We start from the raw sequence: 82,188 nt of genomic DNA, 5'->3' as shown, positions 1-82,188 counted from the left end.
CACCCCCGATCCCAATCACAAATCCACTGTTCACGCGGTTTTTCCCCGACCGCCCGCCCTCGATGCCGGGCGCTAGACAACGGCAAGGATGCGTCGAGAACTCTGCCCCTAGCTCAATCCCGCCCCTGCGCCTCAAGCGCTCGCCACACCCGCGCAGCGGTCATCGGTTGCTCATGCAGGCGCACCCCCGTGGCGTCACGGATGGCGTTGGCTAGGGCGGGCGCGACGGGGTTGTACGGCGATTCGCTCATGGACTTCGCACCGAGGGGGCCGAGCTGGTCGTAGGTATCAGCAAAGTAGATCTCGGTCGCGGGGAGGTCCCCGAGCTGGGGGATGTGATAGTTCCGCAGCGTGTTGACGGTGTTCGCGCCGTCCTGGGTGGGCACTTCCTCCCAGAGCGCGGAGCCGATCCCCTGGGCGATCCCGCCCTCGATCTGGCCACGGCACTGCTCGGCGTTGAGGACCGTCCCCGCATCAGCGGCATGCACGGACTGGAGGATGCGAACGACTCCCGTCGCGGTATCCACGGCCACGCGGAACGCATGGACGTTGAAGGCGACCGATCGGGGCGAGCCATCCTGGCGGGCGTGCTCGGTGAGCGGGCCGTGCTCGGCAGCGACTTCGGCCAGATCACCAGTGAACTGCTCGATGCGGCGGGCGAGCGCCGTGGCCGCCTGGTGCACGGCTTTGCCGGCGACCACTGTCCCGGCGGATCCGAACGCCCCGGTGTCGTGCTCGACGGCGTCGGTGTCGGACTGGATCATGCGGATCGCACCGGGGTCGATGCCGAGCGCCTGGGCCGCGAGCTGCGCGTGGACAGTGGTGGTGCCATTGCCAAACTCGGCGGTGCCGACCCGAACGGTGACGGTGGCGTCGCGCTCCAGGGTGACGCTGGCATCAGATATGTGCCCGCGGGGCGGGATGGTCGCGATCATGGCAACAGCCATGCCCTCCCCCACTCGTTCCCGCGGCGTGGCCCGCGCGCTGGAGCCGCGTTTCCGGGCGAGGGCTGACTCGGCGAGGTCGAGGCATTGGTCGAGCCCGTAGCTACCGAAGGTGAGGTCGTCATCATGGGGCGCGGCGTCGACGAACGTGTCCCCGGGGACGACGACGTTGCGGCGGCGCAGGTCGAATGGGGAGGTACCAATCCTGCGGGCGAGGTCGTCGAGCGCTTGCTCGATGGCGAACATGTGCTGCCCGAGCCCGTATCCGCGGAAGGCACCGGAGGGCGGGTTGTTGGTGTAGACGGCGCGGGCGTCGACGCGCTTGCTGGCGCAGCGGTACTGGGCGACGGATTCGCTGCACCCATGGAACATCACGCCTGGCGAATGGTTGCCGTAGGCGCCGGCATCGGAGAGGACATCCACGGCAAGGGCGGTGAGCTGCCCGTCCGGGGTGGCGGCGGCGGTGACGTCAATGCGCATGGGGTGGCGGTGGGCGGCGCGGTCGAACTCGTCGGAGCGGCTGAATTCGTACTGGACGGGGCGGCCAGTCTGGAGCACGGCGAGGGCAACGATGTCCTCGGTGAACATCTCCTGCTTGCCACCGAAGCCGCCGCCGACGCGCGCGGTGTGGACGCGGACCTGCTCGCGGGGCAGGTCGAGGATGCGCGCGAGCTCATCGCGCACGAGGAATGGCACCTGGCTGCTGGTGCGCAGTACGAGACGCTGATCGTCGTCGATCCAGCCGATGGTGGCGTGGGTCTCCATGTGGACGTTCTGCACGCGGGCGGTGCGCCAGGTCCCGTGGACCACAGCGCCGCCAGCCTCCTCCGCGGCGCGGATGCCGTCGTTGATGCTGCCTGTCTCCCCATGCAGCTCGGCCACGATGTTGTCCGGGGATAGCGAGGGATGGAGGACGGGCGCTCCTGGCTCGGCGGCCAGCTCGGGATCGTGCACGGCATCGAGCAGCGTGTACTCGACGGTGATCGCGGCGGCCGCGCGGTGGGCGTCCCGGGGTGTCTCGGCGACGACGGCCGCGACGCGCTGGCCCACGAACCGGACGGTGTCGTCGAGGATGCGGGTGTCCTCGGGATCGTCGGCGTAGTGGTGGTGGCGTGCGGTGGAGAAGCGCACCGGCGGGCCGTCCTCGTGGGTGAGGATGGCGACCACACCGGGCATGCGTCGCGCTATGGAGGTGTCGATGCAGTCGATGCGCGCGTGGGGATGGGGACTGGCCACGATCGCCAGGTGCAGCAGTCCTGGAATGGTGGTGTCCAGGGTGAAGGGCTCGGTGCCAGTGACGACGCGGTCCGCCGCGGGGGGCAGCACGGTTCCCGCGGGGACGGACTGCCCCGCGAGGGCATCACGGATGGAGCGGTAGCCGGTGCAGCGGCAGAGGTTGCCCTTCATGGCGCGGGGCAGGTCCGCGCGCTGCTCGTCGGTGAGAGCGGCGGCGGTCATGATCATGCCGGGGGTGCAGTACCCGCACTGGAAGCCCATGGCGTCGCGGAAGGCCTGCTGCGCGGGGTGGAGGCTGCCAGGCTCGCCCAGTCCGGCGGGGGTGGTGATGGTCGCGTCGGTGACGCGGTGGGCCGGGGTGATGCACGAGTGCTGGGGCTTGCCGTCGATGTGGACGGTGCAGGCGCCGCAGTCGCCGGCGTCGCAGCCCTTCTTCACGTCGTGGTGGTCATGCTCGCGCAAGTAGGTGCGCAGGCATTGGCCGGGGCGGGGCGGGTCGGTGATCTCGTGCCCGTTGACGTGCAAGGTCACTCCTTCCGCACCGCGAGCTCGGATACGATCTCCTCGGCGAGAAGCGTGGTGACGTGCTTGCGCCAGTCGGCCGCGCCATGGGGGTCGGTGTACCAGCGGTCCTCGGTGATTCGGTCGATGGCTGGCCTGGTTTCCGCGGGGCTGTCCAGTCCGAGGAGAAGGGGCCGGTCAGTAGCGGCGGTGATGGCGAGGATGTAGCCGTCGGCGGTGGCACGACCAATGAGCAGCGCCCCGGAGCGACCGAGGGGTGCTTGGGCGATGCGGCGCAGCGCGACGTCTTGGCGCAGCGCGGTGGCGGGCAGATGGATGGAGCGCAGGATCTCGCCAGGCCCGAGGGTGGTGCGGCGGGGCCCGGTGATGAGCTCGGTGACGGTGGTCGCGCGGTTGGTTCCATCGGGCCGCCAGATGGTAAGGGTGGCATCGAGGGCGGCAGCCAGCGCGATCATCGATCCAGCGGGCAGGGCGAGGCAGATGTTGCCGCCCACGGTCGCGGCGGTCCAGATCTTGAAGGACGCCACGAGCGCGTCGGCGCACTGCCGGAACAGCGTGGTGGCGCCCCAGTCCGGGGGGTATGCCGCGTCGATCAGGTGCTCGATGGTGCAGGTGGCCGCGATATCGAGGCCGTTGCCGGTGATCGTGAGGGGTGGCCAGCCGAGAGTGGTGAGGTCGATGAGCCGGTCGGTGCCCGGCTGGGGCTCGGAGTAGAGCCAGGTCCCGCCCGCGAGGATGCCGTCATGACCGGTGGGCGCAGGCAGGTCTCGCCGGGCCCGGGGCTCGACGATGGTGTCGATGGTGTGCAGGTCCACGCGATGGCCTAGCCGTTATGCCCGCGCGCCATGACGAGCTGGGCGGTGAGCACGACCTTCGCGGCCTTCTCTGCATCCACGGTGGTGACCTCCCCGTTCTCGACGATGATGCGCCCGTCGACGATCAAGCGCTCGAGCGGGGGCGCGGCTCCCATGACGAGCGCGACCACCGGATCATCGATTCCGCTATGCGGCAGGGTGTCCATACGCCAGAGGGCGAGATCAGCGAGCTTCCCTTCCTCGATGGACCCGATGTCGTTGGCCCGGCCGAGCACACGTGCTCCCCCTAGTGTCGCAAGCTCGAGCGCCTGGCGCGCGGTGAGCGCGGCGGCGCCATCGCGGGCCCGGGCGAACAGCAGCGCGTGGCGCACCTCCTCGATCAGGGAGGTGCCCTCGTTGCTCGCCGCGCCATCGACGCCGAGGCCCACGGGAACGCCAGCGCGGACGAGGTCGCGGAGCCGCGCGATGCCCGCTCCGAGGCGGGCATTGGAGGTGGGGCAGTGCGCGACGCCGGTACGGGTGTCCGCGAGCAGCACGATCTCGCGGTCCTCGAGGTGCACGGCATGGGCGAACCAGACGTCGGGGCCGGTCCACCCGAGCTCGGCCACGTAGTCGAGAGGGCTGCCGCCGAGGTTGCTCCGGCAGAACTCGACCTCCTCGCGGGTCTCGGAGAGGTGGGTATGGAGGCGGGCGCCGTAGTCGCGGGCGGGGGCCGCGGTCTCGCGCATGAGGTCGGCGCTCGCCGAGAACGGAGAGCAGGGGGCAAGCCCGATGCGCAGCATGGAGCCGGGCGAGGCGTCATGCCATTCGGTGAGGGCTTTCTCGCTGGCGGCGAGGATGTCGCGGAGCGGCTCGACGAGCGAATCGGGGGGCAGGCCCCCCTGGGAGCGGCCGAGATCCATGGAGCCACGGGGGGGATGGAAGCGCATGCCGATCGCGGCGGCGGCGGGGATCTCGCTGCCGAGCATGTCGGCGCGGGCGCCCTTGTCGCCGTGGCGCGGGAAGACGTAGTGGTGGTCGGTGGTGGTGGTGCAGCCGGTCGCGGCGAGCCGGACGAGGGAGGCGATCGCCGCCGTGTAGGCGGTGTCGCGGGTGAGCTCGGACCAGCGCGGGTAGAGGGTGACGAGCCAGTGGAAGAGGTCGAGGTGCGCGGCGTGACCGCGGGTCATCCACTGGTAGAGGTGGTGGTGGGTGTTGACGAGCCCTGGGGTGAGGAGGCATCCGCGCCCGTCGATGATGGTGGCGCGCTCGGGCAGATCGGCGGGCTCGTCGCCCACGGCGGTGATGCGGTTGCCCTCGAGGACGACGCTGCCGGTGAGCTCGCGGCGCTGCTCGTCCATGGTGACGATGTGCGCGTTGCGAATTACTGTGGTCACCGACATACCTGTGAATGTAGTGATGTCGCATTACACACTGGTGACGTTCCGGGCGCAATGGTGGTCATCTTCGTGTGCGAGAGTGTGCGACGTGCTCCTGTACCGAGGCCATGTGCTGCACATAGCGGGCAGTCCCGATGTCGACCACGCGCGGGATGCGCTGGTCAGCGAGCCGGATGGCGCGCTCGTGGTGGACGATTCCGGCCGGATCGCCTATTCGGGCCCGTTCGGCGGGATTCCTCGCGAGCTCGCTGGCACGCCGGTGGTGGATCGGCGTGGCTGCCTGCTGCTGCCCGGCTTCGTGGACGCCCACCTCCACTTCCCGCAGGTCTACACCACCGATGCGCACGGCGGCGGAACGTTGCTGAGCTGGCTGGATCGGTGCGTCTTCCCGGCCGAGGCGTGTTTCGCCGATGCTGGTTTCGCGCGGGAGGCGGCACGGGAGTTCTGCGCGGCACGCATCGCGGCGGGCACGACGGCGGCGATGGTGTTCGGCTCGGCGTTCCCGGTCGCGCAGGATGCGTTGTTCGAGGAGACGGCCCGGGCGGGTCTTCGGATCGTCAGCGGCCGCGGGGTGCAGACGCGGGGGCCGGCCTCGGCCGGGCCGTTGATCACCGGGGAGGCGGAGGCGGAGCGCTTGTGCCGGGCCGAGATCGCTCGCTGGCATTGCGCGGACGATCCAGGGCGGCCTGATCGGGCGATGCTCCAGGTGGCTCTGGTGCCCCGGTTCGCGCTGTCGGTGACGCGGGAGACGTTCGGCTGGATGGGCGAGCTGCACCGGGAGCATCGCTCCTCGGGGGTGTACTTCCACACGCACCTGAGCGAGAACGATGCACCGGGGGTGGGCGAGATCGATTCGGTGCTGCGCGACTTCGGGACGGATTCCTACCTCGATGCCTACGACGGCCGCTTCGGGCCGGGTGGCGAGCTAGCTGGCGAGTCGCTGCTGGGTCGGCGCAGCATCCTGGCCCACGCGGTTCACTGCACCGACAACGAGCTCGATCGCATCGCGACGGCGCGCGCGTCGGTCGCCCACTGTCCGACCTCGCAGCTGTTCCTGGGATCGGGAACGATGCCCTGGAAGCGGATGGCAGCACGCGGGATCACGGTGGCGCTCGGTTCGGACGTGGGCGCGGGCGACGAGTGGCTAGTGAGCCGGGTCGCCAACGATTGCTTCAAGGTCCACATGAGCACCAGCGCTGATCGTGCGGTCTCCCTGGAGCCCGCGGCATTGCTGTTCAGCTCGACCCTGGCCGGTGCGAGAGCATTGGACTTGGAGGAGTCGTTCGGCAACCTCGACGCGGGCAAGGACGCGGACTTCCTGGTGGTCGACCCCTCCTCGTGGCCGCCGCTGGCCCGATCCGTGGCGTCTGCCTCGGGCCCGGATTCGCTGGCGTTCGCGGTGATGATGGCGTTGCGGGAACCGGCGATCGCGGAAGTCTTCGTCAGGGGGCGACGGGTCTCGGCGTGATGATTGTCGGTTTCTGATCGCGGCGCCGTGAGGTGGGCGCGGGTCCGCGCCCTGGTGGTCCTGCCGATATGGAGGGCGAGGGCGGAGCCGGCGAGCAGGATGAACAGGCCGAAGCCTCCGGTGACGATGACGAACAGCAGTTCCTCGTTGCCGAGGAACTCGCCGATGCCTGGTATGGCGATGGTGTCGCGTGTCATGACCTGCCCCCGTTCAACTGTCGTTGAGACCTCAACGTTATGTCTGTTGTACGGGAAAGTGACCGTGCAGCGTTATGCGCCACGCCACCAAGGTGACAGAAGTAACTGCGGTGTCACTGGTTGTTTACACAACATCTCTGCCAGCAAAAACAGGGTGCAACCACGCGAATCTGCCCCAAAAAGCGCAACCATCGCGCCCGGCAGCGCGCCTACCCCAGCCATCCCAGCTGCTGCACCCAGGCGTCGTCCGCGGGAGGAGCATCGTCTCGCGCCACGGTCGCCTGGATCAGCCCATAGGGCCTGTCATCCGCGTGGAAGACCTCGTTGTTGTTCTCGATCCCGAACCGCGCCAGGTCATAGACGAAGTGATGCTTGTTCGGCGCGGACATGCGCACCTCCACCACCTCTGGGCGCGCTTCGAGGATGCCCTGGCCAATCGCGTAAAGCGTCTGCTGCAGCGCCTTCGAGTGCTGCGTCGCGAAGGTCGCCACCACGATCTGCCGGATCTCCGCGAACGCCTCGTCCCACGCCACCTCAACGCCCGCGAACCGCCACTGCGCCACCAACGACGTCGCCATCACGCGATCATCCGTCGGCTCCAGGACCGTGAACCCGTCCTCGAGGAAGCCCTGGAACTCCGAGCCCGTCGACTTGAGCAGCACCAGGTCCTTGATGCCGCCGACCACATGCTCCCGGCGCTCCCCGCCCGAGCCCGACACCGTCACCGCAGCGGTGCGGACCTCGGGCCCCGTGCGCGTCCACGCGTGATCATGGCCGCCCTCCCCCACCGGCACCCGCTCCCATCCGAGCTCCTCGATCTCGATGCGCGCCCCATGCACGGGGTCGACGTCATCGACGAAATGCCGCGCGAGGGCCAGCCCGTACTCCTCGATGCTGCCCTCGCAATGCGTCCGCGCATAGGCATACACCGTCTGCTTCTGCGTATCGGTGGGCAGCACCGGCGACTGGTCACCCTCAGTGTGCGCGATGCCGAAATCGCCGCGCAACGCCGTGGAGACCGTCATGTCGCGGATCCCATGGCGCGGCGAGTCCCGATAGATGCGCACCACGCGGTTCTCCGCCTTGCCGTACTGGTTCGGCCCCAACACGATTCCCATGCCGCATCCTTCCTGCGAGACTGCTAGCTCTCCGCTTCGACCATTGCCGCGAGCCGGAACTCCGTGATCCGGCACAGCTCCGTGCGCGCGACGCGCCATTCCACGTCGGGATCATTGCCCAGCCGCTGCTCGAGGATCGCGAGCAGCTCCTCGGCGCCGCGGCCATGGGCGAACACCAGGTACACGTGCCCGAACCGCTCCTCGTAAGCGCGGTTCGCCTCGACCAGACGCGCCCGCGCCGCATCATCGGCGGCCGCGACCCGGGATTGCTCCGTCGCCGATCGCCCCTCCCCCACAGGCTCCCCGATGCGCGGATGCCCGGCGAGCCCCGCGCGGATATCCGCATCATCGGTGGCGGCCAGCTCCGCCGCAGCCTGCTCGCACAGCTCATCGACTGTGGCAAACGGCCGCAGCGCTGCCACGCGCCGCGCCCAGTGCGGCGCCTCGCACGCCTGGGCGAGGAAGCGCACGGCATCGTCCTGGTCCGCGTCATTGAACGCGGCCAGCGACATCGCGCTGACCGTCACCGCAGTGACTCCAGCCGCGCCTGATAGGAATCTGTCACCCGATCAGCCTCCGCCACAAGATCATCAAACCCTCAGTTCAGGATCTTCGCCACCTCGACCAGAGCGAACGCGCGCTCGCTCGCGGGCTGGTTGTCCAAGCGTGACGCCCCCGCGCGCAGCACCGCATCAAAATGCTCGATCTCGCGGGCACGAATGATCAGCGGAAAGCCGGAACGCATCCGGTACACCGTCGCCAGCTTCTGCGCGTCCGGGGCCTTCACCAGCAGAACCCGAACGCTCCCGGCGCAACGACGCGACAATGGACAGGTCACCTGCCTGAACAGGCAGTATTGCCCCAAGGTTTCACGGGAAACCAGGCCACGCTGCCGTGGAGCACCAGGAAAGGACACCGCCATGCCGTCCCGCTACCTCGGCATCATCCTCGCCGCCGGGGCCGGGAACCGCTACGGCCAGCCCAAGATCCTCGCCCACGGCGGCGCCTGGCTCCGCACCGCCACCGCAACGCTGCAGCAAGGCGGCTGCGCGCGCGTCTACATCGCCACCGGCGCCGCGCGGCCACCCCTGCCACCCGGGACCACCGAGATCCACGTCCCCGGATGGAACACCGGCCTCGGTACCACAGTGCACGCCGCGATCACCGCATTGGACGCCCTCACCTGCAATAACGACGACCGCGACGGCCTCGTTCTCCACACAATCGACACACCCGACGTCGGCGCCGACGTGCTCGCCCGGCTCATCGACCACCACCCTGGCTCCTGGGGCATCACCCGCGCCCTCTACCAGGGGCGGCCCGGGCACCCCGTCATCATTGGCCGGGATCATTGGCAGCCACTGCTCGCGAGCCTGGCGGCGGATGCCTCAGGCGATGCGGGCGCGCGCCACTACCTGCGCGGCCAGCAGGTGATCGGTATCGAATGCGGCGACCTCGCCACCGGTGCCGATATCGACCATCCCGACAGCTAGCGGGACTGGGAGGAACCCGCCCCGGATCTGCGAGCGAAAGTCACCAGATGTCCGGTTTCGGGGCGTGATTTGTTGACTGTCGCTCGCAGATCTCCACTGTCGGCTGCAAGGGCGCCGACCCCCTACATCACGCGCTTGACGATGCCGTCGACGACCCGATCGAACGGCTTCGGGGCGCGGGCGAGACCCACACCGAGGCGCATCGCGTAGTCGCTGACGGGAGTGGGCAGGGCACCATCAAAAACGACAGCGCCGACGGCATCCGCACCGACGAGGTAGCGCGCCCGGGGATGCTTGCTGGTCAGGGCCTTGCGGACGGCCCGGGCCACGGGAGTGGGCGCCGGATAGCCCGTGGACTGCTCCTCGACGCGATCAGCGAGCGCGTAGGCATCGCGATAGGCGGATGATTCGCGGTCGGGCAACTGGGCCATCGCCGTGCTCCAGACGCCGGTGCCATAGCTGCCGGGCTCGATCAGCACGACCTTGATGCCGAATGTCGCGACCTCGCGGCGGGCGGCGTCAGAGATGGCCTCGAGGGCGTACTTGCTGGCGGAGTACCAGCCGAGGAAGGGCGGCGCGACGCGTCCGGACATCGAGGAGATGTTGATGATGCGTCCGTCGCCGCGCTCGCGCATGGCGGGCAGGACCAGGCGCATGAGGCGGGCCGGGGCGAGGACATTGATGGCAAGCTGCCGCTCGGCGAGCTCGCCAGAGACGTCCTCGATAGCACCAGGCTGGGCGATTCCCGCGTTGTTGACGAGCGCCCAGGGCCCGCCATCGGTGAGCACCCCGATGCGCTCGAACGCCTCGCGGGCCTGCTCGTCGTCGGTGACGTCGCACTCGATGGTGCGGATTCGCACGTTGGCGCGGTCCGCGGCATCGAGGACGGTATCCGCTGCGGCTTCGGTGCGCACAGTGCCGATGACGTCGAAGCCATGCTCGGCGAGCTCGATCGCGGCGGCGAGGCCGATCCCGCCGTTGGCCCCGGTGATGACGACGCTCTTGGAGGTGTTAGTGGTCATGAGTGTGCCTTTGCTCGGTCGGTTGGGGTGTGGTGCGAAGCGCGGGCGCGACGGAGGTCGGCGATGACGCCAATGATGTCGCCGATGATGAACGCGCCGATGAGGGTGACGATGATCCATGGGCTGGCCTGGGGCACTCCCGCCTGCTCCGCATAGGCCGGGTTGATGAGGCTGCTGCGGGTCGCGGCATGGGCGACGGTGGCAAGCAGCGCCACGTCTGCGAGCACGTGGAGGATGCCCAGCGGGGTGGTCCAGGCGCCGCGCGCGAGGCGCAGCGATTGCAGGACCAGCATGAGCACCGCGAGCCCCAGGATGATCGGCAGCCATGCCCGCCACAGCTCCGGATCCACGAAGGGAGTCTCGCGAGCAAGCTGCTGCCACACCAGGAACACGATCAGCGCGGCCACGGCGAGGACCGAGAACGCCGCATCGGCACGCTGGCTGCTAGCTCCGGCGCGGGGCAATTGCTCGGGCCGCCAGCGCGTATCGCGTGATCGGGATGCGTGCCGATCGAGCAGCACGAAGACGAGGGTGGTCCAGAACAGGAGCTGGATGGCTACCATCGCGGTTCCCCAGGCTGTGCCAGCGAGGACCGCGAGATGATCATCGGGGGTCGCGATGATCAGGGGAAGGCTGATGGCGAGCGCGGCGATGGGCAGCACGATCGCGGCGAGCAGCTTGATGAGCCGGATGTAGTCGAAGTAGAACGCCGGCCCGATGAGGTGCTGGGGAGACCCGGTGTACGCGGCAGCCAGGTGGTGCGGGTCGCCGAGCTCGATGAGGGCCTCACGCTCGGCCTGCAGCGGGTCGCCCGCGTCCTGCCGCGCGACGGCGGCCTCGATCAGGGCCCGGACGTCGGCATTGATGTCCGCGCGCAGCGCCGGGGGCACGTGGCGCGCGACCGCCCAGGCGTAGCGATCGCTGAGGTCGGTGGTGAGCGCGGCCATGCCGTGATCATGGCACAGGCCAAGCATCAGCGCGTGGCAAGAAAGTCGCGGAAATCCGTGGCCGGGTGCCCAGCGATGCGCTCCACCACATCGGTGACGATGTCGAGCTCACCGGTGGCGGCCGCCGCGTAGGACGTGACCCAGCCGTCGATCTCCCACTTCTCGGCGTTGAACCGCTCGCGGGAGTCGTACGCCTCGTCGAGGCTCTCGGGATAGTAGGCGGTGGGCTGGCCCGTGATGGTGGTGATCATCTCGGCTGCCTCGTGGAGGGTGAACGCGCGCGGCCCGGTGACGTCATAGGACTCGCCCTCGTGCCCGTCCTGCATGAGCACCGCCGCTGCCACGTCGGCGACATCGTCACGGGTGACAGCACCGATGCGACCGTCCCCCGCGGGGCCGCGGATCATGCCGTCCTCCCCGGCGAACTGGGGAATGACGTCCTGGTAGAGGTTGTCGCGCAGGATCGTGAAATCCAGCCCGGAGGCGCGGATCGCCTCCTCGGTGTGCCAATGATCCCGCCCGAACGTGAAGGTGCATTCCGGCGCGGCCGAGACGAAGGAGACATAGACGATGCGGCGCACACCCGCCTCCGCGGCGGCCTCGACGACGCGTCGCTGCACCTCGGCACGATCGCGGGTCTCCGGCGCGGAGACGAAGAAGAAGGTATCCACTCCGTCGAGGGCCTGGCGGATGGTGTCGGGGTGGGTGAAGTCACCGAGGGCGATATCCGCGCCCGGCAGCTTCACCCTCTCCGGAACGCGAACGATCAATCGTTGCCGCGCGCCGGCGGCCTCGAGCAGCTGGGCGACCCGGCCACCGATCTGTCCCGTTGCCCCGCTGACGGCGATCACTCCGCTCATGGCCCCGACGTTACCCCGGGATCGGCGCGCGGGCTGGCCAGAAAGCCGAGCCGGGGCGACATTGCCGGGACCTTGCGACGCCAATGATGATCCGGACGTATCGTGAGGGAATGGTACGCATGCCGAAGGTCGATCCAGCAGTGATGCGGCTCGCTATACGCACCGGGGTCCGGCCGGTCCTCTCGGCCAGGATGCCGCTCCGCTTCCAGCGCCCGCTCATCGCCGCGGCCTCCTTGATATCGGCCCGGCCCGGCGGCATCACGCGCCGGGACATCACCCTGGCCGACCGCAGCGCCGAGCAAGCCAGCCACACCACATCCGACTCGCGAACCATGGTGCTCTACCTGCATGGCGGCGGCTATACCCTCGGCTCGCCGAGCACCCACCGGCCGATCGCGGCCTACCTCGCGCGATCTGCCCGCGCAACCGTCACGACGCTGGACTATCGACTCGCCCCCGAGCATCCCTACCCGGCGGCCTTGGAGGACGCGGTAGCGGCATACGGGGCATTGCTCGCTGATGGCGTCCCGCCTGGCCGCATCGTCCTTGCCGGTGACTCCGCGGGCGGAGGCCTCGTCCTGGCGACCGCGCTGCGCCTGCGATCCTCCAGCGCGCCCATGCCCGCCGCGCTCGTCCTCATCTCCCCCTGGGTCGACCTCAGCCTCTCGGACCTCAACGATACCCGCGATCCGATGCTCACCGCCCCGTGGCTGCGAGAATGCGCGCGCCGCTACATCGCCGACGGAACCCTTGCCGACGAGCTCGATCCCCTGCACGCGGACCTCGCGGGACTGCCACCCACCTTGATCCACGTGGGGAGCGACGAGATCCTCCTCAACGACGCCCAGCGCCTAGCCGCGCGAGCGAAGGGCGCGGGCGTCGATGTGACGCTCACCGTCCTCGACGGGCTCTGGCACGTGGTGCACCTGCACAGTGGCTTGCTGCGCGCCGCGACCCAAGCTATCGATGACATCGGGGAGTTCGTGCGCCACCACACCGGCAGCGAGACCGGCCACCCAGCCGGCGCGGAGTAGCAGCGGCTTCAGGCAGCGGCCCTCCACGGCTTCAGGCAGCGGCCCTCCACGGCAGAAGCACCGGAAACCGCCAAACGCGATAGAAATCGACCTGGGATCTCCGGCGCTTCTATCGCGTTTGCTGCACGGGGCCTGCGCGGTGCAGTTTCGAGAGCTCTACGCTCCGCCGAGCTGCCGCTCGTAGAACTCGAGCAGTGCGTTGGGGTCCGAGGCCGGGGCCGCGATCCCGAGCGCTTCGGCAAGGTCGTCGAGGCATAGATGCCAGGCGGTGGCGGTGCGCGCGGCCTCGGCAGGGCTGGCGTCGCTCAAGCGGTGGGCGAGGGTGAGGGTGGCTCCTTCGAGGGTAGGGGCGATGCTCCATTCGAGGGTGTCGTCGCCCCAGGCATGAGCGAGCTCACGGGGCGGCGGCACGGTGTGGACGGTGGTGTCGATCGGCTCGTCCTCGGGGGTCTCCTGGGTCTGGGCGGGACCGGGGCTGGTGAGGTCGCGGTCGGGGTTGACGGGCGACCACTGCATCAAGAGGGGCGCTTCGGTGAGGAAGGTCCAGAGAGTGTCCTCCTGGGCGGCGTAGTCGCGGGCGAGGGTGAGTGTGCTGTCGCGCAAGGTGGCTGTGGCGGTGTGCTCGGGCATGGGAGCAGCTTACGGCGCCCCCCCCGACAGACTTATTGACAATGCTTTCCATTAAGCCGGAGGGTGGGCTCCCCACCGTGAATGCGCTGCTAGGGTCGAGGCGGCGTGGCGGACGGGAAACCGGTGCAAGACCGGTGCGGCCCTCGCCACTGTGATCGGGTAGCACGCGATCGTTCTCCAGCAATCCAGCCGGGGAGCCACTGGGGCATCACGCCCTGGGAAGGCAGATCGTGCTGCGTGACAAGCCCATCAGCCAGGAGACCGGCCACGACCAGCGATATCCGATTCCACGAGGACCTGGAAGGCGGTCACCTTGACCACTCGTAATGACGCCTGCGCGAAAACTCTCGCGCTCCTGGCGCTCCCCCTGCTCATCGCCAGCTGCGCCCCCTCCCTCGGAGCCGCCGGGAACACCGAGGCCACCGGATCAACCACGTACACCCGCTCCAACTGCGGCATCGACGTCACCGTCACCGAGCCACCGCACCGCATCTATGCCGCCTACCAGCCCGCCATCGAGGTGGCGCACGCGCTCGGCGTGAGCGACCGGCTCGTCGGCACCGCCTATCTCGATTCCGAGGTGCTGCCCGAGCATTCCTCGGCGCAGGGAGCCGTGCCCTATGCCGAAGCGCTCCCGAGCCGTGATGAGCTGCTCGCCGCCCAGCCGGACTTCATCCTCTCCGGGTTCAACGGGGTGTTCTCCGAATCCTCCTCCAGCAGCGTCGGGACGCGCGCGAGCCTCGCCCCGCTCGGCATCAGCACTTGGATCCTCAGCCCGCTGTGCCCCAGTGCTGACGGACTGGCCGACGAGGCGATCGACCCGGCCACTGTCACGTTCGACAGCATCTACGCCGACCTGCGTGACCTCGGCGCGCTCTGGGGAACCCCCGAGCAGGCCGATGCCGTCGTCTCCGACATGCAGGACCGCCTCGCCAGCATCGCCGCATCGGTGGAGGACGCTGCCCGGCCCACGGTCGCTGTGGTCTCGCCCCGCGCCGACGGCACCCTCGGCATCGCGAGCGGAACGGACTTCGTCACCCGCATCATCGAGGCTGCCGGTGGCACCAACGTCTTCGCGGACCTGTCCAGCAAGCGCAACATCACGATCGGCGAGGAGGAACTGCTTGCCCGCGATCCCGACGTCATCCTCACCAGCACCTGCTGCGACGCTTCCTACACCGAGCAGGACGCGCTGCCAGACGTGGCACGCCTCCGCGACAACCCAGCCCTCGCAACCCTGACCGCCGTGCGCGAGGACCAGGTGCACCCGTTCCTATTCGCGGACCGGGCAGCGAGCGTACGGGCCGCGAGCGCCACCGAGAAGGTCGCGGCGATCCTGCATCCCGGCCTGCTGGAGGAGTGATGGCGATCCAGGGTGCCGCCATCACGGGGCAGCGCCCGGCAGCACCACGCACCGTCGCGCCACAGCGGCACGCGATGGTCCTCTCTCTCGCCGCAGGCCTGCTCGTGCTGGTGTCGGTCGTCTCGCTGCTCGTCGGCCCGCATCCGCTCTCTCCGCAGCAAGTGGCGGGGGCACTGCTCGACTACCAGGGCACCACGGTCGATCGGATCGTGGCGCACATCCGGCTGCCCCGCCTCGTCACCGGGCTTCTCGCGGGGCTCGCCCTTGGTGGGGCCGGGGCGATCATGCAGGGGCTCACCCGCAATCCGCTGGCTGGTCCGGGCGTGCTGGGCATCAATGCCGGGGCCGCGCTCGGCGCGGTCATCGCGATCGGGGTGCTCGGTATCAGCAGCGTCACTGGCTACATCTGGTTCGCGCTTGCCGGGGCCGCGCTCGTCGCGACGCTCGTATACCTGCTCGGAGCGATGGGACGTGGCGGGGCGACGCCCTTCGCGCTGGTGCTGACCGGTGCCGCGGTGTCCGCGCTCGCCGCGTCCATTACCTCCGCGATCAGCCTGCTCGACCGAAGCGCCTTCCAGGACTTCCGGTTCTGGGTGGTGGGCTCGCTGACCCGGGCAGACCTTGATTCAGCAGTGGCGATACTGCCTTTCATCCTGGCCGGCGCGGTGCTGGCGCTCACGGCAGGACGCACTCTCGATGCGGTGGCGCTCGGGGATGACATGGCGCGCAGCCTCGGCACCCGGCTCGCTCGCGCGCGAATACTGTGCGCGGTCGCGGTGGTGCTGCTTGCAGGGTCCGCCACTGCCATCGCTGGGCCCATCGCGTTCGTCGGGCTGGTCGTCCCGCATCTCGCGCGCGCCCTGGTGGGCACCGGCTACCGGGCGGTGACGGCCTTGTCGATGCTGCTCGCGCCGATCGTCCTGATCGCCGCCGATGCCGGCGGCCGCTTGCTCGTGGCGCCGCAGGAGCTCCAGGTGGGCATCGTGACGGGGCTGCTCGGGGCACCGTTCTTCCTGGTCCTGGTCGGCCGTCGGCGAATGGCGGCGCTGTGAGCACCCCTCCCGCGAGCACCCCTCCCGCGAGCATCCTTCCTGCCCGCGCGACCGTGCTGCGCCGTGGCAGTACGTCGCTGCTCGTGGACCGGCGCGGCACCACCATCGGGGTTCTCGCGCTGCTTCTCGCGCTAGGGCTGGCCGCCTGGTCTCTGGGCCTGGGCGAGCTGCGCTTCACCAGCGAGGACATCGGGCGGATCCTGCTCGGCGGCGGAACGCTCATCGAGCATGACGTGGTGGTCGGCACTCGCCTGCCCCGGGCAATCGTCGCGGTGCTCGTCGGCGCCGCCCTTGGCGCCTCGGGGCAGGTGCTGCAACGCATCGCCGCGAACCCGCTGGCCAGCCCCGACGTGCTGGGCATCAGCACCGGCGCGTCGCTGGGGGCGCTGGTCTCGCTGCTGCTGATCGGCGGCTCCGCCGTGGTCACCATGGTGGGCGCGCTCGCGGGGGCCGCCATCGCGAGCGTGCTGGTGATCGGCATCGCCCACAGGCAAGGCGCGTCGGGCTATCGGATCATTCTTGTCGGCATCGGCGTGGGCGCGCTCGGTTCGTCGCTGATCGCGCTGATCCTCACGCGGGCCGAATCCTATGCGGCGCACTCGGCGGCGATCTGGCTGACCGGCAGCCTCTCCAATCGCGGCTGGACGCATGTGCAGGTGATCGCCGTGGCGTTGCTGGTGGGCGTGCCCGCGCTGGCGGTGCTGTCCCGGCATCTGCCCGTTCTCGAGCTGGGTGATGATCTCGCGCAGATCCTCGCGGGCCGAGCGGCGGCGCTGCGAATCGGGCTGGTGGCGGTCGCGTGCGGGCTCGCCGCGCTCGCCACGGCCGCTGCGGGACCGATCGCGTTCGTGGCCCTGGTGGCCCCGCAGATCTCTCGGCTACTGCTCGGCGGCCGCACGGGTGGCCCCTTCCTCTCTGCAGGAATCGGGGCAGTGCTGGTGATCAGCGCTGATCTCGCGGCGAAGCACCTGTTTCCCGTGGAGCTTCCCGTGGGCATCCTCACCGCATGCCTCGGGGCTCCGGTCCTGCTTGTCCTGCTTGCTCGTGCTGCCCGGAAAGGAAGTGCCTGATGGCTCTGGCAACGACACGGCTCGCGCTCGGCTATGGCGATCGGCGCATCGTCGAGGACGTGACCCTCGCTGTCGAGCCAGGCACGTTCACGGTGATCGTGGGTCCCAATGGGTGTGGCAAGTCCACCCTGCTGCGCGGCATGGCACGGTTGCTGCGGCCCCGCGCCGGATCAGTCCTGCTCGATGGCCGCATGCTCGCCGAGCTGCCTGCCCGCGAGCTTGCTCGCGCGATCGGCATGCTGCCGCAGCAGCCGCTCGCGCCGGAGGGAGTGACGGTGGCGGAGCTCGTGGCCCGTGGTCGGCACCCGCACCAGAGCTGGTTGCGGCAGTGGTCCGTCGCGGACGAGGGTGCGGTGCGCGGGGCGCTCGACGCGGCCGGCCTCTCCGATCTGGCCGAGCATCGGGTGGATGAGCTCTCCGGCGGGCAGCGGCAGCGCGCGTGGATCGCGCTCGCACTCGCGCAGGACGCGCCCGTGATGCTTCTGGACGAGCCCACCACGTTCCTGGATCTCGCGCACCAGCTGGAGGTCCTGGACCTGTTGGCCGGGCTACGGGGCTCACGGGGACGCACGATCGTCGCCGTGCTGCATGATCTGGATCTCGCGTCGCGCTACGCGGATCGACTGGTGGCGATGAGCGCGGGCGCGGTGGTGGCAAGCGGGCCGCCGAGCGAGGTTGTCACCCCGGAGCTGGTACGGGGGGTGTTCGGGGTGGAATGCATCATTGTGGATGATCCCCTCTCCGGGACGCCGATGGTGATCCCCCGGCCCAGGAGGTATTCATGAGCGTCGAGCCGGAGAGCCAGGTGGTGCTGGTCGCGCGGCCCACTCCCTCGGGCGTTGATGAGCGGTCAGTCCGGTCGCTCGCCGAGACGGTGGGGGCGCGCTGGGCGATGCTGGACCAGGGCGAGCCGTCCGTGCATGACGAGCTCGATCTCGCTGCCCGATCGTGCGTGCCGGTCGTGCTGGTGCCGCTGGCGGTTCCGCGGGATCGATACCTGGAGACGTGGCTGGCGCGGGCGGTCGCGAACTGGCGGGAGACCCGGGGCGACCACGAGCTCGAGGTGCGGATCACCGACGGCCTTGATGCCGCGGCAGGACTAGCTGGGGCTGTCCAGGAACTGATCGCCAGTGGTGGCCGAGAGGCGCGGGCGAGCCCGCGGGCGTTCCGGAGCCCGGAGTGGTCGGAGATCCCTGAGCACCGGGTTCACGTGATGGTGTGCCGGGGCCCGCGCTGCACGGCGCACGGGGCGGGCGAGGTGCAGCGGGCGCTGGTGCGCGAGCTGCTCGATGCGCCGGTGCTGATGTCGGCGAGCGGATGCCTGACTCCGTGCAACCTCGGACCGCTGGTGGTGACGTATCCGGATGGCACCTGGCATGCGAGTATCACTCCTGAGAGCGCGCGGGATGTGGCTGGGAGTATTCGAGAAACAATTCGCGACTATATGTTGTGATTTCTTGCCCGCAGTTCACCCGCGCATCGTTCAATGCCATCCCTTGGTTCCCATGTCTCGGCACAGCGTGTCACATAACCGCAGGTTAGGAAGCATATTTGCCAAGGCAGTGTTATTAATAAATTGTTCAACCAGCCCGGGAAAAGAGCACCCAAACTTGCTATCCTGGACGTAACCCACAAGTCCGATAGCGGGGGGGGTGTCACTATAGGAAAACACGGCGAAACGACTCGAGAACCATTTGGGATCCATCCACGAGGCGGTACCACCCATGGCACGACTCTCCACGCGCGCACGCACTAGTCTCGTCGCGGCAGCATCGGCCACCGCGCTGCTCCTCGCGCCAGCCAGCGCCCTCGCCGGGGGCTTCAGCTTCGGCGGCGACGCGGGAGGGGGCGGCGGTCTTTCCTTCTCCTGCTGCAGCTTCTCCCTCGGCGGCGGAGCTAGCGCTGGAGGCAGCGGAACCACCACCGGTGGCGGCGGCAGCGCCGAGGGCTCAGCCACCGCGACGTTCGGCAACTTCTCCTTCGGCGGCGGCGGTAGCGCAGGCGGCTCCGGTGGCTCCACCGGCGGCAGCGGCAACCTTGGCGCCTTCTTCGGCTTCGGGACCACCCCATAGCCCATCCCTGCCCCTACTCCCCGGCCCGGCACTGACCAATGCCGGGCCGGACCCATGCCTGCCCCTGCCACTCACCGCCCCAGCCGCTGCTCCAGCTCCGCCAGGCGCGCGTTCACCGAGCGCAGCAGCTCCAGCATCTCCGTGCGCTCATCGTGGGCCTGCCGGTCTTCCTCCGCCCGCTCGGCGCGCACTTCCTCCTCGTGCACCTCCTGGGTGGCGCTGACGATGATCGCGATGAACAGGTTGAGGACCATGAAGCTCGAGATGAGGATGAACGGCACGAAGAACGCCCACGCGTAGGGGTACTCCTCCATGACGGGCCTAGCGATGCCCATCGACCAGCTCTCCAGCGTCATTACCTGGAAGAGGCTGTAGATGCTGCGGCCAAGGTTGCCGAACCAGTCGGGGAAGCGGTCTCCGAACAGTTCGGTGCCCATCACGCCGAAGATGTAGAACATCATGCCGAGCAGCGCTGCGGTCCAGCCGATGCCAGGCATGGCCTGGATGAGTGATTCGATGATCATCCGCAGCCGCTTGACCGTGGACAGCAACCGCAGCACGCGCAGGATACGCAGCGTGCGCAGGATCGCCAGCGGCCCGGACGTCGGCACCAGCGCGATCGCCACGATCACGAAGTCGAACACGTTCCAGCCGGAGCGGAAGAAACGCGGACCGAACGCCACCAGCTTTGCCGCGATCTCGACCACGAACACCGCGAGGATCGCCTGGTTCAGCGCCGTGAGCACCGGCCCCACCGCCGCCCGCACCGAATCCGAGGTCTCGAGCCCCAGGATTACGGCGTTGACCAGGATCAGCACCGTGATCACGCCCCGAGCCCGGCGCGATTCCACGAAGTCCCCGAGCTGTTGCCGCCATGCGCTGAGCGCCATTCCTGCCTCTTCTCCCCCAGGTGTTGCGTGCATCGCGGATTCTAGCGAGAACCACCCAATCCTGGCGGTCGGCCGCTCCCCCGCCTCGGTGATCGCCGGTCGGCGCTAGCATCGGGGGCATGGTTGCTGGCGGCATGGATTCTGGTGTGCTTCGGGACGAGACGTCGTGGCGGTGGCGCGATGCGCTTCCGAGCTTGATGGACTTCGTGCGGATCCCCGCGCTCTCCCCGGCATTCGATTCCCGGTGGGACGAGACGGGCCACCTGGACGCGGCGATCGAGCATGCTCGCGCCTGGATCGCCTCTCGTGACATCCCCGGCGCGAGCATCGTGGTGGAGCGCCTGCCGGGCCTGTCCCCCGTGCTGGTGGTGGATGTTCCCGCCACATCCGGCTCGACCGCTCTGGGAACGACGTTGCTGTATGGGCACCTGGACAAGCAGCCGGGTCTCGACGGCTGGTCGGAGGGACTGGGGCCGTGGGAGCCGGTGATGCGCGAGGGACGGCTGTTCGGCCGCGGATCGGTCGATGATGGCTATGCCGGCTTCGCCGCGATCACCGCGATCGAGGCGGTGCAGGCCGCTGGCGGCGAGCATCCGCGGTGCGTGCTGCTGCTCGAGACGAGCGAGGAATCCGGCAGCCCTGATCTTCCCGCGTACCTCGACCATCTCGCCGGCATCCTGGGCACGGTCTCCCTGGTGGTGTGCCTGGATTCCGGTGCCGGCGACTACGAGCGCATGTGGCTGACGACGTCGCTGCGGGGACTCGCCTCGGTGACGCTGTCAGTCTCCACCTTGCGCTCGGGCGTGCATTCGGGCATGGCCGGAGGTCCGGTGGCATCGTCGTTCCGCATCGCGCGGGCGCTGCTCGACCGGATCGAGGACCCCGCGACGGGCAAGATCCTGCTGCCCGAGCTGCACGCGAACATCCCCGCCGACCGTATCGCCGAGACCGAGGCGGCTGCCGCTACCCTGCCGGGCGCGTGGCAGGCGATGCTGCCGCTGCAGGAGGGCATGGCCCTCGACAGCGAGGACGAGGTGGAGCTGCACCTGCTCAACACATGGCGGCCGTCGCTGGAAGTAATCGGCGCGGATGGGCTGCCGCTGCCTGCCGATGCGGGGAACGTGTTGCGACCGTCCACGACGCTGCGGCTGAGCTTCCGCCTCCCCCCGACCGTCGATGCGGATACCGCCGTGGACACGATCACCCGGACCTTGACGGCCGACCCGCCGCGCGGGGCACACGTGACCGTCAGCGACACCGAGGCGGCCAACGGCTGGAACGCGCCCACCGCGGCGCCCTGGCTCGCCGACGCCCTCGATGAGGTGAGCGATACCGTCTTCGGCAGCCCGTGGCGCGCCCTCGGCGTAGGCGGCTCCATCCCGTTCATGGGACTGCTGCACGAGGCCCACCCCGGCGCCCAGTTCGTGATCACCGGAGCCCTCGGTCCCGACAGCAACGCGCACGTGCCCGACGAGTCGCTGAACGTCGCGTTCGCCGGGCGCATCACCGAGGGCATCGCCCACATCCTCCACAGGGCCGCTACCAGCATGTAGTGGTGTGACGTCCGGCACGCGTTCGCGAATGTTGCGGGCCTGCAATGCCGACGTCACCAATGAGCCCCACACTCATCGGAGATCCCTGTTGCGATGGATAGCGCAGCAAATCGGGATGGGACCTAGGAGGAGCCAGTGGGCAGATCACGGACCGCGCGGGCCCACCGGGCCACCGACGAGTACTTCGGACTGTCCGCCGAGGGCACCACCGTGCGCGCCGAGTTCGTGGGCGGCACCACGACGTTCCTCGCGATGGCGTACATCCTGTTCGTCAACCCGCAGATCCTCGGCACCACCGGCATGGACGTCAACGCCGTCTTCGTCGCCACCGCGCTCGCCGCGGCGCTCGACTCGCTCGTCATGGGATTGTGGGCACGCTATCCGATCGCGCTCGCCCCCGGCATGGGACTCAACGCCTTCTTCGCGTTCACCGTGGTGCTCGTCATGGGCATCCCGTGGCAGACCGCGCTCGCGGGAACCCTCGTCTCGGGCGTGCTGTTCTTCATCCTCGCGGTCACCGGCATCCGCGGCGTCCTGGTCAATGCGATCCCGCTGCATCTGAAGTTCGCCACGGGCGCGGGCATCGGCCTGTTCATCGCGTTCATCGGCCTCAAGAACGCCGGCATCGTCGTGGCCAGCGAGGCCACCCTGGTGGGGCTCGGCGACATCTCCCGCCCGGGGACGCTGCTCGCGATCTTCGGCGTCCTCGTCACCGCCGCCTTCCTCATCCGCGGCTACAAGGGCGGAGTGTTCTACGGGCTGCTGCTCACCGCTACGGCGGGAGTGGTCACGGGCCTCACCGCAGCGCCCGACGGGGTCGTCAGCTCCGTTCCCAGCATCGGTCCGACCTTTGGGCAGGCCATCGGCTCGCTCGATCAGATCTGGACCACCGAGATGATCATCGTCATCCTGACCATGCTGTTCGTGGACTTCTTCGACACCTCCGGCACCCTCATCGCCGTGGCGAACCAGGCCGGGTTCCTGGAGAACGGCAAGCTGCCCCGTGCCAACAAGGCCCTCATGGCAGACTCGGTGGCCACCATGGGCGGCGCCGTGCTCGGGACCTCCACCACCACGTCCTACATCGAATCCTCATCCGGCGTGAGCGCCGGCGCCCGCACTGGCCTTGCCTCGGTGGTGACGGCGGGCTATTTCCTGCTCGCGATCTTCTTCTCGCCCCTGCTCGCGGTGATCACCCCGGAGGTGACCGCGCCCGCCCTGATCATCGTGGGCGTGCTCATGGCGCAGGCTCTTGGCGACATCGAGTGGGGCAAGCTCGAGTACGCGATCCCCGCGTTCATGACGGTCGTCGCGATGCCGCTCACCTACTCCATCGCCAACGGCATCGCGTTCGGCCTGTTCCTCTACCCGATCGTCATGGTGCTCAAGGGCCGGTGGCGGGACGTGCACCCCATCACCTACCTGCTGTTCCTCGCGGTGACGGGGTACTTCATCTGGCTGATCTAGCAGCTTGGCCGCGCGCACGGCCCGATGGCCGGAACCGGCATGCCGAGGCTCATGACGGGACAGGCACGCAGCAGTCCGGCAGGATGGCGGGGGTGACCACTGTCGTTTTCGTCCATGCTCACCCTGATGATGAGAGCTCGCAGACCTCCGGCTCCATGGCGCGGGCATCGCGGGACGGTCACCGCGTAGTGGTCGTCTACTGCACCAATGGCGAGCACGGGGAGGTCCCCGAGGATCTCGCGCCGGGCGAGTCACTAGTGGACCGCCGCCGCACCGAGGCCGAGGCATCCGCGCTCGCGACCGGTACGAGCCGCATCGCATGGCTCGGCTACTCCGACTCCGGCATGAACGGCTGGGAGCAGAACAAAGACCCCAGCTGCTTCCACCAGGCCGACCTCGAGGAAGCAGCCACCCGGCTCGCCAGGATCCTCGACGAGGAGCACGCCAGCATCGTCACCGGCTACGACTGGCATGGCGGATACGGCCACCCCGACCACATCAAGGTCCATCAGGTGGTCCATCGCGCCGCGAAGCTAGCAGCGCAGGCTCCGCGCTTGCTCGAATCCACCTTCAACCGCGACCGCTTGCGCATGTGGCGCGATGCGCTCGTCGCGGCCGGGGAGACTCCCGATTTCGACCCCGATGCCCCCGCCGACGACGGCAACCCCCTGGGCTCCCCCGAGGCCGACATCCACTGGCAAGTAGATGTCTCGGAGTTCCTCGGCCAGCGCCGGGCCGCGATGCAGGCACACGCCAGCCAGGCCACCGATATCGGAGGCTTCATGGCGATGCCGCCCGAGATCTTTGCCGCGGTCTTCGGCACGGAGTTCTACATCGAGCCCGGCCGCGCGCCCGGCATGCGCGAGGGCTGGTTCCTGGACGACTAGATCGCGCCCGGGGACTCCCCTAGTCGCGGTGCTCGACGAGGCAATCCGTGCCCGGGAACAGCAACGACTCGTGCCCGTCGTCGAACCGCACCCGGTACGGTGGCTCGCCGCTCGGCCCGCGCACCTCAAGGACCTCGCAGTCCTGCTCAGGCCGGCCTACCGTGGCGCTCTTGATGTGGAGGTGGTCGCCAATGACAGCGTGCATGCGTCTCTCCCCGCATTCGACCTGTGATCCGTGACACTTCCCATTCTGGTCGTGATCGGCAGCATGGGCAATGCCAGATCGTGTCCTGTTCGAGCAGTATTCTCAGTAACTTCCTATGGCGCCAGCACGCCGCTGCGGACACACTCGAGGACGATGAGACAAAGCTGGCCCGTGGCACTGTTCGTGGGGGCGCTCGGCGTGGCCGGATGCGTCGCCTACCTCGACAGCGACCGCGAGTTCCCCAACTACACCCCGCGCACCGTCACCAACGGCTTCAACGACGAGTACCGCGAGTGGATCCTGCGCGCCGCCGAGAGCTGCGAGGCCATCACCCCGCAACTGCTCGCCGCGCAGATCGAGGCCGAGTCCAGCTTCCGCAGCGACGCCCTCTCCCCCGCCGGCGCCATGGGCCCCGCCCAGTTCATCCCGTCCACGTGGGAGATCTGGGGAATCGACGCCGACGAGGATGGCCTCGCCGACCCCTACAGCATCCCCGACGCCATCACCGCGCAGGCCGCGTTCATGTGCGACAACCATCGCCGCGCCACCGAGGGAGTCACCGCCGGGCAGCTCGACGGCGACCCCCTCGATCTCGCGCTCGCCGCGTACAACGCTGGGTTCGGTGCCGTGCAGCGCTTCCAGGGCCTCCCCGAGGGCGGCGAGTACACCACCCAGACCCGGCCCTACGTCGAGCGCATCCGCGCCCGCGAGTCCCACTACGTCGGCGAGCTCTAGCCGTTGCCCTCCGCCCCGTGGATAAGCGCATCGCGGACGTGGGTAGCGCCACCATCATCGGGTGCCGCCTCGTAGTTGGCGGCGAACCGTGGGTCGTCGACATACATGCGGGCGAGTCCGATGAGGTGCTCCTTGCCGGGGGCCTTTCCCTGGTAGGCGGCGGTGAGCCAGCGGACGTGGCGGGCCGCGAGCTGCTGCGCCGCATCACTGGCAGGATCGTCTCCGGCAGCGAATGAGTCCTTCCACGCCTGGGCGAGGGCACGGGTCTCTGCCATGAAACCGGCCTTGTCCGTGGCGCTGAGTCCGCGCCACCAGCGGTCGCTGTCGGCGTAGGCCTTCGCGCCCCAGCGTTGCTCCACTTCTTCCTTGTACTGGGTGTGGTCGAATCCGTCGAGCATGTCGTGTGCCATGGGGGTTGTTCCTTCCGTGTGGGTGGTGATGGTGTGCTTGACGGCCTGGATCTGCCGCGCGATGCGTTCCTGCTCGGCCTCGAGCCACCCGAGATGGTCGCGAAGCGCGCTGATGTCGTCGTCCTGCCCGTTGAGCACATCGGCTATGGCGGGCAGGCCGAGCCCGAGCTGGCGGAGCATGAGGATCCGCTGGAGCCGCATCAGCGCGGTGGTGTCGTAGTGGCGCAATCCGCTTGATGCGGTGCGGCTCGGCGGAAGCAGGCCGATCTGGTCGTAGTGGCGCAGCGTGCGGGTGGTGATCCCGCTAAGCCGCGCGACCTGCTGGATGGGCCAGTCCATGTGCGACTCCTTGGCTGTCATCCCAGGCTGGTTTCCCTAGCCTCTTGCTGGGTAGTGCCTGGAAACATCTCGACAGTAGGCGTTGACGCTGCGTCAACCGCAAGGGTTTTCTTGGGCGATCCGGCCGGGGCCTCCACCGCCAGTGGAAACTTTTCCCGGCTGGAGCGGGAAAAGTTTCCACCACGAGGCCGGCCACCACGAGGCCGCCCACGAGGCCGGCCACCACGAGGCCGGCGCCCGCGAGACCGAACCTGCCAGCACGGAGCACCGAGCGTACGGTCGAGATCACGGCATCAGCGGACGAAAGGAGTTCTGACATGGGCAAGTTCGACATTTCCGGCACCCGGGTGGCGTTCCTGTGCACCAACGGCGTCGAGCAGGTGGAACTGACTCGGCCATGGGAGGCGGTCAAGGACGCGGGCGGCACGCCCGTGCTTGTCTCGCCGCAGGAAGGGTCGATCACAGCCATGGAGAATGACTGGGACCATGCCGATTCGTTCGACGTCGACGTGGCGCTCGGGCAAGCGAGCGTGGAGCAGTTCGATGCCCTCGTGCTGCCGGGAGGCACGGTGAACGCGGACACGATGCGCCTGGCCCAGGGAGCAGCCGAGTTCGTGCGCGCGTTCTTCGAGGCGGAGAAGCCGGTCGCGGCGATCTGCCATGCCCCGTGGATCCTCATCGACGCGGGCGTGGCCAAGGGCCGGACCATGACCTCGTACAAGTCGGTGGCGCTCGACCTGCGGAACGCGGGGGCGGTGTGGATCGACGAGGAGGTCGTGGCGGACGGCAACCTGACCACCTCCCGTAGCCCTGGTGACCTGGAGGCGTTCTGCGCCAAGCTCATCGAGCGGATCGCGGTGGCGTAGCTCGCGCGCACATCACGATCTGATGATCGTTGCCTGGTTTGCTGGACGCCAGCAGCGCGGATTGGTCACTGTGAGATACCCATCACTGGCGGGAGGGCCGGGCATCGCGTCCCGTAGCATTCCTGCCGGATACGACCACTCGTGCTTGGAGGCACTGCATGAACCCTTCCATCTTCGATCTTTCCACCGTCGGCGAGGAGCAGCTCGGCGTTGCTCCCTCCGAGATCTACGCAGCGATCTTCGACGGCCTGCTCAGCGCGGCTGCCTTCTTCCAGGACCTGCTGCCCGGGATCATCAACATCCCCGGCATCTGATAGCTGGCGACAACATGCGACGTGGGCCCGGAAGCTTTTGCTTCCGGGCCCACGTCCCGTAGCCAGCCCCGGTATGGATTCGGCTGGGAGGCGTCGATCAACCGGGGCGGGCGGGTTTAGTTGTGGTCTATCAGCTTGGCTCCGGGATATCGCATTGGTCGACCTGCGGATTGACGCCCGCGTAGTTCAGCGGACCTGCGACCACAGTGATGGCAAGCGTGCTGATGCCGGCGCAATCCGGATTGGTGCTACTGAAGTAGCCCCGCTGCCCCGCAGCGATGGCACCGACCACCAGCCAGATCACGACTAGCAGAGTGATGATGCCGCCGAGTCCTCGCATGGTTCTCACTCCCCTCTGCTAATACCAGGTCTTGCGGCCGCCTACGGGCCGCCCGATCATGCCGAGGATGGCGAGAATGACACCGATTACCAGCGCCACGATGCCCAGCGTCCACACGATCTGGATGCCGGTCAGCCATCCCACGACGAGCAGGATGATACCGAGTACGATCATGTTCCTGTCCTCCTGACTGCTTGCCGCTTTGTGGCCAGCTAGAGGGGTAGTACCCCGGGACGCCAGATGGCAAACATCACACTCCTGGCCTGGCTCGCTCCCGGAGGCATTCCAGCGCGCGGGCGAGCAAGCGGGAGACGTGGACCTGGGAAATGCCCAGGCAGTGGGCGATCTCGGACTGGGTGCGCTCCTCGAGGAACCGCATGCGGACGATAGTTTTCTCACGGTCGGGCAGGATCGCCACGAGCTCGGCCAGGTCCATCCGCTGATCAATGGCGAGGTGGTCGGCATCGTGGTCGTGCACGAGGTCGCCAAGTTCGGCATCGTGGTAGATGCTTCCCGCATGCATCGCCTCGGTGATGTCCTCTACGGTCGTGCCGACCGCGGTGGCGAGGTCCTGCGGGCTCGGTGTCCGGCCTAGCGACTGGGCCAGGGCGGGCACCTCCTGAGCGATTCGCGCGCGCAGCTCGTGGATGTGCCGGGGGACCCGCACGAGGTCCCGCTTGTCCCTCAGGTGATGCCGGATTTCTCCCACGATGGTGGGCACGGCGAACGCGATGAAGCCGCTGCCGCGGGAGCTATCGAAACGATCCACGGCCACGATGAGCGCGAGGCTTGCCACCTGCAGCACGTCGTCGGGGTCCTCGCCGCGATACCGGAACCGGCTGGCGATGTTGCGGGCGAGACCCAGGCACCGGGTGACGATCTCCGCGCGCAGTTCCTCAGCGGCCGGATCGCCGTGAGGCAGGGCCGCGCGCTTCTCGAGCAGCTTGTTCACCTGCTCGACCTCGAGAGGGTTCATCGTCAAGCGCTGTCGCGGCAGGCCCGGAAGCCCAGCATGGCGCGCGCCCCCTCGAGCCGGTAGGCGAGGCCAGTACTGACGCTGGCCAGGACGTGCCAGCCGATGGAGTCCTGGTCGGGATGACGGGTGCCATCGTGGTCGACGCTGGCGGTGACATGGACCTCGCCGGGCTCGATCCGGAACTCGCAGAGGATCTCGCTGCCCGGCAGCGCCACCGCGATGAGCTGGGTGCAAGCCTCGTCGACGGCGAGGCGTACTTCCTCCACGCTGGTCAGGTCGAGATCAGCCCGCGCGGCGACGCTCGCGGCCACGAGCCTGCCCAGCGCCAGATAGTCCGGGCGCGCGGGAACGCTCAGCGCGATGGTGTCGGTCAGGCTTGTTCTTCTCGTGATGCTCACACCTGCTCCCCGGTCACGGCAGCTTCGATGCTGCCTCGCTACGGAAGGATACCCAGGGGGTGTGCAGGATATTCCCACGGCTCGGAATCCCGGCAATAAAGACAATTCATACACCCCTCCCGCGAGGCCCTGTGATCCAGGTAATATTGGTATCCGGTTGAGCACACAGCCTTGTTGGGACGCGCGCATTGGCACGTCTCGTGTTCTCGCCTTGGCGAGTGCTCGCTCCCAGTCGTCAGCAATCGATGGGAGGCCAGGATGAGAAGCTCGATGCAGGGAAATCGGATCACCACCACGGGACGCGCGCCAGGACGAGCACCCACCATGATCACTTTTGTGGGTGATGTCGACGCCGTGCGGATCGGCGAGCCCCGCGCGTGGGCATCCCGGCACGCTCCATGGATCTGCCCCCCGCATTGCGTCATCGACCTCACCCAGGCCACCTTCGTCGCTTCGGCGGGCATCGCTGCGGTGATCGCGCTCGCCGCTGATCTCCGGGAGCGCGGTGGCTATTGCGTCGTGGTGGCCGACCGGCCACTGCGCCACATCCTGCGCGTGACCGGGGCGGACAAGCGGGTGACCGTCACCAGCACGCTTCATGATGCCCAGCAGTGCATCGCGCGGTTCGTCGAGGCGGGGCGCATCGGCGCGCTGCTCGATGCCACCGAGCGGGCCCGCTGCCGACGTCCGGAGCCCCGGCCATGACCAGCTTGCCACCGATGGCCGAACTGCTTGCCGACGCCGCCCGCGCGATGGAGAGCGAGCCCGGCCATGATGCCACGCTCGACGCGATCGTCCGCGAGGCGCAGAAGTCCATCCCCGGCACGGATCACGCTGGCCTGTCGCTGCTCGAGCAGGATCGCGTGATCACGGCCGCGCCCACCTCCGAGCTCGTCGAGGTCATCGACTCGTTCCAGTACACCTTCCAGGAGGGCCCGTGCGTGGACGCGGTGCTCGAGGGGGGTGTGTACCGCACTGGGCAGCTCGCGCGGGAGACCCGCTGGCCCCGCTTCGCGGAGGCAGCGAGCAACGCCGGGGTGCATTCGATGCTCGCGTTCCGCCTGCACCTCGACGGGCGGGTGCTGGGCGCGCTCAACCTGTACTCCACGCAGGGCAATGCCTTCGACGAGGAGGCGGTCTACATCGGGCAGCCCTTCGCGGCGCATGCCTCGATCGCGGTGGCGCACTCGCGGGAGCGGGTGCAGTTGCTCGATGCGCTCGATTCCCGCGATGTGATCGGCATGGCCAAGGGCATCATCATGCACTCGCTCGCGGTGACCGACGAGCGTGCTTTCGCGGTGCTCGTCTCGCTGTCCCAGCGCACGCAGGAGAAGCTGCGCACCGTGGCGGAGAAGATCGTCGACGACGCCCGCTCGCGAGCGCTGCGCAAGGAGGGCGACCGAGGAGGGCAGCGCAGGTAAGGGGGACCAGGTGCTCGCTCCCCCACCGGACATGCACGACGTATCAGTCAATCCTCAGGCAAATCCCCGGTTACGGCTGTCCAAATTGCCGTAGCCTGGAGGTGCTTTCCACGTAGAGCCGAGCTCGCGCGTCCGGCAGTACCACGAGGGAGGATTGCCCGTGTCGCCACGCCTGCTTGGTCGCGTTCGGACCACTATCTCGGCCGCCCGCGACCAGTTCCCCAGCCGGGCACGCCGTGCGCGTCGCGTGCTGCTCGCGGGCCTCGGAGTACGGAGCGCTCGCTGGAGCTCGGCGGATCCACGGGATCAGCAATGGTATGGCGTGGTTCGGACCTTCACTGCCGAGGAGCTCATCGACGGGCAGCCCCGCACGACGGCGTGCGCCATCGCGGTGGTGTGCGATGGCGATTACTCGGCCTTCCATTTCTTCTCCCGCCCGCACGAGGGCACGGGCCCGCGGCGGCGCGAGGCAACGCTGGGCCTGGTCGGCGTGGACGCGTTCGAGTACCTCTACAAGATCGTGGAGGGGCACGAGCGCGACATCATCGTGTACCTGCACCAGCCGCACCTGCGGGATCTGCTGCGGTCCGCCGCGCCTGCTTTCCCGCAGTGCACGATGCGCGAGAGCCTCGAGGATGAGCGGCTCTCGCGACTCAACGGGATCGCCGGCATGCAGATCGACCTGCGGGTCCATCGCCAGCAATCCCGCCTCGCGGGCATACCCCGCAAGGAGCACGGGCGCCTCGTGGTCGCCACGGATGCGTCCCTGCGCAGCCGGCATCGTGGCGCGGGCATCGCCTGCGTGAGCGAGGAGGGCATCGCCGAGTCGGTGTTCCGCGCCCATCTCGGGCGCATTGATGTCGCGGAGCTCGCTGCCATCGATCTCGCGCTCTCCACGTTCTGCGACGGCCGTGCCCTGCATGTCCTCGTCGACAGCCGTCATGCCCTGAACTACATCGAGGGCGTGGGCCGGGCACGAGACCATGCGATCGCTTCGCTCGTGGACAGCATCCGCGGCAAGTCCCGCAGCCGGCCCGTGACGTTCGAATGGGTCCGCGCCCACAACGGCCATCCGCTCAACGAGGCCGCGCACCGCCTGGCCGTGGCCGCGCGACGGTGCCATACCAGCAACGTCCCTCCCGATACCCAGCAGCGCATCGTGTCGGGGATCCTTGAGGACCTCACCGCGGACAGTGTCGATCAGACCGTGTAGGAATCACCGATCTTGAGCACCTCGTCGAGGATGCGCAGCCCCTCCCTCGCCTCATCGGCCGTGATGGTGCAGGGCGGCGCGCAGTGGATCCGGTTGGACACCATCAGGGGCAGCAGGCCCTGGCGCTTGCACTCGGCCATCATCTCGGCCATCGCCGCGCTCGTGCCCGCGTAGGGGGCGAGGGGCTCGCGGGTGGTCGCGTCCGTCACGAGCTCGAGCGCCCAGAACACGCCCCTCCCCCGGGCCTCGCCGACGCAGGGATGACGGGCCGCGATCTCGGCGAGCCCCGGCCCGAGCACGGTCTCGCCGATGCGTCGCGCGTTCTCGACGATGCCCTCGTCCGCCATCGCCGTGATCGTGGCGACCGCGGCAGCGCACGCGAGCGGGTGGCCCGAGTAGGTCAGCCCGCCCGGGTAGGGGCGCTCCTCGAAGGTCTCGGCCACCCGTGCCGAGATCGCCACCCCGCCGAGCGGCACGTAGCCCGAGTTGACGCCCTTGGCGAAGGCGAGCAGGTCCGGCGCGACCCCGGACTCGTCGATGGCGAACCAGTGCCCGGAGCGCCCGAAGCCGCACATCACCTCGTCCGCGATCATGACGATGCCGTGCAGGTCGCACAGCTCGCGCACCCCGCGCAGGTAGCCGGGCGGAGGCGGGATGATGCCTGGTCCGCCGGGAATGGTCTCCAGGATGATCGCCGCGATCGTGCCGGGCCCCTCGAGCTCGATCACCTGCTGGAGATGCTGCAGCGCCCGCTGCTCCTCCTCCGCCTCCGTGGTGGCGTGGAACGCCGAGCGGTACAGGAACGGGCCGAAGAAGTGGGTGGTGCCCTCGGTGCCGCGATCGTTCGCCCACCGGCGCGGGTCCCCGGTCACGTTGATCGCGAGCGCCGTGGCGCCGTGGTACGACCGGTAGCGGGAGAGGATCTTGTTGCGACCGGTATGCACGCGCGCCATGCGGATCGCATGCTCGACCGCCTCGGCCCCGCTGTTGGTGAAGAACACCTTGTCGAGGTCGCCCGGAGTGCGCTCGGCGATCAGGCGGGCAGCCTCGCTGCGCTGGTCGTTGACATGATGCGGCGCGATGGTCGCGAGGCGCTGGGCCTGCTCGACGATTCCCGCGACGACCCTCGGGTGCTGGTGACCGATGTTGGTGTTGACGAGCTGGCTGGAGAAATCGAGCAGCCGATCGCCGTTGCCATCCCACACGTGGGAGCCTTGGGCGGCGGTGACGACCATCGGCTTGAACGCGCCCTGCGCCACCCAGGAGTGGAAGACGTGCTTGCGATCGAGCTCGTACGCCCGGGAGGCCGAGGAGCGGGCTTCCTCCACGCTGCCGAAGCCTGGCACCTGCTCCTCCGCCGTGCGCCGCGACACATCCTGCTGGTCATCCATGCCTGCTCGTTCCTTCCCGCCACCGATGGAGCAACCCGGCAACTGTATTACGGCTGGTCCCGCGGGAAGGGGGAATCGACACGCGTGGCGCGCGGGACGGGCGCGCTCGCGCGGCACTGATGCCTGGGCGCGCCGACAACGTTGGCGGCGCGCCCAGGACATCGTCCGCAACGGGGATGGATGCCGACGTCATGGGTTAATCTATGCCCTCATGAGGCGTGGATCACGGTCAAACCAGGACAATCAATGGTGATTAGCGGACAGGCGCCCGTGCGCGCGATCCGGTACTCGCCGTCCAGCGACACCGCTCGCCACGGAGTCGAGGTGATGACGCTGCGCTCCTTGCGCGAGCGGATGGGCCCCGGCGAGTTCACCGCGCCGCAATGCCCGCGGTTCCACCTGATCGCACTCGTCACCGAAGGCCATGGCACCCATGCCGTCGATTTCCGCTCCGGCGAGCTGCACCCAGGGACCGTGTGGTGGGTGCGCCCTGGCCAGGTGCAGCAATGGGGCAACGTCTATGACTACGAGGCCACCATTGTCCTGCTCGAGGATGGCGTGCTCGGTCCGATCGCGAGATCCTCGCTGACCGGCAGCCCGATGCGCTGGCGCTGCTGCTGGCACCTCGACGAGAACCAGAGCGGCAGCAATCTCGTAGCGCCCCTCATCGCGCACCTCAGCACCGTCTTCGACCAATCCGGCCCCGGGGCGGCGCCGCTGCTGCGCCACCTGGCGAACACGTTGCTGATCACCCTGCTCGACATCGCGCCCCCTGATCCCGGGCCCGCGCCGACCATTGGCTCGTCGACAGTGGACACCTTCGCCCAGGCCGTCGAGGATGGCTTCACCCGCACCCGATCGGTCAGTGACTATGCCCGCGAGCTCGGCTACTCGGAGAAGACGGTCACGCGGGCGGTGCGGGCCGCCACCGGGCTGACCGCGAAGCAATTCATCGACGAGCGGGTCATCCTCGAGTGCAAGAGGTTGCTCTCCCACACCGAGCGCACCACCGGCAGCATCGCCGACGACCTCGGGTTCAGCGATGTCTCGAACTTCACCAAGTTCTTCGCGGCGCGCACGGGCATGTCGCCCACGGAGTTCCGGCGCTCGGCGCGACCGCCGCGATGGTAGTGCTGCCCTAGAGGCCGAGCTCGCGGGCGATCAGCATGAGCTGCACCTCCGTGGTGCCCTCGCCGATCTCGAGGATCTTGCTGTCGCGGTAGTGGCGGGCGACGCGGTACTCGTTCATGTAGCCGTAGCCACCGAACACCTGGGTGGCGTCGCGCGCGTTGTCCATCGCCGCCTCGCTGGAGACGAGCTTGGCAATCGATGCTGCCTTCTTGAACGGCTTGCCCGACAGCATGAGCGCGGCGGCATCGTAGTAGGCAGCGCGGGATGCCGCGGCCCGGGCCTCCATGCGCGCGATCTTGAACGCGATGGCCTGGTTCTCCCCGATCGGCTTGCCGAAGGCTGTGCGCTCCTTCGCGTAGCGGACGCATTCGTCGACGCAGCCCTGGGCCACCCCGGTGCCCACCGCGGCGATGGCGATGCGGCCCTCGTCGAGGATGCTCAGGAAGTTCGCGTAGCCACGACCGGCCGCCCCGAGGAGGTTGGCCTCGGGAACGCGGACGTCGTCGAAGGACAGCGGGTGCGTATCGGAGGCGTGCCAGCCGACCTTGGAATAAGCGGGCTGGACCGTGAAGCCCGGGGTGCCCGCGGGAACGATGATCGTGGAGATCTCCTTCTTCCCGCTGCCCGTCGTCCCGGTCACCGCGGTCACGGTGACGAGCTCGGTGATGTCGGTTCCCGAGTTGGTGATGAACTGCTTGCTGCCGTTGATCACCCATTCACCGTTGTCGAGCCGCGCTGTGGTGCGGGTGCCGCCCGCGTCGCTGCCCGCTCCCGGCTCGGTGAGTCCGAACGCGCCAAGCCGGGCACCGCTGGCGAGCTGGGGCAACCAGGCCTGCTTCTGCTCGTCGGTGCCGAAGCGGTAGATCGGCATGGCACCGAGCGACACTGCGGCCTCGAGGGTCATCGCGACGGACTGATCGACCTTGCCGAGCTCCTCGAGCGCGACGCACAGCGCGAAGTAGTCGCCGCCCATGCCGCCGTGCTCCTCGGGGAACGGGAGGCCGAACAGCCCCATCCCCGCCATCCCGCGGACCACCTCGTAAGGGAAGGTCTTGTTCTCATCGTGCTCGGCCGCGACCGGGGCGACGACTTCCCGGGCGAACTCCTCGACGGTGCGGCGGAGCTGCTCGTACTCATCCGGCAGGGCCGAGGCGGAGAGGAAGCTCGTCATGGCTGTTCAAGGCTCCTTAGGTCTGGTCTGAATCGGTAGCGGTGATGCGGGCCAGCAACTGGTCGACGGTCACCTGATCACCCGGTGCGGCATGGAGCTCCACCGTTCCATCGACCGGGGACGCGAGGGTGTGCTCCATCTTCATCGCCTCGACCACGACGATCGGGGTGCCCGCGGCGACCTCGTCCCCCGTGGCGACATGGATGGCGATCACCGAGCCCGGCATGGGGCTGAGGATCTCGGCCTCGCCGCGATGCGCGTCGTGGTGGCGCACGCTGGCCTCGCGCACCACCTGCACCGACCATGTGCCGTGCGGCAGGGTCACCCAGATGTGGTGGTGGTCTTCGGTGATGGTGACCGGCTGCCGCCGCCCGTCAAGGACGATCGCCCCCTGGCCACTGATGCCGACGGTGTGCTCGCCCTCCCCGACGCGGGCGCGGGCATCACCGGGGGTTCCGGTGAGCTCGACGAGCACCGTGCGATCGCTTCCGGCGAGGCGCACGCGGTAGGGGGCCTGGTCGCCGAGCCGCCAGCCGCTGGGCACGTCCCAGATGCTGCGGGGCTGCTCGAGCCAGTGCTCGCGCCAGCGGTGCGCGGCGGCGGCGGCGAACACCTCGTCGGGAACGGGCGCGGGCTCGTACGCGGGCAGCACTCGATCGATGAGCGCCGTATCGAGGTCCCCCGCTCGCACGTCCGGGGTGGCGAGGAGGTACCGCAGGAACTCGATGTTCGTGACCAGCCCGTGCACGGTGGTCGCGGCGAGCGCATCATCGAGGCGCTGCAGGGCGGTCGCCCGGTCCGGGCCGTGCGCGATGATCTTCGACAGCATCGGGTCATAGTCGCTGCCGATGATGCTGCCGGGGCGGATGCCGGAGTCGACGCGGGCGCTCGCGGGCTCATCGAGCGCGAGGACCGTGCCGCCCGTCGGGAGGAAGCCGCGCGCGGGGTCCTCCGCGTAGACCCGCGCCTCGATGGCATGCCCGGTAAGGGTTATGTCGTCCTGGGCGCGGTCGAGCGGCTGGCCCGCGGCGACCCGCACCTGCCATTCGACGAGGTCGATCCCGGTGACCATCTCAGTGACGGGATGCTCGACCTGCAGGCGGGTGTTCATCTCCATGAAGAAGAACTCATCGGGCCGGTCGGCGGAGACGATGAACTCGACCGTGCCCGCCCCGAGGTAGTCGACGCTGCGGGCGGTGTCGCAGGCGGCCTTTCCGATCCGGTCGCGGGTGACGGCGTCGAGCAGCGGCGAGGGAGCTTCCTCGATGACCTTCTGGTGGCGGCGCTGCAAGGAGCACTCGCGCTCGCCGAGGTGCAGCACGGTGCCGTGCGCATCCGCGATGACCTGCACCTCGATGTGCCGGGGGCTGGTGATGAAGCGCTCGATGAAGAGCGTGTCATCGCCGAACGCGGAGGCGGCCTCGCGCCGGGCGGACCGCAAGGCCTCGGGGAGGTCGGCGGGATCATCGACGCGGCGCATGCCCTTGCCGCCGCCGCCGGCCGAGGGCTTGACGAGGACGGGGAAGCCGATGCCGGGGGCGGCGTCGATCAGATCGTCGTCAGTGAGACCGGGCCGCGCGATGCCGGGAACGGTGGGAACGCCGCTGGCCGCGACGGTGGTCTTGGCGGTGATCTTGTCGCCCATCACGGTGATCGCCGCGGCAGAGGGCCCGAGGAAGACGATGCCGGCGTCGGCGCAGGCCTGGGCGAAGGCGGTGTTCTCGGAGAGGAACCCGTAGCCGGGATGGATCGCCTCGGCCCCGGTGCGGCGTGCAGCATCGATGATGGCGGCGATGTCGAGGTAGCTCTGCCGCGCGGCGGCGGGCCCGATGCGCACGGCCTCGTCCGCGGACTGCACGTGCAGGGCGTCGCGGTCGGCGTCGCTGTAGACGGCGATGGAGCGGATGCCTAGCTCGCGCAGCGTCCGGATGACACGCACGGCGATCTCGCCCCGGTTGGCCACGAGCACGGTACCGAACAGGCGCGTGCCGGGGGGCGAGAGGTGTTGTGGTGCGGCAACGCCCATGAGCGACTCCGGGATCGGGGGTGTCTGGTAGCAAATTTAGGTTAATCGCCATTCACTGAGTTGTCCAGATCACACAGGGCAGGCCCGCCTCTCCGCGCTGCGCGCACCAAGGCACGCGGGCTCCGCGCCGATCGCCGCGGCGAAGCCGCGGTAAAGCCGCGGTAAAGCCGCGGGACAGGGTGGATACTGAACGCACGAGCCACCATCCATGCGCACCGGAGGTCCTTGATGTCGCAGCGCAGCACCCACCCCCGATCCCCCTCCTCCCGGTGGTACCTGCTCGTGGCCGTGTTGGTCGTCGTGGGCCTAGCGGTCGGCGCGCTTCTCGCATGGGCCGCGGCGGGCGCGTTCCCCTCGGTCACCGCCGAGGCACGCGCCAACCAGCCGCTCGAGGTGTCGATCGAGGACGAGGGCCTGACGATCTTCGCCGATACCGATCGAGCCTCGCTGGACTGCGAGGTGTCCGACACCCGCGGCGCGACCGTGCCGATGCGAGGCCTCAGCACGACCGAGACCATCAGCGTGGGAGCCCGCACCTGGCATGTCGTCCTGCGCTCCTCGGAACCCGTCCGGCCCGGCGAGTACTCGGTACTGTGCACGAGCGAGGACTCCAGCGTCATCTATGGCGTGGGCCCGCGCGCCACGGTGTTCGGGTTCGTCGGCCTCGTCCTCGGCGCGGTGGCGGCGCTCGGGATCGGTGTCGTCGGTGGCTTCCTGCTGTGGCTCGTGATCTTCCTGCTTCGGCGGCGCGTTCCACCTGGTCATCGGGCACCAGGGCAAGGGGCACCAGGGCAGGGGGCGCCAGGGCAGGGGGCGCCAGGGCAGGGGGCACCGGGGCAGGGGGAACCGCCCGGCTACCCGCCCAGCGCGTGATACCGCGCCCAGTCAGCTCCGGCGCGCGGTCAGGACCGGCGCGCCCGCCCCAGTGGAAGCTTTTCCCGATGGGCGCGGGAAAAGTTTCCACTAAGCACCTGGGCACCCGCGACCGAGCACCTGAGCACCTGGGCACCCGGGCGGGCCTAGCCGAGCCCCGCGGCGCGCTTGATGGCGGCCCGGATTCGCGGGTATGTGCCGCACCGGCAGACGTTGATGACCTCGTCGATATCGGCATCGGTGGGGCGCGGGTTGCGGCGCAGCAGGTCGACGGCGGACATGATCTGCCCTGGCTGGCAGTATCCGCACTGCGCGACGTCGAGGTCGATCCAGGCCTGCTGGACGGCGTGCAGTTGCCCCCCGCTGGCTAGCCCCTCGATGGTCGTGACGTCCCGCCCGGCGACATCCTCGACAGGTGTGACGCAGGGACGGACCGCGGCGCCGTCGAGGTGGCTGGTGCAGGCCTTGCACACGTCGATGCCGCAGCCGAACTTGGGCCCGGTGATGCCGAGCTTGTCGCGGAGCACCCACAGCAACGGCAGGCCAGGAGCAGCCTCGACGGTGACGTCGCGGCCATTGACGCGGAACGAGTAGCTGGGCATGCGGGAGGGACCTCCGGGAGGGGGCTAGCGGGGGAAGGGCTCGAAGTCGATGTCGAAGTTGATCGGGAACGAGCGTGGCCGGGTGCCGGTGGCGCGGGCGTAGGCGTTGGCGACGGCACCGACCGAGGCAGGAACGCCGAGCTCCCCCGCGCCCCCGGGATCGTCTCCGCTCTCGAGGATGTGGACGGTGACGTCGGGCGGCGAGTCACCTTGCCGCGGATAGTGGTACTGCGAGTACGAGCCTTCGAGGGGCAGCCCGTCGACGATGTGCAGCCCGGCGCTGAGGGTGGTGGCGATGGCGTCGCTGAGGCCGCCCTGCATCTGCGCCTCGAGCCCCAGGGGGTTGATGGTCTTGCCGACGTCGACAGCGATGACGGCCTTGGTGACGCGGGGCTTGCGGCGGTCGCGCGCATCGATCTCGACGAGCACGGCGATGGCGGAGCGGTATTCCTCGTGGACGCCGACGCCCTGGCCGAAGCCCGGTGGCATGTCACGCCCCCAGTTCCCCTCGCGAGCGACGGTATCGAGCACGTCGCGGACGCGGTGGTCCTTGATGATGGCGCGCCGGTACTCGACGGGGTCGCGACCGAGATGCTGGGCGATCTCGTCGATGAACATCTCCTCGCAGCCGCGGGTGTTGCCGGAGTAGACGCCGCGCCAGCTTCCGGTGGGCATGCGCAGGGGGATCTCGAACAGCTCGTGGGTCTTGGCGCCCACCTCATAGGGGGTGAACTGGGTGAGGTGGAAGAGGGTTTGCCCGAAGACGGGATTGCCGACGACGGGGAGCTGCGTGTAGGCGGCGGTGAGGATCTCGCCGAGGCCATGGCGGAAGTCGGTCTCGACGAAGCCGGCGCGGTGATGGAACGCGTTCACGGCGCTGGTGCCGAGGCGGGCGCGGAGGCGGTGATGGGAGGCGGGCCGGGCGCGGCCGTGGCGCATGTCGTCGATGCGGCTCCACATCAGCTTGACGGGCTTGCCCATGGCGCGGGAGATGCGCGCCGCCTCGAGGGCACCGTCGTAGAAGAGCCGGCGCCCGAAGCTGCCGCCGGCCTGGGTGACGTGCACGATGACCTTGTCGAGCGGCAGGCCGAGCTCGAGGGCGATGTGCTCGCGGGTGATGATCGGGGATTGCAGCGCGGACCAGATCTCGGCGCGGTCGGGGCGCACGTCGGCGATCGCAGTGTTGGGCTCGAGGGGAGCGTGGCTGGCGAACGCGAAGTCGTACTCGGCGTCGAGGACTCCGGATGCGAGGCTGCCGGAGCTGAGTGCCGGGTCGTCGTACGGGGGGACGGCGCCGCGGAGCCGGGCGCGGATATCGGGGTCGGAAAGCCCGTCGATCGTGCCCGGCCTCCAGGTGACGTCGAACGCGCGAGTCGCGTCGAGGGCCTCGCCGAAGGTCTCGGCCATGATGGCGACGCCAGTGGGGATCATCGCGACGTCGATGACACCGGGCTGCTGGCGCGCGGTGGCCTCGTCGAACCACTCGGGGCTGCCGTTGATCGTGGGCGGCCGGCGCACCATCACGGGCTTGGCCCCGGGCACGTCGATGTCGAGGGTGTAGGCAAGCTCCCCGGTGACCATGGCGCGCGCATCCTGGCGCCGGGTGGGGGTGCCGACGGTGTGGTGGCTGGTCTTGGGCCGGGCGGTGACATCGGCGAGGGAGGGGCTGGCTGCTCCGGCGGAGAGCTCGCCATACCCGAGGGAGCGGCCGTCGCGAGCGAGGACGCGACCATTCTCGGTGCGCAGGTCCGTGGGCAGGACCAGCAGGCGGGCGGCCGCGGCAGCGACGAGGCGGGCCCGCACCACCGAGGCGACGGCGCGCAGGGGATGCCACAGCGACCGAATGGTGTTGGAGCTTCCGGTGAACTGGTTGAACAGCAGCTCGGGCTTCGCGGCGGCGAGGCGCACATCGACTTGGTCGACGGGGACGTCGAGCTCGTCGGCGACGATCATGGCGGTGGCGGTGCTGATGCCCTGGCCGAGCTCGGCGCGGGGCAGCTCGAAGCGGATGCGGCCATCGGGGACGACTTCGATGACGAGGATCAGCGCGGTGGGCAGGCCAACGGTGATGAAGAGGTCACCGATGTCGACGATCTGGCCGACCTCGGGGTTGCTGGGGATCCCGGGCGCCCCTGGTTGCGCGCTAGCTCTGGGGCTTGTTCCCGGGGCGGCCCATTGGGCCCCGACAGTGAGGATGGGGGCGGTGACGAGGAAGGTGAGGAACTGGCGACGTGCCATGCTCTCGACCACGGACCACCTGCTTTCGTGCCTATTGCTTTCGGGGCACTAGAAAAGGTGGCACGGATCACATTGTCAGAGGGGCGCTTTGCCGGAAATAGCGTTGCCGGAGATCGCGGATAGCGCGGCGTCGATGCGGGCCGCCTCGGCCGCCTTGTCAGCCTCCCGCTCGGCATGGTTGGTGTATTCGGTGCGGAGCCGCGCGAGGTGGTCGACGACGAGATCGGCGAGATGGGCCTGGTTGGTGGTGGTGCCGATGCGCTCGGCGAGGCGGATCGTGGACTCGATGGCCAGGGGATTGTCGAGCGCGTAGTGGCGCATCGCATCGAGCACGCCGCCAATCAGTTCGGCGGGGGGCACCCTGGCCACGACTAGCCGCAATTTTCCCTCGTCGCCCGTCCTGCCGAGCACGGGGTCGGGCCGCTGGGCGAGGGGAACGAGGCCGACGGCTAGCTCGTCAAGAGCATTGCTGGCGGTGAAGGGATCATTCATGCTCGGCGAGAGCGCCCGGATCGCCATCTCGGTGAGCTGCTGCACGGCGAAGGTGATGTCCTGGCGGGGGCTGCGTGATTCCGCGAGGGCGTACGCGGCCCGGATCGAGCTGGCGAGCTCTTCGCTGGGCGCCCGTGGCCCATGAACCGTCGCGAGCGCTTCCCCCGCCACGACGTGGGTGCCCGTTCCCGCGCGGACCTCGATGCGGCAGTCATGCTCCTCGGCGAGATCGAGCAGCCGGTCCTCATCGACGACCATGACGAAACCGAAGCTAGCGACCGGCACAGCAGTGCCGCTGCCTGGTGCAGACGTGGTGGCATCGACGGCGTTGCCCGCTGGCTCCCCGGGGTAGAGCTCGTCGAGCGCGCTCACCATCTCGCCGCGCACGCGGGCCAGCAAGGTGGGCACCTGGATGGAGTTGGCGATGTGGTGGATGAAGAAAACGAGCACCGCTACGTCGAGCACCGCGAGCAGCACCGCGACATTCACCGCGAGATCAGGGATGAACTCCCCGCCCTGGTCGGTCTCGGAGCGGATGGAGCGCAGCACCAACAGGCAGTACAAGAACGTGGCGCCGTAGATGCCGAGGACAAACTGGTTGGCCCGATCAGCCATGAAGTTGCGCACGAGGCGCGGTCCGTAGGTGGAGCTCGCGATGGCGAGGACGGAGATCGTGATCGAGAATGACGTCGCGGCGACGGCGAGCATGGAGCCACCGATCGCGGTGAGGATGTCGCGGCTGCCGCTGACGCCCACTGTGTAGAACAGCGAGCCGGCCACGTCCGGGCCGAGCCGCTGGATCGTCACATCGATGCGGATCAGCACCTGCGACAACGCCAGGGCGATGATGCCCAGGATGGTGGGCAGGAACCAGAACGAGTCGCGGAACGTGATGATCCATTTGCGCATGACGTTGTGCCTGGCCTTCCTGCCGCTATCTCGCGTGGCAGGAGGGCGGCAGGATCACTGTATGTGCCCAATGCGGTCGGTCACATGCGGAACACGCCGTGGGCGATGGGCTCGAGGGGGGCGTGCGCGCACGCGTCGAGCGCGAGGCCCAGGACCGAACGGGTGTGGGCGGGGTCGATGATCCCGTCGTCCCAGAGCCGTGCCGTGGAGTAGTAGGGATTTCCCTGCGCCTCGTACTGGTCGCGGATGGGTTGCTTGAACGCTTCCTCGTCCTCGGTCGCCCATTCCTTGCCCTGGGCCTCGAGCTGGTCGCGCCGCACGGTGGACAGCACGGAAGCCGCTTGCTCGCCGCCCATGACGGAGATCCGCGCGTTGGGCCACATCCACAGGAACCGGGGCGAGTAGGCCCGCCCGCACATCGAGTAGTTGCCGGCGCCGTAGGAGCCGCCGATGACCACGGTCAGCTTGGGCACGCGCGCGCATGCGACGGCGGTGACCATCTTGGCGCCGTGCTTGGCGATGCCGCCGGCCTCATAGTCGCGGCCCACCATGAAGCCGCTGATGTTCTGCAGGAAGAGCAGGGGGATGCGGCGCTGGTCGCAGAGCTCGATGAAGTGGGCGCCCTTGACGGCGGACTCGCCGAAAAGGATGCCGTTGTTGGCGATGATGCCGACGGGATGGCCGTGGATGCGGGCGAACGCGGTGACCAGCGTCTTGCCGTACTCGGCCTTGAACTCCTGGTAGTGGCCGCCATCGACGAGGATGTCGAGGACGTCGTGGACGTCGTAGGGGATCCGCGAATCGGTGGGAACGACGTCATAGAGAGCGGTCTGGTCACGCTCGGGGGCGGTGGCAGGCTGGTGGTTCCAGGGCACGGGCGGCGCGGGCGGAAGGGTGTCGACGATGCCACGGACGATGCGCAGGGCGTCCTGGTCATCCTCGGCGAGGTGGTCGGTGACGCCGGATACCTTGGCGTGCAGCTCCCCGCCACCTAGCTCCTCCGCGGTGACTACTTCGCCGGTGGCGGCCTTCACCAGGGGCGGTCCGCCGAGGAAGATGGTGCCCTGGCCGCGGACGATGACGGTCTCGTCACTCATGGCGGGCACATAGGCGCCACCAGCGGTGCACGATCCCATGACGGCGGCGATCTGGGCGATCCCGCGCGCGCTCATGTTCGCCTGGTTGTAGAAGATTCGCCCGAAGTGCTCGCGATCGGGGAAGACCTCGTCCTGCTTGGGCAGGTAGCCGCCGCCGGAATCGACGAGGTAGACGCACGGGAGGTTGTTCTGCATCGCGATCTCTTGCGCCCGCAGGTGCTTCTTCACGCTCATTGGGTAGTAGGTGCCGCCCTTGACGGTGGCGTCGTTGGCGAGCACGAGGCAGAGCCGGCCCGCGATGCGCCCGATGCCACCAATGACGCCTGCTCCCGGGGCCTCGTCGTTGTACATGCCGTTGGCAGCGAGCGGGGCGATCTCGAGGAAGGCGCTGCCGTGATCGAGGAGGTGGTTCACGCGGTCGCGCGGCAGCAGCTTGCCCCGCGCGAGGTGCTTCTCGCGGGCGCGCTCGCTGCCACCGAGCGCGGTGGCGCGCGTCGCCTCGTTGAGCTCCGCGACGAGCTGCTGATGCGCGGATCGGTTGGCTTGCCGATCTAGTGCCATGCCCACACCCCAAGATTTGAGTTAATGATGAGTAACCGAACTGAGGCTAGCGCGCGCGGCCTCGTGTTGTCCATATCACTCCCTGCCCGGGCCGGACCGGGCACCAATCCGGGCCAGGTGCAGATCCGAATTTACCCCTGAGCAGGAGAGAGACAATGCAATCCGCAACCGATCAGGTATTGATGACACCGTGAATCCAATAACTGCCGCGCTGATCACAGTTCGTTCACGCGTACCACCCGGCCCCATCGGGCTTGCGCCAGGGAAGAGTGAAACACCCGCTGAGCAGGGATTTCTCCGAACAATGCAATGCTGACGCGTACGGTGGAAAGTTTCTTTCCCGACCTGTAACAATCACAGCAGGATCAACGATCTACAGTTCGACAGTGCGCAACCGTGGTATCGCTCACGAAACCCGACTTTCCCGTGAGACACTGCAAACGCCTGCTCTCAACCAACATCTCCAGGAGGAATCATAATGAAGGCATTCACCCGCGTCGCCGCGATCGCCGCGACCTCGGCAGCCCTCACCATCCCGTTCGCCGGCGCAGCCTCGGCGCAGCCGACCTTCGACCTCGGTGGCGACCTCGGCCTCGACCTCGGCGCCGGCAGCACCGACCTCGGCATCGGTGGCGGCGTGGACCTCGGCGCGCTCCTCGGCCTCGGCGGCACCGCTGACGGCGGCGCGAACGTCGGCGGCGGCGTTGCCATCGATACCGCCAGCATCGAGCAGCTGTTCAACATCAACGTCGAGGGCCAGGGCGGCGCCCAGGGCGGCTTCGACCTCCAGGCCGCGATCGAGCAGGCCGAGGCTGACTTCAACGCGTGGCTCGAGGCCACCTTCGGCGCCCAGGGCGGCACCGGCGGCACCGGCGGCGGCGAGTTCACCGGCACCATCGACCTCGAGCAGGCTTGGCTCGACTTCCTGGCCCAGGCCGAGGCTGACATCCAGGCCCTCTTCGGCGTCCAGGGTGGCACCACCGGAGGCGGCACCGCCGGCGGCGAGTTCACCATCGACACCTCCAGCATCGACGCCCTCATCGGCGGCGGCGCGAACGTTGACGGCGGCGGCGACCTCGGGCTCGACCTCGGCGCCGGCAGCGCTGACTTCGGCATCGGCGGCGACCTCGGCGCCGGCGGAGGCTTCGACCTCGGCAACCTGCTGAACATCGCCCTCGGCCTCGGTGGCGGCGTCAACGCAGGCTGACACCTGCGCTAGCCGCTAGCCAGCTCTAGCTGGCTAGCCCTGCAGCACCATCGCGCCGGTGGGGCCGAGCACACGCTCGGCCCCACCGGCCTTTGCATGCCCGCCCGCCACGAGCTGGGCGGCGATCGATACCGCCACCTCCTCCGGCATCCGGCCCGCGGCACCGAGTCCCACGGGCGAGACGAGCATGGCTAGCTCCGCCTCCCCCACTCCGCGCCGCCGCAGCTCCTCGCGGCGCCGCAGCGCTGTCGCCGAGGAACCCAGCGCTCCCACGAAGCCGAGCACCTCGTCGCCCCCGAGCGCGCGCTGGAGCACATCCACATCCACGCCGTCCGAATGGGTCATCACCAGCACCACCGTGCGGTGATCCACCCGCCCGCGACGGATCTCCGCATCGAGGTACGCGGCGGGCCGGGCCACCACCACCTCGTGCGCGCCGGGAAAGCGGGCACTGGTGGTGAACACCGGCCGCTGGTCGCACACGGTGACGGCGAAACCAAGGAACCGCCCCATCGCCGCCATCGCCGCCACATGCGGCGTGGATCCCAGGATCAGCATGCGCGGCACACCGACGAAGTCGATCGCGAGCATGTCCTCGCGCAGCGGGATGCCGAACTGCTTGCCCGCCACGCTCGTGCCCCGCTGGCCCAATCGATGACCGGGAGCCTCGCCGTCCGTGATCACGACGCCCACTGTCGCCGGCCTCCCCGCCGCCACCGCCTCGCAGACCTCGGCGAGCCCCGGGAACGTCGCTGTATCCACGCGCTCGACGAGCACCTCCAATTGGCCGCCGCAGGTGAGCGAGATGCCGCCGGGCTCGCCGCCCGGCCCATATCCCACCCGCTCGGCGATGCCAGTGGACAGAGCACGCATCGCGCGGGCGTGCGCATCGGCCTCGACGCAGCCGCCGGAGACACCGCCCGCCACCTCGCCGCGCATATCGACAGCCATCGCCGCGCCCGGCTCGCGCGGAGCGGAACCGCGAGTCGCGATCACGGTCACGAGACCGCACGCCCCGTCCCTCGCTACCCGGTGATGCAGCCACGGCAGAATCTCGCGCATGCTGCCACGGTAGCGGCACCGGCGCATCAGTGACGTGGGTTAATGTGGTTTAACCTGGAGCGAAGGGAGCGGCATGACGGAGCCGGCCACGTCCCCGCGTGCCGCGGGAACCGAGTCGACGCGGCGTTCCCGGCTCAAGGCGGACCGGCGCGAGCAATTGCTCCGCGCCGCGGCACAGCTCGTGGCGGAACGAGGCTTCAGCGGCGTCCGGCTCGAGGATATCGGCGCGGCCGTCGGGATCAGCGGCCCCGCGATCTACCGTCACTTCTCCAGCAAGGAAGCGTTGCTCGTCGAGCTGCTCAGCAGCGTGAGCCGCCGCCTGCTCACAGGCGCCCGAGCGGTCGCCGGCCAGGCGTCCTCGGCCGAGGACGCCATCGAGGATCTCGTGGACTTCCATCTCGACTTCGCGCTGGGGCAGCCAGACCTCATCCGGGTGCAGGACCGCGATCTGCACAGCTTGCCCGAGGAGGCGCGCCGCGAGATCCGGCACATGCAGCGCCGCTATGTCGAGCTGTGGGTCGCGGCACTGATCGAGAACGATCCCCGCATCGACACGCGTGATGCCCGGATCAAGGCCCATGGCGTGTTCGGCCTGCTCAACTCCACCGCGCACAGCCTAGGTGGGCGCGAGCTCCCGGATGCTGCCGGGCGCGCGCGGGCAGTGCTTCGCTCCATGGCACTCGGGGCCCTTTTCCACTGAGCCAATCGCGCGCCGCGAGTAACGCAGCTAACAGCATGGAGTGTGACGGAGCTGATATTCCGCGACGGAATTCGTACGTACCATTCTTCGTTATTAGGCTTACCATCCCTCAAAACGGAGAATCCCATGCCTGAATCAGTCGCTCGGATCGCCACCGATCGCGCGGATCGAATTGTCAAGCAACTGGCGAGCCACTTCGGGCACATGGTGCCGGTGGTCCAGGAAGGCCGCCAGGTAGAGATCCTGTTCGATCTTGGCGTGGCAGTGTGCGCAGCCGGTTCCCGTGGGATCACCGTCACCGTGCAGGCCCACAGGGAGAGCGACGTCGCCGAGGTCCAGGAGATCATCACCCGGCATCTCGAGGCATTCGGCCAGCGGGATGACCTGCGGGTGACCTGGTCCCCCACCGTCGCCGCCTGACCGGCCCCGCCTACCGCGGCAGGGGCGGGTCGTCCTCGTCGAGCACTGGCTCGAGCCCCTTGACCTGGGCGGCCCGCCCCGCGAGCGCGTAGCCGGCACCACCGTAGAGGTGGAAGACATCGTCCGCGCCATGCTCGTACATCTTCTCGATCTCATCGCGATGCTGCACCACCGCCGCGATCTCGCCCTGGTAGTCCAGTTGCTTGAGGAAGTCGAGCGCCTGGACATTGGAGTCGTAGAGCGGTAGCGCGAGGATCGTTATGGTGACGGCCTCGTTCAGGCAGAGCTTCTCCCAGAAGTCCCAGTCGGTGGCGTCGCCCTCGACCGCGTTGTAGCCATGCTGGCGGAGGTCATGGATGCGGTCAGCATCGGTATCGATGCCTAGCACATCGAGGCCGAACTCCTCCTCGAGCCGCTCGTAGGCGGCCCGTCCCACGCGACCCATGCCAAGCACCACGGCCTGCGCCTCACCGATCTGGATCGGACGCTCCATCGTGTTGAGGCGAGCGTCGTCCACCTCGGGCCAGAACCGTTCCACGCTCGCGTAGGTCTCGGCCGAGAAGCGATTGACCACGGCGGAGATGCCGAAGCTCATCGCCACCGCGAGCGAGAGCACCACCAGCCAGGTGTCGGTGATCCATCCATTGCTTGCCGCGAGCACCGCCACGATCAGGCCGAACTCCGAGTAGTTCATCAGGCCGAGAGCACCGAGGAACGAGGTGCGATGGCGCAGCCGGAATGCCCGGAAAAGAACGATGAACAACAACGATTTCGCGAAGATCAGCACCAGCAGCATCGAGGCGAGCCCGAACGTCTCCAAGGTCGGGAGCCCGGTCAGGCCGATGGAGACGAAGAACCCGACGAGGAACAGTTCCTTCATCATGAATAGCGCGCGAGACATGCTCACTGCCGCTGGATGCGGCGCGAGGAGCATCCCGATGATGAGCGCGCCGAGGTCGCCCTTGAGGCCAACGAGATCGAACAACGCGTAGCCGGCACCGAGGGCGAGCACCACGCCATAGAGGATCTGCATCTCGCCATGACCGACGACCTCGAGCATCGACCGGAGCAAGGGGGCCAGCGGGAGCAGCGCGAGCAGCGCGAACGCGAAGGGGCTCGGGAGCTCCCCGGTGGACGCGGTGAGGAAGATGACCGCGAAGATGTCCTGCATGATGAGGATTCCGATGGCGAGGCGACCGTAGAGCGCCTTCGACTCCCCCCGGTCATCGAGGATCTTCACCGCGAACACCGTGCTCGAGAACGAGAGCGCGAACCCAAGGACCAGCATCATCGGCAGGCCCGCTCCCGCCAGGGCGGTGGACCCGATGATCTTCAGCACGGCCAGGAAGCCCACCATCATTGCTGTCGAAAGCACCAGGTGCGCGCTGGCGGTGGCCCACACCTCCTTGAGCAGGAGCGTCCGCACATTGAGCTTGAGGCCGATCGTGAACAGCAGCAGCGTCACCCCGAGATCCGCGATGGTCGACAGCGCTGGCAGCTCCCCGTAGCCGAGGGCGGTGAGCAGGAACCCGGCCGCGAGGAAGCCCACGAGCGGCGGCACCCGGAGACCCAGTGCGAGCATCCCACCGAGGAAGGGGATGACGATGTAGGCGATGTCCAAGTCATGCTCCTCGCGGTCCCATGGATGGCTTGCATCCTACAGCCTGGCGCCCGGCCGCCCGTTTCGTGGTTTTTCACGGTGATGCAGTCCCGCATTTGTTTTTAGGGTGATCATTGCCATATGCACGAGGGCAAAAATAATCTCAACGATCTCTCACAATTTTCCTACCCTCGTTTCAGGACCTCCGCTTAGCTTGTCCCGACGACGAGGCGAGCCCTCAATGCGGAGCTGTATCCGACAATCGCGGAAAGATCACCGCTGCTCTTTCACACATGCCCCGGCCACATCGTGGTGGCCGGGGCATGCGCGTCGAAGGATCAGTCCCATGCTCGGCTCCGCGCGCGCCGATTGCGGGCAGAATGGTAACCATGGCTGTTTCCCCGCTCGATGATGACCAGCGGGCCCGCGAGGCCGTCGCCGCGGTCACCCTGGTGCCAGACGTGGACTTCTGGGCCCAGCGGTTCGCGCTGCTCTCCGACTCGAACCGGCTCCGGATCCTGCTAGCGATGCACCGCGCGCCAGGGATCACCGTCACCGGCCTGGCCGAGGCCCTCGACATGTCCAGCTCCGCCGTTTCGCACGCGCTGCGGCTGCTGCGCAGCCACAACTGGGTGCGGGTCCAGCGCGACGGGCGCAACATGCGCTACTACCTCGACGATCCCGTGGTCCACTCGATGCTCCATGGCATAGGCGGCACCCACGCGCACGGGTAGCGGCCGCGCGCCAGCGGGTGGCTCAGGATGCGTGGGCGCGAACCTGGCCGTGCTCGGCGAGCACGTCGCGCACCGACCGCAGCAGGTAGACGCTGCCGCTGGTGACGAGGACGAACACCGTGGCAGGCACCCCGGCGAACGCCACCAGCGTGGCAAGCTCCGGCAGGAGCCCGTCGAAGGCGAGCGCCCCGGGCTCGACGAGGAAGATCGAGGCGAGGAAGCCGCCCACTCCCGCGAGGATCAGGCCAAGGGGGAACGCCCAGCGAGCCCGGTGCTCCTCATCGAGGATCAGCCCGAGCCCGGAGATGCCTGCACTGAGCGCGAGCAGCCCGACCGCGAGGACGGTCATGGGCCCATCGACCCGGGACCATACGTCGATCATCATCTGCACACCGTTCATGCCTGCACCCCTGGTTCCAGGCTCGATGCGCTGCTCGCGCACCAGGAGCCATGTTCGTGACTATCTGTTGCGGTGATCGGGCACAGGGATGATCTTGTTACGGGTTCCCGGCACAACTGGGACGAGGATCACGCCGCCCCGCGGCCATGACGCCGCCGACGCGGCAAAATACACGGGTTTGCCCGCGGCATCCCCGACGATAGAAGCCACCGGCACTCCTCGATCTGAGACAACTACCAGGGACGGCAGAGATGGCATCGTTCGACGATTTCGCCCACGCGAACGCCAACGCGCCCACCGAGCCGTTGTTCGTGCCGCCGCGCCGGACGAAGAGCGGCGACGAGAAGACCGAGCCGCGGCCGTTGATCATGCGCCTCATCCAGTCCGAGGTGGAGAAGGCACTCCTCGGCGAGGCCCGCCGCTACACCCGCTCGCAGGTCGCCGAGCGCGCTGGAGTGAGCGCCGAGTACGGCCAGGAGCTCTGGCGCGCGCTCGGCTTCGCCACCGCCCCGAACGCCGCCTCCGTGCTCTACACCGAATCCGATATCAACGCCATCCGCACCCTTGCCCAGCTCGAGTCCGCCGGGATACTCACCCCGGAGCTCGCCGTGGGGATGACCCGCGCCCTCGGGCAGTCGTTCTCCCGCATCGCCGAATGGCAGGTCCCGCTGCTCAACGAGCAGGTGCTCGAGCTCGTCGAGCAACGCATGGCCGCCGACCCTCCCCTCTCCCCCACCGAGCTGCTCGACGACGCCGCCGACCTCGTCCGCGAGTGGGTGCCCGTGGTGCACGCGATGCAGACCTACGTGTGGCGCCGCCACCTCGCCGCCCGCGCGGGCCGCTACCTCGCCGGCCCCGATGAGGACACCGCCAGCCAAGCCCTCGTCGTGGGGTTCGCGGACATGGTCGGCTACACCGATCTCACCCGGCTGAATAACATCACCGGCCTCGCGACCCTGCTCAATACCTTCGAGAACACGGTCACCTCGATCATCGCCGCGCACGGCGGATCGGTGATCAAGAACGTCGGCGACGAGATCATGTTCTCCGTCGAGCAGCCCGCCGCGGCCGCCCGCATCGCCATCGCCCTGCAGGACGCCATCCGCAGCAACGAATCCCTGCCCCTGCTGCACATCGGGCTCGCCTATGGCATCGCGCTCGCCCGCTTCGGGGACCTATACGGGCAAGTGGTCAACACCGCGGCCCGGTTGACCAGCGCCGCGCCCGGCGGGGACATCCTCGTCGATGGCGAGCTCGCCGAGATCCTGCGGCACCATCCGGCATTCCGCGTCAAGGCCGTCAAGTCTGCCCGGCACCGGGGATTCATGAAGTACAAGCCGCATGAGCTGCTCCGCGCCTCCCCCCAGGGATGAGCAGCCGCCGCGCGGGAGAGCCAAGCCCGCCACCACCGGTGTAGGTTCGGATAGCGAGTGATCGATCCGACCGAGAGGTAGACCACGATGGGACTGACCGATGGGTTGTGGGGGCGCGGCCTCGCCGTGGGCGGCGCCGGGCTCGCCGTCGCGGGAGCAGCGGGATCCGTGGCCTGGGCCATGCAACGAAAGCTCATCTACTACCCGGACGACGCGGCAGTGCCCGCCGCCCATTCCGTGCTCCCCACCGCCGAGGAGATACGCCTCAACACCGATGACGGGCTCACCCTCGACGCATGGCATGTATCGCCCGTGCCCGGATCCCAGCCGCGCGGCATCACCGTGCTCATCGCCCACGGCAACGCCGGGAACCGGGCCGACCGGGCGCCGCTCGCCGAGGCCCTTGCCCGGGAGGGGATCGCCAGCCTGCTGCTCGACTACCGCGGCTACGGCGGCAACCCCGGCTCGCCGTCCGAGGAGGGCCTCGCGCTCGATGCCCGCGCCGCCTACTGGTACCTGCGGAGGGAGCGCTCCGTCCCCGCTGAGCGTTTGATCTACTTCGGCGAGAGCCTCGGCTGCGGCGTCATGGCGTCGCTCGCGCTGCGCTACCCGCCCGCGGGCCTGGTCCTGCGCTCCCCCTTCACCGACCTGGCCTCGATCGGCCGCGTCCACTACCCCTATCTGCCACATGGCCTGCTGCGCGACCGGTTCCGCGTGCTCGACGCCGTCAAGCGCATCACCGTCCCCACGGTCGTCGCCTACGGCACCGCGGACGAGATCATCCCCGCATCCATGAGCGCCGAGGTCGCCGATGCGGCACGAAACCTGCATTCCCGGGTCGTGCTGCCCGGAGCGGGCCACAATGACGTCGAGATGCTCGTGGGCGCGACCCTCATCGACGCGATCACGGGGCTCTTACCGGAATGACCGTCTCGCCCATGTTCCCGCTCGGCTCCGTCCTGCTTCCCGGCGGCGCCATGCCCCTCCACGTCTTCGAGCCGCGCTACCAGGCAATGGTGCGCCACTGCCTCGGGGAGGCCCGCACGCCCACGTTCGGGCAGGTGCTCATCGCCCGCGGCACCGAGGTCGGCGGCGGCGAGCAGCGCCACGATGTAGGCACCCTCGCCGAGATCATCGCCCACGTCGAGATCGGTCCCGGGCAGCATGCGCTCGACTGCCGCGGCCGCGAGCGCATCCGCGTTACCAAGTGGCTCGACGACGCCCCCTTCCCGCGCGCGGAGATCGAGCCCTGGCCCGACGAGAACGATGGCCCAGTCGAGCCGGGATTCCACACGTTCGCCGCCCGCATCGCCGAGCTCTACAGCCTCCTCGCTCAGCTCGCCGACAAGCAGGACATCCCCGGCAGCGAGGTGGCCATGCCTGAGCTGCCCGTTCTAGGAGGGACCTCCAAGACGCCCGCGCGGCACCTCTATGAGCTCGCCGACTGCATCCCCCTCGGCGACGTGGACCGCTACCAGCTCCTCACCGCCCCCGGTGTGCACGAGCGCTCGCTCGTGCTCTCGGACGCGCTCGACGGCCTCCTCGAGATGGCGGAGTTCGGTCTGCTCGACTAGGAGCATCGGTGGGGGCCGGCGGTGATTGATGGTGCGATTGATGGGGGGATAGCCGGCCGATCGCGGCGCGCGGGCAGCCGACGGATCGCGGCGCGGGCAGCCAGCCGATCGCGGCGCGGGCAGCCAGCCGATCGCGAGTGGAAACTTTTCCTCGCTGGCGGGGGAAAAGTTTCCACTGGCCCCGCGGAACCCCGCGGAACGAGGCCCGCAGACCTGGCCCCGCGAAACGGCCGCCACCGGCGAGCCGACTGGACCGAGGCAGCGGCGCCCGAGGCAGCGGCGCGAGGAGCACGAAGGCACTAGCCTCGGTAATCGTGGATTGGAACGAGCGGTATCGCACCGAGCCCCAGCCGTGGGGCGGGGAGCCCGCGGCCTTGCTGCCCGGCCTCATCGAGGACCTCGCGCCAGGCTCCGCGATCGATCTGGGCTGCGGCGAGGGCCGCAACGCCCGTTGGCTGGCCAGCCTGGGCTGGCGAGTGACCGCGGTCGATTCGTCCGAGCAAGCGATCGCCAATGCCCGGGAGTCCGATCCGGAGGGGCGCATCCGGTGGACCGTCGCCGATGCAACGACGTGGCACCCCGAGGAGCGGGTGGACCTGGTTCTGGTGTCGTACCTGCACCTGCCCGCGGAAGCGCTGGCCGCCCTGATCCGCGGCGCCGGCCACTGGCTCTCCCCCACGGGCACGATGCTCTACCTCGGGCATGCCCGCGAGAACCTCGAGAACGGGGTGGGCGGGCCCCCTGATCCCTCGGTGCTGCCCACGGTGGCCCTGCTCGCGGAGGCCGCCGCGGGACTGCGCGTCGAGCAGTTGCATCACCAGTTCCGCAGCACGCCCAAGGGCCGCGCCATTGATGTGGTGCTGCGCGCCCGCCCCTGGTGATCCTTGCCAGGTCCCCTGCACGCTCATTGGATGGAAAGGCTCCTCATGTCGCATCGCGTTGTCATTGCCGGTGGCCACGGCCAGATCGCCCAGCACCTGATCGAGTTGCTCGTCGCACGGGGGGACTCCGCGGTGGCGCTGATCCGCAATCCGAGCCATGCCCACGACATCCATGTGCTCGGCGGCGAGGCGATCCTGCTGGATCTCGAGCACTCGACCGTCGCGGATGCCGCCCTCGCCCTCGAGGGTGCTGATGTCGCGGTGTTCGCGGCGGGAGCGGGGCCGGGCAGCGGCACCGCGCGCAAGGACACGGTGGATCGCGGAGCGGCGGTCCTGCTCGCCGCGGCGGCAGCCCGCGCGGGGGCCCGCCGGTTCATCCAGATCTCGACGTTCGGCGCGGGCGAGCCCATCCCCGAGGACGCCGGGGAAGTGTGGACTGCCTACCTGCGGGCCAAGACCGCCGCGGAGGAGGACCTGCGGGGCCGCGACGACCTCGACTGGACGATCCTGCGGCCGGGCCGGCTGACGAACGATCCCCCGACGGGCCTCGTCGCTCTGTCCGCGGCGCCGCTGCCCAAGGACGAGGTGCCTCGGTCCGACGTCGCCGCGGTCGTGGCGGCCCTCATCGATGCGCCCGCCACAGTGCGCGCAACCTTGATGTTGACGCGTGGGGCCACCTCGATTCCCGAGGCCGTGGCAGACTCGGTCTAGCTCGACCGAGAACCAGCGACGGCGTGGGAGGGTGGCATTTCATGATGGTGGATTTCCGGATCTTCACAGAGCCCCAGCAGGGCGCGAGCTATGACGATCTCCTCGCGGTCGCCCGCGCGGCCGAGAAGCTCGGCTTCGACGGCTTCTTCCGGTCCGATCACTTCATGCGCATGGGCTCCGCGGATGGCCTTCCTGGCCCCACCGATGCCTGGACCACGCTCGCCGGCCTCGCGCGGGAAACCTCGCGGATCCGCCTGGGCACCCTGATGACATCCGCGACTTTCCGGCATCCGGCGATCCTCGCGGTGCAGGCAGCGCAGGTCGATCACATGTCGGGCGGGCGGGTCGAGCTCGGCATCGGCGCGGGGTGGTTCGAGGCGGAGCATCGGGCGTTCGGCATCCCGTTCCCTCCGAAGCTCTTCGACCGGTTCGAGGAGCAGCTCGCGATCATCACCGGCCTCTGGGACACTCCGGACGGCGTGTCGTTCACCTTCCGCGGCGACCACTACACGCTGGAGGACAATCCCGCGCTGCCCAAGCCGTTGCAGTCGGAGCTGCCCATCATCATTGGTGGCAATGGCCCCACGCGCACGCCCGAGTTCGTCGCACGGTTCGCCAATGAGTACAACGCGGCGTTCCCCGAGCTCGATGCCGTCCGGGGCCGTTTTGGCACGATCCGCGATACGTGCGAGCGGCTCGAGCGCAACCCCGATGACCTGGTGTACTCGGCGGCGCTGGTGGCCTGCGTGGGCAGCACCGAGGAGGAGTTCCGGCGACGGGCGTCGATCATCGGCCGCGATCCGCAGGAACTGCGCGAGCATGGGATCTGCGGCACTCCTAGCGAGGCAGCGGACCGGATCGGCGCGTTCGTCCGCGAAGGAGTGGAGCGCTTCTACCTGCAGATCCTTGATGTGAACGACCTGGATCACATCGAGCTCATCGCGCGCGAGGTGATCGCTGCGCTGTGAACGGGCTCGAGCTGTTTACCTCCCTCGCGCTGCTGGCCACGGGGGCAGCGGTGCTTGCCCTCGTCGTCAATGCCGTGTGGCCGCGCACCTCGGGGAGGCCGGTGATCGTCAGTTGGCCGGCAGCCTGGCTCGCCATCGAGATGCCCGTGCACGTCCTGCTTGGCGGGATCATCGCCGTCGCGGTGCTGGTGGCGTTCGGCGGCATCCATCCGCTCGGCATCGCGGGGCTCGTCCTTTTCGGCGCTGGCGCCGCGGGCCTGGCCTGGTTCGCGTACCGCTCCCGCGCCACCCGCATCGCCGCCGATCCCCCGTTGCCGGAAATGGCCGCGCGCTCAGGTCCGGAATACCCCGGATCGCACGTGTTGCTGCCGTGGCTGCCCTGGCGCAGGCGGGACATCCAGCGGATCAATAACGTCGTGTACTCGCGGCACGGCAACCTTGGCCTCAAGCTCGACATCACCCTGCCCCGCGACGGCGAGGTCCCTGACGGAGGCCGGCCCGCGATCATCCAGGTGCACGGAGGCGGCTGGAGCGTCGGCAGCCGCAAGGACCAGGCCATCCCCCTGCTCACGCACCTCGCGGCGAACGGATGGGTGGGCTTCAACATCGACTACCGGCTGAGTCCCCGTTCCCGGTGGCCCGATCACATCGTCGATGTCAAGCAAGCAATCGCCTGGGTCCGCGAGCACGCCGGCGAATACGGCATCGATCCATCGTTCATCGCCATCACGGGTGGTTCTGCCGGTGGGCATCTCGCCGCGCTGGCCGCCCTGACGTCCGGTGATCCGCTCTTCCAGCCCGGGTTCGAGGACGCCGATACGTCCATAGCGGCCTGCGTGGCCTTCTACGGGGTCTATGACCTGCTCGATGAGGACCGGCACCACTTCCGCCCCATCGGATCGCTGTTGCAGCGCAGGGTCTTCCGGACGCGTCGCAAGGAGCAGCCGGACCTGTTCCGCGCGGCCTCCCCGCTGCACCGGATCACCGCCGAGGCGCCCCCGTTCCTCGTGGTGCATGGCGATCAGGATTCGCTGGTTACGGTCGAGGAAGGGCGCAGGTTCGCCATGAAGCTGCGCGAGAAGTCCCGCAAGCCCGCGCACTATGTGGAGGTGGCCGGTGGGCAGCACTCGTTCGACCTGGTGCCCTCGTGGCGGACGATCCGGGCGCTCGCCGTCGTGGAGCAGTTCCTTGCCACGGCATGGCAGGAGCACCGCGAGCACGCATCTCGATAACGCGTACTGCGTTCCGGTTGCGCGCCGCTCGCCGGCATGCTGTGATCATGACGATCCGGAGGTGCCATCAATGCCGTACTTGTTCCTGCTCTCGTTCGTGATCCTCGTCGTGTGCTTGATCGACATCATCACCACCGACGACAGCCGCATCCGCAACCTCCCCAAGGCCGCGTGGATCCTGCTGGTGATCATCCTGCCGCTCGCGGGCATGGTCGCCTGGCTCGTCGCGGGCCGGCCCTATGCCGACGAAGCTCCCCGCTACCGCAGCACCGGCTTCCCCGAGTACGAGCGGCTCGGCCGGCACATCGCCCAGGACCAGCAGTCCGACGAGGAGTTCCTCCGCGAATGCCGGGCACGCGCCGAGGAGCAGCGCCGCCGCTACCGCGAGGAGCGCCGCAAGGACGAGGCGCAGGAGTAGCGCCAAACGTTGTCAGGTCCCGGGTGCACAATCGCTGCCATGCCCTTCGCCGATGAGCTCCTTGGCCGCGATGCTGTTGTCGACCTTTCCACCATTCTCGGCGGGGGTGCCGCCCTGCCGGGGCTGCGCCGCGTCGCTGATGGCCTCGATGGCCTGGGCTTCCGGGAGCGGGTGAATGCCATCCGAGGCGCCGTGCTCGAGGATGTCCCGGGGGATTTCCCCGGCCTGGCGGGCCTGGTCCGCAACGCTCTGCGCGATCCCCGGTTCACCGGCTGGATGACCTTTCCCGTTACCGAGGCCGTCGCCATCCGGGGACAGGAGCACGTCGAGGATGCGCTGGCGCTGCTGGCCGCGCTGACGCCGCGGCTGACGGCGGAGACCGCGCTGCGCTGGTTCCTCGACGAGCATCTCGAGCGTTGCCTGGCCGTCGTGAGGGAGTGGACCGTCCATCCGGATGAGCATGTGCGGCGGCTAGCGAGCGAGGGGGTGCGGCCCAGGCTGCCCTGGGCCCCGCAGGCACGGAGGCTTGTCGCCGATCCCGGCCCGATCGTGCCGATTCTCGATGCGCTGTACCGGGACGAGTCGGAGTATGTGCGCCGGTCGGTGGCGAACTGCGTGAATGACATCAGCCGGGACCATCCGGAGCTGGCCGTCCGGATCGCGCAAGGGTGGCTCGCGGAGCCGGACGGCAGCACGGCCTCGGTGGCGCGGCATGCGTTGCGCACATTGATCAAGCGATCAGACGTGGAGGCCCTCGCCTGCATCGGTGTGGATGCCCGCGCGGCGATCGACGTCGCGGGACCACGAGTGCGCACGCCGGTGGTCACGATGGGCGAGGAGCTCGCGTTCGACTGCCGCGTCACGCTGGAAGGTTCCGCGCGTGCCCGCGTCGCGGCGGACTACGTCATCCACTTCGCGAGCGCGCGGGGAGCCGAGCGGGAGAAGGTCTTCAAGCTGGGGGTCCGCGACCTCGAGCCCGGCGCGTCCTGGGACATAGCGCGGCGCCACCGGTTCACGCCGATCAGCACGCGCCGCTACTACGACGGCGAGCACGCGGTGTCGATCCAGGTCAACGGCGTCCGGACGGATCGGGCGGGATTCCTGCTCGACGGCGCGGGGCCGCGCTAGGCAGGGTTCGCCCGCGGGACCCGGGTGGCTCGTTGCTTCCGCCGCCGGGGCCGGCTGCGCGGACTTCTGGCCGGCGGCCACTTGGCCAGCGGCCACCAGTGGAGACTTTTCCCCACTGAGGCGGGAGGAGTTTCCACTGGTGGAGGACCAGGGCGCGAGGGCAGGGCGCCTAGCGGGTTGGCCCGCGCGGTCTAGCGGCCGAACATACGGGTCAGGAATGAGCCGCCCTGAACCCCGGGGGCGGGCTCGTGGCCCTCGCAGCGCTCGTTCTTGGGGACTCCGCGCATGACCTGATCGACATGCATGCCACAGCCGGACCAGGTGGTCTTGCCGCACTGGCGGCAGTTGACGGGATAGCACATGATGACTCCTCATGGGTGGTGCGGACTAACCCAAAATATACCCCATGGGGTATTAACGTGTCTAGATTCGAGCTCGATCACGGACCTGGATGCGACCCGCGACACATCAAGTGCAAGCCTGAAGGCTATGGAATTCGCGGGACTCCCGATCCGGCCGACCTTCGCGCCGATCCACCACCTCGGCACCGGCCACCTCGCAGCAGTGGACGTGCAACTACGAGGCGAGGGCGACGGCCCACTCTCCGCATCCGCCGCATTGCGAGCAGTCGCCCGGGCCATGAGCGACACTTCCACCCTCGACCAGATGCGCTCCCACGCGCTCGACGGGCACCCCGCCAGCGCGGTGCCCGCACTCGTGACCGTCGACGTCGGATCGCTCGAGCAGCTCCGGCCCACCACCGAACAACGTGGCGACCGCCGCGAGATCGTTGTCATCACCGACCACGCCCTCGCCTCCGACCCCGCGCGCGCCCTCCGCCTGATCGCCGCGGCCCGCGCATCCGGGAAAGCCATCGCCGGCGACGAGGTCGGCGCCCGCGACAAGACCCTCGCGCTGCGCCCCCTCATCGAGCCCGAGATCATCATCCTCACCGCCGCGCTCATCGCCACCCCGCCCGATGCATGGACCGCCCACGTGGCCCAAGCCGTCGCGGCACAAGCCGAGCACAGCACCACCATCGTCATCGCCGACGGCATCGACTCCACGATCCATCACGAGCGAGCCCGCGGCCTCGGCGCCAGCCACGGCATGGGCAAGATGCATCCACCGGCCGCCTCCCCCGCCCAGCTCGACACGACTGCCGTCACGCCGCTGCTGATTGGCACAGCGCCCGCCCGGGAAGGCAGGCTCCCCTTTGCTATCGCGGCCGAGGACCACCACACCCACTGGAGCCGCAAGACACTGCTCGTCGAGCTCAGTACCACCCTGGAGAACCTCGCGGCCACCGCCGGCCGAGACACGATCCTGCTCGGCACCTTCCAGCACGTCCGCAACTTCACCGCCCGCACCCGTCGGCGCTGGGAATCGATAGCGGGCCGCGTCGCCTTCGCCGGCGTGTACGGCGTAGGAATGGGCCCCACCGTGGAAGAAGGCGTGCACCACGCGCCCCTCGAGCCCGGCGAGCCACTCGTCGAGGAATGGAACGTCGTGGTGCTCGCGCCTCACTTCTGCAGCGTGCTCACCGCCCGCGACCTGCACCGCGGGGGACGCGACGAGGACCGCGAGTTCGAATACGCGCTCACCCAGGATCGCGCGACCGCCGTGCGCTGCGCCCGCGCCATCCTCGACCGGTTCGACGGCCCGCACCGCTGACGCGGCGGGGTGCTCGGTGGCGGCCGGGCGGCGGCCGGGTGGCGGCCAGGTGGCGGGGTGCTCGGTGGCGGCCGGGTGGCGGGGCGCTCGGTGGCGGCCGGGTGGCGGGGTGCTCGGTGGCGGCCGGGTGGCGGCAAAAGCACCGGAAACTGGCATACGCGATAGAAGCGGACCCGTCATTCACGCCGCTTCTATCGCGTTCGCGGATTCGTTCGAGACCGCTCGACCCGCTGGCGGAAACCCGCTGGCCCCGGGACCCGCTGGCGGAGACCGCGGCCCCGGGACGTGGGCTACGAGGCTGAGGGCACCAGCCGCAAGGCCGGCTGGGCCGGCCCCGCAGCGAGGAGCAAGCATGCCGCCCGCAGGGAGCCGCAGGCCAGCGGCGCGTTATCTCGAGCAGCGAGCACCTCGCGTACGTTCGCTGGCGCGATGATGGCGATCGATGCGCCGGTGAGCGTCGAGAGGGAAGCAACGTCAGCGAGGGCGCTCATGCCGGTCCGGGACACAAAATGGACCTTGCGCACATCAATGATGACCTGGTCGGGGTCATCGAGGTTTCCGAGGACGGTGAACAACCGCGGCAGAGCGAGCGCGTCGAGCTCCCCCGCGATACGCACGACGTCGATCTCGTCGCACAGGTTCTCGATGCTGATGGCGACATTCGGGCTAGCGATCATGGCGCGAAGCTCCCTCTGGGGGCGGGGGCCGACCAGGCCGTGGCCTGTGCCGGAGATGGGGCTAATCGTGATGTCACCGCAGTCAGGAGACCTTTTCGCTACTACTGCGTGGGGGCGGGTGGGTCGGGCGAATCGGCTTCCTGAACTGCGGTGACGCTCTCTACGATGCGCTCCGGGTGTCACAGCGCCACCACAGCAATAGTCACGGTTCGATAACGTAGGGATAACGCTGGAATAACGCCACCGGGCAGCTGGGATCCAAGCCCCCCAGCGCCCGATCGCTGGGTTCCGCCCTCTCGCCCTGCCCTCTCGTCATGGTCGCGCGAATTGCGTTGAGCAAGGCGCCTTTTCATCCGGTTGCGGGTTAGCGTCATTGCTAGCGCGTGATCTGGATCACTGATACCTTCCAGGAAATAGCGCGAACCAGGCATCGCAGCATTCGGGGGGATGGCCAGCATGTTGTCGCTCGACAACGTCGAGATCGTCTACGAAGACGTCATTCTTGCCTGCAAGGGAGTAAGCCTCGCCGTCCCGAGCGACGGGATCATCGCGCTCCTCGGCAGCAACGGCGCGGGAAAGACCAGCACCCTCCGAGCCATCACTGGCCTGCTCGACACCCACCGAGGGCGAATTGCGACAGGCACCATCCGGCTCGAGGACAGGGAGATCACCCGGGCCACTCCAGCCGATGTCGTCGCTAGTGGCATCGCGCAGGTGATGGAGGGCCGCCGCGTCCTCGTCGACTTCACTGTCGAGGAGAATCTCCGCGTCGGCGGGCACACCCAGCCCCGCAGCGGGATACCGCAAAGCCTCGACCGCATCTACACCATGTTCCCCCTCCTCGCCGACCGCCGCCGCGACCGCGCCGGCTACCTATCCGGTGGCGAGCAACAGATGCTAGCCATCGGACGGGCCCTCATGGCACGCCCCCGCTACCTGCTCCTCGATGAGCCCAGCCTCGGCCTCGCGCCCCGGATCGTCGAGCAGATCCGCGACCTCATCGTGCGCATCAACCAATCCGGGACCGGTGTGCTGCTCGTCGAGCAGAACGCCGCGATGGCATTGTCGATAGCCACCCACGGCTACGTGATGGAGAACGGTCGCATTGTCATGGATGGCTCGGCAGCAACGCTCCGGGATGACGCCAACATCCAGGAGTTCTACCTCGGCCTCGGGCACACTGCCTCCTACCGGGACCTCAAGCATTACAAGCGGCGCAAGAGGTGGCTGTCATGATGCTGGAAGTCAACGATCTATCCCTGAGGTTCGGCGGCACCCAGGCACTCGATGGCGTCAGCTTCGCCGTCGAGAAGAGCGAGCTGTTCGCGATCATCGGTCCCAACGGTGCCGGAAAGACCTCCATCTTCAATTGCTTGTCGGGGGTGTACCGCCCGCAATCGGGTGCCATCCTGCTCGATGGCACCCGGATCACCGCCACGCGGCCCGATGGCATCGCACGGCTTGGTGTGGCCCGCATGTTCCAGAACATCGAGCTCTTCGACAACCTCACCGTGCTCGACAACATCATGCTCGGGCGCCATATCCATCTCCGCTACTCGGCCCTCGAGGCCGCCCTGCGACTAGGCCGTGCGCGGCGCGCGGAGCTTGCAGCCCGCCGGTTCGCCGAGGAGATCCTCGACTTCCTGGACCTCCAGGCGGTGCGCCGTCACCCCGTCGGCATGCTCCCCTACGGCATGAAGAAGCGCGTGGAGCTCGCGCGCGCCCTAGCGATGGAACCCCGGCTTCTCCTTCTCGACGAGCCGGTCGCGGGCATGAACACCGAGGAGACCGAGGACATGGCGCGCGCGATCCTCGATATCCGGGCGGAGCTGAGCACCACCATGATCATGGTCGAGCATGACATGCGCCTTGTCATGGACCTCGCGGACCGGGTACTCGTGCTGGACTTCGGGCGGCGCATCGCATTGGGCACGCCCCGCGAGGTCCAGCAGGATGAGGCCGTCCTGCGCGCATACCTCGGCGGCGCTGCCGAGGAGGCCACATGATCACTACGCTGCCCCAGCGCGTGGCATCCCGTGCAAGCACCACGCCCCGGCTCGTCGCGATGCGCGAGAAGCACCTCGGCGTCTGGCGGGACATCACATGGTCGGAGTACCACGCCACCGCCGCCCTGGTCGCGCACGGGCTCGCCGATCTTGGCGTCACGGCCGCGGACAGGGTGGGCATCCTGTCGGAGAACCGGCCCGAGTGGCTCTATTGCGATATCGCCACGCTTGGCCTGCGCGCGATCACTGTCGGCTTCTACCCCACTAGTCCGGCACCCGAGATCGAGTACCAGCTTCGCGACGCCGGGGTCCGCGTGCTCATCGCCGAGGACCAGGAGCAGGTCGACAAGGTCCTCGCCATCCAGGATTCCTGCCCCTCCCTCGAGTTCATCGTCTTCCTCGAACCGCGCGGCCTCATGGATCTCGCCGGTCCACGGCTGCTGTCCTTCGAGGAGCTCCTTGAACGGGGGAAGCGCCACCAGGCCACAAGCCCGGCATTGCTCGAGGACCAGGCCGGGATGGTGCAGCCCGGTGATATCGCCACCCTGATCTACACCTCCGGGACGACCGGGCCACCCAAGGGGGCGATGCTCACCGTCGCGAACATCGACTTCGCCATCGATGCGCTCCTGGGCGGCTCGGGCATCGTGGTCCCGAAGCCATCGCCCAGCGATGTGACCCTGTCGTTCCTTCCGCTCTGCCATGTCGCCGAGCGCATGTTCACCGTGTGGAACAACGCCGCGAACGGTGTCGTCGTCCATTTCGCCGAGTCCATCGATACCGTTGCCGCGGACCTCGCCGAGGTGCAGCCCACCTTGTTGTTCGCGGTGCCGCGCATCTGGGAGAAGCTGCGATCGGGCGTCACCATCCGCATGCTCTCCGCGTCTCCCGCGAAGCGCGCCGCCTACCGCATCAGCGATGATCTCAACCAGCGCATCGCCCGCATCAGGACGGAGCACGGCGGTGACCACACTGTTGCCAGCCGCGCTCTCTACGTCCTGGGCTATCCATTGGCATTCCGCGCGCTGCGCGACAAGCTTGGCCTGCGCAAGGTCCGCGCGGCGTTCTCCGGCGCGGCACCGATCTCCCCCGAGGTGCTCGCGTTCTTCCTCGGAATCGGCGTCCCCATGCTCGAGGTCTATGGCATGACGGAGAATACCGCTGTGGCGGCAGCCAATCGCCCGGGCAGCATGAAGCTCGGCACGGTCGGCGAGCCCATCGAGGGCATCGATCTTGCTGTTGATCCCGATAGCGGCGAGATCCTCACCCGGCATCCAGCGAACTTCGCTGGCTACTGGAACCGCGCCGAATCGGGCATCGACGCCCATGGCTGGCTGCATACTGGCGACATCGGCGAATGGGTCGATGGCAGCCATCTGCGCATCGTCGACCGGATCAAGGACATCATCATCACGGCCGGCGGAAAGAACATCTCGCCCTCCGAGATCGAGAACCAGCTGAAGAACTCGCCGCATATCAAGGAAGCCATCGTCATCGGCGACCAGCGGCCCTACCTCACCGCGCTCATCGGGATCGACTTCGATTCCGTGGCTGATTGGGCCTCCCGCAGGGGCATGCGGTTCACGACCTACCGCGATCTCGCCGGGCGTCCCGAGGTCCTCGAGCTCGTGCAGGGAATCGTCGACGGGACCAACGCCCGGCTCGCGCGCGTGGCGAGCATCCGCAAGTTCCGCTTGCTACCGAAGGAGCTCGATCACGACGACGGCGAGCTCACCGCCACGCAGAAGGTCCGGCGCAAGGCCCTCGCCGAGCGCTTCGAGGACCTCATCGACGACATGTACCAGGGGGCGACATGATCGAGCTGCTCGACACCCTCGCCCGAGGCACCGGGCTCGGCGCCATGTACTCCCTGATCGGGATCGGTTTCGTCATCATCTACCGATCGACCGGCGTGCTCAACTTCGCCCAGCCCGTCCTCATGATCCTCGGCACCTGGGTGAGCTACCTGGTCGCCGTCACCTGGGGGCTCCCGTTCGCGCTCGCGGTGATAGCGGCCACCGTCGCGGGCGCCGGGACAGCAATGGCGTGCGAGCGCGTCGCCATGCGTCCCATGGTCGGCCGGCCCCCCTTCGCCGCGGCGCTGGTCACGGTCGGATTGTTCGCCGCGGGACTGGTCATCGCGACCCGGCTCATCGGGCATGGAGTCATTACCTCCGGAGATCCCTGGAGGCTTGGCAACCTGTGCCTCGGCGGGCAACGGCGCGAGCTCGCGAGCCCCATCGAGGGAATTCCCGCGCCCTGCGACGGCGGCGTCACCGTCAACCACACCGACATCGCGAAGATCATCACCGCCATCATCGCGATCAGCATGCTCGCCTGGTGGCTGCATCGGTCCCGCTATGGGCTCGCGATGCGCGCCACCGCGCACGACCCCGAGGTCGCCATGGCCCAAGGCATCAGCGCGGGCACGGTGTTCGCCTTGTCGTGGGGCATCGCCGGGGCGTTCGCCGCGCTCGCCGGAGTACTCCTCGGCACCGCGGCCGGAGGGGTCGCCGCGCTTGGTGCCCTCATCGCGCTCAAGGCGATCCCCGCCATCATCCTTGGCGGCCTCGACTCCATCAAGGGCGCGGTCATCGGCGGATTGATCGTTGGCATCACCGAATCGCTGACCAAGACCTACCAGCCGGGTCTGGCCCCCTGGCTCGGCGCGAACTTCGACATCGTCACGCCCTACCTGATCATGCTGGTCGTCCTGCTCATCAGGCCACAGGGACTGTTCGGCACCAAGGAGGTCCAGCGCGTATGAGCGCCACCGCGTCCCCCAGAGCCACCGCATCCCCGAGAGCCACCGTGCCCCGCGCGGTCCGGCATGGCCGCCCCCGCCTCTACACCAGCTACGCCTCGGACCAGGCCATCTGGAACACCCCGGCCAAGCTGTGGTGGACCCTCGGTCTCATCGGCCTCGCGGCCGTCGCGCCCTTCCTGCTCACCACCGACCTGATCGTGCTGCTGTCGCTCGCCTGCGCGTACGCGATCGGGGGAATCGGCCTCAACCTGCTCACGGGATACGCCGGGCAGATCTCCCTCGGCCATGCCTTCTTCGTCGGGACCGGTGCCTACACCGCGGCCGTCCTGGGCGGCGAATCCACTGGCCGGGTCTGGGGACTCGGCCTCGACATGGCGATCTGGCTGCCCATGTCCGCGATCGTGCCCGCCACCATCGGCTTCCTCGTCGCACCCATGGCCGCCCGGGTGCGCGGGCTCTATCTCGCCACGCTCACGCTCGCGCTCCTCATGCTCGGGGATCACCTCTTCCGCGAATGGATAGCGGTCACCGGCGGTTCCGGTGTCGGCCGGGCGCCCGCGAGCCCCGTGCTGCTCGGTATCGATCTTGGCGCTACCTACGCCATCGCCGGGATCATCATCCCCCCGCAGACCACCATCTACTTCCTGTGCCTGGGCCTGCTCATCGCCCTCGCGATCGCAGCACGCAACATGGCGCGATCCCGCGTGGGACGGGCCTTCGCGGCCGTCCGCGACCGCGATATCGCCGCCGAGGTCATGGGGATCCCGCTGCAACGGACCAAGACGCTCGCCTTCGTCCTGTCGTCCGCCTATGCGGGGATCTGCGGGGCGCTGCTCGCCACGATCATCGGCCGGATCAGCGCGGACCGCTGGAACCTGTTCCTGTCCATCGATTTCCTCGCGATCGTGATCATCGGTGGAGCCGCCACGATCAGCGGCAGCATCATCGGTGCCTGCTTCATCGTCCTCCTGCCCCGCGTGATCGACGAGTTCTCGCACCTCATCCCGTTCCTCACGCAGAGCGGCGTCAGCAGCAGCGGGATCACCGTCGATGAGTTCAAGGCGATCCTGTTCGGCCTCCTCATCGTGTTTTTCATCATCGTCGAGCCGCGGGGGCTCTTCGGGCTGTGGATGCGCATCCGCCTCTACTTCCGGACCTGGCCTTTCTCCCGCTAGCCACCACCCCAAGAAGGAGTCACATGATATCCAAGCGCCTCATCGCTGGGCCCGCGATCACGCTGCTCGCGGCGACCGCGGCCTGCACCGCTGTGGACGGGAGCGACGACGACACCGCTAGTGGGGCGGGCATCACGTCCGAGGCCTGCCCCAACGCCGTCAACCCCGATAATGGTTGCATCTACCTCGGAGTGCTCTCCGACCTCGAGGGCGGGCCCTTCGCCGCGCTGGGCACCCCTATCCATGAAGGACAGCTCGCGTTCTGGCAGCGGGTGAACGAGCAAGGGGGGATCGCCGGCCACGACATCGATCTCAGCACCTACACCCGGAACACCGCGTACAGCGTCGATCGCCACGCCACCGAGTACCAGGACATCGAGCCGCACATCCTCGCGCTGGCCATGAGCCTTGGCACGCCCCAGACCGAGTCGGTGCTCCCCAACATGGATGCCGCCGACATCGTGGCAGTGCCTGGCTCCTGGTGGTCTGGCCTGCACTTCAACGACACTGATCAAGGCCTGATCCTCGAGTCCGGTTACTCCTACTGCACCGAGTCCGTCATCGGCCTCGATTGGTACAGCGAGGAGCACGGCGCCCCGTCGACCCTCGTGACCGTGGGCTATCCCGGTGACTACGGCAGCGACGCCGCGACGGGTGCCCGCCGATGGGCCGAGGAGAACGACGTGGAGGTGCTCGCAGAGATCAACACCGCCCCCAACGCAATGGTGCAGGACCAGGCCGGTCCCATCGAGCAGATCCTCACCCTCGCGCCAGATGTCGTGGTGCTCGCTACCGCGCCCGCGGAGGCCGCTGAGATCGTCGCCACCACTGTTGCCCGCGGCTATGGGGGCAGGTTCATGGGGAGCGTGCCCACGTGGAACCCAGGCCTGCTCCAGACGGCCGCCATCCAAGCGCTGACGGCCCGGTACAACCAGACGAGCCCCTGGCAGAACTGGGACGGTCAGAGCGCCGGGATGGACGCGATCCGCGATTCCCTCGGCGGGAACCTCCCTACCAATCAGGGATACGTCTTCGGCTGGGTGTGGTCGTACGCGCTGAAGGAGCTGCTGGAGAAGGCAGCGGCGGAGGACGATCTCTCCCGGTCCGGACTGCGCGACGCCATCGATGGCCTCGAGGTGAGCTACGAGGGCATCCTTCCTGACCGCACCTTCGGCGATCCTCCCGCGTTGGAGGACCTGACAGCCGTGATCACGGTGCCCGATGCCAACGTCGAGCTCGGCACGAGGACCGTGGCCGAGGCCGTCACCGCGACCACGAGCATCGATTACGGGGCTGCTTGCGTCACGCCGTGACAGCCACGATGACCGCCCTCGAGGCCAAACGCGATAGAAACTCCTCGACACGCCGATGCAACACGCAGCACGGGCGCCGGTTTCTATCGCGTTTGGCGCGCGCGGGCCCCAGCCCCGCCGACCGGGCCAGCAGACCCGCGCCCTACCCGCGCGCCATGTCGACGAAGCGGGAGTAGTGCAGCTGGTGGGCGACGGTGATGGTGGCGGTGGGGCCGGCGCGGTGCTTGCCGATGATGATGTCGGCCTCGCCGCCGCGCGGGTCATCGGGCTCGAACGCATCCGGGCGGTGCAGCAGGATGACCATGTCCGCATCCTGCTCAAGGGAGCCTGATTCGCGCAGGTCCGAGACTTGAGGCTTCTTGTCGGCGCGCTGCTCGGGGCCACGGTTGAGCTGACTGATGGCGATGACGGGGACCTCGATCTCCTTGGCGAGGAGCTTGAGGCTGCGGGAGAACTCGGACACCTCCTGCTGCCGGGATTCGACCTTGCGACCGGAGCTCATGAGCTGCAGGTAGTCGAGCACGATCAGCTTGAGGTCGTGCTTCTGCTTGAGCCGCCGGGCCTTGGCGCGGATCTCCATCATGGTGAGGTTGGGCGAGTCGTCGATGAAAAGCGGCGCCTCGCTGATCTCGCGCATGCGCCTCGCGAGCCGGGTCCAGTCGTCATCGGTCATGCGGCCGGATCTCATGTCGGCGAGCTTGATCTTCGACTCGGCCGAGAGCAGTCGCATGACGATCTCGGTCTTGCTCATCTCGAGGGAGAACACCGCGCTGGCCATGCCGTGCTTGATGGAGCAGGAGCGCAGGAAGTCCATTCCGAGCGTGGACTTCCCGACGCCGGGCCGGGCGGCGATGATGATCATCTGTCCTGGGTGGAGGCCGTTGGTGAGCTCGTCGAGCTCGACGAACCCAGTGGGTACGCCGAGGGACATGCCGCCGCGGGAGGCGATGGAGTCGATCTCGTCCAGCGTGGGCTGGAGCAGTTCCTCGAGCGCGACATAGTCCTCGGTGGTGCGGCGCTCGGTGACCTCGAAGATCTCGGCCTGGGCGCGATCGACGATGCCTGCTACGTCTTGCCCCTCGCTGCCGGTGTAGCCGTACTGGACGATGCGGGTTCCGGCTTCGACGAGGCGGCGGAGGATGGCTTTCTCGGCGACGATCTCGGCGTAGTACCCGGCGTTGGCGGCGGTGGGCACGGTCGAGATGAGGGTGTGCATGTAGGGGGCGCCGCCGATGCGCCGGAGATCACCGCGTCGCTCGAGCTCCGCGGCGACGGTGACGGGGTCGGCAGGCTCGCCGCGCGCGTAGAGGTCAAGGATGCAGTCGTAGACGTCCTGGTGGGCGGGCCGGTAGAAATCGCCGGGCCGGAGCCGCTCGATGACGTCGGCGATGGCGTCCTTGCTGAGCAGCATGCCACCGAGGACGGCTTGCTCGGCACCGAGATCCTGGGGCGGCTGGCGGAAGTGGTCGTCGCCGGGCCCCCGGTCGGTCGCGGGATCGCTAGTGCGTGGTGCCCGGTCGTCCGCGGCCACTGGTGCCTCCTGTTGGTGATGCTGGCTGGGTGCGGCGTGGGTGCCGCGTTCTTGTTGTACCGCTTTGGTCTGACGGTTGCGAGGGTCGTGGGCGTGTCGGATCCACCGACCCGGACGAGTCTCAAGTGTCACGCGAGGGTTACCTGTGCACAGTTCTGTGCACAACCCTGTGGATAGTTGGGGATATCTTGTGAACAACCTGTGGACAGTTTGGGGAGCAATATGTCGGAGCGATGGATATCAGCAGTTCAGATGCTATTTCTAGGCTGTGCACACTGTGGACAATGCTGTGCACGGCGTGTCGCCGGTTTGTGATTTTCGGCGTGTCGCACGGTGCTGTGCGTTAGTTATGCACGCCCTGTTTGCCGGCCTGTCACCTGTTCGGGGCGGCGGAGCACCTTCCAGGCCCCGTTCCCCAACGTTATCCACAGGAGGGTTGTGGATAACTACACGTCTAGCCCCAGAGGTCGGGGACCCCTGGGGCTAGGCGAGCGATGCTGTGTCAGGCAGGCACGATGCTGACGTTCAGCCGGGCTGACACCTTGGGGTGCAGACCGACAACGATGACATGCTTGCCAACTGACTTGATGTGCGCTGAAGGCATCTCGACGTTGCGGCGGTCCACCGTCGGGCCACCGGCCGACTTGATGGCCGTGACGACGTCCGCGGCTGCGATCGAGCCGAACAGCTTGCCACCCGCACCGGTGCGAACCGGAATCGTGATGGTGCCGATCTTCTCGAGCGTCGCCTTGGCTTCCTCGGCGGTGTCAAGGTCGCGGGCCGCGCGTGACTCGCGAGCCTTGCGCAGCTCCTCAACCTGCTTCTCGGCGCCACGGGTGGCGCGGATTGCGAGTCCTCGCGGAAGCAGGTAGTTACGGCCGTAGCCGTCCTTGACCTCGACGGAGTCGCCAGGAGCGCCAAGGTGCTCAACTTCAGCGGTGAGGATGAGCTTCATTCTAGTGTCCTCCCGTTCCTTAGCGTGCCGTCGAGGTGTACGGCAGCAGGGCCATTTCTCGGGAAACTTTGACAGCGGCAGCCACGTCCATCTGATGCTGGACGCAAGTGCCAGTGACCCGGCGTGCCCGGATTCGTCCGCGATCGCTGACGAATGTCCGGAGCAGTGCCGTGTCCTTGTGGTCGATGCGGGCTCCGGCCGAGGCGCAGAACTCGCAGGACTGTTGTGGTGTCAAACGCAAGCGTGCGTGGGACATGGTCTTTCTCCGATTGATTCCTGGTGCTGTCGGGAACGCGCACCCCCGCGTTCCTGCTGCATCAGGTATCTCATCTGCTGGTAGCTCAACTCCTGGGCGGGTGTTCCCGACCAGGCCGATCGTGCCCGTGGCATGCGCCCGGACCGATCAGAACGGTGGTTCGTCGTCCTGGCCCGCGAAGCCGCTGGCCGGTGGCGCGCTTCCCCACGGATCATTCGCCGGCGCTGCCGCAGCCGCGCCGAATCCGCCGCCGCGTCCACCCTGTGCTGCCTGTCCACCGTCGGAACGGCTGATCCGGTTGACCTTCGCGGTGGCGTACTTCAAGGAAGGACCCACCTCGTCGACCTCGAGCTCGATGACAGTGCGCTTCTCGCCCTCGCGGGTCTCGAAGCTGCGCTGCCGCAACCGGCCGTTGACGATGACGCGCATCCCCTTGTTGAGGGATTCGGCGACGTGCTCCGCCGCCTGGCGCCAGATGTTGCACCGGAGGAACAGTGCCTCGCCGTCCTCCCACTGGTTCGACTGAGCGTTGAACCGGCGAGGGGTCGACGCGACGGTGAAAGTCGCTACTGCTGCACCTGCGGGAGTGAACCGCAGCTCGGGATCGGCGGTGAGATTGCCGATGACCGTGATTACAGTTTCGCCTGCCATGTTTCCTCCTGATGGATGGACGAGCCAGCCTGGTTGTTCGTGAATGCCTTCGGTCATCCAATGTCACACAGTTAGGGGGCCGATTCAGCGACATGCCCTGGGGCTTGCCGATGTCGTGACCTATCCGGGCGTCATGGGATGTGCCGCGGGAGCCGCACCTGCATGGTTACCCGCGACCCCTGACAATTCACGCTCTCAAGGCTTGCTTCAGCGGACGAGCCGGAGAACCTTCGTGCGCATCACGGACTCATTGAGACCGAGCTGGCGGTCAAGCTCCGCGACGACGCTGGGCTCAGCAGTCACGTTGACGACGGCATAGATGCCCTCGCCCAGCTTGTTGATCTCGTAGGCGAGCCGACGCTTGCCCCAGATGTCGACATTGTCGACGGTGCCGCCACCCTGGCGGACCACATTGAGGAAAGTATCGAGCGAAGGGGCAACGGTGCGCTCGTCCAGGCGTGGATCGAGGATCACCATCATTTCGTATTGACGCACGGGACCTCATCACCTCCTATGGGCTTCAACGGCCACGGACGGTCCGTGGCAGGAGGGTTGTTACGTCAGCAACCTCAGCAAACTACCAGTTCGCGGCGGCAGAAGCTAATTGCTGGTGCAGCCGCGAAACCAGCCGCGAAACCAGCCGCGAAACCTGCCGCGGCCGGTCTCTCCCGCAGCGGTGGCGGTTTTCCGCAACAATGTCCCCGATGCCTGTTCTCGCGCGCCGCCTACTCGCCCCCGCCCTGGTCCTCCTCGTGGCGGCCATCGCGCTCGTGCTCGCCTACGCGAACAAGGCACGCTGCACGGGACCCGCGTTCGATCCAGCCGGGCGCAGCGCGAACTTCGCCGCCCTCAAGAACCAGGCTGTGTGCTACTCCGACATCCAGTTGCTCTGGCTCGGCCGGGGCATCGATACCAAGGTGTTCCCCTACATCCACGGCAGCATCACTCCGGATGGGAACCTTGTTGGCGGCACTGTCGAGTACCCCGTCCTGTCGGGGCTGCTGATGTGGCTCGGGGCGCTCCCGGCGAGCAACGACGCCGGCTTCCTGCTGTGGTCGAGCATCATCCTGGCCCCCTTCGGCCTGGCCACGGCCTGGCTGCTGGCCCGCCTGGCGGGCTGGCGGGCACTGTTGTTCGCCGCCGCGCCGGCGCTGGTGATGTATGGATTCCACAACTGGGACCTTGCCGTCGTCCTCACGGCGGTGGCCGCGGCGTTCGTCGTCGTCCGCTGCCAGGGCTGGAGCACCCGCCGTCGGGCGCTGGTCGCCGCGGCGATCCTCGCGGTGGGCTTCTGCGTGAAGATCTATCCCGGCTTCTTCCTCGCGCCCCTCGCGCTCTGGGTCCTGACCGGGGGCGATGATCCTCGGCGGCGGTGGGACGTGCCGGGCGCGGCAGGGGTCGCGGGTGTGGCGGCGCTCGTGGTGGCCGCGATCAACGCCCCGTTCGCCGTGCTGGGCTACGAGGGCTGGCGGGCCTCGTTCGAGTTCCAGTCCCTGCGCGAGGCCGACATCACCACCAACTCGATCTGGTACTGGGGCCTGCGCCCGCTGATCGGCGAGGACGAGACTTACGACCTGATCGTCGGCACTTTCTCCCCTGCCTTGGTGCTGGCGAGCTTCGCGGCGGCGCTCGCAGCGGGGTGGTGGATCCTGCGGCGGACGGGCACGTACCCGTGGATCGCGGTGTCGGCGACCATGCTGTGCGGGTTCCTGCTGCTGCACAAGGTCCACTCGCCCCAGTTCATGCTGTGGCTGCTGCCGTTCCTGGTGCTGCTGCGCGTGCCATGGACGCTGATCGGCGCGTACATGCTCGCCGACCTCGCGATCGGTATCGGGGTCTTCCGGTACTTCCACGACCTGGGCGCGGGCATCGATCCCGGGGGCGGGTCGTTGCTGGTGCTCCAGGTCGGGGTATGGGGCCGGGCGGTCGGCCTCGTGCTGCTCGCGGTGGCCTTCCTCGGGGCCCGTCCGGCGTGGTCGCGTTCCACGATGGTGCCGGAGGCCCCACGGTACGATGACCAGGCACTGCGGCGATCCGGGAGCGAGGCCGTGATCGGGGAGCCGCGAGGACAACGAGGGGACGCGCCGTGATGCCCGAGGATGCCGAGCCAGCGACATCGACGCCGGTTCGCGCGATCGGCTTGATCGAGGACCATGAGTCCGTGGCCATCGGGCTCGCAACGATCCTCGCCGAGGTGCCCGACCTCTCGCTCGTGGTGACCGCCAGCACGGTGCAGGATCTGCTGCCACGGATCGACGAGTTGGACCTGGTCGTGCTGGACCTGCGGCTCGGCGATGGCTCGTCCCCGATGAGCAACGTGACGACGCTGCACGAGCATGGCAAGCCGGTGCTTGCTTTCACGGGCGCGGAGAATCCCTACCTGGTGCGTTCCGCGGCCCGGGCTGGTGTTCTCGGCGTGGTGCGCAAGTCCGAGCCGGCGCATGCTGTCGTCGAGGCGATGCGCATGGCCGCGGCCGGGCAGCAGGTGGTCACCACGGATTGGGCGGCGGCGATCGACGGTGATCCGCAGTTGCCGGATGTGGGCCTGAGCCCCCGCCAGCAGGAGGTCCTCGCGCTGTACGCCTCCGGGGAGAAAGCGGCTCGCGTGGCGCACCTGACAGGCCTCGCCGAGCAGACAGTGCATGACTACCTGGGCCGGATCCGGCAGAAGTACTCGGAGGCAGGGCGTCCTGCTCCCACCAAGACGGACTTGTTCAAGCGTGCCGTGGAGGATGGGTGGTTGCCGATTCCCGAGCATCGGGAGCCGTGACCGTCCAGCCGGTGCCATCCGGGCAGGCGTGGGCGTCCTAGCCGATCACGAGGCCAGCGGCAGAGGCCGTGCCGCGGTGGCACGGGCAAGGGATCAGTCCGTCCTCGAGGGCGCATCGCAGCAGCCCGATCTTGCCTTCCGCTCCGCGGCCAGCGGCGACATACTTCGCCCGCGCCCGATCGAGGTGCGTGGACACCGTGGTGGGGGCCACGCCGAGCTCGACGGCGACCTGCCGGACCGTCATGCCGAGCGAGTAGTGGACGACGGCGGCACGCTCACGGGCGGAGAGAGCAGGCTTGCGACGAGGTGCTGGCGCGGGATGGGGCCTGCCGATGAGCTCGGTCACGGTGGCGAGGAAGGTCGACCCGTCCACATTGCTGGGCAGCCAGCGCGCCGCGGGGAACCTGGCGATCGTTGCTGGGTCGGGCTGGCCAAGGACGAGGTGCCGTGGCGCTGCGGCCGCCACGGTGGTGAAGTGGTCGGGGCCGCGGTAGGCGTCCGGGGGCCGGATGACGATCAGGTCGAAGCGGCTGGCGGGCTCGCGACGGATCTGGGTGGTGGCGTGGAAGCCCTCGGTGGCGAGGAGCGCGCATACGGCGTCATCGATGAAATCCCCCCGCCCCGCGATGCCGATCTTCCCTCGGACCTTGCTCAATTCGTCCGTGAACAACTATCACACCTCTCGGTCAAGAGATTTTCTCGCTAAAGCGACTGGAAATTTGCGTGCGCTTGCCATGGGGAAATTGACCAGATAATGATCTTCCCCGGGTAGAAGCAGTTCTCGGCGCACATATAGTGAACGCGCCTCCCGCCGGTGGCGCAATACCCTAGAAGCTTTGTCATTCCAATTGCCTACACGGCCGCGGCGGCGATCGATCCGTGGCGACGCCACCCCCGCGCGGGGCCAGCAGGGGCCGGCAGCGCGACCGGCTTGTTTCGGAAGCGCACCGTCGGGGTAGTTGAGATGAATCAACTCGCTACAGCAACACGGCTGATAGTGTGACATAGAACACATCTCAAGGTGGAGGATGTCGTGCAGCAGGAGAAAGTGCCGCCAATCCGGCGCCGGAGCATCCTCGCGTGCGCCAGTGCCGCGGTCCTCGCCACGATCCTGGCCACCTCGCACAGCCTCGCGCTCGCCGAGCCCGGCCGCCAGTCCGACCCCAGGAAGCACGCGGCGGTCCACTGCGACGCGGATCTCACTATGGCCCCCGACACGATGCGCGAGCCCGTCCTGCTCGTGCCACCGACCGAAACCGGGATCCCGCGCGACCATCCTCTCATCGCGGAACTGGTCAATGCCGGGCACACTACATGCATTCTCACGGTCCCCCGCAATGCAGCCACCGATTCCTCCCGAGCAAGCCGGCATGTATTCGACACCCTGCGGGCCATGATCGAAATCCATAGTGACAAAATCAGTATTGTTACTATTGGATCCGGAGCCCTTCCCAGCATTCTCGCGATCGGGAAATGGCCCGCTGCGGCACATGTCGTCAAGGATCTTGTGGCGATCTCCCCGGACCTAGACCCCCGGAACCGCACGACTTTGAGCAACGCCCGGTCCACTGGGCTCGAGACGACCTTCATCGTCAGCGGCACCGATGCGGCCGGCGTGGCGCACACTGTCGATGATCTCCTGCCCCAGCCAGAATCTCCCCTGCGGATCGTCCGCACCCAGGACGTGTGCGGGCCCTACTTCCCGGAGGCCCTGGCCTTGCAAGCCACCTGGGACACCTTCGTCAGCACCGGCGAGGTCTCCTTCCAGACCCTCGCCGCCGACCCGGTGGCACAGCTCCTCGCGATCGATGCGCTCGCTAGCGATGGTCCGGCCGAACCGCGGCGCGTGCCACGCTCGGCATGCCCCTAGCACCGATTCCCGGGATCGACCGCCACGGGTTCGCGGTCCGCCTCCGCCCTGCGGGCCTGCCACGGCTGGAACCCACGAGGGCGCAGCCAGCCCGGCAGCCAGGCCGGTGGGGCGTCGGGCGCATGATCGAGCACCCCGCCCGCGGGATCGTCCTCGCCATGCTGGCGCGCCCGGTCCTCCCCCGGGCGATAGATGTGCCGCACCACCACGGCGCACACCACCAGCACCGCGATATCGCGGAGCACGACCGTGGCGGTGAACCACTGCTCCGGCAGCCCGTTGCTCCCGGTGCCGAGGTAGTAGTACATGCGCGGCACCCACACCAGGGCATCGATGGCCATCCAGGCCAGCAGCAACCGATAGCGTGGCACCGCGAGCACGGCCAGCGGGACCAGCCATAGCGAGAACTGCGGGCTCCAGACCTTGTTGGTGATCAGGAACCCGACCACGAGCAGGAACATCAACTGCGTCACGCGGGGCCTCCGCGGAGCGGTCAGGGCGACGATCGCCACCGCCACGCATACCAGCAGGAAGGCGCCCAGCGAGACGGCATTCAGGAGCTCGGGGCTCTCCCCCGCCGCTAGCTCGCCGTCGAACCCCGGCCAGCCGGTGAACGACCGGACCACGTTGTAGAGCGAATCGGGATCCATGCCGCGCTCGTTGTTGAGCCGGAAGAACTCCAGCCAGCCCTGCGGGTACAGCGCGAGCACTGGCAGGTTCACCGCCAGCCATGCGGCGATCGCCGCGACCAGCATGCGCGCCCATTTTCCCAGCCGCCCGGTGCGCAGGCACAGCACCAGCAGCGCGCCCACCAGGAACAAGGGATAGAGCTTCGTTGCGGCACCGACGCCGATGAGCAGCCCCGATGTGGCTGGCCGGCCTCGGCTCCAGGCGAGCAGGGCAAGCATGGTCAGCGCTGTGGCGATCGCGTCGAAGTTGGTGAAGGCATGCACCACCGCGATCGGCGAGAGCGCGACGAGAACGGCATCCCAGGGCCGGCGCCCAGCGAGCGCCATGGTGCAGCGCACGGTGAGCAGCCAGGCCACGGCGAGACCGAGCGCGACGACGTTGAAGTAGAGGACGACCGGGAGCGCGCCGGGCAGCCATCCCTGCCGCGCGCCCTCGGACCACACGCTAGCCACCACTGCGGCAGCGTACTGATACATGCCGGTGATGACGGGATACTCCATGTACCGGAGCTCCACGGTGCCGTCGGGGTTCTCCTGCTCCCAGGATGTCTTGTAGGGAAGCGCGAGCTCATTGAGCTGGTGCGCGCCGTAGAGGGGCACGGTGTCGGAGTAGCACAGGGCCACGTACTGGCGGCTGTCCCGCCAGTCGAGGACCATCTCCCCATCGGGGCCACCGGGATACTGCTGGATGCACGCTGCCTTCCCTGCCCAGGAGAGGGCGAGCACGAGCACGGCGAGCGCCAGCACCACCCGCAGCGGTGTCCAGAACCTCGCGCCGCCCACGTGGGCGTGCTGGCCCACGGGCCCACCTATCGCGGTGCTCAGCCTGGCCACCGCGGGGTGGGCGAGGGTGGGCCGGTCGCGCTGCTCGGGGCCCAGCCCTGGTGCCGCGGCCGACCGAGCGCCTGCTGCGTCAGGCACCCGAGCTCCTGGGATCCACTAGCCCGTGCCGGCCTCGACGGCCTGGGCTGCTTGCTCATCGTCGTCCGTCGGCTCGCTCGCGGCCGTGGTGAGCGGCTGGCTCGAGGGTTCGGTCACATCGTCGGGTTGATCGCCCGCTGGAGCCGGCGCGGTGCTCGTGACCTGGCTGCTGGCGGGATTGCGGGTGGAGACCGGTCCGCCGCCAACGCCAGGGTTCTCCTGCTGGTTGGTGCCTGCCTCGCCACCCTCGGTGGTCCCACCACCGCCCTGCCCTGGCGCGCTAGGGGTTCCCTCGCCACCGGGGCCGCCGGGGTCCTGCCCGCCGGGGTCCTGCCCACCGTTTCCAGGGCCGCTGGGCAGGGGGATCTCGATGGTCAAGCCGGGAGCGATCGGGACAGAGACGTCGGTGGTCTCGGTCTCCTCCGGCTCCTCGTCTTCCTCCTCTTCCTCCTCTTCCTCCTCGGTCGTGGTGGGCGGCACGAAGACGGGCAGGCCCGCGACCCCGCCGATCGGGTCGGGCTCGGGGAAGTCCTCCCAGGGGGTGTTGATGAGGGCGCCGTCCATGGTCCGCTTCCAGATGGTGGAGGGGAACCCGGAGCCGTAGACCTGGCCGCCCCACGACGTCAGGAGTGGTTCGCCATCGTTGGTGCCGACCCACACCGCGGTGGACAGGGAGGGGGTGTAGCCGACCATCCAGGCATCACGGTTGTTGCCGGTGTCGCCGAGCTGGGTGGTGCCCGTCTTCGAGGCGGACGGCTGGCCACCTGCGAGGGCGTTGCCGTTGGAGTAGGCGGCGATCGGTTCCATGGCTGAGGTGGCGTTGTCGGCGACCGCCTCGCGCAGGCGCCGCTCGCCGTCGGGCTCGTCGCGCTCGAAGAGGAGCCGGCCCTCGGCGTCGACAACGCGCTCGACGAAGTACGGCTCGTGGTAGATGCCGGAAGCGGCGATCGTCGCGTACGCGGAGGCCATGTCGATGGGACGCACCTGGTACTGGCCGAGCACGATGCCGTTGTTGGGCGCATCTCCCTGCTCGGTGAGTACCTCGTAGTCGAGCTCCGGGATCTCGCGCGGGATCCCGGCCTCGTGGGCCGCCTCCTTCACGTCACGCGGGCCGTTGTCCAGGGAAAGCATGACGCGGTAGAAGGACGTGTTCAACGACTGCTTCAGCGCCTCGCCCATGGAGCAGCGGCCACAGCTCGCGTTGTCGACGTTGTTGATGGTGATGCCATTGAGGGTCAGCGGGCTGCTGTCGTAGGGCTGGGTGACCGGGATGCCCTGATCGAGCGCCGCGAGCATGGCGAATACCTTGAACGTGGAGCCGGTCTGCAGCGGTGCGTGGCCGTAGTCGAAGCCAGCTCCGTCCTCGCCGCCGTAGTAGGCACGCACGGCACCGGATCGGGGGTCGACCGAGACGACCGCGGAGCGCAGGTTCTCGGGCTGCGCGGAAAGCGTGTTATCCACGGCATTGACGGCAGCGTCCTGGGCGAGCGAATCGATGGTGGTAGTGATCTGCAGGCCCTGCGTGTTGAGGGTTGTCTCGTTGATGCCAAGCGATCGCAGCTCATTGATGACACGGGTGCGGATCAGCCCGTTGGGTCCCGGCGTGATATTCTCGTCGCCAATCTCGTCGAGGGCCAGCACCTCGGGGTACTGGGCAGCGGCTCGCTCGGAGGCGCTCAGGGAGCCGATCTCCACCATGCCGTCGAGCACGTAGCCCCATCGCCGCTCGGCCTCCTCGCGGTTGAGGGCGGGATCGAGGCGCGAGGGCTGCTGGACGACCGCGGCGAGGACCGCGCTCTCCTCGGGCGTGAGCGCGGAGACGTCCTTGTCGAAGTAGTAGTCCGCGGCCGAGGAGATGCCGTAGGCGCCACGACCGAAGTAGATCGTGTTCAGGTAGGCAAGGAGGATGTCGTCCTTCGCCCACTCTCGGGACATCTTCGTCGCGATCACGAGCTCCCGCAGCTTGCGGGTGAGGGTCCGCTCGGAGCCGACGAGCGCGTTCTTGACGTACTGCTGGGTGATGGTGGAGCCACCACCGGCGTTGTCGCTTCCCAGCAGGTTGTCGCGCACCGCGCGGGCGAGGCCGGTGACCGAGAACCCGGGGTTGGTATAGAAGTTCCGGTCCTCGGCGGCGATGACGGCATCGAGCATGTGCTGGGGGATCTCGTCGATCGTGACCTCGGTGCGATTGCCCTCCGGCGGCACGATGCGCGCGAGCTCGGTCTCGCCATCATCCATATAGATGGTGGCTACCTGGTTGTTCTCGATATCGCCGGGCCGGGGAACGCTCGCCGCCATGTAGAAGACCATGAACGTGGCGATCGGGATGATGATGATCAGGACGAGCGCGACCGCGAGGAGCCGCAGGGCCATGCCGGCCCGTGACTTCTTGCGACGGGCTGCGCCGGCCCTCGTCGAGGGCTTCTTCGTCGAGCTCACTTCTGGACTCCCGTTCTTGCGGTGGCGCTCATGGTGCGGCTATTCGCTCGCGGTGCGGGCCGATGGACGCGTCTGCTTGCGGCGGGATCGGCGCGGCGGTGCCTCGCCCAGCACGTGGGATTGCACGAGGTGGTTCCATCCGCATGTCCGGCACACCTCCACGATATGCACCGTGAACTCCTCCTGCACCAGCGCGAGCCTTGAGATCTCCTCGTCGCTGCGCGCCGATCCCGAGACCGTTCCGAGCCGATCACCGAATACCCACGATACGAGGGTGAGTTGTTCCTTACGGCAGATCGGGCAGACAACCTCGCTGGGGCGCCCGTGGAACTTCGCTGCCCGCAGGAGGTAGGGGCTGGCATCGCAGGCGGCGGCGACTCCGGTCCTCCCCGCGTAGACGTCGGCGAGAACGGAGCGACGCTGGAGCGCGTAGTCCACGGTCTGCCGCTGCGATCGCACGGATACCAGAGTACGTCGGCGCCCCGCGGGCCACTCCGCCTGGTGGCCCTTTGCATGCCCGGGCACTGGTGTGACGGGTGGCACTGCCTCTCGGCGCGCCTTCCAGTGCCCGGGGAACTCGGGTGACAGGACCATGGCGTGACGGTTGACACATCATGGCGGCAGGGTTATGACGAGGCCAACAATTACGTGCATCGAATATATCGCTGCGATACAGTTGGTTATCGCATCGCTGCACAAGCAGCGGTATCTATCACACCGGGACCAGTGAGGGGGAGCCGTGCTAGAGCTTGCAGTGCTAGGCCTCCTCAAGGAGTCCCCCATGCACGGGTACGAGCTGCGCAAGCGCCTGACCGAGCTCCTTGGTCCGTTCCGCGCGTTCTCGTACGGCTCGCTGTACCCCACCCTCCGCCGCATGCAGGCGGATGGCCTTATCGCTGAGGATCCCCTCAACGAGGGCCAGGGGCTGCGCCGGCGCGCCCGGAAGGTCTACGAGGTCACCGAGGCAGGGCACGCCCGCTTCGCCGACCTCGTCGCCAACACGGGCCCGCAGAACTACAGCGACGACGGCTTCGGGGTCCACCTGGCGTTCTTCAACCGCACACCGGCCGATGCGAGGATCCGCATCCTCGAGGGCCGCCGGCGTCAGGTCGAGGAACGCCGCGAGAGCCTCCGCGAGACCATCGCCCGCATGAGCGGGCATGACCGGTACACCCGGCAGCTCCACCAGCTCTCGCTCGAATCGAGCGAGCGCGAGGTCCGATGGCTCAACGAGCTCATCTCCACCGAGACCGCCCCCCAGTCCCACAACTCGACAACGCCACCGAGCGAGCTTCACCAGACAGAAGGAGAACCCGACCATGGGTGAGAAAAAGGTACGCGTCGCCATAGCGGGTGTAGGCAACTGCGCCTCCTCGCTTGTGCAGGGCGTCGAATACTACAAGGACGCTGACGCCAACTCGACCGTCCCCGGACTGATGCACGTGCAGTTCGGCGAGTACCACATCAGTGATGTGGAGTTCGTCGCCGCGTTCGATGTCGATGCCAAGAAGGTCGGGTTCGACCTGTCCGAGGCCATCAACGCCAGCGAGAACAACACCATCAAGATCTCCGACGTGCCGCCCACCGGCATCACCGTCCAGCGCGGGCCCACCCTCGACGGCATCGGCAAGTACTACGCCGAGACCATCGAGCTCTCCGACGCCGCGTCCGTCGACGTGGTGCAGGCGCTCAAGGACGCGAAGGCTGATGTCCTCGTCTCCTACCTGCCCGTGGGCTCCGAGGAGGCGGACAAGTTCTACGCGCAGTGCGCCATCGACGCTGGCGTGGCGTTCGTCAACGCGCTGCCCGTCTTCATCGCCTCCGACCCGGCCTGGGCGAAGAAGTTCGAGGACGCTGGCATCCCGATCGTCGGCGACGACATCAAGTCGCAGGTCGGCGCCACCATAACGCACCGCGTCATGGCGAAGCTCTTCGAGGACCGCGGTGTCGCGCTGGACCGCACCTACCAGCTCAACGTAGGTGGCAACATGGACTTCAAGAACATGCTCGAGCGCGAGCGCCTGGAGTCCAAGAAGGTGTCCAAGACGCAAGCCGTCACCTCGAACCTGAGCGGGTCGCTGTCCGGCAAGGTCCACGACCGCAACGTCCACATCGGACCCTCCGACTACGTCGAGTGGCTCGATGACCGCAAGTGGGCATACGTGCGCCTCGAGGGCCGCGCCTTCGGTGATGTGCCCATCAACCTTGAGTACAAGCTCGAGGTGTGGGACTCCCCCAACTCGGCCGGCATCATCATCGACGCCGTGCGTGCCGCCAAGATCGCCCTTGATCGCGGCGTGGGCGGGCCAGTGTTCTCGGCCTCCTCGTACCTGATGAAGAGCCCCCCGAAGCAGCTCGC

The 82,188-nt window shown here is 68.3% G+C and carries 83 protein-coding genes, 1 pseudogene and 1 riboswitch; of the genes and pseudogenes, 46 read left to right on the top strand and 38 right to left on the bottom strand.

Annotated elements, in window-relative coordinates; genetic code table 11:
- Positions 1-113: 113 nt before the first annotated feature.
- Genes HT102_RS11650 through HT102_RS11640 form a run of 3 tightly spaced genes read right to left on the bottom strand, consistent with a single transcriptional unit; the run spans position 114 to position 4,899 of the window.
- Entirely contained in the window at positions 114-2,705 is a 2,592-nt protein-coding gene (locus HT102_RS11650) for a molybdopterin-dependent oxidoreductase (RefSeq protein ID WP_225443595.1), read from the bottom strand.
- 2 nt (positions 2,706-2,707) lie between these two features.
- Positions 2,708-3,517 carry an FAD binding domain-containing protein gene (locus tag HT102_RS11645; RefSeq protein WP_192039585.1) on the bottom strand — a complete coding sequence of 270 codons (810 nt, stop codon included), beginning with the start codon at positions 3,515-3,517 and terminating at the stop codon, positions 2,708-2,710.
- Between the two features lie 8 nt (positions 3,518-3,525).
- Positions 3,526-4,899 (bottom strand): 8-oxoguanine deaminase, encoded by a 1,374-nt coding sequence (locus HT102_RS11640; RefSeq protein ID WP_192039584.1) that lies wholly within the window; start codon positions 4,897-4,899, stop codon positions 3,526-3,528.
- An 85-nt stretch (positions 4,900-4,984) separates the two neighbouring features.
- On the opposite strand from HT102_RS11640, the gene HT102_RS11635 reads away from it, so the two are divergent.
- Both HT102_RS11635 and HT102_RS11630 read left to right on the top strand, forming a co-directional pair.
- Entirely contained in the window at positions 4,985-6,364 is a 1,380-nt protein-coding gene (locus tag HT102_RS11635) for an amidohydrolase family protein (RefSeq protein ID WP_333473405.1), read from the top strand.
- A gap of 68 nt (positions 6,365-6,432) precedes the next feature.
- Positions 6,433-6,588, top strand: a complete 156-nt coding sequence (locus tag HT102_RS11630; RefSeq protein ID WP_192039582.1) for a hypothetical protein — start codon at positions 6,433-6,435, stop codon at positions 6,586-6,588.
- A gap of 182 nt (positions 6,589-6,770) precedes the next feature.
- On the opposite strand, the gene pucL is transcribed toward HT102_RS11630, so the two are convergent.
- The 3 genes from pucL to HT102_RS11615 all read right to left on the bottom strand — a co-directional run bounded on the left by pucL (position 6,771) and on the right by HT102_RS11615 (position 8,601).
- Positions 6,771-7,679, bottom strand: a complete 909-nt coding sequence (pucL, locus tag HT102_RS11625; RefSeq protein WP_192039581.1) for a factor-independent urate hydroxylase — start codon at positions 7,677-7,679, stop codon at positions 6,771-6,773.
- Between the two features lie 23 nt (positions 7,680-7,702).
- On the bottom strand, positions 7,703-8,206 hold the full coding sequence (gene uraD / locus HT102_RS11620) for a 2-oxo-4-hydroxy-4-carboxy-5-ureidoimidazoline decarboxylase (RefSeq protein WP_333473404.1): 504 nt from the start codon (positions 8,204-8,206) through the stop codon (positions 7,703-7,705).
- Positions 8,207-8,277: 71 nt separating this feature from the next.
- Positions 8,278-8,601, bottom strand: coding sequence for a 2-oxo-4-hydroxy-4-carboxy-5-ureidoimidazoline decarboxylase (locus tag HT102_RS11615; protein WP_192039580.1), 324 nt, complete (start codon positions 8,599-8,601; stop codon positions 8,278-8,280).
- On the opposite strand from HT102_RS11615, the gene HT102_RS11610 reads away from it, so the two are divergent.
- Positions 8,600-9,172, top strand: coding sequence for a nucleotidyltransferase family protein (locus HT102_RS11610; RefSeq protein ID WP_192039579.1), 573 nt, complete (start codon positions 8,600-8,602; stop codon positions 9,170-9,172). The genes HT102_RS11615 and HT102_RS11610 overlap by 2 nt on opposite strands.
- 122 nt (positions 9,173-9,294) lie before the next feature.
- Here the strand turns inward: HT102_RS11610 and HT102_RS11605 are convergent, their stop codons facing one another.
- From HT102_RS11605 to HT102_RS11595, 3 genes are read right to left on the bottom strand one after another with little or no spacing between them, the layout of a single operon-like run.
- The gene (locus HT102_RS11605) at positions 9,295-10,194 is read right to left on the bottom strand and encodes an SDR family oxidoreductase (protein WP_192039578.1); all 900 of its coding nucleotides are present in this window, start codon (positions 10,192-10,194) and stop codon (positions 9,295-9,297) included.
- Entirely contained in the window at positions 10,191-11,141 is a 951-nt protein-coding gene (locus HT102_RS11600) for a hypothetical protein (protein ID WP_192039577.1), read from the bottom strand. The genes HT102_RS11605 and HT102_RS11600 overlap by 4 nt, the downstream gene beginning before the upstream one ends.
- Positions 11,142-11,167: 26 nt before the next feature.
- Positions 11,168-12,001, bottom strand: a complete 834-nt coding sequence (locus HT102_RS11595) for an SDR family oxidoreductase (RefSeq protein ID WP_192039576.1) — start codon at positions 11,999-12,001, stop codon at positions 11,168-11,170.
- A gap of 110 nt (positions 12,002-12,111) precedes the next feature.
- On the opposite strand from HT102_RS11595, the gene HT102_RS11590 reads away from it, so the two are divergent.
- The gene (locus tag HT102_RS11590) at positions 12,112-13,035 is read left to right on the top strand and encodes an alpha/beta hydrolase (protein ID WP_225443556.1); all 924 of its coding nucleotides are present in this window, start codon (positions 12,112-12,114) and stop codon (positions 13,033-13,035) included.
- Between the two features lie 156 nt (positions 13,036-13,191).
- Here the strand turns inward: HT102_RS11590 and HT102_RS11585 are convergent, their stop codons facing one another.
- Positions 13,192-13,665: an SRPBCC domain-containing protein gene (locus tag HT102_RS11585; RefSeq protein ID WP_192039575.1), complete on the bottom strand. Its 474-nt coding sequence runs from the start codon at positions 13,663-13,665 to the stop codon at positions 13,192-13,194.
- 81 nt (positions 13,666-13,746) lie between these two features.
- A riboswitch (cobalamin riboswitch) is annotated at positions 13,747-13,949 on the top strand.
- 29 nt (positions 13,950-13,978) lie between these two features.
- Here HT102_RS11585 and HT102_RS11580 point away from each other — a divergent pair.
- From HT102_RS11580 to HT102_RS11555, 6 genes are all read left to right on the top strand, one after another.
- The gene (locus tag HT102_RS11580) at positions 13,979-15,028 is read left to right on the top strand and encodes an ABC transporter substrate-binding protein (protein ID WP_225443555.1); all 1,050 of its coding nucleotides are present in this window, start codon (positions 13,979-13,981) and stop codon (positions 15,026-15,028) included.
- A complete protein-coding gene (locus HT102_RS11575) occupies positions 15,028-16,080 on the top strand; it encodes a FecCD family ABC transporter permease (protein WP_192039574.1) in 1,053 nt (350 codons plus the stop codon). Before HT102_RS11580 ends, HT102_RS11575 begins: the two co-directional genes overlap by 1 nt.
- Positions 16,077-17,150 carry a FecCD family ABC transporter permease gene (locus tag HT102_RS11570; protein ID WP_333473403.1) on the top strand — a complete coding sequence of 358 codons (1,074 nt, stop codon included), beginning with the start codon at positions 16,077-16,079 and terminating at the stop codon, positions 17,148-17,150. The genes HT102_RS11575 and HT102_RS11570 overlap by 4 nt, the downstream gene beginning before the upstream one ends.
- Positions 17,150-17,935, top strand: a complete 786-nt coding sequence (locus tag HT102_RS11565) for an ABC transporter ATP-binding protein (protein WP_192039573.1) — start codon at positions 17,150-17,152, stop codon at positions 17,933-17,935. Before HT102_RS11570 ends, HT102_RS11565 begins: the two co-directional genes overlap by 1 nt.
- Positions 17,932-18,603: a (2Fe-2S) ferredoxin domain-containing protein gene (locus HT102_RS11560; protein WP_192039572.1), complete on the top strand. Its 672-nt coding sequence runs from the start codon at positions 17,932-17,934 to the stop codon at positions 18,601-18,603. Before HT102_RS11565 ends, HT102_RS11560 begins: the two co-directional genes overlap by 4 nt.
- A gap of 271 nt (positions 18,604-18,874) precedes the next feature.
- On the top strand, positions 18,875-19,222 hold the full coding sequence (locus HT102_RS11555) for a hypothetical protein (protein WP_192039571.1): 348 nt from the start codon (positions 18,875-18,877) through the stop codon (positions 19,220-19,222).
- Positions 19,223-19,293: 71 nt separating this feature from the next.
- On the opposite strand, the gene HT102_RS11550 is transcribed toward HT102_RS11555, so the two are convergent.
- Positions 19,294-20,145, bottom strand: coding sequence for an ion transporter (locus tag HT102_RS11550; RefSeq protein ID WP_225443554.1), 852 nt, complete (start codon positions 20,143-20,145; stop codon positions 19,294-19,296).
- Between the two features lie 86 nt (positions 20,146-20,231).
- Between HT102_RS11550 and HT102_RS11545 the strand changes: the two genes are divergently transcribed.
- From HT102_RS11545 to HT102_RS11535, 3 genes are all read left to right on the top strand, one after another.
- Positions 20,232-21,665 (top strand): M20/M25/M40 family metallo-hydrolase, encoded by a 1,434-nt coding sequence (locus tag HT102_RS11545; protein ID WP_192039570.1) that lies wholly within the window; start codon positions 20,232-20,234, stop codon positions 21,663-21,665.
- A gap of 135 nt (positions 21,666-21,800) precedes the next feature.
- Complete coding sequence (locus HT102_RS11540) at positions 21,801-23,132, top strand: NCS2 family permease (protein WP_192039569.1); 1,332 nt, start codon at positions 21,801-21,803, stop codon at positions 23,130-23,132.
- 92 nt (positions 23,133-23,224) lie between these two features.
- Complete coding sequence (locus HT102_RS11535) at positions 23,225-24,019, top strand: PIG-L family deacetylase (protein ID WP_333473402.1); 795 nt, start codon at positions 23,225-23,227, stop codon at positions 24,017-24,019.
- A gap of 19 nt (positions 24,020-24,038) precedes the next feature.
- Here HT102_RS11535 and HT102_RS11530 read toward each other — a convergent pair whose 3' ends face one another.
- Entirely contained in the window at positions 24,039-24,224 is a 186-nt protein-coding gene (locus HT102_RS11530) for a DUF1918 domain-containing protein (protein ID WP_192039567.1), read from the bottom strand.
- A 153-nt stretch (positions 24,225-24,377) separates the two neighbouring features.
- Between HT102_RS11530 and HT102_RS11525 the strand changes: the two genes are divergently transcribed.
- Positions 24,378-24,959 carry a lytic transglycosylase domain-containing protein gene (locus tag HT102_RS11525; RefSeq protein WP_192039566.1) on the top strand — a complete coding sequence of 194 codons (582 nt, stop codon included), beginning with the start codon at positions 24,378-24,380 and terminating at the stop codon, positions 24,957-24,959.
- On the opposite strand, the gene HT102_RS11520 is transcribed toward HT102_RS11525, so the two are convergent.
- Positions 24,956-25,708, bottom strand: coding sequence for a MerR family transcriptional regulator (locus HT102_RS11520; protein ID WP_192039565.1), 753 nt, complete (start codon positions 25,706-25,708; stop codon positions 24,956-24,958). The two genes, HT102_RS11525 and HT102_RS11520, sit on opposite strands and share 4 nt — an antisense overlap.
- A 317-nt stretch (positions 25,709-26,025) precedes the next feature.
- On the opposite strand from HT102_RS11520, the gene HT102_RS11515 reads away from it, so the two are divergent.
- Entirely contained in the window at positions 26,026-26,574 is a 549-nt protein-coding gene (locus tag HT102_RS11515) for a type 1 glutamine amidotransferase domain-containing protein (RefSeq protein ID WP_192039564.1), read from the top strand.
- Positions 26,575-26,732: 158 nt separating this feature from the next.
- Positions 26,733-26,888, top strand: coding sequence for a hypothetical protein (locus HT102_RS11510; RefSeq protein WP_192039563.1), 156 nt, complete (start codon positions 26,733-26,735; stop codon positions 26,886-26,888).
- Positions 26,889-27,018: 130 nt separating this feature from the next.
- Here the strand turns inward: HT102_RS11510 and HT102_RS11505 are convergent, their stop codons facing one another.
- From HT102_RS11505 to HT102_RS11490, 4 genes are all read right to left on the bottom strand, one after another.
- Positions 27,019-27,228, bottom strand: a complete 210-nt coding sequence (locus HT102_RS11505) for a hypothetical protein (protein ID WP_192039613.1) — start codon at positions 27,226-27,228, stop codon at positions 27,019-27,021.
- Between the two features lie 18 nt (positions 27,229-27,246).
- A complete protein-coding gene (locus tag HT102_RS11500; RefSeq protein ID WP_192039562.1) occupies positions 27,247-27,402 on the bottom strand; it encodes a hypothetical protein in 156 nt (51 codons plus the stop codon).
- Between the two features lie 76 nt (positions 27,403-27,478).
- Positions 27,479-28,204, bottom strand: coding sequence for a sigma-70 family RNA polymerase sigma factor (locus tag HT102_RS11495; protein WP_192039561.1), 726 nt, complete (start codon positions 28,202-28,204; stop codon positions 27,479-27,481).
- Positions 28,205-28,206: 2 nt separating this feature from the next.
- Positions 28,207-28,602, bottom strand: coding sequence for an ATP-binding protein (locus HT102_RS11490; RefSeq protein ID WP_192039560.1), 396 nt, complete (start codon positions 28,600-28,602; stop codon positions 28,207-28,209).
- A gap of 324 nt (positions 28,603-28,926) precedes the next feature.
- On the opposite strand from HT102_RS11490, the gene HT102_RS11485 reads away from it, so the two are divergent.
- From HT102_RS11485 to HT102_RS16330, 3 genes are all read left to right on the top strand, one after another.
- Positions 28,927-29,307: an STAS domain-containing protein gene (locus HT102_RS11485; protein WP_192039559.1), complete on the top strand. Its 381-nt coding sequence runs from the start codon at positions 28,927-28,929 to the stop codon at positions 29,305-29,307.
- Positions 29,304-30,023 carry a GAF and ANTAR domain-containing protein gene (locus tag HT102_RS11480; protein ID WP_192039558.1) on the top strand — a complete coding sequence of 240 codons (720 nt, stop codon included), beginning with the start codon at positions 29,304-29,306 and terminating at the stop codon, positions 30,021-30,023. Before HT102_RS11485 ends, HT102_RS11480 begins: the two co-directional genes overlap by 4 nt.
- Positions 30,024-30,183: 160 nt before the next feature.
- Complete coding sequence (locus tag HT102_RS16330) at positions 30,184-31,236, top strand: ribonuclease HI (RefSeq protein WP_192039557.1); 1,053 nt, start codon at positions 30,184-30,186, stop codon at positions 31,234-31,236.
- Here HT102_RS16330 and HT102_RS11470 read toward each other — a convergent pair.
- Positions 31,224-32,627 (bottom strand): aspartate aminotransferase family protein, encoded by a 1,404-nt coding sequence (locus HT102_RS11470; protein WP_192039556.1) that lies wholly within the window; start codon positions 32,625-32,627, stop codon positions 31,224-31,226. The two genes, HT102_RS16330 and HT102_RS11470, sit on opposite strands and share 13 nt — an antisense overlap.
- Positions 32,628-32,873: 246 nt before the next feature.
- Between HT102_RS11470 and HT102_RS11465 the strand changes: the two genes are divergently transcribed.
- The gene (locus tag HT102_RS11465; RefSeq protein ID WP_192039555.1) at positions 32,874-33,758 is read left to right on the top strand and encodes a helix-turn-helix domain-containing protein; all 885 of its coding nucleotides are present in this window, start codon (positions 32,874-32,876) and stop codon (positions 33,756-33,758) included.
- A 7-nt stretch (positions 33,759-33,765) separates the two neighbouring features.
- Here the strand turns inward: HT102_RS11465 and HT102_RS11460 are convergent, their stop codons facing one another.
- Positions 33,766-34,929 (bottom strand): acyl-CoA dehydrogenase family protein, encoded by a 1,164-nt coding sequence (locus tag HT102_RS11460; protein ID WP_192039554.1) that lies wholly within the window; start codon positions 34,927-34,929, stop codon positions 33,766-33,768.
- 16 nt (positions 34,930-34,945) lie between these two features.
- Positions 34,946-36,955, bottom strand: coding sequence for an acetyl-CoA carboxylase biotin carboxylase subunit (locus tag HT102_RS11455; protein WP_192039553.1), 2,010 nt, complete (start codon positions 36,953-36,955; stop codon positions 34,946-34,948).
- Between the two features lie 228 nt (positions 36,956-37,183).
- Here HT102_RS11455 and HT102_RS11450 point away from each other — a divergent pair, with 228 nt between their 5' ends.
- Positions 37,184-37,828 (top strand): hypothetical protein, encoded by a 645-nt coding sequence (locus tag HT102_RS11450; protein ID WP_192039552.1) that lies wholly within the window; start codon positions 37,184-37,186, stop codon positions 37,826-37,828.
- A 146-nt stretch (positions 37,829-37,974) separates the two neighbouring features.
- Here the strand turns inward: HT102_RS11450 and HT102_RS11445 are convergent, their stop codons facing one another.
- The 4 genes from HT102_RS11445 to HT102_RS11430 form a co-directional block, all read right to left on the bottom strand.
- Positions 37,975-38,430 carry a (2Fe-2S)-binding protein gene (locus HT102_RS11445; protein WP_192039551.1) on the bottom strand — a complete coding sequence of 152 codons (456 nt, stop codon included), beginning with the start codon at positions 38,428-38,430 and terminating at the stop codon, positions 37,975-37,977.
- Between the two features lie 24 nt (positions 38,431-38,454).
- Entirely contained in the window at positions 38,455-40,680 is a 2,226-nt protein-coding gene (locus tag HT102_RS11440) for a xanthine dehydrogenase family protein molybdopterin-binding subunit (protein WP_333473401.1), read from the bottom strand.
- 63 nt (positions 40,681-40,743) lie between these two features.
- The gene (locus tag HT102_RS11435; RefSeq protein ID WP_192039550.1) at positions 40,744-42,069 is read right to left on the bottom strand and encodes a DUF2254 domain-containing protein; all 1,326 of its coding nucleotides are present in this window, start codon (positions 42,067-42,069) and stop codon (positions 40,744-40,746) included.
- An 80-nt stretch (positions 42,070-42,149) separates the two neighbouring features.
- Positions 42,150-43,727, bottom strand: a complete 1,578-nt coding sequence (locus HT102_RS11430) for a carboxyl transferase domain-containing protein (RefSeq protein ID WP_192039549.1) — start codon at positions 43,725-43,727, stop codon at positions 42,150-42,152.
- Between the two features lie 478 nt (positions 43,728-44,205).
- Between HT102_RS11430 and HT102_RS11425 the strand changes: the two genes are divergently transcribed.
- Positions 44,206-44,934, top strand: a complete 729-nt coding sequence (locus HT102_RS11425) for a hypothetical protein (protein ID WP_192039548.1) — start codon at positions 44,206-44,208, stop codon at positions 44,932-44,934.
- Positions 44,935-44,967: 33 nt separating this feature from the next.
- On the opposite strand, the gene HT102_RS11420 is transcribed toward HT102_RS11425, so the two are convergent.
- Entirely contained in the window at positions 44,968-45,996 is a 1,029-nt protein-coding gene (locus tag HT102_RS11420; protein WP_192039547.1) for an XdhC family protein, read from the bottom strand.
- A gap of 73 nt (positions 45,997-46,069) precedes the next feature.
- On the opposite strand from HT102_RS11420, the gene HT102_RS11415 reads away from it, so the two are divergent.
- Both HT102_RS11415 and HT102_RS11410 read left to right on the top strand, forming a co-directional pair.
- Positions 46,070-46,696, top strand: coding sequence for an SACE_7040 family transcriptional regulator (locus HT102_RS11415; RefSeq protein WP_192039546.1), 627 nt, complete (start codon positions 46,070-46,072; stop codon positions 46,694-46,696).
- 126 nt (positions 46,697-46,822) lie between these two features.
- The gene (locus HT102_RS11410; protein WP_192039545.1) at positions 46,823-47,116 is read left to right on the top strand and encodes a DUF2218 domain-containing protein; all 294 of its coding nucleotides are present in this window, start codon (positions 46,823-46,825) and stop codon (positions 47,114-47,116) included.
- Between the two features lie 10 nt (positions 47,117-47,126).
- Here the strand turns inward: HT102_RS11410 and HT102_RS11405 are convergent, their stop codons facing one another.
- Positions 47,127-48,737, bottom strand: a complete 1,611-nt coding sequence (locus HT102_RS11405) for a cation:proton antiporter family protein (protein WP_192039544.1) — start codon at positions 48,735-48,737, stop codon at positions 47,127-47,129.
- 368 nt (positions 48,738-49,105) lie between these two features.
- Here HT102_RS11405 and HT102_RS11400 point away from each other — a divergent pair, with 368 nt between their 5' ends.
- Complete coding sequence (locus HT102_RS11400) at positions 49,106-49,450, top strand: ArsR/SmtB family transcription factor (RefSeq protein ID WP_192039543.1); 345 nt, start codon at positions 49,106-49,108, stop codon at positions 49,448-49,450.
- 22 nt (positions 49,451-49,472) lie between these two features.
- On the opposite strand, the gene HT102_RS11395 is transcribed toward HT102_RS11400, so the two are convergent.
- Entirely contained in the window at positions 49,473-49,850 is a 378-nt protein-coding gene (locus HT102_RS11395; protein ID WP_192039542.1) for a hypothetical protein, read from the bottom strand.
- 251 nt (positions 49,851-50,101) lie between these two features.
- On the opposite strand from HT102_RS11395, the gene HT102_RS11390 reads away from it, so the two are divergent.
- From HT102_RS11390 to HT102_RS11350, 9 genes are all read left to right on the top strand, one after another.
- Positions 50,102-51,223: an adenylate/guanylate cyclase domain-containing protein gene (locus HT102_RS11390; RefSeq protein WP_192039541.1), complete on the top strand. Its 1,122-nt coding sequence runs from the start codon at positions 50,102-50,104 to the stop codon at positions 51,221-51,223.
- An 87-nt stretch (positions 51,224-51,310) separates the two neighbouring features.
- Complete coding sequence (locus tag HT102_RS11385; RefSeq protein WP_192039540.1) at positions 51,311-52,150, top strand: alpha/beta hydrolase; 840 nt, start codon at positions 51,311-51,313, stop codon at positions 52,148-52,150.
- Positions 52,147-52,797 (top strand): LON peptidase substrate-binding domain-containing protein, encoded by a 651-nt coding sequence (locus HT102_RS11380; protein WP_192039539.1) that lies wholly within the window; start codon positions 52,147-52,149, stop codon positions 52,795-52,797. Before HT102_RS11385 ends, HT102_RS11380 begins: the two co-directional genes overlap by 4 nt.
- Positions 52,798-53,111: 314 nt before the next feature.
- Positions 53,112-53,678 carry a class I SAM-dependent methyltransferase gene (locus HT102_RS11375; protein ID WP_333473400.1) on the top strand — a complete coding sequence of 189 codons (567 nt, stop codon included), beginning with the start codon at positions 53,112-53,114 and terminating at the stop codon, positions 53,676-53,678.
- Positions 53,679-53,723: 45 nt separating this feature from the next.
- A complete protein-coding gene (locus tag HT102_RS11370; protein WP_192039538.1) occupies positions 53,724-54,389 on the top strand; it encodes an NAD(P)-binding oxidoreductase in 666 nt (221 codons plus the stop codon).
- Between the two features lie 47 nt (positions 54,390-54,436).
- Complete coding sequence (locus tag HT102_RS11365; protein ID WP_192039610.1) at positions 54,437-55,357, top strand: LLM class F420-dependent oxidoreductase; 921 nt, start codon at positions 54,437-54,439, stop codon at positions 55,355-55,357.
- A complete protein-coding gene (locus HT102_RS11360) occupies positions 55,354-56,589 on the top strand; it encodes an alpha/beta hydrolase fold domain-containing protein (RefSeq protein WP_192039537.1) in 1,236 nt (411 codons plus the stop codon). Before HT102_RS11365 ends, HT102_RS11360 begins: the two co-directional genes overlap by 4 nt.
- A gap of 70 nt (positions 56,590-56,659) precedes the next feature.
- The gene (locus tag HT102_RS11355; RefSeq protein ID WP_192039609.1) at positions 56,660-57,007 is read left to right on the top strand and encodes a PLD nuclease N-terminal domain-containing protein; all 348 of its coding nucleotides are present in this window, start codon (positions 56,660-56,662) and stop codon (positions 57,005-57,007) included.
- Positions 57,008-57,046: 39 nt separating this feature from the next.
- Positions 57,047-58,135 carry a DNA alkylation repair protein gene (locus HT102_RS11350; protein ID WP_192039536.1) on the top strand — a complete coding sequence of 363 codons (1,089 nt, stop codon included), beginning with the start codon at positions 57,047-57,049 and terminating at the stop codon, positions 58,133-58,135.
- 191 nt (positions 58,136-58,326) lie between these two features.
- Here HT102_RS11350 and HT102_RS11345 read toward each other — a convergent pair whose 3' ends face one another.
- Positions 58,327-58,497 (bottom strand): hypothetical protein, encoded by a 171-nt coding sequence (locus HT102_RS11345; protein WP_192039535.1) that lies wholly within the window; start codon positions 58,495-58,497, stop codon positions 58,327-58,329.
- Positions 58,498-58,624: 127 nt separating this feature from the next.
- Between HT102_RS11345 and HT102_RS11340 the strand changes: the two genes are divergently transcribed.
- The gene (locus HT102_RS11340; protein ID WP_192039534.1) at positions 58,625-59,809 is read left to right on the top strand and encodes a DICT sensory domain-containing protein; all 1,185 of its coding nucleotides are present in this window, start codon (positions 58,625-58,627) and stop codon (positions 59,807-59,809) included.
- A 290-nt stretch (positions 59,810-60,099) separates the two neighbouring features.
- Here the strand turns inward: HT102_RS11340 and HT102_RS11335 are convergent, their stop codons facing one another.
- Complete coding sequence (locus HT102_RS11335) at positions 60,100-60,486, bottom strand: STAS domain-containing protein (protein ID WP_192039533.1); 387 nt, start codon at positions 60,484-60,486, stop codon at positions 60,100-60,102.
- A 447-nt stretch (positions 60,487-60,933) separates the two neighbouring features.
- Here HT102_RS11335 and HT102_RS11330 point away from each other — a divergent pair, with 447 nt between their 5' ends.
- Genes HT102_RS11330 through HT102_RS11305 form a run of 6 tightly spaced genes read left to right on the top strand, consistent with a single transcriptional unit; the run spans position 60,934 to position 67,747 of the window.
- The gene (locus HT102_RS11330; protein WP_225443551.1) at positions 60,934-61,722 is read left to right on the top strand and encodes an ABC transporter ATP-binding protein; all 789 of its coding nucleotides are present in this window, start codon (positions 60,934-60,936) and stop codon (positions 61,720-61,722) included.
- Positions 61,719-62,492 carry an ABC transporter ATP-binding protein gene (locus tag HT102_RS11325; RefSeq protein ID WP_192039532.1) on the top strand — a complete coding sequence of 258 codons (774 nt, stop codon included), beginning with the start codon at positions 61,719-61,721 and terminating at the stop codon, positions 62,490-62,492. The genes HT102_RS11330 and HT102_RS11325 overlap by 4 nt, the downstream gene beginning before the upstream one ends.
- Complete coding sequence (locus tag HT102_RS11320) at positions 62,489-64,309, top strand: AMP-dependent synthetase/ligase (protein WP_192039531.1); 1,821 nt, start codon at positions 62,489-62,491, stop codon at positions 64,307-64,309. Before HT102_RS11325 ends, HT102_RS11320 begins: the two co-directional genes overlap by 4 nt.
- Positions 64,306-65,259 carry a branched-chain amino acid ABC transporter permease gene (locus HT102_RS11315; RefSeq protein ID WP_192039530.1) on the top strand — a complete coding sequence of 318 codons (954 nt, stop codon included), beginning with the start codon at positions 64,306-64,308 and terminating at the stop codon, positions 65,257-65,259. The genes HT102_RS11320 and HT102_RS11315 overlap by 4 nt, the downstream gene beginning before the upstream one ends.
- On the top strand, positions 65,256-66,434 hold the full coding sequence (locus HT102_RS11310) for a branched-chain amino acid ABC transporter permease (RefSeq protein WP_192039529.1): 1,179 nt from the start codon (positions 65,256-65,258) through the stop codon (positions 66,432-66,434). The genes HT102_RS11315 and HT102_RS11310 overlap by 4 nt, the downstream gene beginning before the upstream one ends.
- A 23-nt stretch (positions 66,435-66,457) precedes the next feature.
- The gene (locus tag HT102_RS11305; RefSeq protein ID WP_192039528.1) at positions 66,458-67,747 is read left to right on the top strand and encodes an ABC transporter substrate-binding protein; all 1,290 of its coding nucleotides are present in this window, start codon (positions 66,458-66,460) and stop codon (positions 67,745-67,747) included.
- A 142-nt stretch (positions 67,748-67,889) separates the two neighbouring features.
- Here HT102_RS11305 and dnaB read toward each other — a convergent pair whose 3' ends face one another.
- The 5 genes from dnaB to rpsF all read right to left on the bottom strand — a co-directional run bounded on the left by dnaB (position 67,890) and on the right by rpsF (position 71,635).
- Entirely contained in the window at positions 67,890-69,278 is a 1,389-nt protein-coding gene (gene dnaB / locus HT102_RS11300; RefSeq protein WP_192039527.1) for a replicative DNA helicase, read from the bottom strand.
- Positions 69,279-69,780: 502 nt separating this feature from the next.
- Positions 69,781-70,233 carry a 50S ribosomal protein L9 gene (rplI, locus tag HT102_RS11295; protein ID WP_192039526.1) on the bottom strand — a complete coding sequence of 151 codons (453 nt, stop codon included), beginning with the start codon at positions 70,231-70,233 and terminating at the stop codon, positions 69,781-69,783.
- A gap of 19 nt (positions 70,234-70,252) precedes the next feature.
- Positions 70,253-70,489 (bottom strand): 30S ribosomal protein S18, encoded by a 237-nt coding sequence (gene rpsR, locus HT102_RS11290; protein ID WP_192039525.1) that lies wholly within the window; start codon positions 70,487-70,489, stop codon positions 70,253-70,255.
- A 147-nt stretch (positions 70,490-70,636) separates the two neighbouring features.
- Positions 70,637-71,140, bottom strand: a complete 504-nt coding sequence (locus tag HT102_RS11285) for a single-stranded DNA-binding protein (RefSeq protein WP_192039524.1) — start codon at positions 71,138-71,140, stop codon at positions 70,637-70,639.
- Between the two features lie 207 nt (positions 71,141-71,347).
- Positions 71,348-71,635, bottom strand: a complete 288-nt coding sequence (rpsF, locus tag HT102_RS11280) for a 30S ribosomal protein S6 (RefSeq protein WP_192039523.1) — start codon at positions 71,633-71,635, stop codon at positions 71,348-71,350.
- 209 nt (positions 71,636-71,844) lie between these two features.
- Here rpsF and HT102_RS11275 point away from each other — a divergent pair, with 209 nt between their 5' ends.
- Positions 71,845-73,230: a glycosyltransferase 87 family protein gene (locus HT102_RS11275; protein WP_192039522.1), complete on the top strand. Its 1,386-nt coding sequence runs from the start codon at positions 71,845-71,847 to the stop codon at positions 73,228-73,230.
- A complete protein-coding gene (locus HT102_RS11270; protein WP_192039607.1) occupies positions 73,230-73,910 on the top strand; it encodes a DNA-binding response regulator in 681 nt (226 codons plus the stop codon). Before HT102_RS11275 ends, HT102_RS11270 begins: the two co-directional genes overlap by 1 nt.
- Before the next feature lie 37 nt (positions 73,911-73,947).
- Here HT102_RS11270 and HT102_RS11265 read toward each other — a convergent pair whose 3' ends face one another.
- Complete coding sequence (locus HT102_RS11265) at positions 73,948-74,580, bottom strand: helix-turn-helix transcriptional regulator (protein WP_192039521.1); 633 nt, start codon at positions 74,578-74,580, stop codon at positions 73,948-73,950.
- A 363-nt stretch (positions 74,581-74,943) separates the two neighbouring features.
- Between HT102_RS11265 and HT102_RS11260 the strand changes: the two genes are divergently transcribed.
- Entirely contained in the window at positions 74,944-75,780 is an 837-nt protein-coding gene (locus HT102_RS11260) for a class I SAM-dependent methyltransferase (RefSeq protein ID WP_192039520.1), read from the top strand.
- On the opposite strand, the gene HT102_RS11255 is transcribed toward HT102_RS11260, so the two are convergent.
- The 3 genes and pseudogenes from HT102_RS11255 to HT102_RS11245 form a co-directional block, all read right to left on the bottom strand.
- Positions 75,777-77,390, bottom strand: a complete 1,614-nt coding sequence (locus HT102_RS11255) for a glycosyltransferase family 87 protein (RefSeq protein ID WP_408611351.1) — start codon at positions 77,388-77,390, stop codon at positions 75,777-75,779. The two genes, HT102_RS11260 and HT102_RS11255, sit on opposite strands and share 4 nt — an antisense overlap.
- A gap of 471 nt (positions 77,391-77,861) precedes the next feature.
- Positions 77,862-79,829: pseudogene (locus HT102_RS11250) on the bottom strand (transglycosylase domain-containing protein); the annotation flags it as partial.
- Positions 79,830-79,868: 39 nt separating this feature from the next.
- Complete coding sequence (locus HT102_RS11245; protein ID WP_333473406.1) at positions 79,869-80,288, bottom strand: DUF5318 family protein; 420 nt, start codon at positions 80,286-80,288, stop codon at positions 79,869-79,871.
- A 280-nt stretch (positions 80,289-80,568) separates the two neighbouring features.
- Here HT102_RS11245 and HT102_RS11240 point away from each other — a divergent pair, with 280 nt between their 5' ends.
- Together HT102_RS11240 and HT102_RS11235 are read left to right on the top strand one after the other, a co-directional pair.
- Positions 80,569-81,156 carry a PadR family transcriptional regulator gene (locus HT102_RS11240; RefSeq protein WP_192039518.1) on the top strand — a complete coding sequence of 196 codons (588 nt, stop codon included), beginning with the start codon at positions 80,569-80,571 and terminating at the stop codon, positions 81,154-81,156.
- Positions 81,149-82,188, top strand: a 1,040-nt coding sequence (locus tag HT102_RS11235; RefSeq protein WP_192039604.1) for an inositol-3-phosphate synthase, incomplete at its 3' end; no start/stop codon positions are given. The genes HT102_RS11240 and HT102_RS11235, both read left to right, overlap by 8 nt.

The sequence above is a fragment of the Lolliginicoccus lacisalsi genome (genome assembly GCF_014841105.1).
In the GTDB taxonomy this organism is placed as follows: Bacteria; Actinomycetota; Actinomycetes; order Mycobacteriales; family Mycobacteriaceae; genus Lolliginicoccus; species Lolliginicoccus lacisalsi.
This window is presented reverse-complemented; position numbering and strand designations above follow the sequence as displayed.

Excerpts from the sequence above, each read along its gene's own strand:
- HT102_RS11505 (WP_192039613.1), bottom strand. The coding sequence starts at position 27,228 with ATGCGAGGACTCGGCGGCATCATCACTCTGCTAGTCGTGATCTGGCTG.
- HT102_RS11420 (WP_192039547.1), bottom strand. The coding sequence starts at position 45,996 with ATGCGCGAGATTCTGCCGTGGCTGCATCACCGGGTAGCGAGGGACGGG.
- HT102_RS11270 (WP_192039607.1), top strand. The coding sequence starts at position 73,230 with ATGCCCGAGGATGCCGAGCCAGCGACATCGACGCCGGTTCGCGCGATC.
- HT102_RS11640 (WP_192039584.1), bottom strand. The coding sequence starts at position 4,899 with ATGTCGGTGACCACAGTAATTCGCAACGCGCACATCGTCACCATGGAC.
- HT102_RS11470 (WP_192039556.1), bottom strand. The coding sequence starts at position 32,627 with ATGGATGACCAGCAGGATGTGTCGCGGCGCACGGCGGAGGAGCAGGTG.
- HT102_RS11275 (WP_192039522.1), top strand. The coding sequence starts at position 71,845 with ATGCCTGTTCTCGCGCGCCGCCTACTCGCCCCCGCCCTGGTCCTCCTC.
- HT102_RS11575 (WP_192039574.1), top strand. The coding sequence starts at position 15,028 with ATGGCGATCCAGGGTGCCGCCATCACGGGGCAGCGCCCGGCAGCACCA.
- HT102_RS11350 (WP_192039536.1), top strand. The coding sequence starts at position 57,047 with ATGCCCTTCGCCGATGAGCTCCTTGGCCGCGATGCTGTTGTCGACCTT.
- HT102_RS11335 (WP_192039533.1), bottom strand. The coding sequence starts at position 60,486 with ATGATCGCTAGCCCGAATGTCGCCATCAGCATCGAGAACCTGTGCGAC.
- rplI (WP_192039526.1), bottom strand. The coding sequence starts at position 70,233 with ATGAAGCTCATCCTCACCGCTGAAGTTGAGCACCTTGGCGCTCCTGGC.
- HT102_RS11610 (WP_192039579.1), top strand. The coding sequence starts at position 8,600 with ATGCCGTCCCGCTACCTCGGCATCATCCTCGCCGCCGGGGCCGGGAAC.
- HT102_RS11390 (WP_192039541.1), top strand. The coding sequence starts at position 50,102 with ATGGCATCGTTCGACGATTTCGCCCACGCGAACGCCAACGCGCCCACC.
- rpsR (WP_192039525.1), bottom strand. The coding sequence starts at position 70,489 with ATGTCCCACGCACGCTTGCGTTTGACACCACAACAGTCCTGCGAGTTC.
- HT102_RS11460 (WP_192039554.1), bottom strand. The coding sequence starts at position 34,929 with ATGACGAGCTTCCTCTCCGCCTCGGCCCTGCCGGATGAGTACGAGCAG.
- pucL (WP_192039581.1), bottom strand. The coding sequence starts at position 7,679 with ATGGGAATCGTGTTGGGGCCGAACCAGTACGGCAAGGCGGAGAACCGC.
- HT102_RS11435 (WP_192039550.1), bottom strand. The coding sequence starts at position 42,069 with ATGCGCAAATGGATCATCACGTTCCGCGACTCGTTCTGGTTCCTGCCC.
- HT102_RS11465 (WP_192039555.1), top strand. The coding sequence starts at position 32,874 with ATGGTGATTAGCGGACAGGCGCCCGTGCGCGCGATCCGGTACTCGCCG.
- HT102_RS11630 (WP_192039582.1), top strand. The coding sequence starts at position 6,433 with ATGGAGGGCGAGGGCGGAGCCGGCGAGCAGGATGAACAGGCCGAAGCC.
- HT102_RS11305 (WP_192039528.1), top strand. The coding sequence starts at position 66,458 with ATGATATCCAAGCGCCTCATCGCTGGGCCCGCGATCACGCTGCTCGCG.
- HT102_RS11450 (WP_192039552.1), top strand. The coding sequence starts at position 37,184 with ATGTCGCAGCGCAGCACCCACCCCCGATCCCCCTCCTCCCGGTGGTAC.
- HT102_RS11415 (WP_192039546.1), top strand. The coding sequence starts at position 46,070 with ATGACGGAGCCGGCCACGTCCCCGCGTGCCGCGGGAACCGAGTCGACG.
- HT102_RS11325 (WP_192039532.1), top strand. The coding sequence starts at position 61,719 with ATGATGCTGGAAGTCAACGATCTATCCCTGAGGTTCGGCGGCACCCAG.
- HT102_RS11445 (WP_192039551.1), bottom strand. The coding sequence starts at position 38,430 with ATGCCCAGCTACTCGTTCCGCGTCAATGGCCGCGACGTCACCGTCGAG.
- HT102_RS11400 (WP_192039543.1), top strand. The coding sequence starts at position 49,106 with ATGGCTGTTTCCCCGCTCGATGATGACCAGCGGGCCCGCGAGGCCGTC.
- HT102_RS11310 (WP_192039529.1), top strand. The coding sequence starts at position 65,256 with ATGAGCGCCACCGCGTCCCCCAGAGCCACCGCATCCCCGAGAGCCACC.
- HT102_RS11345 (WP_192039535.1), bottom strand. The coding sequence starts at position 58,497 with ATGTGCTATCCCGTCAACTGCCGCCAGTGCGGCAAGACCACCTGGTCC.
- HT102_RS11595 (WP_192039576.1), bottom strand. The coding sequence starts at position 12,001 with ATGAGCGGAGTGATCGCCGTCAGCGGGGCAACGGGACAGATCGGTGGC.
- HT102_RS11425 (WP_192039548.1), top strand. The coding sequence starts at position 44,206 with ATGAAGGCATTCACCCGCGTCGCCGCGATCGCCGCGACCTCGGCAGCC.
- HT102_RS11510 (WP_192039563.1), top strand. The coding sequence starts at position 26,733 with ATGAACCCTTCCATCTTCGATCTTTCCACCGTCGGCGAGGAGCAGCTC.
- HT102_RS11480 (WP_192039558.1), top strand. The coding sequence starts at position 29,304 with ATGACCAGCTTGCCACCGATGGCCGAACTGCTTGCCGACGCCGCCCGC.
- HT102_RS11340 (WP_192039534.1), top strand. The coding sequence starts at position 58,625 with ATGGAATTCGCGGGACTCCCGATCCGGCCGACCTTCGCGCCGATCCAC.
- HT102_RS11515 (WP_192039564.1), top strand. The coding sequence starts at position 26,026 with ATGGGCAAGTTCGACATTTCCGGCACCCGGGTGGCGTTCCTGTGCACC.
- HT102_RS11370 (WP_192039538.1), top strand. The coding sequence starts at position 53,724 with ATGTCGCATCGCGTTGTCATTGCCGGTGGCCACGGCCAGATCGCCCAG.
- HT102_RS11605 (WP_192039578.1), bottom strand. The coding sequence starts at position 10,194 with ATGACCACTAACACCTCCAAGAGCGTCGTCATCACCGGGGCCAACGGC.
- HT102_RS11410 (WP_192039545.1), top strand. The coding sequence starts at position 46,823 with ATGCCTGAATCAGTCGCTCGGATCGCCACCGATCGCGCGGATCGAATT.
- HT102_RS11320 (WP_192039531.1), top strand. The coding sequence starts at position 62,489 with ATGATCACTACGCTGCCCCAGCGCGTGGCATCCCGTGCAAGCACCACG.
- HT102_RS11355 (WP_192039609.1), top strand. The coding sequence starts at position 56,660 with ATGCCGTACTTGTTCCTGCTCTCGTTCGTGATCCTCGTCGTGTGCTTG.
- HT102_RS11315 (WP_192039530.1), top strand. The coding sequence starts at position 64,306 with ATGATCGAGCTGCTCGACACCCTCGCCCGAGGCACCGGGCTCGGCGCC.
- HT102_RS11590 (WP_225443556.1), top strand. The coding sequence starts at position 12,112 with ATGGTACGCATGCCGAAGGTCGATCCAGCAGTGATGCGGCTCGCTATA.
- HT102_RS11385 (WP_192039540.1), top strand. The coding sequence starts at position 51,311 with ATGGGACTGACCGATGGGTTGTGGGGGCGCGGCCTCGCCGTGGGCGGC.
- HT102_RS11585 (WP_192039575.1), bottom strand. The coding sequence starts at position 13,665 with ATGCCCGAGCACACCGCCACAGCCACCTTGCGCGACAGCACACTCACC.
- HT102_RS11520 (WP_192039565.1), bottom strand. The coding sequence starts at position 25,708 with ATGGACTGGCCCATCCAGCAGGTCGCGCGGCTTAGCGGGATCACCACC.
- HT102_RS11555 (WP_192039571.1), top strand. The coding sequence starts at position 18,875 with ATGGCACGACTCTCCACGCGCGCACGCACTAGTCTCGTCGCGGCAGCA.
- HT102_RS11495 (WP_192039561.1), bottom strand. The coding sequence starts at position 28,204 with ATGAACCCTCTCGAGGTCGAGCAGGTGAACAAGCTGCTCGAGAAGCGC.
- HT102_RS11455 (WP_192039553.1), bottom strand. The coding sequence starts at position 36,955 with ATGGGCGTTGCCGCACCACAACACCTCTCGCCCCCCGGCACGCGCCTG.
- HT102_RS11565 (WP_192039573.1), top strand. The coding sequence starts at position 17,150 with ATGGCTCTGGCAACGACACGGCTCGCGCTCGGCTATGGCGATCGGCGC.
- HT102_RS11430 (WP_192039549.1), bottom strand. The coding sequence starts at position 43,727 with ATGGCACTAGATCGGCAAGCCAACCGATCCGCGCATCAGCAGCTCGTC.
- HT102_RS11380 (WP_192039539.1), top strand. The coding sequence starts at position 52,147 with ATGACCGTCTCGCCCATGTTCCCGCTCGGCTCCGTCCTGCTTCCCGGC.
- HT102_RS11550 (WP_225443554.1), bottom strand. The coding sequence starts at position 20,145 with ATGCACGCAACACCTGGGGGAGAAGAGGCAGGAATGGCGCTCAGCGCA.
- HT102_RS11285 (WP_192039524.1), bottom strand. The coding sequence starts at position 71,140 with ATGGCAGGCGAAACTGTAATCACGGTCATCGGCAATCTCACCGCCGAT.
- HT102_RS11560 (WP_192039572.1), top strand. The coding sequence starts at position 17,932 with ATGAGCGTCGAGCCGGAGAGCCAGGTGGTGCTGGTCGCGCGGCCCACT.
- HT102_RS11600 (WP_192039577.1), bottom strand. The coding sequence starts at position 11,141 with ATGGCCGCGCTCACCACCGACCTCAGCGATCGCTACGCCTGGGCGGTC.
- HT102_RS11530 (WP_192039567.1), bottom strand. The coding sequence starts at position 24,224 with ATGCACGCTGTCATTGGCGACCACCTCCACATCAAGAGCGCCACGGTA.
- HT102_RS11525 (WP_192039566.1), top strand. The coding sequence starts at position 24,378 with ATGAGACAAAGCTGGCCCGTGGCACTGTTCGTGGGGGCGCTCGGCGTG.
- HT102_RS11330 (WP_225443551.1), top strand. The coding sequence starts at position 60,934 with ATGGCCAGCATGTTGTCGCTCGACAACGTCGAGATCGTCTACGAAGAC.
- HT102_RS11615 (WP_192039580.1), bottom strand. The coding sequence starts at position 8,601 with ATGGCGGTGTCCTTTCCTGGTGCTCCACGGCAGCGTGGCCTGGTTTCC.
- HT102_RS11500 (WP_192039562.1), bottom strand. The coding sequence starts at position 27,402 with ATGATCGTACTCGGTATCATCCTGCTCGTCGTGGGATGGCTGACCGGC.
- HT102_RS11395 (WP_192039542.1), bottom strand. The coding sequence starts at position 49,850 with ATGAACGGTGTGCAGATGATGATCGACGTATGGTCCCGGGTCGATGGG.
- HT102_RS11545 (WP_192039570.1), top strand. The coding sequence starts at position 20,232 with ATGGTTGCTGGCGGCATGGATTCTGGTGTGCTTCGGGACGAGACGTCG.
- HT102_RS11485 (WP_192039559.1), top strand. The coding sequence starts at position 28,927 with ATGATCACTTTTGTGGGTGATGTCGACGCCGTGCGGATCGGCGAGCCC.